Origin of the sequence: Streptomyces sp. NBC_00236 (assembly GCF_036195045.1) — a bacterium.
Lineage (GTDB): Bacteria > Actinomycetota > Actinomycetes > Streptomycetales > Streptomycetaceae > Streptomyces.
This window is the reverse complement of record NZ_CP108100.1, coordinates 1,372,273-1,486,065: the sequence shown is the minus strand read 5'-3', so window position 1 is coordinate 1,486,065 and position 113,793 is coordinate 1,372,273. Positions and strand designations below refer to the sequence as shown.

General features: G+C 71.8%; 98 protein-coding genes and 1 tRNA gene (2 of these 99 cut by a window edge). 62 read left to right on the top strand and 37 right to left on the bottom strand.

The window, feature by feature from the left end; translation table 11 throughout:
- From OG446_RS06510 to OG446_RS06485, 6 genes are all read left to right on the top strand, one after another.
- Positions 1 to 851 carry the 3' portion of a S1 family peptidase gene (locus OG446_RS06510; RefSeq protein ID WP_328893125.1) on the top strand. Its footprint begins 235 nt before the window's first position, so the window shows 851 of its 1,086 coding nt (coding positions 236-1,086); its start codon lies beyond the left edge, outside the window; its stop codon occupies positions 849 to 851.
- Positions 852 to 1,187: 336 nt separating this feature from the next.
- Complete coding sequence (locus OG446_RS06505; protein WP_328893124.1) at positions 1,188 to 2,615, top strand: serine hydrolase domain-containing protein; 1,428 nt, start codon at positions 1,188 to 1,190, stop codon at positions 2,613 to 2,615.
- A gap of 215 nt (positions 2,616 to 2,830) precedes the next feature.
- Positions 2,831 to 3,337 (top strand): DUF2617 family protein, encoded by a 507-nt coding sequence (locus OG446_RS06500; RefSeq protein ID WP_328893123.1) that lies wholly within the window; start codon positions 2,831 to 2,833, stop codon positions 3,335 to 3,337.
- Entirely contained in the window at positions 3,334 to 3,729 is a 396-nt protein-coding gene (locus OG446_RS06495) for a DUF4247 domain-containing protein (protein WP_328893122.1), read from the top strand. The genes OG446_RS06500 and OG446_RS06495 overlap by 4 nt, the downstream gene beginning before the upstream one ends.
- Positions 3,730 to 3,775: 46 nt before the next feature.
- Complete coding sequence (locus OG446_RS06490) at positions 3,776 to 4,216, top strand: DUF350 domain-containing protein (protein ID WP_328893121.1); 441 nt, start codon at positions 3,776 to 3,778, stop codon at positions 4,214 to 4,216.
- A 237-nt stretch (positions 4,217 to 4,453) separates the two neighbouring features.
- Positions 4,454 to 6,049: a polyamine aminopropyltransferase gene (locus OG446_RS06485; protein WP_328893120.1), complete on the top strand. Its 1,596-nt coding sequence runs from the start codon at positions 4,454 to 4,456 to the stop codon at positions 6,047 to 6,049.
- 55 nt (positions 6,050 to 6,104) lie between these two features.
- On the opposite strand, the gene OG446_RS06480 is transcribed toward OG446_RS06485, so the two are convergent.
- On the bottom strand, positions 6,105 to 7,160 hold the full coding sequence (locus OG446_RS06480) for a DUF3533 domain-containing protein (RefSeq protein ID WP_328893119.1): 1,056 nt from the start codon (positions 7,158 to 7,160) through the stop codon (positions 6,105 to 6,107).
- 159 nt (positions 7,161 to 7,319) lie between these two features.
- Here OG446_RS06480 and OG446_RS06475 point away from each other — a divergent pair, with 159 nt between their 5' ends.
- From OG446_RS06475 to OG446_RS06465, 3 genes are all read left to right on the top strand, one after another.
- Positions 7,320 to 10,802 (top strand): DNA polymerase III subunit alpha, encoded by a 3,483-nt coding sequence (locus OG446_RS06475; RefSeq protein WP_328893118.1) that lies wholly within the window; start codon positions 7,320 to 7,322, stop codon positions 10,800 to 10,802.
- A 94-nt stretch (positions 10,803 to 10,896) separates the two neighbouring features.
- On the top strand, positions 10,897 to 11,913 hold the full coding sequence (locus OG446_RS06470) for a DNA polymerase Y family protein (protein WP_328898215.1): 1,017 nt from the start codon (positions 10,897 to 10,899) through the stop codon (positions 11,911 to 11,913).
- A gap of 188 nt (positions 11,914 to 12,101) precedes the next feature.
- Positions 12,102 to 12,995 (top strand): esterase/lipase family protein, encoded by an 894-nt coding sequence (locus tag OG446_RS06465; protein WP_328893117.1) that lies wholly within the window; start codon positions 12,102 to 12,104, stop codon positions 12,993 to 12,995.
- Positions 12,996 to 13,036: 41 nt separating this feature from the next.
- Here the strand turns inward: OG446_RS06465 and OG446_RS06460 are convergent, their stop codons facing one another.
- Entirely contained in the window at positions 13,037 to 14,062 is a 1,026-nt protein-coding gene (locus OG446_RS06460) for a lytic polysaccharide monooxygenase auxiliary activity family 9 protein (protein WP_328893116.1), read from the bottom strand.
- A gap of 205 nt (positions 14,063 to 14,267) precedes the next feature.
- On the opposite strand from OG446_RS06460, the gene OG446_RS06455 reads away from it, so the two are divergent.
- Positions 14,268 to 15,746 (top strand): trifunctional class I SAM-dependent methyltransferase/NUDIX hydrolase/VOC family protein, encoded by a 1,479-nt coding sequence (locus OG446_RS06455; RefSeq protein WP_328893115.1) that lies wholly within the window; start codon positions 14,268 to 14,270, stop codon positions 15,744 to 15,746.
- 28 nt (positions 15,747 to 15,774) lie between these two features.
- Here OG446_RS06455 and OG446_RS06450 read toward each other — a convergent pair whose 3' ends face one another.
- Together OG446_RS06450 and OG446_RS06445 are read right to left on the bottom strand one after the other, a co-directional pair.
- Positions 15,775 to 16,290 carry a DUF402 domain-containing protein gene (locus OG446_RS06450; protein ID WP_328893114.1) on the bottom strand — a complete coding sequence of 172 codons (516 nt, stop codon included), beginning with the start codon at positions 16,288 to 16,290 and terminating at the stop codon, positions 15,775 to 15,777.
- Entirely contained in the window at positions 16,271 to 17,191 is a 921-nt protein-coding gene (locus OG446_RS06445; RefSeq protein ID WP_328893113.1) for a GNAT family N-acetyltransferase, read from the bottom strand. The genes OG446_RS06450 and OG446_RS06445 overlap by 20 nt, the downstream gene beginning before the upstream one ends.
- A gap of 69 nt (positions 17,192 to 17,260) precedes the next feature.
- On the opposite strand from OG446_RS06445, the gene OG446_RS06440 reads away from it, so the two are divergent.
- Positions 17,261 to 17,635 (top strand): GntR family transcriptional regulator, encoded by a 375-nt coding sequence (locus OG446_RS06440; protein WP_328893112.1) that lies wholly within the window; start codon positions 17,261 to 17,263, stop codon positions 17,633 to 17,635.
- A 19-nt stretch (positions 17,636 to 17,654) separates the two neighbouring features.
- Here the strand turns inward: OG446_RS06440 and OG446_RS06435 are convergent, their stop codons facing one another.
- Entirely contained in the window at positions 17,655 to 18,770 is a 1,116-nt protein-coding gene (locus OG446_RS06435; RefSeq protein ID WP_328898214.1) for a DUF5925 domain-containing protein, read from the bottom strand.
- A 235-nt stretch (positions 18,771 to 19,005) separates the two neighbouring features.
- Between OG446_RS06435 and OG446_RS06430 the strand changes: the two genes are divergently transcribed.
- The 3 genes from OG446_RS06430 to OG446_RS06420 all read left to right on the top strand — a co-directional run bounded on the left by OG446_RS06430 (position 19,006) and on the right by OG446_RS06420 (position 21,106).
- Positions 19,006 to 19,797, top strand: a complete 792-nt coding sequence (locus OG446_RS06430; protein WP_328898213.1) for an SGNH/GDSL hydrolase family protein — start codon at positions 19,006 to 19,008, stop codon at positions 19,795 to 19,797.
- 283 nt (positions 19,798 to 20,080) lie between these two features.
- The gene (locus tag OG446_RS06425; protein WP_148016076.1) at positions 20,081 to 20,344 is read left to right on the top strand and encodes a hypothetical protein; all 264 of its coding nucleotides are present in this window, start codon (positions 20,081 to 20,083) and stop codon (positions 20,342 to 20,344) included.
- 153 nt (positions 20,345 to 20,497) lie between these two features.
- Positions 20,498 to 21,106 (top strand): TetR/AcrR family transcriptional regulator, encoded by a 609-nt coding sequence (locus OG446_RS06420; RefSeq protein ID WP_328893111.1) that lies wholly within the window; start codon positions 20,498 to 20,500, stop codon positions 21,104 to 21,106.
- Positions 21,107 to 21,124: 18 nt separating this feature from the next.
- Here the strand turns inward: OG446_RS06420 and OG446_RS06415 are convergent, their stop codons facing one another.
- Entirely contained in the window at positions 21,125 to 21,961 is an 837-nt protein-coding gene (locus OG446_RS06415; RefSeq protein WP_328893110.1) for an ABC transporter permease, read from the bottom strand.
- Complete coding sequence (locus tag OG446_RS06410; protein WP_328893109.1) at positions 21,958 to 22,920, bottom strand: ATP-binding cassette domain-containing protein; 963 nt, start codon at positions 22,918 to 22,920, stop codon at positions 21,958 to 21,960. The genes OG446_RS06415 and OG446_RS06410 overlap by 4 nt, the downstream gene beginning before the upstream one ends.
- A gap of 63 nt (positions 22,921 to 22,983) precedes the next feature.
- Here OG446_RS06410 and OG446_RS06405 point away from each other — a divergent pair, with 63 nt between their 5' ends.
- On the top strand, positions 22,984 to 23,694 hold the full coding sequence (locus tag OG446_RS06405; protein WP_328893108.1) for a TetR/AcrR family transcriptional regulator: 711 nt from the start codon (positions 22,984 to 22,986) through the stop codon (positions 23,692 to 23,694).
- 152 nt (positions 23,695 to 23,846) lie between these two features.
- Here OG446_RS06405 and OG446_RS06400 read toward each other — a convergent pair whose 3' ends face one another.
- The 3 genes from OG446_RS06400 to hmgA all read right to left on the bottom strand — a co-directional run bounded on the left by OG446_RS06400 (position 23,847) and on the right by hmgA (position 27,351).
- Positions 23,847 to 25,064 (bottom strand): type ISP restriction/modification enzyme, encoded by a 1,218-nt coding sequence (locus OG446_RS06400; RefSeq protein WP_328893107.1) that lies wholly within the window; start codon positions 25,062 to 25,064, stop codon positions 23,847 to 23,849.
- Between the two features lie 106 nt (positions 25,065 to 25,170).
- Positions 25,171 to 25,971 (bottom strand): GntR family transcriptional regulator, encoded by an 801-nt coding sequence (locus tag OG446_RS06395; RefSeq protein ID WP_328893106.1) that lies wholly within the window; start codon positions 25,969 to 25,971, stop codon positions 25,171 to 25,173.
- A 51-nt stretch (positions 25,972 to 26,022) separates the two neighbouring features.
- Complete coding sequence (hmgA, locus tag OG446_RS06390; protein WP_328893105.1) at positions 26,023 to 27,351, bottom strand: homogentisate 1,2-dioxygenase; 1,329 nt, start codon at positions 27,349 to 27,351, stop codon at positions 26,023 to 26,025.
- A 129-nt stretch (positions 27,352 to 27,480) separates the two neighbouring features.
- On the opposite strand from hmgA, the gene OG446_RS06385 reads away from it, so the two are divergent.
- The 10 genes from OG446_RS06385 (at position 27,481) to OG446_RS06340 (ending at position 42,152) form a co-directional block, all read left to right on the top strand.
- A complete protein-coding gene (locus OG446_RS06385; RefSeq protein WP_328893104.1) occupies positions 27,481 to 29,613 on the top strand; it encodes a right-handed parallel beta-helix repeat-containing protein in 2,133 nt (710 codons plus the stop codon).
- 86 nt (positions 29,614 to 29,699) lie between these two features.
- A complete protein-coding gene (locus tag OG446_RS06380) occupies positions 29,700 to 30,536 on the top strand; it encodes a hypothetical protein (protein WP_328898212.1) in 837 nt (278 codons plus the stop codon).
- Positions 30,537 to 30,559: 23 nt separating this feature from the next.
- The gene (locus OG446_RS06375) at positions 30,560 to 31,843 is read left to right on the top strand and encodes a hypothetical protein (protein WP_328893103.1); all 1,284 of its coding nucleotides are present in this window, start codon (positions 30,560 to 30,562) and stop codon (positions 31,841 to 31,843) included.
- Positions 31,844 to 31,941: 98 nt separating this feature from the next.
- Positions 31,942 to 32,562: a TetR/AcrR family transcriptional regulator gene (locus tag OG446_RS06370; RefSeq protein WP_328893102.1), complete on the top strand. Its 621-nt coding sequence runs from the start codon at positions 31,942 to 31,944 to the stop codon at positions 32,560 to 32,562.
- Positions 32,563 to 32,845: 283 nt separating this feature from the next.
- The gene (locus OG446_RS06365; RefSeq protein ID WP_328893101.1) at positions 32,846 to 35,098 is read left to right on the top strand and encodes a molybdopterin-dependent oxidoreductase; all 2,253 of its coding nucleotides are present in this window, start codon (positions 32,846 to 32,848) and stop codon (positions 35,096 to 35,098) included.
- A 180-nt stretch (positions 35,099 to 35,278) separates the two neighbouring features.
- Positions 35,279 to 36,697, top strand: coding sequence for a CitMHS family transporter (locus tag OG446_RS06360; RefSeq protein ID WP_328893100.1), 1,419 nt, complete (start codon positions 35,279 to 35,281; stop codon positions 36,695 to 36,697).
- Positions 36,698 to 36,701: 4 nt separating this feature from the next.
- Entirely contained in the window at positions 36,702 to 37,979 is a 1,278-nt protein-coding gene (locus OG446_RS06355; protein ID WP_328893099.1) for an MFS transporter, read from the top strand.
- 133 nt (positions 37,980 to 38,112) lie between these two features.
- Positions 38,113 to 39,471: an ABC transporter ATP-binding protein gene (locus OG446_RS06350; protein WP_328893098.1), complete on the top strand. Its 1,359-nt coding sequence runs from the start codon at positions 38,113 to 38,115 to the stop codon at positions 39,469 to 39,471.
- A gap of 153 nt (positions 39,472 to 39,624) precedes the next feature.
- Entirely contained in the window at positions 39,625 to 41,019 is a 1,395-nt protein-coding gene (locus OG446_RS06345) for an aldehyde dehydrogenase family protein (protein WP_328893097.1), read from the top strand.
- A gap of 53 nt (positions 41,020 to 41,072) precedes the next feature.
- Positions 41,073 to 42,152, top strand: coding sequence for a Zn-dependent alcohol dehydrogenase (locus tag OG446_RS06340; RefSeq protein WP_328893096.1), 1,080 nt, complete (start codon positions 41,073 to 41,075; stop codon positions 42,150 to 42,152).
- A 212-nt stretch (positions 42,153 to 42,364) separates the two neighbouring features.
- Here OG446_RS06340 and ppk2 read toward each other — a convergent pair whose 3' ends face one another.
- The 3 genes from ppk2 to OG446_RS06325 form a co-directional block, all read right to left on the bottom strand.
- On the bottom strand, positions 42,365 to 43,282 hold the full coding sequence (gene ppk2, locus OG446_RS06335) for a polyphosphate kinase 2 (protein ID WP_328893095.1): 918 nt from the start codon (positions 43,280 to 43,282) through the stop codon (positions 42,365 to 42,367).
- On the bottom strand, positions 43,248 to 44,228 hold the full coding sequence (locus OG446_RS06330) for a DMT family transporter (protein WP_328893094.1): 981 nt from the start codon (positions 44,226 to 44,228) through the stop codon (positions 43,248 to 43,250). The genes ppk2 and OG446_RS06330 overlap by 35 nt, the downstream gene beginning before the upstream one ends.
- 90 nt (positions 44,229 to 44,318) lie before the next feature.
- Complete coding sequence (locus tag OG446_RS06325) at positions 44,319 to 44,969, bottom strand: TetR/AcrR family transcriptional regulator (protein WP_328893093.1); 651 nt, start codon at positions 44,967 to 44,969, stop codon at positions 44,319 to 44,321.
- A gap of 63 nt (positions 44,970 to 45,032) precedes the next feature.
- Between OG446_RS06325 and OG446_RS06320 the strand changes: the two genes are divergently transcribed.
- The 3 genes from OG446_RS06320 to OG446_RS06310 all read left to right on the top strand — a co-directional run bounded on the left by OG446_RS06320 (position 45,033) and on the right by OG446_RS06310 (position 47,271).
- The gene (locus OG446_RS06320; RefSeq protein ID WP_328893092.1) at positions 45,033 to 46,184 is read left to right on the top strand and encodes an acyl-CoA dehydrogenase family protein; all 1,152 of its coding nucleotides are present in this window, start codon (positions 45,033 to 45,035) and stop codon (positions 46,182 to 46,184) included.
- Positions 46,185 to 46,271: 87 nt separating this feature from the next.
- The gene (locus tag OG446_RS06315; RefSeq protein WP_148016097.1) at positions 46,272 to 46,562 is read left to right on the top strand and encodes a YiaA/YiaB family inner membrane protein; all 291 of its coding nucleotides are present in this window, start codon (positions 46,272 to 46,274) and stop codon (positions 46,560 to 46,562) included.
- A gap of 85 nt (positions 46,563 to 46,647) precedes the next feature.
- A complete protein-coding gene (locus OG446_RS06310) occupies positions 46,648 to 47,271 on the top strand; it encodes a TetR/AcrR family transcriptional regulator (RefSeq protein WP_148016098.1) in 624 nt (207 codons plus the stop codon).
- A 57-nt stretch (positions 47,272 to 47,328) separates the two neighbouring features.
- Here OG446_RS06310 and OG446_RS06305 read toward each other — a convergent pair whose 3' ends face one another.
- Positions 47,329 to 47,790 carry a MaoC family dehydratase gene (locus OG446_RS06305; protein WP_328893091.1) on the bottom strand — a complete coding sequence of 154 codons (462 nt, stop codon included), beginning with the start codon at positions 47,788 to 47,790 and terminating at the stop codon, positions 47,329 to 47,331.
- A 124-nt stretch (positions 47,791 to 47,914) separates the two neighbouring features.
- On the opposite strand from OG446_RS06305, the gene soxR reads away from it, so the two are divergent.
- Entirely contained in the window at positions 47,915 to 48,388 is a 474-nt protein-coding gene (soxR, locus tag OG446_RS06300; RefSeq protein WP_328893090.1) for a redox-sensitive transcriptional activator SoxR, read from the top strand.
- Positions 48,389 to 48,449: 61 nt separating this feature from the next.
- Here soxR and OG446_RS06295 read toward each other — a convergent pair whose 3' ends face one another.
- Positions 48,450 to 49,061 (bottom strand): hypothetical protein, encoded by a 612-nt coding sequence (locus OG446_RS06295; RefSeq protein ID WP_328893089.1) that lies wholly within the window; start codon positions 49,059 to 49,061, stop codon positions 48,450 to 48,452.
- A gap of 228 nt (positions 49,062 to 49,289) precedes the next feature.
- Between OG446_RS06295 and OG446_RS06290 the strand changes: the two genes are divergently transcribed.
- The gene (locus OG446_RS06290; protein ID WP_328893088.1) at positions 49,290 to 52,136 is read left to right on the top strand and encodes a penicillin acylase family protein; all 2,847 of its coding nucleotides are present in this window, start codon (positions 49,290 to 49,292) and stop codon (positions 52,134 to 52,136) included.
- A 77-nt stretch (positions 52,137 to 52,213) separates the two neighbouring features.
- On the opposite strand, the gene OG446_RS06285 is transcribed toward OG446_RS06290, so the two are convergent.
- Positions 52,214 to 53,485 (bottom strand): exo-beta-N-acetylmuramidase NamZ family protein, encoded by a 1,272-nt coding sequence (locus OG446_RS06285; RefSeq protein ID WP_328893087.1) that lies wholly within the window; start codon positions 53,483 to 53,485, stop codon positions 52,214 to 52,216.
- Between the two features lie 196 nt (positions 53,486 to 53,681).
- Between OG446_RS06285 and OG446_RS06280 the strand changes: the two genes are divergently transcribed.
- Genes OG446_RS06280 through OG446_RS06270 form a run of 3 tightly spaced genes read left to right on the top strand, consistent with a single transcriptional unit; the run spans position 53,682 to position 56,742 of the window.
- Complete coding sequence (locus OG446_RS06280) at positions 53,682 to 54,446, top strand: SDR family oxidoreductase (RefSeq protein ID WP_328893086.1); 765 nt, start codon at positions 53,682 to 53,684, stop codon at positions 54,444 to 54,446.
- On the top strand, positions 54,443 to 56,101 hold the full coding sequence (locus OG446_RS06275) for a class I adenylate-forming enzyme family protein (RefSeq protein WP_328893085.1): 1,659 nt from the start codon (positions 54,443 to 54,445) through the stop codon (positions 56,099 to 56,101). Before OG446_RS06280 ends, OG446_RS06275 begins: the two co-directional genes overlap by 4 nt.
- A 47-nt stretch (positions 56,102 to 56,148) precedes the next feature.
- Positions 56,149 to 56,742: a TetR/AcrR family transcriptional regulator gene (locus OG446_RS06270; RefSeq protein ID WP_328893084.1), complete on the top strand. Its 594-nt coding sequence runs from the start codon at positions 56,149 to 56,151 to the stop codon at positions 56,740 to 56,742.
- Between the two features lie 4 nt (positions 56,743 to 56,746).
- Here OG446_RS06270 and OG446_RS06265 read toward each other — a convergent pair whose 3' ends face one another.
- Positions 56,747 to 57,628 (bottom strand): LysR family transcriptional regulator, encoded by an 882-nt coding sequence (locus OG446_RS06265; protein ID WP_328893083.1) that lies wholly within the window; start codon positions 57,626 to 57,628, stop codon positions 56,747 to 56,749.
- A gap of 74 nt (positions 57,629 to 57,702) precedes the next feature.
- Between OG446_RS06265 and OG446_RS06260 the strand changes: the two genes are divergently transcribed.
- Positions 57,703 to 57,867: a hypothetical protein gene (locus OG446_RS06260; protein WP_328893082.1), complete on the top strand. Its 165-nt coding sequence runs from the start codon at positions 57,703 to 57,705 to the stop codon at positions 57,865 to 57,867.
- A 54-nt stretch (positions 57,868 to 57,921) separates the two neighbouring features.
- Positions 57,922 to 62,469: a HEAT repeat domain-containing protein gene (locus tag OG446_RS06255; protein ID WP_328893081.1), complete on the top strand. Its 4,548-nt coding sequence runs from the start codon at positions 57,922 to 57,924 to the stop codon at positions 62,467 to 62,469.
- A gap of 74 nt (positions 62,470 to 62,543) precedes the next feature.
- Here OG446_RS06255 and OG446_RS06250 read toward each other — a convergent pair whose 3' ends face one another.
- Together OG446_RS06250 and OG446_RS06245 are read right to left on the bottom strand one after the other, a co-directional pair.
- Positions 62,544 to 63,758, bottom strand: coding sequence for an acyl-CoA dehydrogenase family protein (locus OG446_RS06250; RefSeq protein WP_328893080.1), 1,215 nt, complete (start codon positions 63,756 to 63,758; stop codon positions 62,544 to 62,546).
- A gap of 8 nt (positions 63,759 to 63,766) precedes the next feature.
- Entirely contained in the window at positions 63,767 to 64,789 is a 1,023-nt protein-coding gene (locus OG446_RS06245; protein ID WP_328893079.1) for a phosphotransferase family protein, read from the bottom strand.
- Between the two features lie 153 nt (positions 64,790 to 64,942).
- Here OG446_RS06245 and OG446_RS06240 point away from each other — a divergent pair, with 153 nt between their 5' ends.
- Positions 64,943 to 66,232: a glucarate dehydratase family protein gene (locus tag OG446_RS06240; RefSeq protein WP_328893078.1), complete on the top strand. Its 1,290-nt coding sequence runs from the start codon at positions 64,943 to 64,945 to the stop codon at positions 66,230 to 66,232.
- Positions 66,233 to 66,292: 60 nt separating this feature from the next.
- A complete protein-coding gene (locus OG446_RS06235) occupies positions 66,293 to 67,228 on the top strand; it encodes an NADP-dependent oxidoreductase (protein WP_328893077.1) in 936 nt (311 codons plus the stop codon).
- Positions 67,229 to 67,340: 112 nt separating this feature from the next.
- Here the strand turns inward: OG446_RS06235 and OG446_RS06230 are convergent, their stop codons facing one another.
- From OG446_RS06230 to OG446_RS06205, 6 genes are all read right to left on the bottom strand, one after another.
- Positions 67,341 to 67,652 carry a DUF202 domain-containing protein gene (locus OG446_RS06230; RefSeq protein WP_328893076.1) on the bottom strand — a complete coding sequence of 104 codons (312 nt, stop codon included), beginning with the start codon at positions 67,650 to 67,652 and terminating at the stop codon, positions 67,341 to 67,343.
- Positions 67,649 to 68,044 carry a YidH family protein gene (locus OG446_RS06225; protein ID WP_328893075.1) on the bottom strand — a complete coding sequence of 132 codons (396 nt, stop codon included), beginning with the start codon at positions 68,042 to 68,044 and terminating at the stop codon, positions 67,649 to 67,651. Before OG446_RS06225 ends, OG446_RS06230 begins: the two co-directional genes overlap by 4 nt.
- Before the next feature lie 43 nt (positions 68,045 to 68,087).
- Positions 68,088 to 68,600 carry an NUDIX domain-containing protein gene (locus tag OG446_RS06220; protein ID WP_328893074.1) on the bottom strand — a complete coding sequence of 171 codons (513 nt, stop codon included), beginning with the start codon at positions 68,598 to 68,600 and terminating at the stop codon, positions 68,088 to 68,090.
- A gap of 33 nt (positions 68,601 to 68,633) precedes the next feature.
- Complete coding sequence (locus OG446_RS06215; protein WP_328893073.1) at positions 68,634 to 69,407, bottom strand: glucose 1-dehydrogenase; 774 nt, start codon at positions 69,405 to 69,407, stop codon at positions 68,634 to 68,636.
- A gap of 35 nt (positions 69,408 to 69,442) precedes the next feature.
- Positions 69,443 to 70,081: a TetR/AcrR family transcriptional regulator gene (locus tag OG446_RS06210; RefSeq protein WP_328893072.1), complete on the bottom strand. Its 639-nt coding sequence runs from the start codon at positions 70,079 to 70,081 to the stop codon at positions 69,443 to 69,445.
- A 125-nt stretch (positions 70,082 to 70,206) separates the two neighbouring features.
- Positions 70,207 to 71,100 carry a DMT family transporter gene (locus tag OG446_RS06205; RefSeq protein WP_328893071.1) on the bottom strand — a complete coding sequence of 298 codons (894 nt, stop codon included), beginning with the start codon at positions 71,098 to 71,100 and terminating at the stop codon, positions 70,207 to 70,209.
- Between the two features lie 221 nt (positions 71,101 to 71,321).
- Between OG446_RS06205 and OG446_RS06200 the strand changes: the two genes are divergently transcribed.
- Both OG446_RS06200 and OG446_RS06195 read left to right on the top strand, forming a co-directional pair.
- A complete protein-coding gene (locus OG446_RS06200) occupies positions 71,322 to 72,977 on the top strand; it encodes an FAD-binding dehydrogenase (RefSeq protein ID WP_328893070.1) in 1,656 nt (551 codons plus the stop codon).
- Positions 72,978 to 73,139: 162 nt separating this feature from the next.
- Complete coding sequence (locus OG446_RS06195; protein WP_328893069.1) at positions 73,140 to 74,390, top strand: FUSC family protein; 1,251 nt, start codon at positions 73,140 to 73,142, stop codon at positions 74,388 to 74,390.
- Between the two features lie 22 nt (positions 74,391 to 74,412).
- Here the strand turns inward: OG446_RS06195 and OG446_RS06190 are convergent, their stop codons facing one another.
- Positions 74,413 to 74,856 (bottom strand): ASCH domain-containing protein, encoded by a 444-nt coding sequence (locus OG446_RS06190; protein WP_328893068.1) that lies wholly within the window; start codon positions 74,854 to 74,856, stop codon positions 74,413 to 74,415.
- Between the two features lie 209 nt (positions 74,857 to 75,065).
- Here OG446_RS06190 and OG446_RS06185 point away from each other — a divergent pair, with 209 nt between their 5' ends.
- Together OG446_RS06185 and OG446_RS06180 are read left to right on the top strand one after the other, a co-directional pair.
- Positions 75,066 to 75,731 carry a molybdopterin-dependent oxidoreductase gene (locus OG446_RS06185; protein ID WP_328898211.1) on the top strand — a complete coding sequence of 222 codons (666 nt, stop codon included), beginning with the start codon at positions 75,066 to 75,068 and terminating at the stop codon, positions 75,729 to 75,731.
- Positions 75,715 to 76,341: a cytochrome b/b6 domain-containing protein gene (locus OG446_RS06180; protein WP_328893067.1), complete on the top strand. Its 627-nt coding sequence runs from the start codon at positions 75,715 to 75,717 to the stop codon at positions 76,339 to 76,341. The genes OG446_RS06185 and OG446_RS06180 overlap by 17 nt, the downstream gene beginning before the upstream one ends.
- 160 nt (positions 76,342 to 76,501) lie before the next feature.
- Here the strand turns inward: OG446_RS06180 and OG446_RS06175 are convergent, their stop codons facing one another.
- Together OG446_RS06175 and OG446_RS06170 are read right to left on the bottom strand one after the other, a co-directional pair.
- Positions 76,502 to 77,899, bottom strand: a complete 1,398-nt coding sequence (locus OG446_RS06175; protein ID WP_328893066.1) for a GntP family permease — start codon at positions 77,897 to 77,899, stop codon at positions 76,502 to 76,504.
- 11 nt (positions 77,900 to 77,910) lie between these two features.
- A complete protein-coding gene (locus OG446_RS06170; protein ID WP_328893065.1) occupies positions 77,911 to 78,420 on the bottom strand; it encodes a gluconokinase in 510 nt (169 codons plus the stop codon).
- Positions 78,421 to 78,576: 156 nt separating this feature from the next.
- Here OG446_RS06170 and OG446_RS06165 point away from each other — a divergent pair, with 156 nt between their 5' ends.
- Positions 78,577 to 79,278, top strand: a complete 702-nt coding sequence (locus OG446_RS06165; RefSeq protein ID WP_328893064.1) for a FadR/GntR family transcriptional regulator — start codon at positions 78,577 to 78,579, stop codon at positions 79,276 to 79,278.
- Between the two features lie 43 nt (positions 79,279 to 79,321).
- On the opposite strand, the gene OG446_RS06160 is transcribed toward OG446_RS06165, so the two are convergent.
- Positions 79,322 to 80,035 (bottom strand): TetR/AcrR family transcriptional regulator, encoded by a 714-nt coding sequence (locus OG446_RS06160; RefSeq protein WP_328893063.1) that lies wholly within the window; start codon positions 80,033 to 80,035, stop codon positions 79,322 to 79,324.
- A gap of 99 nt (positions 80,036 to 80,134) precedes the next feature.
- Here OG446_RS06160 and OG446_RS06155 point away from each other — a divergent pair, with 99 nt between their 5' ends.
- The 4 genes from OG446_RS06155 to OG446_RS06140 all read left to right on the top strand — a co-directional run bounded on the left by OG446_RS06155 (position 80,135) and on the right by OG446_RS06140 (position 85,181).
- Positions 80,135 to 81,646, top strand: coding sequence for an APC family permease (locus OG446_RS06155; protein ID WP_328893062.1), 1,512 nt, complete (start codon positions 80,135 to 80,137; stop codon positions 81,644 to 81,646).
- 36 nt (positions 81,647 to 81,682) lie between these two features.
- The gene (locus OG446_RS06150) at positions 81,683 to 83,323 is read left to right on the top strand and encodes an amidohydrolase (RefSeq protein ID WP_328893061.1); all 1,641 of its coding nucleotides are present in this window, start codon (positions 81,683 to 81,685) and stop codon (positions 83,321 to 83,323) included.
- A gap of 143 nt (positions 83,324 to 83,466) precedes the next feature.
- Complete coding sequence (locus tag OG446_RS06145; RefSeq protein WP_328893060.1) at positions 83,467 to 84,552, top strand: S-(hydroxymethyl)mycothiol dehydrogenase; 1,086 nt, start codon at positions 83,467 to 83,469, stop codon at positions 84,550 to 84,552.
- A complete protein-coding gene (locus OG446_RS06140) occupies positions 84,552 to 85,181 on the top strand; it encodes an MBL fold metallo-hydrolase (RefSeq protein WP_328893059.1) in 630 nt (209 codons plus the stop codon). The genes OG446_RS06145 and OG446_RS06140 overlap by 1 nt, the downstream gene beginning before the upstream one ends.
- Positions 85,182 to 85,384: 203 nt before the next feature.
- On the opposite strand, the gene OG446_RS06135 is transcribed toward OG446_RS06140, so the two are convergent.
- Entirely contained in the window at positions 85,385 to 86,338 is a 954-nt protein-coding gene (locus OG446_RS06135; protein ID WP_328893058.1) for a pseudouridine synthase, read from the bottom strand.
- Between the two features lie 419 nt (positions 86,339 to 86,757).
- On the opposite strand from OG446_RS06135, the gene OG446_RS06130 reads away from it, so the two are divergent.
- Positions 86,758 to 87,762, top strand: coding sequence for a rhamnogalacturonan acetylesterase (locus OG446_RS06130; RefSeq protein WP_328898210.1), 1,005 nt, complete (start codon positions 86,758 to 86,760; stop codon positions 87,760 to 87,762).
- 72 nt (positions 87,763 to 87,834) lie between these two features.
- Here OG446_RS06130 and OG446_RS06125 read toward each other — a convergent pair whose 3' ends face one another.
- Together OG446_RS06125 and OG446_RS06120 are read right to left on the bottom strand one after the other, a co-directional pair.
- Positions 87,835 to 90,726 (bottom strand): glycoside hydrolase family 2 TIM barrel-domain containing protein, encoded by a 2,892-nt coding sequence (locus OG446_RS06125; RefSeq protein ID WP_328893057.1) that lies wholly within the window; start codon positions 90,724 to 90,726, stop codon positions 87,835 to 87,837.
- Between the two features lie 430 nt (positions 90,727 to 91,156).
- Positions 91,157 to 91,241, bottom strand: a tRNA-Leu gene (locus tag OG446_RS06120).
- Between the two features lie 183 nt (positions 91,242 to 91,424).
- On the opposite strand from OG446_RS06120, the gene OG446_RS06115 reads away from it, so the two are divergent.
- From OG446_RS06115 to OG446_RS06105, 3 genes are all read left to right on the top strand, one after another.
- Complete coding sequence (locus tag OG446_RS06115) at positions 91,425 to 92,759, top strand: M20/M25/M40 family metallo-hydrolase (protein WP_328893056.1); 1,335 nt, start codon at positions 91,425 to 91,427, stop codon at positions 92,757 to 92,759.
- Between the two features lie 150 nt (positions 92,760 to 92,909).
- A complete protein-coding gene (gene chpH / locus OG446_RS06110; protein ID WP_123528131.1) occupies positions 92,910 to 93,143 on the top strand; it encodes a chaplin ChpH in 234 nt (77 codons plus the stop codon).
- A gap of 138 nt (positions 93,144 to 93,281) precedes the next feature.
- Positions 93,282 to 94,055: a chaplin gene (locus OG446_RS06105; RefSeq protein ID WP_328893055.1), complete on the top strand. Its 774-nt coding sequence runs from the start codon at positions 93,282 to 93,284 to the stop codon at positions 94,053 to 94,055.
- A gap of 58 nt (positions 94,056 to 94,113) precedes the next feature.
- On the opposite strand, the gene OG446_RS06100 is transcribed toward OG446_RS06105, so the two are convergent.
- Positions 94,114 to 94,302, bottom strand: coding sequence for a DUF5703 family protein (locus tag OG446_RS06100; protein WP_136328229.1), 189 nt, complete (start codon positions 94,300 to 94,302; stop codon positions 94,114 to 94,116).
- 47 nt (positions 94,303 to 94,349) lie between these two features.
- Here OG446_RS06100 and OG446_RS06095 point away from each other — a divergent pair, with 47 nt between their 5' ends.
- On the top strand, positions 94,350 to 95,009 hold the full coding sequence (locus tag OG446_RS06095; RefSeq protein ID WP_328893054.1) for a hypothetical protein: 660 nt from the start codon (positions 94,350 to 94,352) through the stop codon (positions 95,007 to 95,009).
- A gap of 117 nt (positions 95,010 to 95,126) precedes the next feature.
- On the opposite strand, the gene OG446_RS06090 is transcribed toward OG446_RS06095, so the two are convergent.
- Together OG446_RS06090 and OG446_RS06085 are read right to left on the bottom strand one after the other, a co-directional pair.
- Entirely contained in the window at positions 95,127 to 97,382 is a 2,256-nt protein-coding gene (locus OG446_RS06090) for a helix-hairpin-helix domain-containing protein (RefSeq protein WP_328893053.1), read from the bottom strand.
- Entirely contained in the window at positions 97,379 to 98,362 is a 984-nt protein-coding gene (locus OG446_RS06085) for an aldo/keto reductase (RefSeq protein ID WP_328893052.1), read from the bottom strand. Before OG446_RS06085 ends, OG446_RS06090 begins: the two co-directional genes overlap by 4 nt.
- A 140-nt stretch (positions 98,363 to 98,502) precedes the next feature.
- Here OG446_RS06085 and OG446_RS06080 point away from each other — a divergent pair, with 140 nt between their 5' ends.
- Together OG446_RS06080 and OG446_RS06075 are read left to right on the top strand one after the other, a co-directional pair.
- On the top strand, positions 98,503 to 99,552 hold the full coding sequence (locus OG446_RS06080) for an LLM class F420-dependent oxidoreductase (protein ID WP_328893051.1): 1,050 nt from the start codon (positions 98,503 to 98,505) through the stop codon (positions 99,550 to 99,552).
- Positions 99,553 to 99,884: 332 nt separating this feature from the next.
- On the top strand, positions 99,885 to 100,673 hold the full coding sequence (locus OG446_RS06075; protein ID WP_328893050.1) for a ferritin-like domain-containing protein: 789 nt from the start codon (positions 99,885 to 99,887) through the stop codon (positions 100,671 to 100,673).
- A gap of 24 nt (positions 100,674 to 100,697) precedes the next feature.
- On the opposite strand, the gene corA is transcribed toward OG446_RS06075, so the two are convergent.
- On the bottom strand, positions 100,698 to 101,684 hold the full coding sequence (gene corA, locus OG446_RS06070; protein WP_328893049.1) for a magnesium/cobalt transporter CorA: 987 nt from the start codon (positions 101,682 to 101,684) through the stop codon (positions 100,698 to 100,700).
- Between the two features lie 67 nt (positions 101,685 to 101,751).
- Here corA and OG446_RS06065 point away from each other — a divergent pair, with 67 nt between their 5' ends.
- The 5 genes from OG446_RS06065 (at position 101,752) to OG446_RS06045 (ending at position 108,495) form a co-directional block, all read left to right on the top strand.
- Positions 101,752 to 102,465: a histidine phosphatase family protein gene (locus OG446_RS06065; RefSeq protein WP_328893048.1), complete on the top strand. Its 714-nt coding sequence runs from the start codon at positions 101,752 to 101,754 to the stop codon at positions 102,463 to 102,465.
- Positions 102,466 to 102,573: 108 nt separating this feature from the next.
- Positions 102,574 to 103,164 (top strand): DUF3090 domain-containing protein, encoded by a 591-nt coding sequence (locus OG446_RS06060; protein WP_328893047.1) that lies wholly within the window; start codon positions 102,574 to 102,576, stop codon positions 103,162 to 103,164.
- The gene (locus OG446_RS06055; RefSeq protein ID WP_328893046.1) at positions 103,128 to 103,967 is read left to right on the top strand and encodes an SCO1664 family protein; all 840 of its coding nucleotides are present in this window, start codon (positions 103,128 to 103,130) and stop codon (positions 103,965 to 103,967) included. The genes OG446_RS06060 and OG446_RS06055 overlap by 37 nt, the downstream gene beginning before the upstream one ends.
- 138 nt (positions 103,968 to 104,105) lie before the next feature.
- The gene (gene mshC, locus OG446_RS06050; RefSeq protein WP_328893045.1) at positions 104,106 to 105,335 is read left to right on the top strand and encodes a cysteine--1-D-myo-inosityl 2-amino-2-deoxy-alpha-D-glucopyranoside ligase; all 1,230 of its coding nucleotides are present in this window, start codon (positions 104,106 to 104,108) and stop codon (positions 105,333 to 105,335) included.
- A 109-nt stretch (positions 105,336 to 105,444) separates the two neighbouring features.
- A complete protein-coding gene (locus tag OG446_RS06045; RefSeq protein WP_328893044.1) occupies positions 105,445 to 108,495 on the top strand; it encodes an NPCBM/NEW2 domain-containing protein in 3,051 nt (1,016 codons plus the stop codon).
- Between the two features lie 63 nt (positions 108,496 to 108,558).
- Here OG446_RS06045 and OG446_RS06040 read toward each other — a convergent pair whose 3' ends face one another.
- Positions 108,559 to 109,608, bottom strand: a complete 1,050-nt coding sequence (locus tag OG446_RS06040) for a PAC2 family protein (RefSeq protein WP_328893043.1) — start codon at positions 109,606 to 109,608, stop codon at positions 108,559 to 108,561.
- A gap of 258 nt (positions 109,609 to 109,866) precedes the next feature.
- Between OG446_RS06040 and OG446_RS06035 the strand changes: the two genes are divergently transcribed.
- The 4 genes from OG446_RS06035 to OG446_RS06020 all read left to right on the top strand — a co-directional run.
- The gene (locus tag OG446_RS06035; RefSeq protein ID WP_328893042.1) at positions 109,867 to 111,204 is read left to right on the top strand and encodes an enolase C-terminal domain-like protein; all 1,338 of its coding nucleotides are present in this window, start codon (positions 109,867 to 109,869) and stop codon (positions 111,202 to 111,204) included.
- A complete protein-coding gene (locus tag OG446_RS06030) occupies positions 111,201 to 111,980 on the top strand; it encodes an SDR family NAD(P)-dependent oxidoreductase (RefSeq protein ID WP_328893041.1) in 780 nt (259 codons plus the stop codon). Before OG446_RS06035 ends, OG446_RS06030 begins: the two co-directional genes overlap by 4 nt.
- 129 nt (positions 111,981 to 112,109) lie before the next feature.
- Positions 112,110 to 113,150 carry a sugar ABC transporter substrate-binding protein gene (locus tag OG446_RS06025; protein ID WP_328893040.1) on the top strand — a complete coding sequence of 347 codons (1,041 nt, stop codon included), beginning with the start codon at positions 112,110 to 112,112 and terminating at the stop codon, positions 113,148 to 113,150.
- A gap of 2 nt (positions 113,151 to 113,152) precedes the next feature.
- Positions 113,153 to 113,793, top strand: partial view of a sugar ABC transporter ATP-binding protein gene (locus OG446_RS06020; RefSeq protein ID WP_328893039.1) — the 5' end (the start) only. The gene runs 880 nt beyond the window's last position; only the first 641 of its 1,521 coding nucleotides appear in the window; its start codon is at positions 113,153 to 113,155; its stop codon lies off the right edge, out of view.

The window sequence follows — 113,793 nt, the reverse complement described above, 5'->3', positions numbered from 1 at the left end:
TGAACGTGGTCGACGAGGCCGCCGCCGAGCAGGTGCGGCAGGCGGGCGGCAGGGCGAGAGTCGTGCAGAACTCGCTCGCCGAACTGAAGTCGGCCCGGCAGACCCTGACCGGCAAGGCCACGATCCCCGGCACCTCATGGGCCGTCGACCCGGTCAGCAACAAGGTGGTCGTCACCGCGGACCGCACGGTCAAGGGCGATGCCTGGCAGAAGCTCAGCTCGGTGGTCGAGGAGCTGGGCGGCAAGGCCGAGCTCAAGCGGTCCGCCGGGGAGTTCAAGCCGTTCATCGCGGGCGGCGACGCGATCTGGGGCAACGGCGGGCGCTGCTCGCTCGGCTTCAACGTGGTCAAGGACGGCGAACCGTACTTCCTGACGGCCGGCCACTGCACCGAGGCGATCTCCAGCTGGTCGGACTCCCAGGGCGGCGCGGAGATCGGTACGAACGCGGGCTCGTCGTTCCCCGACAACGACTACGGCCTGGTGAAATACACCTCTGACACCGCGCACCCCAGCGAGGTCGACCTCTACAACGGCTCCGCCCAGCCGATCACCAAGGCGGGTGAGGCCACCGTCGGGATGACGGTGACGCGCAGCGGCTCCACCACCCAGGTGCACGACGGCGAGGTGACCGGCCTCGACGCCACGGTCAACTACGGCAACGGCGACATCGTCAACGGCCTCATCCAGACGACGGTCTGCGCCGAGCCGGGTGACAGCGGCGGCTCGCTCTTCGCCGGTGACACGGCGATCGGCCTGACCTCGGGCGGCAGCGGCGACTGCTCCTCGGGCGGTGAGACGTTCTTCCAGCCGGTTCCGGAGGCCCTGTCGGCGTTCGGGGCGGAGATCGGGTGACGGTTTCGGTGTGGTGACGCATGGCCCCCGGCTTCGCCGGGGGCCATGCGCCGTATCGCGCTGGATCCGGTCCCGCTCCGTCTCCGTCAGGTCGCACCCCGCACGTCCCCGACGGTGCGCGCATCCTCGTGACCGAGAAGCGGCGGGAACGGGCGGTCGAGGCCGGCCGGTACATCCGGCTCAATGCCCAGCATGCGCAGCGAGGGTTGCGTTGCGCATCGTTCCGAGGCTGCTGCGGGGGTGGGTCGACCGCTCTTCTCCGTGCGCGTCGCCTGCCACCGGCCCACGTCCACAACTCGGTCGCGCCAGTCCGCGTGGGCCTGTTAGAACGTCTGAATGTCTTCTCGGCGTCCCCTGCTTCCCCGTTCGGCACCGGCCACCTCCGGGATATCGTCCCGTTCGATCGCCCTGATGCTGGAGCGGCTCGAAGAGCGATCCGTCGAGTGTCACTCGATCATGGTCGTGCACCGCGGTCACGTCGTCGCCGAAGGCTGGTGGGCGCCGTACTCGGCCGGGCGCCCCCACCTTCTCTACTCACTGACCAAGTCGTTCACGTCGATCGCCGTGGGGCTCGCGATCGCCGACGGGCTGCTCGCGTTGGACGATCGCGTGGTGGACGTGTTGCCCGACCACGTCCCGCCCGACGTCTCGGAGCAGGGGAGCCGCATCACCGTCCACCACCTGCTGTCCATGACGGCCGGGCACCCCACGGACAGTCTCGGCGAGGCGTGGGAAATGGAGCCCGGCGACTTGGTGAAGGGTTTCCTGCGTCTGCCGTTCGCTGCGACGGAGGGGACGCGGCACGTCTACGACAACGCGACCACGTTCATCCTGGCCAGGATGGTGGAACGTGTCACAGGCCGCGGCCTTCCGGAGTTCCTCGACGAGCGCCTCTTCGAGCCGATGGGCATCGATCACGCCGAGTGGGACCGGGTGGCGAGCGGTGCCGCCTTCGGATTCCATGGACTGCACCTGACGACCGAGGCCGTCGCCGCCTTCGGTGAACTGCTGCTGCGTGGTGGCGCCTGGGGCGACCGGCAACTGGTTCCGCGCGAGTGGGTGGAGCTCGCGACCGGGCGGCACATCGACTGCCTGCCGTTCGAGGACGGGTCGTTCGAAGCCGACTTCTCCTGCGGATACGGGTACCAGTTCTGGATGTCGCGGCACGGGTACCACGGCCACGGGGCCTTCGGGCAGCAGTGTGTGGTGGTCCCGTCGCACGACCTCGTGGTCGCCGTGACCGCCCAGGGCGATTCCCAGCGTGTGCTCGACGCCATGTGGGAGTGCCTGCTGCCCGGCGTGGGCCGGCAGGGAGGCGTTCAGGACGACGAGGTCCTTGCCGAGCGGCTGCGTCGTCTGGCGCTGCCGCTCGTGCCGGGCTCGGCCGACCCGGGGCGATCGGCCGACGCGAGACTCGACGCCTCGGCCGAGGAATCGGCCCTGCCCGACGGCACGACGGTGACCGTCGATCCGGCCGACGGCGGCTGGCGCGTACGGTTCGAGTCGCTCTTCGACCTGGAGGTGTGCCACGGTGCGTGGCGGGAGAGTTCGCCGCTCGGCCGGCCTGTCGTCGCGGCCGGAGCCTGGCAGGGCGACAAGTTCGTAGCCGATCTCCACGTCATCACCACCCCGCACCGCGTGCGGCTGGTCATCGACGCCGGCGCCGGGACCGCCACGGCCCTGTGGAGCACCCTGCCGCTCACCGGACCCGACCTGGAACTGCACATGCGGTCACCGCTGATGACCCGGCCTGACGTCGCGTAGGACGTGGACCGGGGACGGCCGATGAGAGCTGAGAGCGGCTGAAGTGGTGCGGCCCCCGGCGATCACGCCGGGGTGGTGCCTCATGGAGAAGCGTGAGGCTGGCGGGGCTGGGAGGGTGAAGGATCTGCGTCGGTCTTCCCGGGGCGGCTTGCGGCCATGGTTGAGGCATGTGCCATACTCGGCGCCGCTCATAGCAATATCGGACCGGGGGCCGCGTGCACGCCGTATCTCTGCAGGCCCCTTACCTGGATACGGCCGCGGATCAGCTCTGCTTCTCTCTGGACCTGACCGAACGGCCGGCGCTTGCCGAACGTGAGGTGTCCGTGGGAGGGCTCGCCGTGCGACTGAGGCTGCTCGGCGCGTCCCATCAGGTCTTCGCGGGCCCGGTACGAGAGACCGTGGCGTGCCTGCCGGAGGCGGTCAGTGGACTGCCGACGACGTACACCCAGCGGTTCTCGGGGTGGACGTACGACTTCAGCGCCACCACGGAACGCTTCGGACCCGGGGAGTTCAGCGACCGGGTCGCGGATGCCCTGAGCCGTGCGGACGAGGCGGAACACAGCTTGTGCGGCGTCTTCCCCGGGTCTCCGGAAGCGGTGACGGCGGTGGTCATCGAGGCGTGCGGCAAGCGGTCCGGCGCGGGGCTGGCCTGGCGTACCTGGCACAGCTACCCGCAGGACGGGCACATCGTATCGACCCACAGCCGGCTGGAGGCTCGATGAACAGCACCCGACTCCTACGCGGGGCGGTGGCGGCCGTGCTGGTCACGGTCCTGCTCTCCGCCTGCTCCAGCGACGGGGAGGACGGCGTCCCGCGCAGCTGGATCGGCAAGACGTACTCCGCCGGCGGGAGCGGGTGGCTCGACAGGAACAGCTCCCCGGCCAAGGTCGCCGACGCGATCGACGGCCACCGCGACGCCCTCGACCGGACGTCCGGCGGCGGCATGGAGTTCCTGCGCTACGGCGACGACATGGTGACCGTGTCGCCGTACCGGAGCGGCAGCACGATCGAGATCGAGGACTACCGCAACGGCTACCGCCGGCATCACCAGCACCTCACCTACTGGCCCAACCCGAGCAGCTTCCGCGGCGGCGGCCCCGGCTCCGGCAAGTGACGCCCGGCGCCCCGGCCCTGACGACGCCCTCCAGAAAGGCAATGCAGTGACCGAGATCTTCGAGTCGGCCGGGCAGGCCCTGCTCTACGGGGTCGTGGGCCTCGCCGTGATGGCCGTCGGCTTCGTCGCCCTCGACCTCGTCACGCCCGGCAAGCTCTTCCACGTGGTGTGGCGGGACCGCAACCGCGGCGCGGCCGTGCTCCTCGGCAGCCAGTCCCTGGCGGTCGGGCTGGTCATCATGTCGGCCATCCAGGCCAGCGAGTCCGAAGAAGGCCTGGGCTACGGCCTGTTCAGCACGCTCCTCTACGGTCTGGCCGGGGTGCTGGTGATGACGCTGGTCGGCATCGTCATCGGCGTACTGACGCCGGGTCAAATGGGTGCGGTGGCCCTCGACGACGGCGACGACCACCGCCCGCACCCCGCCGCCTGGGTCCAGGCCGGCATGTACCTGGGCACCGCCGTCATGGTCGGCGCGGCCCTCTCCTAGGGCGGGTTTCGGAAGTCCCGCCTGCTCGGCGACGCCTGGCACTTCCCCGAGCTCTCGGCTTCGCTCGAGCAGGGGAGGCCCCCTTGCTCGCCGCGTTGTCGGGATCACCCCGATACAACCAGTATCGGGGCGACCCTCCGCCTTGCGATCGCACGCACCGGACGCCGCCGAGCCCGCCCTCCGGGCGGACGGCGCTACTTCCGAAACACGCCCTGGCACCACGACGAGGACCGCCCCATGAGCTCCACCCTGGACGACCGCCCCACCGCGACGGCCTCGCGCCCCCCGGCCGACCGTCACACCCGGGGGGCGCGGTTCCTGCTGCTGCTCGCCGTCTTCCTCTGCGCCGCCTGCGGCCTCGTCTACGAACTGGCCCTGACCGCGCTGGGCAGCTACCTCATCGGCAACTCGGTGCTCCAGACCTCCGTGGTCATCTCCGTGATGGTCTTCGCGATGGGAGTGGGCTCGCTGGCCGCCAAACCGCTGCGCCGCAGTCCCGTCGTCGCCTTCGCGGTGTTGGAGGGGGTGCTCGCACTGGTCGGCGGCCTGTCGGTCCTGATCCTGTACGCGGCCTTCGCCTGGCTCCAGCTCTACATGCCCGCGATGATCGTGGTGTCCCTGGTGGTGGGCCTGCTCATCGGCGCCGAGATCCCGCTGCTGATGACGCTGCTCCAGCGCATCCGCAAACAGGAGGCGAGCAGTGCCGTCGCCGACATGTTCGCCGTCGACTACATCGGCGCCCTCGTCGGCGGACTGTGCTTCCCGCTGTTCCTGCTGCCGACCTTCGGCCAGTTGAAGGGTGCGCTGGTGGTCGGCGGGGTCAACGCGGTCGCCGGGGTCATCGTCGTGGTGTTCATCTTCCGCCGCCAGACCGGCAGGCTGGCCAAGGCCGGGCTGCTGGCCGGTGTCACCGCCGTGCTCGCCGTGCTCGGCGCGACGTATGTGCTGGCGGACGACCTGGAGGTCACCGCGCGGCAGCACATGTACGCGGACCCGATCATCCACTCCGAGACCACGCAGTACCAGGACATCGTGGTCACCCGCTCCACCGCCTTCACCGGGAAGCCCGACGTACGGCTCTTCCTCAACGGCGACCTTCAGTTCAGCTCGGTCGACGAGTACCGCTACCACGAGTCGCTGGTCCACCCCGCGCTGTCCGGCCGCCGCTCCGACGTACTGATCCTGGGCGGCGGTGACGGGCTCGCGCTGCGCGAGGTGCTGCGCTACGAGGACGTCCGGCATGTCACCCTGGTCGAACTGGACCCGGCGATGACCCGGTTGGCGCGCACCTTCGAGCCTCTGCGGGGGCTCAACCACGGCTCGATGGACGATCCGCGGGCCGAGGTCGTCAACGCGGACGCCTTCAACTGGCTGCGCGGAGCCCGGCAGCAGTACGACGCCGTGATCATCGACTTCCCGGACCCGGACTCGGCGTCGCTGGCGAAGCTGTACTCGGTGGAGTTCTACGATCTGCTCCGCCGGGCGCTGGCGCCGCACGGCCACGTCATGGTGCAGAGCGGATCGCCGTTCTTCGCCCCCAAGACCTACTGGTCGATCGCGAAGACCATCGAGACGGCCGGGTACGCGACGACGGAGTTCCAGGTCGACGTGCCGAGCTTCGGCAACTGGGGTTTCGTCCTCGCCACCCCCGGCACCGAGGCCCCGCCGCTGCGGCTCGCCCCGGACACGCCGGAGCTCCGCTACCTGGACGAGGCGGTGCTGAAGGCGGCCACCGTGTTCCCCGTCGACCGCCGCCGCGCCGACGTACGACCGAGCACGCTGATGGACCCCGCGGTGCTCGAATACGTTCAGGACGAGTGGCGCGACTACTGAGTCCGCATGACGTGCTTCAGTGCCTGCGTGCCTGACAGCGGCGGCCGGCCCTCCCTTACACCGGCGTCGAGCCCCCGCCCGCCGCCCCCATGAGCGGGGTGTCCGCGGCACCCGTCGTCTCCGGCTTCTTCCGCATCGCCATCAGCATGGTGACGACCGTGCCCACCACCGCCCACGCGGACAGCACCAGTAGCGGTCCGGTCACCGCGTTGCCCCTGAAGTACGCGATCGAGCGTGCCGTCCAAGTGGAGGCCCCCGGCGGCAGGGCCGGGCCGATCGCACGCCAGAAGTCCGGGAGCATCGGGAGCGGGAAGGCGCCGCCCGCGCTCGGGTTGCCCGCGATCACGACGATCAGGACGGCCAGGCCGATGCCGACGATGCCGGTGAGCGCCTCCAGGGCGAGCGTGATCATGCCGACCGCGAAGACGGTCAGGGCGCCCAGGCCCGACATGCCCCAGAAGGATCCGGGCAGGGCGCCGAGGATCGGGCCGATGATGATCGCGCCGCCGATCCCGCCCGCGATCGAGTACAGGGCCATGACGCCGGTCCGGATCACCGCGCGCTGACGGTTGGCAGGGCGGCTGCCCGCGCTGATCGCCAGGATCGAGGCGCAGAGGTATCCGCCCACGCACCAGCCCACGGCCAGGTAGAACGAGGAGAGCCCGTCGAAGTCCTGCTTCGAGGCCGGGGCCACGTCGACCGCGCGTGCGGTGCGGTGCTGGGTGAAGTCGGCGGCCTTGATGATCTTCGTCAGTGAGGTGGCCAGGACGGTGCCTCCGCCGGAGGCGACCAGCACGGTGTCGGTCGTGCCCCTGGGGTTGACGATCAGGGCGCCGTCGATCTCGCGGTCGAGGATCTGCCGGCGGGCGGTGGCCGCGTCGGTGACCGCGCGGGCGTCCAGGGGGTCGCCCGGAAGGTTCTTCAGTTCGGTGACGAGCCGGGCGGACACCTGCTGGGGCGCGACGACGCCGAAGGGGACATCTGTCGGCTTCGGGTTGTGGAGCGCTCCGATATAGGACGCGATGAACAGCAGTTGCAGCGCCAGTACGCCGGTGACGAGCAGGGCGGCCCGTGGAGTGACGGCGTTCTTCACCTCGTCGACGAAAGTCATGACCCCACGGTCCGGGGTGTCCGACGTTCACGCAGTCGGGGCCGGGCCGAATGGATGAACCGGAGGTGCCCGCCCGCCGGGTATCGTACGCATGTTCGAAACTTGGTCTATGGTGGAGAGCGAGGGGGTGGTGAGTACGGATTGGTTCAGGAGGTGCGGGTGCCCGGCTTCACGCATCTGCGTACCGTTTCCGGGTTCTCCCTGCGGTACGGGGCCTCGCACCCGGAGCGGCTGGCGGAGCGCGCCTCGGAGCGGGAGATGGATGCCCTCGCGCTGACCGACCGCGACACCCTGGCGGGTGCGGTCCGGTTCGCCAAGGCCTGCGAGCGGGCGGGGGTGCGACCGCTCTTCGGGGTGGATCTCGCCGTGGCCCCCGCCGTGCGTGCGGAGGGCGACGGGCGTACGTACCGGTCGCGGACCCCGGTCCGCGGTGGTGCCTTTGTCGATGAATCCGCACCCCGGGTCACCTTCCTCGCCCGCGACGGCGCCCAGGGCTGGGCCGAGCTGTGCCGCCTCGTCACCGCCGCCCACGGAGCCGTACCCGACGGAGGCCGGCCCCTGGTCGACCGCTCCGCGCTGCCCGCCGAAGGGCTCACCGTGCTGCTCGGACCCGACTCCGAGGTCGGCAGGGCGCTGGCCGCCGGCCGCCCCGACCGGGCCGCCGCCCTGCTTGCCCCCTGGCGGGAGGTGTACGGCGACGACCTGCGGCTCGAAGCCGTCCATCACGGTCGCGACGGCACCGGACCCGGTTCGCTGCGGCTCGCCGCCCGTACCGTCGGCTTCGCCGCCGAGCAGGGCATACGGGCCGTGCTGACCAACGCCGTCCGGTACGCCGATCCGGGGCAGGGCCCGGTCGCCGATGTGCTCGACTCCGCCCGCAGGCTCGTCCCCGTCGACCCGCGCCGCGCCCCGCTCGACAGCGGTGAGCGCTGGCTCAAGGACGCCCGCGCGATGGCGGAGACCGCCGAGCGGATCACCTCCGCCGCCGGACTCGGCCCCGGCGCCGGGGCGCGACTGCTCGCGGAGACCCGGCACACCGCCGACGCCTGCGTGGTCGACCCCCGCGGCGACATCGGCCTCGGCTCCGTCCACTTCCCCGAACCGCACCTCGTCGGCGCGGACCGGCGCACCGCCCAGCGGGTGCTGACCTCCCGCGCCGCCGCGGGCATGGTGCTGCGCGGCTACGACCGCAGGCGCGAGTACTGGGACCGGATGCACCACGAACTGGACATCATCGCGCACCACGGCTTCGCCTCGTACTTCCTCACGGTCGCCCGAGTGGTGGACGACGTACGGGAGATGAGGGTCCGGGTGGCCGCGCGAGGTTCCGGGGCCGGCTCCCTGGTCAACCATCTCCTCGGCATCGCCCACGCCGACCCGGTCGAGCACGGGCTGCTGATGGAGCGCTTCCTGTCCAAGCGCCGCTTCGTGCTGCCCGACATCGACATCGACGTCGAGTCGGCCCGCCGCCTCGACGTCTACCGCGCGATCATCGGCCGCTTCGGCGCCGAACGGGTCGCCACCGTCGCCATGCCCGAGACCTACCGGGTGCGCCACGCCATCCGCGACGTCGGCGCCGCACTCTCCATGAACCCGGCCGAGACCGACCGGCTCGCCAAGGCCTTTCCGCACATCCGGGCCCGCGACGCCCTCGCCGCCATGGAGGAACTGCCCGAACTGCGGGAAGTGGCGAGGACGAAGGAGAAGTACGGACGGCTGTGGGAGCTGGTGGAGGCGCTCGACGGGCTGCCGCGCGGCATCGCCATGCACCCGTGCGGGGTCCTCCTCTCCGACGCCTCACTGCTGCGCCGCACCCCCGTGATGCCCACCAGCGGCGAAGGCCTTCCCATGGCGCAGTTCGACAAGGAGGACGTGGAGGACCTCGGGCTGCTCAAGCTCGATGTGCTCGGGGTGCGGATGCAGTCGGCGATGGCGCACGCGGTCGGGGAGGTGAAGCGGGCCTCGGGTGAGGAAGTGGACCTGGACGCCGTGGAGCCGGGGGACCCGGAGACGTACCGGCTGATCAGATCCGCCGAGACGCTGGGCTGTTTCCAGATCGAGTCGCCAGGCCAGCGCGATCTGGTCGGCAGGCTCCAGCCCGCCGGCTTCCACGACCTGGTGGTCGACATCTCGCTGTTCCGGCCCGGTCCGGTCGCCGCCGACATGGTGCGCCCGTTCATCGAGGCCCGGCACGGCCGGGCGCCGGTCCGCTATCCGCACCCCGACCTGGAGGGGCCGCTGCGCGAGACGTACGGAGTGGTGGTCTTCCACGAGCAGATCATCGAGATGGTCGACCTCATGACCGGCTGCGGCCGGGGCGAGGCCGACCGGGTCCGGCGCGGGCTCTCCGACCCCGAGTCGCAGGCCCGGATCAAGCTCTGGTTCGCCCAGCACGCGGCGGCCCGGAAGTACGACGCCGAGGTGATCGCCCGCGCCTGGGAGATCATCGAGGCGTTCGGCAGCTACGGCTTCTGCAAGGCGCACGCGGTGGCCTTCGCCGTACCGACGTACCAGTCGGCCTGGCTGAAGGCGCATCACCCGGCGGCCTTCTACGCCGGGCTGCTCACCCATGACCCGGGGATGTACCCGAAGCGGCTGCTGCTCGCGGACGCCCGGCGGCGCGGGGTCCCGGTGCTGCCGCTGGATGTGAACCGGTCGGCGGCCGCCCATCGAATCGAACTGGTGTCTGATGTGGAGGGAGGGGAGGGGAAGGTGTGGGGGCTGCGGCTGGCGCTCTCGGACGTCCATGGGATCAGCGAGGCAGAGGTCGGCCGGATCGAGGCCGGGCAGCCCTACACCTCGCTGCTGGACTTCTGGCAGCGGGCCCGTCCGGGCAAGCCCGCCGCCGAACGGCTGGCCCAGGTCGGTGCGCTGGACGCGTTCGGCGCCAACCGCCGCGATCTGCTGCTGCACCTGTCCGAACTCCACCGCGCCCAGCGCGGCGCGGGCTCCGGCGGTGCGGGCGCGCAGCTTCCGCTCGGCGGCGGGCACCGGACCGGCTCCATCGGTCTGCCCGACCTCAACGAGGCGGAACGGCTCAGCGCCGAACTGGGCGTGCTGAGCATGGACGTCTCACGCCATCTGATGGGCGATCACCACGCCTTCCTGAAGGAGCTCGGCGCGGTCTCGGCCAAACGGCTGCGCGAGGCGCGGCACGGGGAGACCGTGCTGGTCGCGGGTGCCAAGGCGGCCACCCAGACCCCGCCCATCCGCTCCGGACGCCGGGTCGTCTTCACCACCCTGGACGACGGTACGGGCCTGGTCGACCTGGCCTTCTTCGACGACAGTCACGCCGCCTGCGCGTACACCGTCTTCCACTCCTGGCTGCTGCTGGTGCGCGGGGTGGTGCAGCGGCGCGGGCCGCGGAGCCTGAGCGTGGTCGGTGCGGCCGCCTGGAACCTGGCCGAGCTGGCCGAACTGCGGCGCACCGGCGGACTCGACGCGGTCGCGGCCCGGCTGGCGGAGGTGCCTGTTCCGGAGGAGAAGGAGAAGGAGGAGGAGGCGTCCGCTGCCGATGACGGCCGTCGGATCCGGATGCCCACTGGCTACGAGATGAACCCCTGGTCCGACCTCCAGCCGCCCGGTGAAGGGGCACCCACCGGAAGGAAGCTGTGGCATCAGTCCCCGGGGAGTGCGGGGTGAACGGGACGAGTGGGTTGAGCAGGGTGAGTGGGATGAGCGGGACAAGTGGAAAAGCGGGGTGAATGGGGTGAGTGGGATGAGCAGGGCGGGTGAGATGAGCGGGACGAGCGGGGCGGGTGAGCAGCCCGGAATCCTCTGCCTGCGGTTCCGCCGGGTCGGCGGCGGCATCCCGGACGGCGCCGGTTACACGGGGCTGCTCGCCCTGCTCGGCTCGTTCACCCCTCTCGTCGAGGCGGCGCCGCCCGACGGCGCACTCGCCGATGTCCGGGGCGCGCTGCGCTACTTCGGGCGGGACGTGGCAGGTCTTGCCTCGGTGATCCGGGTCCGCGCGCTGGCCCTGCACGGCGTGGACTGCGCGATCGGGGCTGCCGAGAACCCGATGCTGGCCCGGATGGCGGTACGGCAGGCCGCGCCCGGGACGACCTTCGTGGTGCCCGCCGGCGGGGCCGCCGCCTTCCTCGCGGACCGGCCGGCCGCCGCTCTGGACGGTGTCGGGGCAGCGACGGCCCGCACGCTGTGCGGATACGGGCTCGACTCCGTCGGCCGGATCGCGGCCGCCCCGCTCGGCACCCTGCAACGGATCACCGGGGTACGGACCGGGCGCGAGCTGTGGGAGCGGGCGCACGGCATCGACCGTACGACGGTCGTGCCGAACGCCGCGGCCCGCTCGCTCGCCGCCGAACGGACCTTCCCGCGCGACGAGCTGGACCGGGAGCGGCAACGCCGTGCGCTCATGTCGCTCACCGAGGAGCTGGGGGCGAGGATGCGCGGCGAGGCGCAGGTGTGCCGCTCGCTCGCGGTCTCTGTGCGCTACGCCGACCGGACCGGGTACGCGACGCTGACCCGCAGCCGTACGCTCCGCGAGCCCACCGCCCACTCCGCGGAGCTCACCGCACTCGCCTACCGGATCCATGACTCGTTCGCCCTGCAACGGGCCCGGGTGCGGGGGATCGCGCTGCGTGCCGAGGGGCTCGGCGAGGCCGGGCGGGCCGCGCACCAGCTGACCTTCGACCCGGTCGACGAGCGGGTCCGGCGGATCGAGGCGGTCGCGGACCGGCTGCGGGAGAGATTCGGGCCACGGGCCGTGATGCCGGGGCGACTCGCGGCCTGAGTCGCATGCCGGAAACTGTCCTGAAGCCACGGTTACTGCCGCGTCAGTTTTTACCGACGCGTAACTTCCCACGCAACCTTACTCGTGCGTAAGTTGGCATGAGCACATAGAACGTCGTCAGAACTTGTGGTCCGGGCCGCAGGGTGCACAGACATCGCAACTCCCTTGAGCCGCAAGGAGACCACACGATGCTGCCCTGGACCCGTGCGCCGCGTACCCCACGTGCGCGGACCACCCTCGCCGCACTGTTCCTCGCCGTCGCCGCAGTCGCCACCCCCACGGCCACCGCTGCTGCAGCCGCCCCCACCACCGTCGCAACCACCTCCCGTGGCTGGAACGACTACTCCTGCAAGCCCTCCGCAGCCCACCCCCGGCCCGTCGTCCTGGTCCACGGGACCTTCGGGAACTCCGTCGACAACTGGCTCGTCCTCGCCCCCTACCTGGTCAACCGGGGCTACTGCGTCTACTCGCTCGACTACGGGCAGCTCCCCGGTGTGCCGTTCTTCAACGGCCTCGGCCCGATCGACAAGTCGGCCGGACAGCTCGCCGCCTTCGTCGACAAGGTGCTCGCCTCCACCGGGGCCCCGAAGGCCGACCTCGTCGGCCACTCCCAGGGCGGCATGATGCCGAACTACTACCTGAAGTTCCTCGGCGGAGCGCCCAAGGTGAACGCCCTGGTCGGGCTCGCGCCCGACAACCACGGCACCACCCTCCTCGGACTGACCAAGCTGCTGCCGTACTTCCCCGGCGCCGAGGACCTGCTCAACGCCGGTACACCGGGACTCGCCGACCAGGTGGCCGGATCGCCCTTCGTCACCAAGCTCAACTCGGTCCCCGACACCGTGCCCGGCGTGCACTACACCGTCATCGCGACCAGGTACGACGAGGTCGTGACCCCGTACCGGACACAGTTCCTGGACGGGCCGGACGTACACAACGTCCTGCTCCAGGACCTGTGCCCGGTCGACCTGTCCGAGCACGTGGCGATCGGGACCATCGACCGGATCGCCTACCACGAGGTGGCGAACGCCCTGGACCCGGCGCACGCCACCCCGACCACGTGCGCCTCGGTCATCGGGTAGGTACCGGACCGGACGGGCCCGGTACCTGACCGGACCGTCCGTCAGAGTCCGCGCCGGGCCGCCGTGGTGGCCCGGCGGCGGACCGAGACCAGCAGGGCGGCAGCGCCCAGTGCGACCGCGGCAGCGCCGCCCATGGCCAGCCGGGTCGTGGCGGCGCTGCCGCCCGTCTCGGCGAGGTTGTCGGCCCCCGCGACGGGGACATCCCCCGACGCGCTGTCCGGCTCCGGGGCATTGGCCGGAGCCGTCGCACCGGCCGCCTCCGTGACCGTCGCGCCCGTACCGGCGTCGTCGTCACCGTGACCGCCGTGCTCGACCGATGACTTGCGCGCACCGTCGGTGATCTCCTGCTCGGAGGGCGCCGAAGCGGACGGCGCGGGCACGGCGGCGACCGAACCGCTGCCGCTCGTACCGCTGCCGCTCGCGCCCCCGAAGACCACGTCGGAGCACGCGTAGAACGCCTCCGGGGAGTCCGACCGCTGCCAGACGGTGTAGACCAGCTGACGCCCCGAGCGCTCGGGAACGGTGCCGTCGAAGACGTACGAACCGTCCACCAGCTCCGGGTCGGTGGCCTCGGCGAACGGCTTCTCCTCCAGGTCCGACCACTTCAGCGGCTTCGTGGGGTCGTAGCCGGCGGTGGTGAGATACAGCGCGAAGGAACCCTTGTGCGGTGCGGTGGCCCGGAAGCGGAAGGTGTGGGAGCCCGCCTTCATGTCGGTGGCCGGCCAGTCGGCGCGCGGCAGATCGAGCCCCTTGAACTTGTCGTTGCCCGCACTGCACAGCTTGCCGTCCGGGATCAACTGCCGGTGGTTCCCCGCCGCATTGGCGATGTTGACTCCGTTCCAGTCGTACAGCGCCTGGGTGCCTCCGGCCGCGACCGCGGCCACGCACGCGGCGGACCGCGGGTGCTCCGGACCCTCGGCGAAACAGGCCGAGACCCGGCTCACCGGGTCGGTCAGCGATCCGTGCGCAGAGGCCGGAGCAGCGGTCAGAACGGCGAGTACGAGCGGCGTCGCACCGAGCGCGGCGACGGCGGCGGCCCTGCGGCGGGCGGGGGTGATGGCGGGCATGGTGACGTACTCCTTCAACGGTCCACGGCGGTGTGCGGGGCGTCCCGGGAACAGCAAGCTAGCCCGCGCCAGGCCTCGGAAAGGCCCTGGAGAGGGGCTGCCGGCCATCGTTATGACGGGCTTAAGGGGCCGCTCAAGAACGCTTAAGACCGGTCTTCCGGGGGAGACGTCCGCCGTTGTCAGTGGCAGCTGGCACGATCGGTTCATGACGACGATCGACTGGGATTCAGCCGCCGGTTCCTTCGACGACGAGCCGGATCACGGTCTGCTCGACCCCGTGGTCCGGCACGCCTGGGCGCAGCGGCTGGAGAGCTGGCTGCCCCGGGAGCGTTCCGAGGTGCTCGACCTGGGCTGCGGCACCGGAAGCCTGGCGCTGCTCGTCGCCGGGCAGGGCCACCGGGTCACCGCCGTGGACCGCTCGCCCCGCATGGTCGAGCAGGCGCGCGCCAAGCTGGCCGGTACGGGGACGGAGGTGCTGATCGGGGACGCGGCGGCGCCGCCGGTCGGCAAGCAGCGGTTCGACGTGGTCCTGGCCCGGCACGTGGTGTGGCTGCTCCCCGATCCGGCCGCCGTCCTGCGCCACTGGTTCGGCCTGCTGCGGCCCGGCGGCAGACTGGTCCTGGTCGAGGGTGTGTGGAACGGGGTGGGTCTGTCCGCCCGGCGACTCTCCGCGCTGCTCGCCCCGTTCACCGAGCGCGTCCACCACGAGCCGCTCTCCGGCGACCGGGACCTCTGGGGCAAGGAGGTCGACGACGAGCGTTACGCCCTGGTGGCGCGTGCCGAACCTCCGCGCCGGCACACCGAGGTCGTGGACGTTCATCTGATCCTGCGCCGGGGCTCCGACGTCCTGCTCGCCCGACGGGCCGGTACGGGGTACGCGGACGGGCTGCTGCACGCCCCGTCCGGGCACGTGGAGGACGGCGAGGACGTCCGGGAGGCGGTGATCCGCGAGACGGCCGAGGAGATCGGGGTGGCGCTGGAGCCGGAGGAGCTGCGCGCCGCTCTGGTCATGCAGCACCGGGGACCGGGCGGCAGCCCCAGGACGGGCTGGTTCTTCGAGGCGGCGTACGACCCGGAGCGTCCGCCGTACAACCGGGAACCGGACAAGTGCTCCGAGCTGGCGTGGTTCCCGCTGGACGCCCTGCCGGACGACATGGTCGCGTACTGCCGCGCCGGCCTGGACGGCTACCGGACGGGGGAGCACTTCCTGATCCACTGGCACGAGGACGGCGACACCGTCGCGTTCGAGCCGCGCGGCACCCGGAGGGCCGTCCCGCTGCCGGCCGGCGGGACCCGCACCGGGCGGCTCCACCACATCGAGCTGTGGGTGCCCGACCTGGCGGCCGCCGAGTCCGGCTGGGGCTGGCTCCTCGGCGAGCTGGGTCATGTTCCGTACCAGCGATGGGCGCACGGGCGAAGCTGGCGGCGGGGCGACAGCTATGTGGTGATCGAGCAGTCGCCCGACCTGGCTCCGGGAGCGCATGAGCGACGTCGTCCCGGGCTCAACCACCTGGCGTTCCACGTCGAGGACCGGGCCACGCTCGACGCGCTGGTGGCCCGGGCTCCGGAGCACGGCTGGCGGCTGCTCTTCGGCGACCGTCATCCGCGGGCGGGCGGTGACGGACACGTGGCCGCCTACCTGGAGGACGCGGCGGGATACGAGGTGGAGCTGGTGGCCGGCTGAGGGGGCCTCGGCCGGCCGGGGCGGCGCGTCAGCCCAGCAGGCCGGTGAACCCCTCCGCCGTACGGGCGAGCCCTTCCAGTTCGTCCAGGGCTGCCATGGCGGCCCTCGCCGCCTCCGGGTCGCGCCCGGCCAGACCGCTCTCCTCGAACTCGTCCTCGTCCAGCCGCAGTACGGCGGAGCGGTCGGCCGACACCCACAGGTCGAGATCCAGATCCTCGACGAGCAGCTCGCCGTCCCGCAGCACGGCCGGACGGGTCACATCGCAGTACCAGCCCTTGAGCTCACCCGCGCCGGTGCGGACCTCCTTCACCGCGAACCAGGCGTCGCGCCAGTAGTGCTCGGTGAAGACGTCACCCGGCTCGAAGCGTACGAAGCCGAAGTCGCGGACCCCGGGGGCGGCCCAGGGAGCACGCACGGTCACCCGGGTGCCGTCGTCGGCGACCAGGGCGGCGGGATAGCGGATCTTGGTCTTTCCGGCCTTGACCAGGACGACCGTCAGTTCGGACTCAGTCAACAGTCGGGACTCAGCCGAGTGCGCGGACATGGCGTACCTCCGTGGCACAGATCTCGTAGCCGAACCAGCGGTTGATCGCCAGCATCGGGCCGTTGTCGGCGTCATTGCCGGTGTAGGCGTCGGTGTACCCGGCGGCGCGCGCCCGGTGCAGCGAGTCGTTCTTCGCCAGCTTCGCCAGCCCGCGGTTGCGGTACGCCCGGCGGGTGCCGGTCATCCCCGACCAGTAGCGGTCCACTCCGTCGGTCTCCGCCACGCTGAACGCCGCCACCTCGCCGTCGGCCACCACGACCGAGGTGAGGCCGTGGTCGAGGCCGGGACTGCGCCAGGTCTCCGTCAGCCACTCCTCGTAGTCCGACAGCAGGGCCGGTGTGTCGCTGGGCTCGTCCGCGGTGGTCTCGGCATCCGCCTCGAAGAGCGGGCGCGGATCGTCGGCGAAGTCGGCGGCGGTACGCAGTTCCACACCGGCCGGAAGCTCCTGACGGGGCGGCAGCGAGGCACCGGCCAGCGAGAGATGGAGGAAGTGCGCAGGCCGGCTCGGGGCGTAGCCGCGCCTTCCGGCGAACGCCCGGTCGCCCGGGGTGTCCAGGACCCAGGCGTAGACCGAGGTCGCACCGGCCAGGGCCAGATACTCCTCGGCCGTGCGCAGCAGCAGCGTGCCCGCGCCCCGGCCGGTCCGTTCCGGGTGGACGAACGTGTTGCAGAACGCCTGCCCCGGCTCGGGACTCTCGTGGGCCCGCCCCACCTGGGCCGTCCCGATGACCTCGCCGTCCTCCTCCGCGACCAGCAGCCGGTACCGCTTGTCCGGATGGGCGGTGGCCAGGTCGAAGACGATCTGCTCGGGCGTGGTGACCATGAACGGGAGCGCGGCGCGCCTCACCCGCACCCAGTCCTCGGCGTCGGCGGGCCGGAAATCGCGCACGATGACAGTCATGGCCCGGACCGTACCCGCAGGTCCGGCCCGTGTGCCCCCGAATTTCCGGCGGTGGGGCAGAATCGGCCCGTGACTCTGAAGATCTCCGTTGACCCGGATTCCGGCACCGCTCCGTACGAGCAGCTGCGCACGCAGATCTCCGAACTGGCCCGCTCCGGCGCGCTGCCGGTCGGCTACAAGCTCCCGACCGTCCGCGGTTTCGCCGAGGAGCTGGGCCTCGCCGCCAACACCGTCGCCAAGGCCTACCGGGCCCTGGAGGCGGACGGAGTGATCGAGACGCGCGGGCGCAACGGGACGTTCGTCGCCGCTGCGGGCGACGCGGCCGAACGCCACGCGGCCGCCACCGCACGCGAGTACGCGGAGCAGGCCCGGCGGCTGGGGATGTCCCGGGCGCGGGCCCTGGAGCTGGCGCAGGACGCGGTGCGGGCGGTGTACGCGGGTTGAGGTGAGGGCCGGGACGGGCTCAGAGATACAGACCCGCGTCCGCCCCCGAGTCCTGCTTGGGGACCGATGCCGGGCCCGTGCCGCGGCGCAGGGCGTACAGCTCCGCCAGGGTCGTGCCCTCGCGGGCGGCATCCCGGCCCAGGCCCTCCTCCGTGCCGAGCCAGGCCACCGACTCCTTGCGGGTCAGCGGCCCCACCTCGATGCGGGCCAGGCAGCGGCCGGGCCTGACGACCGCCGGGTGCAGCCGTTCCAGGTCCTCGTTGGTCGTCACGCCCACCAGTACGTTGCGGCCCTGGCCCAGCAGTCCGTCCGTGAGGTTCAGCAGCCGCGACAGCGCCTGGCCGGCCGTGTGCTTGGCCTCGCCGCGGATCAGCTCGTCGCAGTCCTCCAGGAGCAGCAGGCGCCAGCGGCCCTTCGCGCTGCCGTCGTCCTCGCCGATCGCGATGTCCATCAGATAGCCGACGTCGTTGAAGAGCCGCTCGGGGTCGAGCACGCAGTCGACCTGGCACCAGTCCCGCCAGGACCGGGCCAGGGTGCGCAGGGCGGACGTCTTGCCGGTCCCGGGCGGGCCGTGCAGCAGGAGCAGCCGGCCCGCGATGTCGTCCGGGGTGACCTTCATCAGCCGGTCCATGGCACCGGCCACGGGCGCCGTGTAGTTGGAGCGGACCTCGTCCCATGTACCGGCCGTGATCTGACGGGTCGTACGGTACGGGCCGCGGCGCGGCGAGACGTACCAGAAGCCCATCGTCACGTTCTCCGGCTGGGGCTCCGGCTCGTCCTGGGCGCCTTCGGTGGCCTCGTCGAGCACCTTGCCGGCCAGTTCCGGGCTGGTCGCGGTGACCGTGACATCGGCGCCGCGGTTCCACCGCGAGATGAGCAGGGTCCAGCCCTCGCCCTCGGCCAGCGTGGCGCTGCGGTCGTCGTCACGGGCGGCGCGCAGCACCTTCGCCCCCTCGGGCAACAGCGTGGCGCTCTTCTTCACCCGGTCGAGCGAGGAGCTGTGCGAGTACGGCTGCTCGCCCGTCGCGAAGCGGCCGAGGAACAGCGCGTCGACGACGTCGGACGGCGAGTCGCTGTCGTCGACGGTGAGCCGGATCGGCAGCGCGGACTCGGGGTTGGCAGACATGCCGCCCATGATCCGGCACGCGCGTATCCGGCGCACCCAGGTTTCGTCACCTGCTGTTCCGGTCCGGTGCGCGCCGTGACGCCCGTTGCACCGATATGACACGAACTCAGGGAACCGGCGGCAGAAGCTCGTCCGATCGACTTGGCATGGACACTTCCGGAATGGCCTTCGCTGCTGCTACCACTGAGTAGGCAGAGATCCTGCTGGTCGGTCCAAGGGAGGTTCCATGAAAATATCCAGACTCATGGCGTTATCGTCCTCACTCCTGCTCGGTGCCGTCATCGCCCTGACCGGGGCAGCCACCGCGAACGCCGCCCCGTCCGTCCAGGCCGTCGACTATGTCGCGCTGGGTGACTCCTACTCCTCGGGGGTGGGCTCCGGCAGTTACATCAGCTCCAGCGGCGACTGCAAGCGCAGCACCCTCGCCTACCCCTCGCTCTGGGCGGCCGCCAACTCGCCCGCCTCGTTCGCCTTCACCGCCTGCTCGGGTGCCCGCACCAACGACGTGACCGCGAGTCAGCTCGGACCGCTCACCGCCTCGACCGACCTCGTCTCGATCTCCATCGGCGGCAACGACGCCGGATTCGCCGATGTCATGACGACCTGTGTCCTCCAGTCGGAGGCCACCTGCCTCAACCGGATCGCCACCGCCCGCGGCTATGTGGACTCCACGCTGCCCGGCCGGCTCGACTCGGTGTACGACGCGATCAGCGCCAAGGCTCCGTCCGCCCGTGTCGTCGTGCTCGGCTACCCCCGCTTCTACAAGATCGGCGGCAGCTGTGTCGTCGGCCTGAGTGACAAGGTGCGCACCGCCATCAACGGCGCCGCCGACTACCTCAACGCGGCCACCGCCAAGCGTGCCGCCGACCACGGCTTCACCTTCGGTGATGTCACCGGAACGTTCACCGGACACGAGATCTGCTCCGGGAGCGCATGGCTGCACAGTCTCAACTGGTTCAACATCGGGGAGTCGTACCACCCCTTCGCCTCCGGGCAGTCCGGCGGCTATCTGCCCGTCCTCAACTCGCTCGACTGACCGGCGCGGGCTTCGACGGCACATTCGTGCTGTGCCCGTCGCACCGCCTGCCGAAGGATCCATGCAGGTCAGGGTTCCTGTCGGTGAGTGGCCCCCGATGGGCTTGATCCGTCCGGAGGTTGACGATCTGTCCAACTCGCCCTGGAATCGGGCAGATTCGCAGACAGGTCGTCAACCTCCGTATGTGTGTGCTCAATCCTGTGCCCGGGATACACGCGTGTCGCCGCGGGGCGATAGGGTTAACCTGCCCGGGCCGGGTGCCCTCGTACGGGTGGGGAGTGACATGGAACAGATAACGATGCGTAGCAGGCCGCGTGTGCCTGCCATCACGTGTGGGAGCGGTGCGACGAGTTCGCGCCTCGACCGCCATCTCGCAGTGCTGGGCGGCCCCGCCGTCCCGCAGCGTGAGTCCGCGGAGGCGACGCTGTTGATGCTCGAGCTGACCTCGCGCGACGTCGCGCACACCCGCCGGAGCAGGAGCGCGAGAGTCTCGCTCTTCGCCCCGCTGCGGCGGCTGCGGCGCTCGCTCTTCGGCAGCCGCCGCTGATCCGACGCCCGGTCCCGGCCTCGCGCTGCTGCCCGCTCTTCCGTCATCCCCGGAGCCGGCAGTGGCGCGTCGCCATGTCCGCGTGAACCTCTTGCCCGCCGGTGGGGTGGGCTCCGAGGTAATTCGGTGCCGAAGTACTTCTACACTGTCCGCATGCCCGAGAAGCGAGCCGCGCGCCTGAGTCCCGACGAACGAAGGGCGCAGTTGGTCACGATTGGCGTGGACATGCTCTCCGATCGTTCGCTGGACGAGCTCTCCACCGACGATGTGGCACGCCGCGCCGGGATCTCCCGGGGGCTGCTCTTCCACTACTTCGACTCCAAGCGGGACTTCTACCGCTCCATGGTGCAGCGGGAGTGCGACGACTTCGCCGCGGCCATGGACCCGGACCCCTCGCTGGAGCCCGTCGCCTGGCTGCGGTCGTTCATCGCCGGTTTCACGGCGTACGTCACGGAGCACCGCAGGGTCTATCTCGCGCTGGTCCGAGGCGCCGCCGGCAGCCATCCCGCCGTGGAGGACATCGTCGAGTCCACGCGCACCCTCGTGGCCCGGCGGGTGGCGGAGGGCCAGCGGCGGCTCGGGATGCCGGACTCGCCCCGGCTGCCGGTCGCCGCCCGCGCCTGGATGGCCTTCGCCGAGGAGGCCGTCACCAACTGGCCGCTCGACGAGCCGGACGCCCTCGACACCCTCGGCGCCTTCCTGGAGTCGGGTTTCATCGCCCTGCTGGGCGCACTGGACCGGCCGGTCGCGCTGCCCGGCTGAGCCGGTGCCCCGGTGCCGTCATTCGCCGCCGCGCGAGTAGAGGCGAACGGACAGCGGTACGGCGACCGCGAGCAGCACCGCCGACCAGAGCAGCGTTCCGGCCACCGGGTGGGCGACCGGCCAGGCGGCGTCGGCGGCCGGTGCGGCGTTGCCGAAGAGGTCGCGGGCGGCCGCCGCGACGGCGCTGATCGGATTCCACTCCGCGAGCGTGCGCAGCCAGCCCGGCAGGTTGTCGGTCGGGATGTACGCGCTGGAGAGCAGCGGCAGGATGAACGTGGCCGCGCCCAGTTGCCCGGCGGCCTCCTCGTTCCGGATCAGGAGCCCCAGCCAGCAGCCCACCCATGACGTCGCGAACCGGAACAGCAGCAGCAGGCCGAACGCGCCGACCGCGGCGGCCGGGCCGCCCTCGATCCGCCAGCCCACGGCGAGGCCGACCAGCATCAGCGGGACCAGGCCGACGGCCGTGGTCAGCACATCGGCCGCGGTCTGCCCGAACGGAACGGCGGACCGGCTCATCGGCAGGGTGCGCAGCCGGTCCATCACGCCCCGGTGGCAGTCCTGCGCGGACTGGAACATGCCCGTCATGATGCCGTTCGCCGCGGTTGCCGCCAGCAGTCCCGGCACCAGGAAGGCGCGGTACTCCTGGCCGGGGACGGCCAGGGCGCTGCCGAAGACGTACCCGAAGAACAGCAGCATCGTGATCGGCATGGTCTGGGTGAGGATCAGGACGCCCGGGGCCGCCTTGATCCGCTGCAGATGGCGGCCGAGCACGGCCAGGCCGTCCGCGACGGGTGTGTGCGCGGGCGCGGTGGCGTCCGCCCTCCGTCGTTCCGTCACGAGTACGTCGGTGCTCATGCTGCCGTCTCCTTGATGGGGGTGCTGCGGCCGGTCAGGCGCAGGAAGACCTCGTCGAGGGTGGGCGGGCGCAGGCTCGCGTCGATCACCGCCGCACCCGCCGCGTCCAGTTCGCGGACGATCCGGGGCAGGGTGAGTGAGGGGTCCGTGGCGACCGCGCCCACCGTGCGGCGCTCGTGGTCGAGCACCGGCTCCGCGCCCGTCAGCTGGTCCAGCACCGCCGCGGCGGCTCCGAGCGCGGACGCGTGCGCGACGACGACTTCGGCGTAGCTGCCGATCCTGGCCTTCAGTTCGGCGGGGCTGCCGCTGTGGGCGGCCCGCCCGCTGTCGACGAGCACGATGTCGTCGGCCAGTTGATCTGCCTCCTCCAGATACTGCGTGGTGAGCAGGACGGTGGTGCCGCGGCCCGCCAGCTCCCGTACCGCCGCCCAGATCTGGTTGCGGCTGTGCGGGTCGAGTCCGGTGGTCGGCTCGTCCAGGAACAGCACCTGGGGGCGGGCCAGCAGGCTGGCGGCGAGATCCAGGCGGCGGCGCATCCCGCCGGAGTAGGTGCGGGCCGGGCGGTCGGCGGCGTCGGTCAGTTCGAAGCGTTCGAGGAGCTCGTCGGACCGGGTGCGGGCCGCCTCGCCCCGGTACTTGAGCAGCCTGGCGAAGAGCCGCAGGTTCTGCCGGCCGGACAGCTCGCCGTCGACGGAGGCGCTCTGCCCCGTGACGCCGATCGCCGCCCGTACGGCCCCGGCCTCCCGCACCACGTCGTGGCCCGCGATCCGGGCGCTGCCGCCGTCGGGTGCGGTCAGCGTGGTGAGGACGCGGACGGCGGTGGTCTTGCCGGCGCCATTGGGCCCCAGCACCCCGCAGACGGTGCCTTCGGCGACGGCCAGATCGAGGCCGCGCAGCGCGTGGACGTGACCGTAGCGCTTCTCCAGACCTTCACTAAGTACAGCGTACGTAGTTGTCATGCCGCAACGGTACCGCACTACGTACGGTGTACGTAACTACCATGGTGACCGAGGTGATGATCAATGGTGGGGCGACCCGCAGTACCGGAAGTGATCTGGGCGCGTCCCGAGCGTGCGGGGCGTGGTCCCAAGCCCGCGTTCAGCCGAGCGGACATCGCGGCGGCCGCCGTGCGCATCGCGGACGCGGAAGGGCTCGACGCGGTGTCGATGCGGAAGGTGGCGGCCGAACTCGGCTGCGGCACCATGTCGCTCTACAACTACGTCCCGCGCAAGGAGGACCTGTACGAGCTGATGCTCGACGCGGTCAGCGCCGGCTACGACCTCCCGGACCCGTCCGGTGACTGGCGCGCCGATCTTCTCGCCCTCGCCCACCAGGCCCGGGGGATGATGCACCGCCACACCTGGGTGCCCCGGCTGATGTCACCGGTGTACGGGTTCAGCCCGAACGCCCTGCGGTACCTGGAGTACGCGCTGAGCTGCCTGGACGGGTTCGACGCGCGGTTCGGCGAGAAGATGGAACTCATCGCCATGCTCAACGGCGTGGTCACCACCTACACCGCCAACGAGATCGCCACGGCGGAGCGCAGCCGGTCGCTGCCCTGGTCCGAGGAGCAGGAGCAGGCCGCCCGCACCGGGTACCTGATCAGCCAGATCATGACCGGGAAGTACCCGCGGATGGCGGCGGGATTCGCCGAGGATCCCGGACCGATCGATCTGGACGCCGTGTTCGACCGGGCGCTCGCCCGGGTGCTGGACTCGTTCGGCCGTGCGTAGGGCGGGTGCTGGAGTCGTTCGGCCGCGTGTGGGGCGGGTGCTGGAGTCGTTCGGCCGCGTGTGGGGCGGGTGCTGGAGTCGTTCGGCCGCGTGTGGGGCGGGTGCTGGAGTTGTTCGGCCGCGTGTGGGGCGGGCGCGTCGAACGGTCCGGTTCACAGCAGCGCGAACTGGCCGTCCGGGCCCTCCTCCTGGTGGTCGAGCACGGATGCCGGACGCCGGGCCGCCACCGGCACGGGAAGCACACCCGCCGCCCGCAGTTCGGGCACGCCGATCTCCGGACCGTCCGCCAGCTCCTCCTGCCGCGGCCGCAGTTCGGCGAGCAGGGCGAGCAGCGTAATCAGTTCCAGCAGCTCCGACGTCCACTCCTGCGGCCAGGCGCGGGGCAGTACGGCCTCAAGGCCGCCGGCCCCGGGCGCCGCCGTCCGGCGCCCGAACCACAGCTCCAGCACCCGTACGCCGCCCACCCGGAACTCCCACGCACCGGCGGGCACCGGCGAGATGCGGCCCGTACCGAGGCTCAGCACCTGCTCCTCGGCATCGTAGGAGAGCTCCGACGGGGCGGGCGGCACGGCGGCCCGCACGTAGGGGCGTCGCCCGCCCGGCAGCCGGGGGCGCTCCCCGCCCCGGGCCCCGCGCAACTGGACCCGCAGCAGCTCGTGCCCCAGCTCCAAGCCCGCCGACCAGCGCGCGGTGTCCGCGGGCAGCGGCACCGCGCAGCCGTCCGGGGTGCGGCGGGCCGCCGCGAGGATCCACGCCAGTACCGACTCGGCGGTGACCGTGTCCCCGTGGCGGGCCCGCAGCAGGCCGAGCAGTCCGGGGGCCAGATTGGGTTCGCCGCCGCCGGGGCGCCGGAACAGCGGACGGATCCGGCCGGGCCGCCCCGCGGGGGAGTGGCCGTCGGGGAGCAGTGCGGTCACCGAGAGGGCGGGGCCGGTGTCCTGGGGCACCCGGCCGTGCTCGAGGAGGAAGAGCTGTTGCCCGTCGGCGACCCGCCAGAGCTCGGGCCGGGCCACGTCGATCAGGCGGTGGTCGGGGAGCAGCCACTGCTCGTCGTACGGCCCGTGCAGGATCCGTACCGGCTCCGGGCACGGACCCGGCTCACGGGCGAACCGGCCGGTGCCGGTGGACTGCCCGGGCAGGGCCGCCACCGGGGTCTGCGGGCTGTGCGTGCGGGTGGGCCCGAAAAGCTGCTCACGTTCGGTGTCAGGGGCCCGGACGAGCCGTTCCCAGCGGGCCCTGAGGGAGCCCGCGTCGGGGGCGGTCACCCAGGGGCGCCCGGTCCTGAGCGGCCGTACCGACCAGGGCATGAGGTCGTCGAGGAGCGGGCTGTGCGGGCCCTCGCCGGAGCCGGCCGCTGCCGGAGCTGCCACCGTGTCGTCCTCCCCGTCGCCACGTCTGCCGCCGTCCCCGGCATCGTAACGGCGCCGCCACGGGTCCCGGCAGGGCGCCTGCCGGCCCCCGGGGCCGCCGCTGCCGTCAGTGGGTCTCCACGGTGACCGAGAAGGAGAACCGGTCGCCCCGGTAACGGATCTGCGCCACATCGACCACCCGGCCGCTCTCGTCGTACGCCACGCCCGTGTAGTACAGGATCGGGCTGAGCAGCGGGACCCGGAGCAGCCCGGCGGTGGCCGGGTCGGCGAGCCGGGCCTCGACCGTGTCGGTGATCCTGGCGATCGGGACGCCGGCGCGGTCGCGCAGCACCTTGGTCATCGGCCAGCGTTCGAGATCGGCGGGGTCGATCCCGGCCGCGGCCTCCGGACGGACCCAGTTCTGCGCCCAGTTGGTCGGCTCGCCGGTGTCCTCCTCGCACCGCAGGCGCCGGTATCCGACGACTTCGGTGCAGCCGGGGAAGTACTCCGCGACATCGCCCGGCACCGGGGACGGGCCGTGTTCGAGCAGGGTGGTGCGCTCGCCCGACTGCTGGGCGACGATCGCGTCGATCGAACCCATCAGCCGCACCGGCGACACCCGGCGTGCGCGGGGCTCGATGAACGTGCCGCGCCGCCGGTGCCGGCTGATCAGCCCCTCCGTCTCCAGTTCCTTGAGCGCCTGACGCATCGTGAGGACGCTGACGCCGTAGTGCGCCGCGAGCTGTTCCTCGGTCGGCAGCCGCAGGGTGGCGTCCGCGGTGCGGCCCAGTATCGAGGCCCGCAACGACTGCGAGACCTGGTACCACAGCGGGAGCTTGCGGTTCAGGACCAGCGAGTCGGGCGCGAAGGCGGCTCCCTGGGCCGTGGGGGGCGTCGGAGAGGGCTGCGGCACCTGGGTCACCTGCATTCGTCGTCGCTGCGGCACGGGGCCCTTGCGGCCTGGAGTGGCACGGGGCCCTTACGGCCTGAAGTTGCGGCTCAGACCCTGCCACACGTCGTCGTAGCCGTGCTGGAGATGTCCGGCCGTCGCCGCCTGCCCGGTCGCGATGACCGGCCAGCGGGTCTCGAACATGAACGCCAGACCGTCGTCGATCTTCTGCGGCTTCAGCTCCGCCGTGCTCGCCCGCTCGAAGGTCTCGCGGTCCGGTCCGTGTGCCGACATCATGTTGTGCAGGGAGCCGCCGCCGGGCACGAAGCCGCCCTTGCCTGCCGTCTTCGCGTCGTAAGCGCCCTCGATCAGGCCCATGTACTCGCTCATGACGTTGCGGTGGAAGTACGGCGGCCGGAAGGTGTCCTCGCCCACCAGCCAGCGCGGCGCGAACACCACGAAGTCGACCCCGGCCAGACCGGGGGTGTCCGAGGGCGAGGTCAGCACCGTGAAGATCGACGGGTCCGGGTGGTCGTAGCTGATCGAGCCGATGACGTTGAACCGGCGCAGGTCGTAGACGTACGGGGTGTGGTTGCCGTGCCAGGCGACCACATCCAGCGGCGAGTGGTCGTACGTCGCCGACCAGAGGTTGCCGCAGTACTTGTTGACCACCTCGACCGGGCGCTCCACGTCCTCGTACGCGGCGACCGGGGCGAGGAAGTCCCGTGCGTTCGCCAGGCCGTTGGCGCCGATCGGGCCGAGGTCGGGGAGGACGAAGGGGCTGCCGTAGTTCTCGCAGACGTAGCCGCGGGCGGTGGCGTCGAGGAGTTCCACCCGGAAGCGGACACCGCGCGGGATCAGTGCCACATGGCCCGGTTCGGCGCGCAGCAGGCCCAGTTCGGTGCGCAGCAGCAGGCCGCCGTGCTCGGGGACGATGAGGAGCTCGCCGTCGCTGTCGCTGAACACCCGGTCGGTCATGGCGGTGTTGGCGGCGTAGAGGTGCACGGCCATGCCGCTGCGCTCGGCGGCGTTGCCGTTTCCGCCCAGCGTCCACAGACCGGAAAGGAAGTCCGTGCCGGGCGCGGGCTCCGGGAGCGGGTCCCAGCGCAGCCGGTTGGGGTCCGGAACGGTCTCGGTGAACGGGGCGGTGCGCAGTGCGCCGTTGTCGGTCCGGGTGAACGGCGGGTGGGCAGCGGAGGGGCGGATCCGGTAGAGCCAGGAGCGGCGGTTGTGGACGCGCGGCTCGGTGAAGGCCGAACCGCTGAGCTGCTCCGCGTAGAGCCCCAGCGGGGCGCGCTGCGGCGAGTTGCGGCCGTGCGGCAACGCTCCCGGCACCGCTTCCGAGCTGTGCTGATTGCCGAATCCGGCGGAGTGCGCGAGCCCTTCCGCAGTCTTCCGCGCCTGCTCGATGCCGCTCATATGTGCTCCCGGTGCATGAGAATCCTGGAATCCTATGCTTAACCGTAGGAATCGAAGGGCCGGGAGTCAACGGCATTCGTGCGGCACAGGGGGGTTCCAGAAGATGAACAATGCTCTACTCTCCGGCTCATGTCGTGGACACGAAGATTTCTGCTGGTTCTGGCGGCGCTCGCGGCCGCCCTGCTCGCGGCCCCGGCCGCCCAGGCGCACGAGGAGCGGCCGGTCACCTTGCCCGACGGCACCGGCAGCGTTCCCGCGTACCGCACGGGCGAACCCGATCTCCTGGTCTGCAAGAGCGACCGGGCCGACTTCGAGCGCCGGATATCCGGCTTCCCGGACGCCCTGCGGGCCAGGAACCTGACGCTCTTCGACCGGTGCCAGAAGTCCGGCTACCGCCATCTCCAGCAGGCCGTCGACGCCGTCACGGGGCCCGGGAAGAACATCGCGATCCTGCCCGGCCTCTACGAGGAGGAGCCCTCGCTCCCGGCGCCGAAGGGGGAGTGCGCCCGGCTCAAGGCCCCCGACTCGCAACTCGGCTACCAGATCCTGAGCTACGAACAGCAGGCGAAGTGCCCGCACAACCAGAACCTGGTGGCGATCCTCGGCAAGAAGGACCTCCAGATCGAGGGCACGGGCGCCGCGCGGTCGGACGTCGTCATCGACGCCAAGTACCAGAAGCTCAACGCGGTCCGGGCGGACGGCTCGGACGGGGTCTACTTCAAGAACTTCACCGCCCAGCGCACCACGTTCAACTCGCTGTACATCCTGGCCCAGGACGGCTTCGTCATCGACGACGTCCTGACCCGGTGGAACGACGAGTACGGCTTCCTGACCTTCGCGAGTGACCACGGCCTGTACAAGAACTGCGAGTCCTACGGCAACGGCGACTCCGGCATCTACCCGGGCAGCGCGTCGGACATCAACGACGGCTACGGCTACGAGGTGCCGCGCTACTCGATCGAGATCACCGGCTGCCGAAGCCACCACAACATGGTCGGCTACTCGGGCACGGCGGGCGACTCCGTCTACGTCCACGACAACGAGTTCGACCACAACATGGGCGGCGCCTCGATGGACAGCGCCTTCCCCGGACACCCCGGGCTGCCGCAGAACCACGCCCGCTTCGAGCGCAACCTGATCCACGACAACAACGCCGACTACTACCCGTACGTCGCCGACGGCACCTGCGCCAAGCCACCCGTCGAGCGCGGATACGAGGACGGGGTGGTCTGCCCGCAGATCTCCATGCCTCCGGGCACCGGCATCATCACCGCCGGAGGCAACTGGAACCTCTACGAGAACAACTGGGTGTACGGGCAGAAGCGCGCCGCCTTCTTCCTGAGCGCCGTGCCCGCCTTCATCCGCGGCGAGGACGCCCTCGGCAAGCAGACCGACACCTCGCACCACAACCGGTACGCGAACAACCACCTCGGCACCGACAAGCAGGGCCGCTCGCGCCCCAACGGCACCGATGTGTGGTGGGACGGCCAAGGGGCGGGCAACTGCTGGCAGTCCGACGCGGGCGCGTCCACTCCGCGCTCCCTGCCCTCGTGCGGATCCGGGCGCGGCTCCGTCACCGGCGGCACCGACCGGCTGGTGGGGGAGCCCGTCAAGCTCGCCCAACTGCTGGTCTGCGCCGACTACAACGTGCAGGCGCGCCGACTGCCGGCCGGCTGCGACTGGTACGGGGCGCGCGGCATCGAGCGCATCGAGGTGCAGGCCTCCCTCGGGATCGCGGTGGTGCTGGTGCTGGTGGGCGGGGTGCTGTGGTGGCGGCGGCTCCGTTCCAGCAGGCTCGCGACGGCCGCCACGCTCCTCGGTCTGCTGGGCCTCGGCCTGGACGTGGCCGGCTCGACCATGGGTCTCGCCGCCACCTATGTGCCCGCCCTGGCGCTGCTGTTGACGGGGCTCTGGTGGGCCGGCATCGGGCTGGTGCTGCGCCGGGAGCGGCCGGGGCTGGGCTGGACCACGGTGGCGCTGGGCGGGCTGACGCTGCTCGACGCACTGGACAAGGGCGTGTTCATGATCCCGTGGATCCCGCTGAGCCCGGCCTGGGTACGGGGGCTGCTCGGCCTGATCTGGGTGGTGTGGGCCGTCGTGGCCGCCGCCCGGCACGGTGAGCGGGCGAAGGCGACGCCGGAGCCGGCGGAGCCGGAGCCGGCCCCGGACAGCGATGCGGAACGTGTGTCGGCGCCGGAGAGCGCCACCACGCCGGCCTCGCCCACGTCACCGGCCACCGCCCCGGACGGAGAACCGTCGTGAAGCGGCGCTCGGCGCAGGCGCAGGCGCGAAGGCAGGGGCAGGGGCAGGCAATGGCGCCGGCGATGGCGACTGCGACGGCGACGGCGATGGCGCCGGCCGGGCTCCGGGGCCGGGCCGCTCCGGCCCGGCGGCGCGGCCGCCGCATCGCCCTTTCGCTGCTCGCCGCCGCCCTCCTGCTCGGCGCGAACGCCTGTGGAGGGCGGGCCACCACCCATCACAAGCCGGGCACCAGCCATGAGCAGGCCACCGGCAGCAACGGCCGGCTCCTGACCGCGGACGACGGCTCCGGCCACCGGCTGCGCCAGGTCGACGCCCAGGACGCGCCCGAGGTGGACCTGGCCGTGCGCCCGGACTCGGAGGACGGCTGGAACGTCCACCTCACGGTACGGAACTTCCGGTTCACCCCGGACAGCGTCGGCGGCGCCGCACTCCTCGGACGCGGCCACGCCCGGCTCTTCCTCGACGACCACCCCCTCGCCCGTGTCTACGGCCTTTGGTTCCACCTTCCCGAGTCGCTCCTGGGCGCCTCCGGGGGCGGCACCCGGCTGACCGCCCGCCTCTACGCGGACGACCACACCGCCTGGGCGGTCGACGCCGCCCCTGTCCAGGCCACCGCCACGCTCGGCGGCGCCACGTCGACACCCACACCCACACGCACCCCCGATGCCACCGTGGAGATCTCCGTCCGCGACGGCAAGGTCAGTCCCGCCCCCGGGCGCACCGAGGTCAAGAAGGGCCGGACCGTGCGCCTCCAGGTCCGCAGCGACCGCGCCGACACCCTTCACGTACACGGCTACGACAAGGAGGCACGGCTGCCAGCCGGCCGGACCGTCACCCTCACCTTCACCGCCGACCGCACCGGGCTCTTCGAGGTCGAGACACACGAGTCCGACCTGCTCCTGACCCAACTCGTCGTACGGTGACGGCCCTCGACGATTCCGATGCCGTGAGCGTCCTCGCCCACGGCATCGGCGCCCAGCACGACCTGCCCCTGTCGCCCTTCTACGCCTTCGCCGGAGCCTTCGCCGCGCTGTTCGTCTCCTTCCTCGCGCTCGGCCTGCTCTGGTCCGACTCCCGGTTCCGCGGCGACCGGGCGGGCCGCCCCCTGCCGGCCGCCGTCCAGCGCGCGGCCGACGCCCGCCCCACCCGCGTCGCGGCCCGCGTGCTCGGCTTGGCCGCCGCGCTCCTGGTCGTGCTGTACCTCGCCCTCGGCCCGGCCGACCCGGACCGCAACCCGGCCCCGGGAGCCGTCTACGTACTCCTGTGGGTCGGGCTCGTGCCGGCCTCCCTGCTGCTCGGTCCCGTCTGGCGGCTGCTCAATCCGCTGCGCACCCTCCACCTCCTCGCCTGCCGCGCATTCGGACGCGACCCGGCGGCCGGCCGCACCCTGCCCCCACGCCTGGGGATGTGGCCCGCTGCTGCCGGGCTCCTCGCCTTCACCTGGCTCGAACTCGTCGCCCCCGATCCCGCCTCACCCACCGCCCTCCTCCTCTTCCTCGCCCTCTACTCCGCCGCCCAGCTCGCGGGCGCCGCCCTGTACGGCGCCCGCTGGTTCGACCACGCGGACGCCTTCGAGGTCTACTCGGGCCTCCTCGCCCGGCTCTCGCCGATCGGCCGCCGCCCCGCCGACCGCCGCCTCGTCCTGCGCTCCCCGTTCAACGGACTCGACGCCACGCCCCAGCTCCCCGGGCTCGTCGCCACCGTCTGCGTGATGCTCGGCTCCACGGCCTACGACGGTTTCTCCGACGCGCCCTCCTGGATCACCACCGTCCAGACCTCGGCCCTGGGCCGTACCACCACCGCCACCCTCGGGCTCCTCGGCGCCGTCGCCCTCGTCGCCACCCTCTACGCCCTGTGCGCCGGAGCCACCCGGCTTCTCTCCGGCCAACTGCCGCACCCCCTCACCGCCTTCGCGCACTCCCTCGTGCCGATCGCCCTCGGCTATCTGGTGGCCCACTACTTCACACTCTTCGTCACCGAAGGGCCACGTACCGTCATGATGGCACTCGGCACTGACAATCCCGAACCGTCCGAACCGCCCCTGACCCCGGGCGGCGTCGCCACGCTCCAGGTCCTCGCGATCGTCCTCGGCCATGTCCTCGGCGTCGTCGCCGCCCACGACCGCTCCGTCCGGCTTTTCCCGCCCGGCCGCGCCGTCGCGGGACAACTGCCGCTCCTGGTCCTGATGGTCGCGTACACGATCGGCGGACTGGCCCTGCTCATCGCCTGAGTCCGGTGCGTCCCCGCCCTGGAGCCTGAGGCCGGGGCGCCCGGCCCCGGCGCCAGTCCGGTGCACCCCCGCCCCTCGCCGAGGAGGCCCACGGCATCATGGAACCCGTGCCCCATGCGAACACGAACCTCCGCCGCGCCCCCGTACAGCAGCGCAGCGCCGAGCGCCTCGCCCGGATACTCGACGCCTGCGCCGAACTCCTCGACGAAACCGGCTACGAGCAGCTCTCCACCCGGGCCGTGGCTGTGCGCGCCGGAGTTCCCATCGGCTCCGTCTACCGGTTCTTCTCCAACAAGCGGGCCCTCGCCGACGCCCTCGCCCGCCGTAACCTGGACAGCTACGCCGAGCGGATCACCGGCCGGTTGGTCACCATCCCGGCAGGCGACTGGCGCGGCGCCATCGACGCCGTACTCGACGAGTACCTGGCGATGAAGAGCGCCGTCCCCGGCTTCTCCCTCATCGACTTCGGAGCCCCCGCGCCCGACGGGGACCCGGCCGACGACGCCAACCAGCGCGTCGCGGGCAGGCTCACCGAACTGCTCGCCGGTCATCTGGACCGCGAACCCGACGACGATCTGCTGCGTTCCATCCTGGTCTGCGTGGAGGCCGCCGACGCCCTGCTCCAACTCGCGTTCCGCACCGACCCGTCCGGCGACCGGGCCATCGTCGCCGAGACCCGGGTGCTGCTCCGGGCCTACCTCGCGCGCGTACTGGAGTAGGGCCTCTCGTTCGGATCGTGCCGGGCCCGCGGGGTCCGGTGCGCGCACCTGCGGTGTTGTCGTCGGTCGCCAACGCTCCGCAGTGACTCCCTCCTCCGCCTTGCAACCGCACGCACCGGACCCCGCTCCCTGATCCGGCCGGATGCGAACGGGAGGCCCTGGCCGGGCCGGCCCCGCGGCAACCTTGTCGTCCCCGCACCTCCCCAGCATGCGTACCGGTCGGTATGCTCGGCCGTGCTTGCTCATGTCCGCGCGCCACCGCTGCCGCCGCCCGGGAGGGCCCATGTCGCACGACCCCAGCAGCTCCCGCACCGCTCTGCGCATCTGCCCGCTCTGCGAGGCCACCTGCGGACTCACCCTCACCATCGAGGGGGCCAGGGTCACCGGCGCCCGCGGCGACCGGGAGGACGTGTTCAGCAAGGGGTTCATCTGCCCCAAGGGCGCCTCCATCGGCGGTCTCGACGAGGACCCCGACCGGCTGCGCGCCCCCCTCGTCCGCAAGGACGGCGTGCTGACCGAGGCCAGCTGGAGCGAGGCCTTCGACGCGATCGCCCGCGCCCTGCCGGCTCTCGCGCAGGCGCACGGGCCGCAGGCCGTAGGCGTCGTCCTCGGCAACCCCAACGTGCACACCATGGCCGGCGCGCTCTACCCGCCCGCCCTGCTCGCCGCCCTGCGCACCCGGTCGCTGTTCACCGCGAGCACCCTGGACCAGATGCCCAAGCACGTCTCCAGCGGGCTGCTCTTCGGCGACCCGAACAGCATTCCGGTGCCGGACCTGGACCGCACCGACCACCTGCTGATGCTGGGCGCCAACCCCCTCGAATCCAACGGCAGCCTGTGCACCGCCCCCGACTTCCCCGGCAGGCTCAAGGCGCTGCGCCGCCGCGGCGGCAGCCTCACCGTCATCGACCCGCGCCGCACCCGCACCGCGCGCCTCGCCGACCGGCACGTGGCCATCCGCCCTGGCACCGACGCCCTCCTTCTCGCCGCGATGGCGCACGTCCTGTTCGAGGAGAAGCTCACCGACCCCGGCGCGCTCGCGGACCACGTCGAGGGCATCGACGAAGTCGCCGACGCGGTACGTGACTTCACCCCGGACGCCGTCGCCGCGGCCTGTGACGTGGACGCCGCGACCATCCGTACCCTCGCCCGGGAGCTGGCCGCCGCCCCCACCGCCGCCGTGTACGGCCGCATCGGCAGCTGCACCGTCGAGCACGGCACCCTCGCCAGCTGGCTCGTCGACGTCCTCAACGTCCTCACCGGCAACCTCGACCGTCCCGGCGGCGCCCTCTTCCCGCTCTCCGCGACCGCCCGGGCCCCGCGCCCCGCCGCACCCGGCAAGGGATTCGCCCTCGGGCGGTGGGCGAGCCGGGTCTCCGGGCACCCCGAGGCCAAGGGCGAACTGCCCATGTCCGCACTGGCCGAGGAGATCGGCACCCCGGGCGAGGGACGAATCCGCGCGCTCATCGTCCTGGCGGCGAACCCCGTGCTCTCCGCGCCCGACGGCGACCGGCTCGACACCGCGCTGGCCGACGGGCTCGACTTCATGGTGAGCGTGGACCCCTATCTCAACGAGACCTCCCGTCACGCGGACGTGGTGCTGCCCCCGCCGCCCCCCTCGCAGAGCGCCCACTTCGACTTCGCGTTCAACACCCTGGCGGTGCGCAACCAGGTCCGCTACACCCGCCCCGCCCTGCCGCTGGGCGAAGGCCTGATGGACGAGGCCGAGATCCTTGCCCGGCTCGTCCTCGCCGTCTCCGGGACGCACGGCGCGGAACCGGACGCCGTGGACACGATGATCATCGACCGGGCCCTCGGCAAGGCGGTCGCCGACCCGCTCTCACCCGTCCACGGCCGGGACCCCGCCGGCATCTCCGCCGAACTCACCGGCCGCACCGGGGCGGAGCGGCGCCTCGACCTGATGCTCCGCCTCGGCCCGTACGGCGAGGGCTTCGGCGCCGACCCCGACGGGCTGAGCCTGGAGCGGCTGCTCGCCCACCCGCACGGCATCGACCTGGGCCCCCTCGCTCCCCGCGTCCCGGAGGTCCTCACCACCCGGAGCGGGCGCGTCGAACTGTTCCCCGCCCCGATCGCGGCCGATCTGCCGAGGCTGCGCCGCGCCCTCGACGGACGTACCGACCCCGAAGCGCTCGTCCTCGTCGGCCGCCGCCATCTCCGCTCCAACAACAGCTGGCTGCACAACGTCGCCGCGCTCCGCGGCGGATCGAACGTCTGCACCCTCCAGATCCACCCCGAGGACGCGGCACGGCTCGGACTGACCGACGGCGCACCCGCCACCGTCACCGCGGACGGCGGCGAGCTCACGGTCCCGGTCGAGGTCACCGACGGCGTGCGGACCGGTGTGGTGAGCCTCCCGCACGGCTGGGGACACAACCGTCCCGGCACCCGGATGTCCGTCGCCTCCGCGCAGCCCGGCGTCAACGTCAACCAGCTCCTCGACGGCAGCCGCCTCGACCCGCTCTCCGGCACCGCCGTGCTCAACGCCATCCCCGTCACGGTGGCACCTGCGCGTTGACCCTCTCGTTGACCCGAGCGTTGACCCTCGCGTTGACCTGTGCGTTGCCCCGCGCGTTGACCTGGGGTTTTGCTCGTATTGCTCGCATGTCAACGTCTTGTTAACGCCATATGGCGCGCCCTAACGTCATCCGCACCGCCGGCTCCGGTGGGAGTTCAAGGGTGAACGATAGGTATCCATATGCTGACCATCCTCGGCTTTGCCATGATTGCGACCTTCCTGGTCCTGATCATGATGAAGAAGATGTCGCCGATCGCGGCGCTCGTGCTGATCCCCGCCCTCTTCTGCGTAGCCGTGGGCAAGGGCGCGCACCTCGGCGACTACGTCATCGAAGGCGTGGGCAACCTGGCGCCGACCGCCGCCATGCTGATGTTCGCGATCGTCTACTTCGGCGTGATGATCGACGTCGGGCTCTTCGACCCGATCGTCCGGGGCATCCTGCGCTTCTGCAAGGCCGACCCCATGCGGATCGTCGTGGGTACGGCGGTGCTCGCCGCGATCGTCTCGCTGGACGGTGACGGTTCCACCACCTTCATGATCACCGTCTCGGCGATGTATCCGCTCTACAAGCGCCTGAAGATGAGCCTGGTCGTGATGACCGGAGTCGCCGCCACGGCGAACGGCGTCATGAACACCCTTCCCTGGGGCGGCCCCACGGCCCGCGCCGCCACCGCCCTGAAGCTGGACGCGGGCGACATCTTCGTCCCCATGATCCCGGCGCTCGGAGTCGGACTGCTCGCCGTGATCCTGCTGGCCGTGGTTCTCGGCCGGCGTGAGCGCAAGCGGCTCGGCACTCTCACTCTCGACGGGGCCCCGGCGACCGTCACCGTCACGGAATCCGAGCCGGTTCTCGTCGCCTCGGGCGGCGGTGGCGACCGCCTGCGCAAGGGCACGGGCTCCGCAGGCGCGGGCGGCGCGGCACCCGACGAGGAGGCGGAGGCAGGGGCCGACGAGGGCTTCAAGGGCCTCGACCCCCACCGCGCCACCCTGCGGCCGAAGCTCTACTGGTTCAACGCCGGCCTCACCATCGCCCTGCTCACCGCGATGATCATGGAACTGATGCCGATCCCGGTGCTCTTCCTCCTCGGCGCGGCCCTCGCCCTCACCGTCAACTTCCCCCACATGCCCGACCAGCGGGCCCGGATCGCGGCCCACGCCGACAACGTCCTCAACGTCTCCGGCATGGTCTTCGCCGCCGCCGTCTTCACCGGCGTACTCACCGGCACCGGCATGGTCGACCACATGGCCGACTGGCTGGTCGGCGCGATCCCGGAAGGCATGGGGCCGCACATGGCCCTCGTCACCGGCGTGCTGAGCATCCCGCTGACGTACTTCATGTCCAACGACGGCTTCTACTTCGGAGTCGTGCCGGTGCTCGCCGAGGCCGGAGCCGCCCACGGCGTCTCCCCGCTGGAGATCGCCCGCGCCTCCCTGGTCGGCCAGCCCCTGCACATGTCGTCCCCGCTGGTGCCCGCCGTCTACGTCCTCGTCGGCATGGCCAAGGTCGAGTTCGGCGACCACACCCGCTTCACCGTCAAGTGGGCCGCGCTCACCTCCCTGGTGGTGCTCGGCGCCGGACTCCTGTTCGGGATCATCTGAGAACGTGACCACGACCGACACCACCGGGCCCGGCCGGAGCTGGCTGCTGCGCCTCGTCATCGCCTTCGCCTTCGCGCAGGGGGCGGTGTCGATGGCGCGGCCCGCCGTCTCCTACCGGGCCCTGGCGCTGGGTGCGGACGAACGGGCGATCGGCGTCATCACCGGGGTGTACGCGCTCCTCCCGCTCTTCGCCGCCGTACCGCTGGGACGCCGGACGGACCACGGAAGATGCGCACCGCTGCTGCCGCTCGGCGTCGTCCTGATCGCGGGAGGCTGCGCCCTCAGCGGCCGGGCCGGATCCCTGACCGCGATGGCGGCCTGGAGCGGAGTGATGGGGCTCGGTCACCTCTGCTTCGTGATCGGCGCGCAGTCGATCGTCGCCCGCCAGTCCGCCCCGGCCGAACAGGACCGCAACTTCGGCCACTTCACCATCGGTGCCTCCCTCGGCCAGCTCATCGGGCCGATAGCCGCCGGGTACCTGATCTCCGAACGCGACGGTGCCATGGGGCGTACCAGTGCACTCGCCCTGCTGGTCTCGGCCGCCGTCGCCGCCGTCTCCTTCACCTCGCTCTGGCGCATCGAGCACCGGACGGCCCCCGCGCGCCGCGGCCGGACCACGGCGGCCAAGGTGCCCGTGGGCGGCATTCTGCGGGCTCGCGGAGTCCCCGCCGGGATCTTCATCAGCCTCGCCGTGCTCTCCGCGACCGACATCCTCACCGCGTATCTGCCCGTCGTCGGCGAACACCGGGGCATCGCCCCCGCCACGGTCGGCCTGCTGCTCAGCCTGCGCGCCGCCGCCACCATCGCCTGCCGGCTGGTGATGACCCCGATGCTCCGGGCGCTGGGCCGGGCCGGCCTGCTCGCCTCCACCTGCCTGCTGGCCGGACTGCTCTGCGCCGCCATCGCCCTCCCCGTCCCGGTACCGGTGCTGGCCCTGATGCTCGCCGTCCTCGGTTTCTGCCTCGGAGCCGGGCAGCCGCTGTCGATGACCACCGTGGTCCAGGCCGCCCCGGCGGCCGCCCGCTCCACCGCCCTCGCCCTGCGGCTGACCGGCAACCGGCTCGGCCAGGTGGCGACGCCCGCCGCCGCGGGTCTCGTCGCCGGAGTGGCGGGCACCGCCGCCCCGTTCGTCATGCTCGGCGCGCTGCTGATCGTGGCCGCCGGCCTCGGCGCACGCGGCAGGGACGGCCGTGCACCGCGCCGGAGCGGGGCCCCGGAACCGGATCCGGCCGTTCCCGAGGGCGGGCCGGCGCGGGCCGGCCTCAACCGGAATCCCACCTGACACTTAGGTCTCCGCAGTCCCCATACGTCGCAACCTTTGCGCGAGTCATTCCCTCACCCTGCGCAGTGGGTTAATTTCAGGCCACTGCTGCCGCTCCCCACCGCTCCACCTTCATCCTCCCGGGCGGAACCACATGACTCGCGCCATCATTCTGAACAACGTAAGCAAGGCCTACGGACGCTCCTCGCGTGCCGTGGACCGCCTCTCGCTCTCCATCGACCCGGGCGAGTTCGTCGTCCTGCTGGGCCCCTCGGGGTGCGGCAAGTCGACCGTGCTCCGCATGATCGCCGGCCTGGAGGACGCCACCGAGGGCGAGATCCTGCTAGACGGTGAACCGGCCAACCACCTGACCCCGCGCGAACGCGGCATGGCCATGGTCTTCCAGAACTTCGCGCTCTACCCGACCATGACCAACCGGGCCAACATCGGTTTCCCGCTGAAGCTGGAGAACCCCCGCCAGGACCACAACGAGCGCATCGAGAACACGGCCAGGATGCTCGGCATCGAGAGCGTCCTGGACCGTCTGCCCGGCCAGCTCTCCGGTGGCGAGCGCCAGCGGGTCGCCATGGGCCGGGCGATCTCGCGTCAGCCCTCGGCGTTCCTCATGGACGAGCCGCTCTCCAACCTCGACGCGAAGCTCCGCAACCATCTGCGGGCCGAGATATCCCAGCTCACCAAGGAACTCGGCGTCACCACGGTCTACGTGACGCACGACCAGGCCGAGGCGATGTCCCTGGGCCACCGGGTCGCCGTCATGCGCGGGGGAGTGCTCCAGCAGGTCAGCCCGCCGCGCGAGGTGTACTCGCTGCCGGAGAACGTGTTCGTCGCCGCGTTCATCGGCACGCCGCGGATCAACCTGCTGCAGGCCGTCGTGCACGCACCGCTGGAGGGCCGGATGTCGATCGACCTCGGCCGCCAGCGCCTGCCGCTGCCCGAACCCCTCAGCCCCGACCACCAGTTGCTCCGCATCCAGCAGGGCCGGCGCATCATCGTGGGACTGCGCTCCGAGGCGGTCCGGATCGCCCCGCCCAGCCAGGCCCGCCCCGGCGAGGTCGCGCTCAGCGGCATCGTCGAGCACGTCGAGTACCAGGGGCACGAGGCGCTCGTCCACCTCAACACCGGTTCGCAGCCCGCGGTGGTGCCGGACCTGGAATCGGCCCGCCCGGACCGCGGCGCCCTACGCAGACGCCGTGGCGGCCAGGGCGGGGTCGGCGTCCTGGAGCGCCTCAGGGAGCGCGCCACCGGGCTGACGGGATCGTCCGTCGCCGTCCTCGACGACCCGGCGAACGATCCGTTTCCGCCGGGCGTGCACAGCCCCGACCGCCCCGCGGTCACCTCCAGCGACCTCGTCGTCCGCACGGGTCCGGACATGCGACTGCGCACCGGGGGCCAGGTCCCGCTCCTGGTCGACCTGGCGCACCTGTACGTCTTCGACCACCAGGGCCGCCGGATCTGCCCGCTGCCGAAGGACGTCCCGGGCCTGGAGGTGTAGGGCGGCGGTATACCGGGGCCGGCCCGCCGCTCGCCTCCCCCGGGCGACGGGCGGGCCCCGGCACGTGACGGACGTCTCTGGCGCCAGAAAACTAACGGCGCTAGTTTAGGGCACGGACGACCTCGTCCGTCACCGCGTCCGGGAGGAACAGCCATGAAGGCCCATGACGGTATGTACATCGGCGGCGCATGGCGGCCCGCCGCCGGCACCGACACCGTCGCGGTGGTGAACCCGGCGGACGAGCAGGTCATCGCGCACGTCCCTGCGGGCACCGCCGAGGACGTCGACGCCGCGGTACGTGCCGCCCGCGCCGCGTTCCCCGGCTGGGCCGCGACCCCGCCCGCCGAGCGGGCCGCCCGGATCGGCGCGCTGCGCGATGTGCTGGCCGCCCGCAAGGACGAGATCGCCGAGACGGTCACCGCGGAACTGGGCTCGCCGCTGCCGCTCTCGCAGATGGTGCACGCGGGTGTGCCGGTGCTGGTCGCAGGTTCGTACGCCGAACTGGCCGCCACGTACGCCTTCGAGCAGCGGCACGGCAACTCCACCGTCTTCCTGGAGCCCGTCGGCGTGGTCGGCGCGATCACCCCGTGGAACTACCCGCTGCACCAGATCGTCGCCAAGGTGGCCCCCGCGCTCGCCGCCGGCTGCACCGTCGTCCTCAAGCCCGCCGAGGACACCCCGCTCACCGCGCAGCTCTTCGCCGAGGCCACCGAGGAGGCCGGTCTGCCCGCCGGTGTCTTCAACCTGGTCACCGGCCTCGGCCCGGTCGCCGGACAGGCGCTCGCCGAGCACGAGGACGTCGACCTGGTCTCCTTCACCGGCTCCACCGCGGTCGGCCGGCAGATCGGTGCCACGGCGGGCGGTGCGGTCAAGCGCGTCGCGCTGGAGCTCGGCGGCAAGTCCGCCAACGTCATCCTGCCCTCGGCCGACCTGGCCAAGGCGGTCAACGTCGGCATCGCCAACGTGATGTCCAACTCCGGCCAGACGTGCAGCGCCTGGACCCGGATGCTGGTGGACGCCGAGCGGTACGAGGAGGCCGTCGCCCTCGCCGCCGCGGCCGTCGCCAAGTACGTACCCGGCGAGCGCGTCGGACCCCTCGTCAACGCCAAGCAGCAGGCCCGGGTGCGCGGTTACATCGAGAAGGGCATCGAGGAGGGCGCCCGCGTCGTGGCCGGCGGCCCCGAGGCGCCGCTCGCCACCGGGTACTACGTCAGCCCCACCGTGTTCGCCGACGTCACCCCGGAGATGACCATCGCCCAGGAGGAGATCTTCGGCCCGGTCGTCTCCATCCTGAAGTACGAGGACGAGGCGGACGCACTGCGCATCGCCAACGGCACCGTGTACGGGCTCGCGGGCGCGGTCTGGGCCGCCGACGACGCGGAGGCCGTCGCCTTCGCCCGCAGGATGGACACCGGCCAGGTCGACATCAACGGCGGCCGCTTCAACCCGCTCGCCCCCTTCGGCGGCTACAAGCAGTCCGGCGTCGGCCGCGAACTCGGCGAGCACGGTCTCGCCGAGTACCTCCAGACCAAGTCCCTCCAGTTCTGAACGACCCCTTGAGTCCGCAGAGTCCGCGCCCCCGATCAGCAAGGAGCCAGTCCGTGGTCCGCGCCGCCGTACTGTCCGCCGTCGGAGCTCCGCTGGAGATCACCGACATCACCCTGCCCGAACCCGGCCCCGGCCAGGTGCGCATCCGCCTTGCCGCCGCCGGGGTCTGCCACTCCGACCTCTCGCTGTCCAACGGCACCATGCGGCTGCCCGTCCCCGCCGTCCTCGGCCACGAAGGCGCGGGTACCGTCGTCTCGGTGGGCGAGGGCGTCGGCCATCTCGCCCCGGGCGACGGCGTCGTCCTCAACTGGGCACCGTCCTGCGGCAGCTGCCACCACTGCGGCATCGGCGAGGTCTGGCTCTGCGTCAACGCCCTGGCCGGTGCGGCGAACATCCACGCCCACACCGCGGACGGCACCGAACTGCACCCCGGGCTGAACGTCGCCGCCTTCGCGCAGGAGACCGTGGTCGCCGCCAACTGCGTGCTGCCCGCCCCGGACGGCATCCCGCTCACCGACGCGGCCCTGCTCGGCTGCGCGGTGCTGACCGGGTACGGCGCGGTCCACCACAGCGCCCAGGTCCGCTCGGGCGAGTCCGTCGTCGTGTTCGGCATCGGCGGCGTCGGCCTCGCCGTGCTCCAGGCCGCCCGGATCGCCGGCGCCTCGAAGATCATCGCGGTGGACGTCTCCCCGGAGAAGGAGGACCTCGCACGCCGGGCGGGTGCCACGGACTACGTGATCGCCTCCGCCACCACGCCCCGCGAGATCCGGGGGCTCACCGGCGGACAGGGCGCGGACGTGGCCGTCGAGTGCGTCGGCCGGGCCGCCACCATCCGCAGCGCCTGGGAATCCACCCGCCGCGGCGGCCGCACCACGGTCGTCGGCATCGGGGGCAAGGACCAGCAGGTGACGTTCAACGCCCTGGAGATCTTCCACTGGGGCAGGTCCCTGACCGGGTGTGTGTACGGCAACAGCGACCCGGCCCGCGATCTGCCGGTGCTGGCCGACCACATCCGGGCGGGCCGCTTCGACCTCTCGATGATGGTCACCGAACGGATCGCGCTGGACGGCATCCCGGCGGCCTTCGACAACATGATCGCAGGCAAGGGCGGGCGCGCCCTGGTGGTCTTCTAGGGCGTGTTTCGGAAGTCCCGCCTGCTCGGCGACGCCTGGCACTTCCCCGAGCTCTCGGCTTCGCTCGAGCAGGGGAGGCCCCCTTGCTCGCCGCGTTGTCGGGATCACCCCGATACAACCAGTATCGGGGCGACCCTCCGCCTTGCGATCGCACGCACCAGACGCCGCCGAGCCCGCCCTCCGGGCGGACGGCGCTACTTCCGAAACACGCCCTAGCCGTCTTCCGGCCGGCCTGCGGTGAGCCGCCCCGCCTCGGTCTCACCCTGCTCGAAGAGCCGGGAGGCCGGACCCACGATCAGCGGGTCCGGCTCCCCGGCCACCGCCGCGTCCCTGTCCGGGTAGTCGAAGCGGTGCAGGACGTGCCGGATGGCCTCCAGCCGGGCCCGCTTCTTGTCGTTGCTCTTCACCACGGTCCACGGAGCGTCCGCCGTGTCCGTGTGGAAGAGCATCAGCTCCTTGGCCTCGGTGTACGCGTCCCACTTGTCGAGCGACGCGAGGTCGACCGGGCTCAGCTTCCACTGCCGCACCGGATCGGTCTGCCGGCTCATGAACCGCCTGCGCTGCTCGTCGCGCGAGACGGAGAACCAGAACTTCACGAGATGGATGCCGTCACGGGCGAGCATCCGCTCGAACCCCGGGGCCTGGTGCATGAACTCGAGGTACTCGGACGTCGAGCAGAAGTTCATCACCCGCTCGACACCCGCCCGGTTGTACCAGGACCGGTCGAACATCACGATCTCCCCGGCGGCCGGCAGATGTGCCACGTACCGCTGGAAGTACCACTGGGAGCGCTCGCGTTCGGTGGGTTTCTCCAGTGCCACCACCCGCGCACCACGCGGATTGAGGTGCTCGGTGAACCGTTTGATGGTGCCGCCCTTGCCGGCGGCGTCGCGCCCCTCGAAGAGGATGACGAGCCGTTCGTCGTGCTCCTTGATCCAGTGCTGGAGCTTGAGCAGCTCTATCTGCAGGGCCCGCTTGGACGTGTCGTAGGCCTTGCGGCCGAGTTTGGAGGTGTACGGGTAGTCCTCGCGCCAGGCGTCACGGGCCAGGCCCGGCGCCACCAGCACCGCAGACCCGGCGGCCCCCTTCGCCTTCCTACGGCCGGTCCGCTGCTTGGCGCTCCGCGTCATGAGGGGTTCCTTCCACCGGCTGGGCGGGATTCTTCCGCGTCGCACCAGTCTGCGGACGCTTCCGGGAGACCGCCACCCCGGCCAGGCAGAGCAGTCCGCCGGTGACGGTGAGCAGCGCGGGCACCTCGTCCAGCAGCAGCCACGACATCAGCACCACGAGTGCCGGCACCGCGTAGGTGGTGGCGCCCATCCGGCCCGCCGTGGTGCGCGCGAGCGCGTAGGCCCAGGTGGTGAAGGCCAGCGCGGTCGGGAAGATGCCCAGGTAGACCATGTTCAGGGTCGCCGACAGGGGTGCGTCGGCCGCGTCGGAGACCAGCGCGCCGGCGAACGGCAGGCACGCCGCAGTGCCGACCAGGCAGCCGAACGTGGTGATCTGGAGCGCCGAGCCGTGCCGGAGCGCGGGCTTCTGGCCGACGACTCCGCCCGCGTACGCGACGGCCGCCAGCAGGCAGAGCAGCACCCCCAGCACCGAGGAACTCCCGTGACCCGACATGGAGAGCCCCACCACCGCGGCGCCCGCGAAGGACACGCCCATGCCCAGCAGCAGCCGTCGCGGCAGCCCCTCACCGAGCAGCCGGGCGCCGAGCAGGGCGATCAGCAGGGGCCCGATGTTCACGACCATCGCGGCGGTCCCGGCGTCCACCTGCTGCTCGCCCCAGTTGAGCACCACCATGTACAGGCCGAACCACAGCAGCCCCGACCAGAGGATCCCCGGCCAGACCGCCCGTGAGGGAAGACCCTCCCGCCGCAGCAGCAGGAGGGTGCCGAGCGCCAGGGAGCCGGCCAGCAGCCGCCCGAGGGCCAGCGCGCCGGGGGAGTAGGCCTCGCCCGCGCTGCGGATGGAGACGAAGGCGGAGGCCCAGAGGATCACGGTGGTGCAGGCGGCGGCCGTGGCCCGCCAGTCACGGTGTTCCGGAGGGGTGGCGGAGGAGGGCGGTGTCGTCATGGAGCCGACCGTAGAGCCAGGACGGTTCGGTGCCCACCGAATTGTCGTGGGCCCGGTGCGGCGCTCTGCCGCCGGGTCCGGCGCCGCGCGCTACCGCACCTGCTGCGCGGGCGGGGCGTACTGCAGGGCGAGCCCGTCGATCAGTGCCCGCAGTCCCGTCTCGAAGGCCCCCTCGTCGACCTGCTGGCGGCGCTCCGCGAGCAGATGGGCCTGGCCCAGGTGCGGGTAGTCGGCCGGGTCGTACGCCGTCTCGTCGTCCACGAATCCCCGGGCGAACGAGCCGAGGGCCGAGCCGGTGATGAAGTAGCGCATCAGGGCGCCGATGTACGTGGCCTGGGCGGGCGGCCAGCCGGCGCGGACCATGGCGCCGAACACCGCGTCGGCGACCCGCAGGCCCGCCGGGCGGCGGCCGGGGCCCTGGGCGAGCACCGGGACGATGTGCGGGTGCGCGCTGAGCGCCGCACGGTAGGAGACGGCCCAGTCGTGCAGGGCGGCCCGCCAGTCGCGGGTGTCGGACTCGTCGAACATCGACAGGTCGACCTGCGCGGAGACGGAGTCGGCGACCGCGTCCAGGATCTCGTCCTTGTTGCGGAAGTGGTTGTAGAGCGACGGCCCGCTGACCCCGAGCTCGGCCGCGAGGCGGCGGGTCGAGACGGCGTCGAGCCCTTCGGCGTCCACGAGGGCGCTCGCCGTCTCGACGATGCGGTCTCTGCTGAGAAGGGGCTTGCGCGGGCGGGCCATGCGGCACATAGTAGGCCCTGCATCCCTAAAACTAGCAGTGCTAATTAAAGTGAGGGTCGAAGGATGAACCTGGAGCTCAGCGAGGAGCAGGAAGCCGTCCGGCAGCTCGCCAAGGACTTCGTGGCCCGGGACATCGCCCCGCACGTCGTCGAGTGGGACCGGGCCGAGAACGTCGACAAGTCGATCGTGAAGAAGCTGGGCTCCCTCGGCTTCCTCGGGCTGACGGTCCCCGAGGAGTACGGCGGTTCGGGCGGCGACCATCTGACGTACTGCCTGGTGACCGAGGAGCTCGGCCGCGGGGACTCCTCGGTGCGCGGCATCGTCTCGGTCTCGCTCGGCCTGGTCGCCAAGACCGTCGCCGCGTGGGGCGACGAGGAGCAGAAGCGGCAGTGGCTGCCCCGGCTGACCTCCGGTGACGCCGTCGGCTGCTTCGGCCTCACCGAACCGGGCACGGGGTCGGACGCCGGGAATCTGACGACGAGGGCCGTCCGGGACGGGGGTGACTACGTCATCAACGGCAGTAAGATGTTCATCACCAACGGCACCTGGGCCGATGTGGTGCTGCTCTTCGCCCGCACCAACGAGACCCCCGGGCACAAGGGTGTGTCCGCCTTCCTGGTGCCCACCGACACCCCCGGCCTCACGAGGCGCACCATCCACGGCAAGCTCGGTCTGCGCGGCCAGGCGACCGCCGAACTGGTCCTGGAGGACGTCCGGGTACCCGCCGGCGCCCTCATGGGCCCGGAGGGCAAGGGCTTCTCCATAGCCATGTCGGCGCTGGCCAAGGGGCGGATGTCGGTCGCGGCGGGCTGCGTCGGCATCGCGCAGGCGGCCCTGGACGCGGCCGTGGGATACGCCGGGGAGCGCGAACAGTTCGGCAAGTCCATCGCGAGCTACCAGCTCGTCCAGGAGCTCATCAGCGACATCTCCGTGGACGTCGACGCCGCCCGACTGCTGACCTGGCGGGTGGCCGACCTGATCGACCGTGGCGAGCACTTCGCGACCGCCGCCTCCCAGGCGAAGCTCTTCGCCTCCGAGGCGGCCGTCCGCGCCGCGAACAACGCCGTCCAGGTCTTCGGCGGTTACGGCTACATCGACGAGTACCCCGTCGGCAAGCTGCTGCGCGACGCCCGGGTGATGACGCTCTACGAGGGCACCAGCCAGATCCAGAAGCTGATCATCGGCCGCGCCCTGACGGGGGTGTCCGCCTTCTGATCCCGCGTGACCCGGACGGCCGGCTGAGTACCGGCCTGAGTACGCCGACGGATGTGGCGTACGCCATACCGCCCGATGCTGGGCGACATGAGTGAGACGACAACGGTCAAGCAGCAGAACACCGCCGCCTTCTACGGCCAGGCCGTCGCGTCCTTCGGGATCGCGATGGGGGCGGTGACGCTCGGAATCTACTTCCTCGACGCCGACGTGTGGGTGCGCGCCTTCCTCGCCATCGGCGTCCTCTACCTCGTCACGTCCGCCTTCACGCTGGCCAAGGTCATCCGGGACCGGCAGGAGGCGGGGCAGATCATCAGCCGGGTCGACCAGGCCCGGCTGGAGAAGATCCTCGCCGAGCACGACCCCTTCCAGAAGCTCTGACGATCTCCCCACACCCTTACCTCTAAGCGCTTGCTCAGGATCGGGGTATGGTGTTCGTCCTGCTGACTGAGAGGGGCGACCGACGATGAGCACGGCGGAGGAGACCGACGGCGAGAACACGCCGTGGTCCGAAGTGACGCCCGAGGCCGCCCGACGGCTCCTCGTGGCGGCCGTCGACGCCTTCGCCGAGCGCGGCTACCACGCGACCACCACACGGGACATCGCGGGCCGTGCCGGGATGAGCCCCGCGGCGCTCTACATCCACTTCAAGACGAAGGAAGAGCTGCTCCACCGGATCAGCAGGATCGGGCACGACCGCGCCCTGACCCTGCTGGAGTCGGCGGCCGACGGCGAGGGCACGGCCACCGAGCGGCTGGCCGGTGCCGTGCGGGCCTTCGTCCGCTGGCACGCCGAGCGGCACACCACCGCGCGTGTGGTCCAGTACGAGCTCGACGCGCTGGCCGAGGAGCACCGCACCGAGATCGTCGAACTGCGCCGCAGGAGCGACGCGGCGGTGCGCCGGATCATCGGCGAGGGTGTGGCGGCGGGAGAGTTCGACGTGTCCGACGTGCCCGGCACCGCACTTGCCGTGCTCTCGCTCTGCATCGACGTGGCGCGGTGGTTCAACGCGCAGGGCAGCCGGACGCCGGACGAGGTGGGGGAGCTGTACGCCGGGCTCGTGCTGCGGATGGTCGCGGCCGGGCGCTGACGGCGCGCGGGCGTGGGTCCCGGCCCCGCGGGGCCGGGACCCACGCCCGCGTACGGCTCAGAAGTAGAAGCGCGACACCGACTCGGCGACGCACGCGGGCTTGTCGCCGCCCTCGCGCTCGACCGTGACGACGGCGGTGACCTGCACGCCGCCGCCCGCCTCCTCGACGCTCTTCAGGACGGCCGTCGCCCGCAGCCGGGAGCCCACGGGCACGGTGGAGGGGAAGCGGACCTTGTTGGTCCCGTAGTTGATGCCCATCTTGGTGTTCTCGACCTGCATGACCTGCGGTACGAGGGCCGGCAGCAGCGAGAGCGTGAGGTAGCCGTGCGCGATCGTCGTCCCGAACGGACCGGCCGCGGCCCGCTCCGGGTCCACGTGGATCCACTGGTGGTCGCCGGTGGCGTCGGCGAAGAGGTCGATCCTCTTCTGGTCGACCTCCAGCCAGTCACTGTGTCCCAGCTGCTCGCCCACGCCGTCACGCAGCTCCTGCGCGGACGTGAAGATCCTCGGCTCTGCCATGTCCCTGCCTTCCCGCTCTCGACCATCCATCGGGTGCCTGTCTAAGCGCTTGCTCAGCATGGTTGGCGGGTGCGTTCCTGTCAACGACGGACCGGGCGCGAATGGGCCACGTAGGGTTCGATGAGTGCCCCAGATCCCACAGACACTCCATGAACTCACGGTCGGCCAGCTCTCCGCGCGCAGCGGCGCCGCGGTCTCGGCCCTGCACTTCTACGAGGCCAAGGGCCTGATCAGCAGCCGCCGCACCAGCGGTAACCAGCGCCGCTACACGAGGGACGCACTGCGCCGGGTCGCCTTCGTCCGCGCGGCGCAGCGGGTCGGCATCCCGCTCGCCACCATCCGTGACGCCCTGGCCGAGCTCCCGGAGGAGCGCACTCCGAACCGGGACGACTGGGCCCGGCTCTCCGAGGCCTGGCGCTCCGAGCTGGATGAGCGGATCCGGCAGCTGGCCAGGCTGCGCGACCACCTCACGGACTGCATCGGCTGCGGCTGCCTGTCGTTGGAGACCTGTGTGCTCTCCAACCCGGACGACATCTCCGGTGAGCGGATCAGTGGCTCGCGCCTCATGCCGGAGGGCAGGGCCGCCGGCAAGGCGTGAGCGGCCGGGCCGGTGTGGCCCCGTCCGGCGGCCGGGGGCGCCGGACGGGCAGCTCCGTTCCTCAGGCGATCGTCGCCAGGTCGCCCAGCCGGGTCAGCCTGGCCCTCGCCAGCGCGTCCGGGGTGAGTACGGGCTGCGGCACCACGATGCCGCAGCCGGCGCAGACCGGGCCGGACCACGGTTCGCTGTCCAGGTCCTGCCGCCACACGATGCGGGCCTGTGCGCACACCGGGCAGCCGGTGCCCGGCTCCGACTCCAGGGCCGAGATCAGCCGGCCCAGGACCTCGGCGAGCGGAGCCGCCGGATGGACCCCCGGGTCCTCGCAGCGCGCGACCCCGTTCCCGCCCCAGGTGTGCCGGTGCCAGTCGTCGAAGGCGGCCGGCCGCCGCAGCCCCTCGTGCTTCTCCTGCTTGCGGCGCTCGGCGAACCCCGCCTCGTAACCGAGCCAGACCGCCCGTGCGGTCTCCAGCTCGTCCAGCGCGCGCATCAGTCGCGCCGGGTCGGGCGCCCGGTCCTCGGGGCCCATTCCGTGCCGGGCGCACAGATGGTCCCAGGTCGCCCGGTGTCCGTACGGTGCGAAGCGTTCCAGGCATTTGCGCAGCGAGTACCGCCGCAGTGCCAGATCGCTCCGCGGATCGCGGACCTGTCTCGCCAGACTCCGGAAACCGGCCATGGCGCCGCCACCTCCGTCGCTCGTACTCCGTTGCCCGTACTTCGGCGTCATTGAGTGGACGTACGCCTGCCCGGATCGGCTCCATCCAAAGGCCGTTCCGTCCACGGAGTGAGATGACGAAGCGTCATGCGACGGATGTGGTGATTCGGAAAAGGTGACCGATGTTCACCTTACCGACGGGTCATACCGTCGGTAACCTCCGGCGCACGGTCTCTCCGAGGAGCACGCATGCCCCCACGCACCCGCATGTCCGTACGCACCGGCAGGACAAGGGCCGCCACCGTCGCGGCCGTTCTCGCCCTTGGTACGTCCCTGCTGGCTTCCGCACCCCACGCCGGCGCCGCCGAGCCGGATCCCGCCCCCGTCGTCGACTACTGCCAGGGACAGTGCGACGACATCCTGCCGCCCGGCGAGAACGGCAACGCCACCCTGGTCGAGATCCTCGGCAACAAGGCCTTCGGCACCCACCCCGCGCACAGCGACGACCAGCTCGACCGCTACGACGGTCTGGTCGCCGGGCACACGGGCCTCACCGACCAGAAGCTGAACGACTTCTTCAACGACGCCTCCTTCGGCGTCGCCAAGGACCAGGTCGAGTCCGTCACCTCGCCGCGCGACGACGTCACCATCACCCGCGACAAGGTGTCGGGCGTCCCGCACATCAAGGGCACCACCCGCTACGGCACCGAGTTCGGCGCCGGCTTCGCGGCCGGGCAGGACCGGCTCTGGCTGATGGACCTCTTCCGCCACATCGGGCGCGGGGAACTGACCTCCTTCGCCGGCGGCGCACTGGCCAACCAGGGCCTGGAGCAGCAGTTCTGGCCGCAGGCCCCGTACACCGAGGCCGACCTGGAGGCCCAGGTCGAGTCCATCAGGACCCAGGAGGGCGCCCGCGGCGAACAGGCCATGGCGGATGCCCAGGCCTATGTGGACGGCATCAACTCCTACCGGGAGAAGTCGAAGAAGGGCCGCTACTTCCCCGGCGAGTACGTCCTCACCGGCAAGATCGACGCCCTCACCAACATCGGCGAGATCCAGCCGTTCAAGCTCACCGACCTGATCTCGATCGCCTCGGTCGTCGGCGGCCAGTTCGGCGGCGGTGGCGGCGGCGAGGTGCAGGCGGCGCTCTCCCTGCTGTCGGCCCAGCAGAAGTACGGCGTCGAGGAGGGCACGAAGGTCTGGGAGTCGTTCCGGCAGCGCAACGACCCCGAGGCCGTGCTGACCGTGCACGACGGCACCGCCTTCCCGTACGCGAACAAGCCCGGCAAGGCCGTGGGCGCGGCGCTCCCGGACCCCGGCTCCGTCACCACCGAGCCGCTCATCCACGACCGCACGGGCTCCGCGGGCACCGACGTGAAGGCACCCGTCAAGGCCCCCGCCACGCTCCGGAAGGCCCAGGGCATCTACGACGACGGAGTCATCCCCGAGGGATCGCTCCCCGGCTCCGGCTCCGGCGCCCAGAAGCGCGGCATGTCCAACGCCCTGCTGGTGTCCGGCAAGCACACGGCGAGCGGCAACCCGGTCGCCGTGTTCGGCCCGCAGACCGGCTACTTCGCCCCGCAGCTGATGATGCTCCAGGAACTCCAGGGACCCGGCATCAGCGCCCGCGGCGTCTCCTTCGCCGGCGTCGGCATGTACATCCAGATGGGCCGCGGCCAGGACTACGCATGGAGCGCCACCTCGGCGGGCCAGGACATCACGGACACGTACGCCGTCGACCTGTGCGAACCCGACGGCTCCACGCCCACCAAGGACTCCACCCACTATCTCTACCGCGGCGCCTGCACCGCCATGGAGAAGCTGGAGCGCACCAACTCCTGGAAGCCGACCGTCGCCGACTCCACGGCGAAGGGCTCCTACCGGATGCAGGTGTGGCGCACCGGGTACGGCATCGTCACCCACCGCGCCACCGTGGGCGGCAAGCCCGTCGCGTACACCACGCTGCGCACCACCTACCGGCACGAGGCCGACTCGATCATCGGCTTCCAGATGCTCAACGACCCGTCGTACGTCACCGACGCCGCGTCCTTCCAGCGGGCGGCGAGCAACATCGACTACGCCTTCAACTGGTTCTACGCGGACTCCCGCACCGCCGCCTACTACAACAGCGGCATGAACCCGGTACGGGCGACGGGCGTCGACCCGGCGCTGCCCGTCCGGGCCGAGAAGGCGTACGAGTGGCAGGGCTACGACCCGGCGGCCAACACCGCCGCGTACACCCCCTTCGCCGAGCACCCGCACTCCAGCGGCCAGGACTACTACGTCTCCTGGAACAACAAGCAGGCCGAGGGGTACGCCTCCGCGGGCTTCGGGCTCAGTGCCGTGCACCGGGCCGATCTGCTCGACGACCGGGTCGCGAAGCTGGTCGAGGAGGGCGGCGTGACCCGCGCCTCCCTCACCCGGGCGATGGCGGACGCCGCGCTCACCGATCTGCGCGGCGAGCAGCTGCTCCCCGAACTGCTCAAGGTGATCCGCTCCCAGCCGGTCACCGACCCGGAGCTCAACGCGGTGGTCCAGCAACTGGACTCCTGGCGGGCGGCGGGAGCCCAGCGCAAGGAGAGCAGCCCGGGCTCGCACACGTACACCTACGCCGATGCCGTACGCATCATGGACGCCTGGTGGCCGAAGCTGATTGAGGCCGAGTTCAAGCCGGGACTGGGTGACGATCTGTACGGGGCGCTGACCGCGAACCTCGCCACGGACGAGTCCCCGGCGGCCAGCCACGGGCCGAGCGGCGCTCACAGCGGTTCGGCGTTCCAGTACGGCTGGTGGGGCTTCGCCGACAAGGATCTGCGCCAGGTGCTGGGGCAGCCGGTCAAGGGGCCGCTGGCCAGGCCCTACTGCGGCAACGGCGATCTGAGCAGCTGCCGGGCGGCGCTGCTGTCCACGCTGAAGCAGGCGGCGGCGGTGCCGGCGGCCGAGGTCTACCCGGCCGACGACACCTGCAAGGCCGGTGAGCAGTGGTGCACCGACTCGATCATCCACCGGGCGCTGGGCGGGATCGCGCAGAAGGCGGTCCACTGGCAGAACCGCCCGACGTACCAGCAGGTGGTGGAGTTCCCGGCGCACCGCTGAGGGCTGTCCCGAGGAACAGCCGGCCGGGCGGGCCCGCACACATGGTTCACCCATGCACGCGGGCCCGCCCGCCAGGCTCACCGGTACTGCAAGTACCGCTTCCGCACCGCGCGGAACGCGGCGAGGTCCTCCGCCCAGGCGCCCACCACCTCATCCGTGTCCGCACCCGCGTCGATCATCGTGCGGACCCGGGTGTTGCCGGTGAGCTTGTCGATCCAGTTGTCCGGCCGCCAGGCGAACCCGCTCCAGGTCTGCTTCGCCGTGACGAGCAGCGCGATCCCGGTGCGTACCGGGTCGAAGACCTCGCGGTCCTGGACGTGCACCTGCACCCCGCCCACCGTCCTGCCCTGGAACTTGGAGAACGTCGGCGCGAAGTACGCCTCGCGGAACGCCACTCCGGGCAGGTCCAGCGCGTTGGCCGCAGCCGCCCAGGTGTGGTCGACGCCTTCGGCCCCCAGCAGTTCGAACGGCCGGGTCGTGCCGCGCCCCTCGGAGAGGTTCGTGCCCTCGAACAGGCAGGTGCCCGAGTACACCAGCGCGGTCTCGGGGGTGGGCATGTTGGGGCTCGGCGGCACCCACGGCAGCCCGGTCCCGTCGAAGAAGTCCGAGCGCGACCACCCCGACATCTTCACGATCTCCAGCTCGGCCGGACGGTCCGCCAGGAACTCGCCGTTGAACAGCAGCGCCAGTTCGGTGACCGTCATGCCGTGCGCCTGCGAGATCTCCCGGCGCCCCACGAAGGTGCCGAACGCGGGATCGAGCACGGGTCCGAGTGCCGCCCGTCCCGTCACCGGGTTCGGCCGGTCGAGCACCACGAACCTCTTCCCCGCGAGGGCGGCCGCCTCCAGACAGTCGTACAGCGTCCAGATGTACGTGTAGAAGCGGGCGCCCGCGTCCTGGATGTCGAAGACAACGGTGTCCACGCCGGACGCGGTGAAGACGTCGGCGAGCGCCTGCCCGCTCTTCAGGTAGGTGTCGTAGACCGGCAGCCCGGTCGCCGGGTCGTCGTACCGGCCCTCCGAGCCGCCCGCCTGCGCGGTGCCGCGGAAGCCGTGCTCGGGGCCGAAGACCGCGGTCAGGTCCACCCGGTCGTCCGGGTGCATCACATCGACGATGTGGCGCACATCGGAGGTGATCCCGGTGGGGTTGGTGACCACACCGACACGCTGCCCCTTCAGCAGGGCGTAGCCGTCCGCCGCGAGCCGGTCGAAGCCGGTGCGGACCCGGCCGTGCCCACCGCCGTGGCCGTGCGAGCCGTGGGCGGCGGCCGGTCCTGCTGTCGCCGCCGTCGCGGCGAGGGCTCCCACCGCACCGCCGGCCGCCAGCAGACCACGTCGGGACAAGCTCATCGCGCTACCTCCATGATCGAGATATCTGTCATGGCCACGCACCGTAGCGTGCTCGCGGGTCGCTGGGAACGACGCGGGCGGACGGGGCGGCATTGTCAATGGCGCAACCTCTGGCGTCCGGTGGCCTGCACCCCTTCCCCGACGACATACCGACCGGTTAGTCTGCCGGTGCAGTCGGCTGAGAGAGGCGGGACCGATGAGTACGGTGCAGGGCGCGGGCGTAGTGGTCACGGGAGCCGGAGGCGGCATCGGCGCCGCGCTGGCCCGCAGATTCGCCGCCGAGGGCGCACGGGTCGTGGTCAACGACCTCGACGAGGGCCGGATCAAGGCGCTGGCCGAGGAGATCGGCGGCATCGCGGTCGCCGGCGACGCCTCACAGATCGTCGAAGCCGCACGGGACGCGCTGGACGGCACGGTGGACGTCTACTGCGCCAACGCCGGCCTCGCCTCACCCGGTGATGTCCTCGCCGACGAGGAGGTCTGGGCGGCGGCCTGGGACGTCAACGTGATGGCCCATGTCCGCGCGGCCAGGGTGCTGGTCCCGGACTGGCTGGAGCGCGGCAGCGGCAGGTTCGTCTCCACGGCCTCCGCCGCCGGACTGCTGACGATGATCGGCGCGGCGCCGTACAGCGTCACCAAGCACGGCGTGGTCGCCTTCGCCGAGTGGCTCTCGCTCACCTACCGCCACCGCGGCATCAAGGTCCACACGATCTGCCCGCAGGGCGTGCGTACGGACATGCTCACCGGTGCCGGATCGGCCGGGAAGCTCGTCCTCGCGCCCAGCGCGATCGAGCCCGAGGACGTCGCCGAGGCCCTCTTCGACGCCATGGCCGAGGACCGCTTCCTCGTTCTGCCCCACCCCGAGGTCGCCGGCTACTACCGGGCCCGCACCGAGGACACCGACCACTGGCTCGGCAGTATGAACCGCCTTCAGCGCAAGTGGGAGGAGACCGGCGCATGAGCGAGTCGATCTACGCGGCGAAGCCCTGGCTCCCGCTGCTGAGCGAGGCCCAGCGGGCCCCCGTCCACCCCGCCGAGACCCTGGTGCACGCCTTCCGTGACTCCGTCGCCCGGGCCCCCGGCCACCCGGCACTCGCCTACTTCGACGGACGCCTCACCTACCGCGAGGCCGACGAGCTCTCCGACTCCGTGGCCGGGCACCTCGCCGCCCGGGGCCTGGAGCGCGGCGACCGGGTCGCGATCATGCTGCAGAACTCCCCGCAGTTCGTGCTCGCGCTGCTCGGCGCCTGGAAGGCCGGGGCGACGGTCGTTCCGCTCAACCCGATGTACAAGTCCGCCGAGGTCGGTCACGTACTGAAGGACGCCGAGGTCACGGCGCTGATCTGTTCGGACCGGGCCTGGGAGGCGTATCTGCGGGACACCGCCGCCGGCGCCCTGTCGGTCCGGATCGCCGTCATCGCCTGCGAGCTGGACCTCCAGACTTCGAGCGACGAGCGGGTGCTGAACTTCGAGCGGCTGCCGCCCGCCTACGACGCCGACGACCTGGTGGCCGTCGCCCGGCAGGGTCTCGCGGCCCCCGCCGGCCGGGAGCTCGCCGCCACCGACGTGGCGCTGATCAGCTACACCTCCGGGACGAGCGGCACCCCCAAGGGCGCCATGAACTCCCACGGCAACATCATGGTCAACGCCGAGCGCCAGCGCACCGGCCACCCCATCGCCGAAGGCTCCGCCTACTTCGCCCTCGCCCCGCTCTTCCACATCACCGGCATGGTCTGCCAGCTGGCCGCCTGCCTCGCCAACGCGGGCACCCTGGTGCTGGCGTACCGCTTCCACCCGGGTGTCGTCCTCGACGCCTTCACCGAACACCGGCCCGCGTACACCGTCGGCCCGTCCACCGCCTTCATGGCGCTCGCCGCGACCCCCGGTGTCACTCCCGAGCACTTCGCCTCCTTCCAGGTGATCTCCTCGGGCGGCGCGCCGCTGCCGCCCGCGCTCGTCGAGAAGTTCCGGGCGGGCTTCGGCCCGTACATCCGCAACGGCTACGGCCTCACCGAGTGCACCGCCCCCTGTGCCTCGGTGCCGCCCGAGCGCGAGGCACCCGTCGACCCGGTCTCCGGCACCCTCTCGGTCGGCGTGCCCGGCCCGGACACGGTCGTGCGGATCATCGACGAGAACGGGGCCGAGGTCCCCTTCGGCGAGCAGGGCGAGATCGCGGTGCGCGGCCCGCAGGTCGTGTCCGGCTACTGGCGGCTGCCCGAGGCCACCGCCGCCGCCTTCCCGGACGGCGAACTGCGCACCGGCGACATCGGCTTCATGGACCGCGAGGGCTGGCTCTACGTCGTCGACCGCAAGAAGGACATGATCAACGCCTCCGGCTTCAAGGTCTGGCCGCGCGAGGTCGAAGACGTCCTCTACACCCACCCGGCCGTGCGCGAGGCCGCCGTCGTCGGCGTCCCCGACACCTACCGGGGCGAGACGGTCCGCGCCTACGTCAGTCTGCGGCCCGGCGCCTCGGTCGAACCCGGCGAATTGGGTGCGTACTGCAAGGAACGGCTCGCCGCGTACAAGTATCCGCGCGAAGTCGAGATCCTGACGGAACTTCCCAAGACCGCAAGTGGGAAGATCCTCAGGCGGGAACTGCGTTCACCCCGCTAGAACCGGTTCACGCAACCCACATGACTCACGGAAGGAAGGTGGCGGCTATGGCCAAGGCGACGGACGGGAGCGGTACCCCCGTCCCCCAGCGGCTGCTGGCCGCCGCCACCCGGCTCTTCGCCGAGCAGGGGTACGACCGCACCTCGGTCCAGGAGATCGTCGAGGCGGCCGGCGTCACCAAGGGCGCGCTCTACCACTACTTCGGCTCCAAGGAGGACCTCCTCCAGGAGGTCTACGCCCGGGTCCTGCGGCTCCAGCAGGAGCGTCTCGACGCCTTCGCGGAGGCCGACGCCCCCGTCGAGCAGCGGCTGCGCGAAGCCGCTGCCGACGTGGTCGTCACCACCATCGAGAACCTCGACGACGCCTCGATCTTCTTCCGCTCCATGCACCACCTGAGCCCCGAGAAGAACAAGCAGGTACGGGTGGAGCGGCGCCGCTACCACGAGCGCTTCCGGGCCCTCGTGGAGGAGGGGCAGCGCAGCGGGGTGTTCTCCTCGGCCACCCCCGCGGACCTGATCGTCGACTACCACTTCGGCTCGGTCCACCACCTGTCGACCTGGTACCGGCCGGACGGCCCGCTGACCCAGCAGGAGGTCGCCGACCACCTCGCCGACCTGCTGCTGCGCGCGTTGCGGCCCTGATCCGTCAGGCCGGTCCACCACCGGCCAGCCGCCCCAGCAGCGCCTCCGCCGCCGGATTGCGCGGCCGGGGCGCCCGGCCCACCAGCACCACGGTCCGGCCCGGCTCCGGCTGCCGGATACTGACGCACGGCAGCCCGGCGTCCTCGCCGATGCGGCGCGGCACGATCGCGACGCCGATGCCCGCCCGTACGAGGTCGACGAGCAGCCGGATCTGCGTCACGTCACAGGTGATCCGGCGTTCCAGACCGCAGTGCGCGGCCAGCCGCCGCACCGCCGTCTCCAGGCCGGTGCCCGCGCGGAAGTCCACGAACGGCTCGTCGGCCAGGTCCTTGATCAGGGTGCGCCCGGCCGTCGCGAGCCGGTGGCCCGGCGCCGTGATGAGCACCAGGTCCTCCTGCCAGGACGCGAAGGCCGTGATGCCCTCCGGGAGTTCGGCCGCGTCCGGTGCGAGATAGGCGAGGTCCAGCTCGCCGGCGCGGACCCCCGCGACCAGTTCCGGGGTCGTCGCCTCGCGCAGCGAGATCTGCACCCCGGGCCACAGCCGGTGGAACGCGGCGAGTTCGGCGGCCAGGTCCACGCACGTCAGCGTCTGGATCGTGCCGATCCGCACCCGTCCGGTGGCCAGCCCCGAGACGGCGGCCACCGCCTCGCGTGCCGCGTCCGTCCCGGCCAGCACCGTACGGGCCGAGGGCAGCAGCGCCCGGCCGGCCTCGGTGAGGACCACCCGCCGGCCGGTCCGTTCGAACAGATCGGCTCCCAGCTCCCGTTCGAGGTTGCGGACGGAGGTGCTGAGGGCGGACTGCACGATCAGTTCCGCGCGGGCGGCGGCGGTGAAGCTGCCGTGCGTGATCACCGCCATGAAGTGGCGGAGCTGCCGAATCTCCATCCATCTACGGTAGCGATCGCAGCCAGCGAATCCATCTGTTGGACCGAAGGGCTTGGCGGGGCGAAGGTGGATACATGGCGCACATCCAGGTTTCGACGCGTGTCCCCGCTCTGTGGAAGGTGGCCTACGGGCCGCACCGGCCGAGAGCCGTCCGGGCCCTCGCCCGGTGCCTCCTGCGGGTACGGGCCTTCGCTCGCGAACTGGCCCTCGCCGACCACGTACCGTACGGCGGCTACTGACGCGGTCCGAAATGACGTTGCCGGAGCCCCGGCGTACCCGGTTAGCATCCGACGATGCGGACACCGGTCGACGAAGAGCTCCGTGCCCTGGGCCGACTTCTCGGGGACACGGACCCCGGGCAGCGTCACGCGGCGCTGGTCCGGCTGGACGAGCGCGTCACCGGGTGCCCGCCCTGCGACGACGGCGAGGCCGACGCACTCGCCGGAATCCTGCCCGCCTCACTCACCGGGCTGCCGGAGGCCGATCTTCTCCTGGCGGAGCTCTACGAGCGGCTCGGCCACCGGCTGGACGGCCGCCCCCGGCCGCCGTGGCGCACGGCCGGGCGCCTGCCGGCCCGGGTACGGATCGCCTGGCTGCGCGCCGACGTGCTGCACGACCCCGAGGTGCTCCGGGACGAGCCCCCGGGCGAGCTCCTGTACCAGGCCGTGCGGGGTGCGGGGATCACCGGCGCGTACCGGCCGGCGCTCCTGGTGGACGAGTTGGCGGGCAGCGGCGACCCGGTCCTTCAGGCCGAGGCGCTGCGGCTGGCCCGGGAAGGGCTGCACGGCGGACTGCTGGCCCCGGCGCTGGTCCGGGAGAAGCTGACCGCCCTGCTGGGAGCCGCCGGATCCCCGGTCGTCGCGGACGCGCTGGACGCCATCGCCGAACCGTGGGCGGCGATGGACCCGCTGCCGCCCGGCCTCTTCGCCCCGTACCTCTTCCGTGATCCGGCCGGGCAACCGGCCCGGGACGCCGTGCGGGAGCGGCCCGCGGTGGCCGACGCCGCCCTCGCGGCCGCCGCGCGCCACGGGCACCGGGACCTGCTGTTCCGGGTCGTCGCGGACCCACACCTCGCACCGGGCCTTCGGCGACGCGGAATGGAACTGCTCGGCGAACTGGCGGACCGCGACGACATCGGCGAGCTCACGGCCGTCGCCGCCCGCGATCCCCTGCTGCTCGGCGGCCCGGCCGTGGTCTGCCTGCGCGGTCTCCACCGCCGCGGGCACTTCCCGGACGGCCCGCAGGTCCGCGCCGTCATCGGCCTGGCCCTGTCCGACCACTCGATCCCGCCCCACGACGTGGCGACGATCCTCTTCACCTCCCGGAACGAGACGCTGCGCGTCCTCACCGACGTGCCGGCCGACGATCCGGGCTGGCCGCGCCGGCTCGCCCTGCTCGTCGCCCTGGCCGGGCAGGGGGCCGGAGACCTTTCGGTCGGGGACGCCGTCGCCCGCGTACTGCCCTCGGCCCCCGCACCCGGGCCCTTCCTCGACGCGATACGCGAACTGCGCCACGCGGACGCCGAGGAGGCCGTCATCGCCCTGCTCCCCTCGGCGCCGGCCGCGGCACTGGACACGCTGGAGGCGATCGGCGGCGACCGGACGGTACGCGCCCTGTGCGAAGGACTGGGCCTGCCCACGGGCGGGACGGCGCCGCATCTGCGCCCCGTACGCAGCCGGGCCCTGGAACTCCTGTGGCAGCTGAACCGCGATCCGGACCTGCGCGGTGCCCTTCTCGCCCGCCTCGACCCGGTCGATCTGCCGCCGCGCATCGCGGCCGACCTCGGCGGACCGGACGCGCGGGAACTGGCCCTGCTGAGCTCCCACCTTGACCCGGACGCGCCGGTGGCGTCCCTGTGCCGGCTGGCGGCCCACGGCGACGCCACCACCCTCCCGGTCATCGCCGACCTGCTGCTGCGCGTCGTGGCCGGGCAGGCCGAGGCGCGCAGCCCGGACGCGGTTCCCCGGACCGGGGAACACGGGCAGCCGGCCGGTGAGCCCGCGGTGCCGCAGGAGGTCCTGGACGCCGTGAGCGCCCTGGGCCGACGACTCCACGGGCGGGGCGCGATCCGGCCCGTCTGCCTGCTCGGTGCCGCGGACGCGCGGGAGGCCGGGAACGCGCTGGTCGCGACGGTGGCGATGGACCTGCTGGACCGCCCCGGCCTGTCGGACGACGAGCACGTGGTCCTCCTCGAACTGCTGCTCAGGGCGCCCTGGAAGGGCACCCGCGCGCGGGTGCACCGACTGCTGCGCCACCGGGACCGGCACGTCCGCAAGCATGCCGTCGCACTGCTGGCCCAGGACGCGACGGGCGAGGACGCCCAGGCGCTCTCGGCGACGCTGATCGCGCTGACCAGGGCCCAGGACGTCCAGACCGTCCGGCAGGCCCTGCTCGCCCTGGGCCATGCCCGGGCCCACTGGGCGAGCGCCGCCATCGCCGGCTGCCTCGACCACCCGAACATGAACATCAGGAAGACGGCGGCCGAGGCCCTGGTCCGGGCAGGGGCACCGGTCGCGCTCCCGAAGCTTCTCTCCCGGCTCGGACAGGACAGCAATCCCGGTCTGCGCGCGGCCCTCGTCGCCGCCCTGCGCGCCATCCTCGGCGACGCCTACGAGGCCACCCTCGTGGCCGCCGCCGAACACAGCCGGGACGACGCCACCCGTCGCCTGCTGCTGGAGGACCTCGACGGCGTCCTCGCCGCACGCTCCCTCCTCGCACCGGACGAGCAGCGCTCGCCGGCGGTGCTCGCCCTCGCCCCGGTGGCGTTCCGCCGGGCCGCGCACGCCTCCGGCACCGTGAAGGATCTGGCACGGACCGCGGCCCGCCACAGGACCACCGCACCGGCCGCCCGTGCGGACCGTGACATCCAGGCCCTGGTGACCGGGGGCTGGGACCCCGGGACCGCGCTGCGACTCGCCCGGCTGGACGAGCTGCCCCGACCCTTCCGGCCGAGCGGGCTGCGGCCGATGGTGGGCGACTGGCTCGCGCTGGCGGGCTCCCGGCCGTTGACCCGGGACAAGGCGCTCCGGAGCAAGGTGCTGCGGTTCGTGCTGTGGTTGTGCGCCGAGCCGCGGAGCGACGAGGAGCTCAGGGCGTTCTCCCGGTCCGCGCCCGTCCTGCTGGACGCGCTGGCCGATGCCCGGGACGGGGACCGGCACGATCTGATCGCCGCGCTCGAAGCCGTCGCGCCGCTGCTGACGGCCACCGCGAGAACGGCAGCCGTTGCCGCCGTACGCGCCCTGGACCCCGCGCCGGCCAGGCCGAGCCGGTCCACGCTGACCCTGCTGCGCCGCCTCGGCGCCGTCCTGGTCCGCCCCGATCTGGACCGGGCCCTCGCGGATGCCCGGCTCGACGCCGACCCCCGGCGGGCCGGGACCACCGTGCTCGCGGAGGCCTTCGCCGTACCGGAGCACGCCGACGCCGCGCCCCTGCCCGCCGGGACCAGGGCCTGGCGGGCCGCGCTGGCCCACGCGGTCCGGGCACCGGACGCCCTGGCGGAGTTCCGCCGCACGGACGACGGCACGGTCCCCTCGCGGGACCGGCTGACCGCGCTGGTCGAGGCGTACCCCGGTGCGGGTCCGGGGATCCGCGCCGCGCTCGTCGACTGGATGACGTGGCTCCAGCCCCTCGACGCGCCACCCTGGACCCTCGCGGAGACCGCCCGCACACCGGAGCCGTCGCCGCGCCGGGTCCGCGTCGACGACCTGGACCAGCCGCGTTCGGCGGCCCTGCGGGAGCGGCTGCTCGCCATGCTGGGTTCGGACGAGGCGGAGCGCAGGCAGACCGCGGCCGAGGTGCTGGCACGGTGGCCCGAGCCCGAGGCCCGCCTGGTGGTGCTTCGCGCGTACCTCCGCGGCCGGATCGGTCTGCCGGCCGGAGCCGGCCCCGCCCGCGCGCTCGGTGCCATCGGCGAGACGGAACTGCGTGGCGACGGGATTCTGCGCGACCGGGTGGCACGCATGGCCGCGGAGCTCGGCCCGGCGGAGAGGCAACGGCTGGTCCCGCTGCTGCTGGAGTGGTGGGAGCACGCACCGCCCGCCGTGGCCCGCGCCGTCGGGGACACGTTGCGGGCGCATCCCGCAGACGCGCTGGCCGAGGCGCTCGGCGACCGCCTCGACGCCGGGGCCTGGGGATACCTGGACCTGCTCGCCGGACGCCCGCTTCTGCGCACCCAGGCCCTGACCCGGACCCGCAGCCGCCTGCGTGCCGAAGGGCGCACCGGACTCGCCGACCGGCTGTGCCTCGTGGAGGGGCCACTGCGGGGTCCGGACGCAGGGCAGCAGGACGCGGCGGCACTGGCAGCCCTCCGCGACCGTGCCGCCGGTCCCACCGCGACGGGCCACCGCCCGACGCGGCAGGAACTGCTGGACCTCGCCGGGTCCGGCACACCGGAACAGATCTGCCGGGCGCTCACGGAACTGGCAGCCGGGCACCCCGGCCCCGAACCGGACGGGGACCCGCAACTACTGGACCTGCTGGGAGCGTTGCTCACCCACCCCAGGCCCAGGGTCCGGCTGCGCGCCCACCGGACCTCACGGACGATGCTCGGCCGGAACGCCCATCTGCGCCACACCGAACTCCTGCTGGACGACCCCCGGCCGGACGTGGTGCGCATGGCCGTCCTGACGCTCTGCCGGGCGGGCTGGGAGCCGGCGGTTCCCTCGGTGACGGCACTGCTCGGGCACCCGCACGCCGTCGTGCGCGAGGCAGCGGCGGAGGGGCTGGTCGGGCTGGGCGCGGCGGCGGTCCCGGCGCTCCGCCGTGCCACCGCCCGGGCCCGGCCCGACCGGCGCTCCCGGTACACGGAGGTCCTGGACCGGATCGGCACCGGCGAAGACTGACGCGGACCGCGGACCGCGGACCGCGGACCGCGAACCGCGGCCCCGGCCGGCCGGGCCACCGCCTGCAGGTACCTCTACAGGTACTTCTTGATCTCCCGCCGCGCCAGCGAGCGCTGGTGCACCTCGTCCGGACCGTCGGCCAGCCGCAGCGTCCGCGCCGCCGCCCACAGTTCGGCCAGCGGGAAGTCCTGGCTGACCCCGCCCGCGCCGTGCAGCTGCACCGCCTGGTCGAGGATGGAGACGACCGCGCGCGGGGTGGCGATCTTGATGGACTGGATCTCGGTGTGCGCACCGCGGTTGCCGACCGTGTCCATCAGCCAGGCCGTCTTCAGCACCAGCAGCCGCAGCTGCTCCACGGTGACCCGGGCGTCGGCGATCCAGTTCTGCACGACGCCCTGCTGGGCGAGCGGCTTGCCGAAGGCCGTACGGGCCACCGCGCGCCGGCACATCAGCTCGATGGCGCGCTCGGCCATGCCGATCAGCCGCATGCAGTGGTGGATGCGGCCCGGGCCCAGCCGCGCCTGGGCGATGGCGAAGCCGCCGCCCTCCTCGCCGATCAGGTTCGTGGCGGGCACCCGCACGTTGTCGAAGACCACCTCGGCGTGACCGCCGTGGTAGTGGTCCTCGTAGCCGTACACCTTCATGGCCCGCTTCACCGTCAGACCCGGGGTGTCGCGCGGGACCAGGATCTGCGACTGCTGGCGGCGGATGTCCTCGCTGTCCGGGTCGGTCTTGCCCATCACGATGAAGATCGCGCAGTCCGGGTTCATCGCCCCGGAGATGTACCACTTGCGCCCGTTGATGACGTAGTCGCCGCCGTCCCGGGTGATCCGGGTCTCGATGTTCGTCGCGTCCGACGAGGCGACCTCCGGCTCGGTCATCGCGAACGCGGACCGGATCTCCCCGGCCAGCAGCGGCTCCAGCCACCGCTTCTTCTGCTCGTCGGTGCCGAACTGGGCGAGCACCTCCATGTTCCCGGTGTCCGGCGCCGCGCAGTTCAGCGCGGTCGGCGCCAACTGCGGGGAGCGGCCCAGGATCTCCGCCAGCGGGGCGTACTGGAGATTCGTGAGGCCGGCACCGTACTCGGCGTCCGGCAGGAAGACGTTCCACAGCCCCTGCTTACGGGCCTCGGCCTTGAGGTCCTCCACCACCTGCGGGGTGTCCCACGGTGACGCCAGCAGTGCGCGCTGCTCCTCCGCGGTCTGCTCGGCCGGGTAGACGTGCTCGTCCATGAAGGTGAGCAGCTTGGCGCGCAGCTCCTCGGTACGGGCGTCGAATGCGAAGTCCATGGGGTGGGTCAGCCTTCCTGGAGGGTGGTGAGGCCGTGCTCGATGAAGACGGGGACGAGGTCGCCGATGCGGTCGAAGCCGCCGCCGACCGTCTGGCCCAGGGTGTAGCGGTAGTGGATGCCCTCCAGGATCACGGCGAGCTTGAACCAGGCGAACGCCGTGTACCAGGAGATGCCGGAGGTGTCCCGGCCGGAGCGTTCGGCATAGCGCTCGATCAGCTCGGCGGGGGAGGGGTGGCCGGCCGCGCCGCTGGTGGTGGAGACCGGGGACTCGGACAGGCCCAGATCGGAGCTGTACATGACCAGCAGACCCAGGTCGGTGAGCGGGTCGCCGAGCGTCGACATCTCCCAGTCGAGGACGGCCTTGATCTCGTCGTCGGCCCCGATCAGCACGTTGTCCAGGCGGAAGTCGCCGTGGACGACCGTGGGAGCGGGGGAGTCGGGCAGCTGTCGGCCGAGCGCCGCGTGCAGCTCGTCGATGCCGGGAAGTTCGCGGTTGCGGGAGGCGTCCAGCTGCTTGCCCCAGCGGCGCAGCTGCCGGTCCAGGAATCCCTCGGGGCGCCCGAAGTCCCCGAGGCCGACGGCCTGCGGGTCCACGGCGTGCAACTCCACGAGGGTGTCGACCAGACCCAGCACCACCTTGCGGGTGCGCTCGGGGCCCAGCGGGGCGAGCTGCTCCGCCGTGCGGTACGGGGTGCCCTCGACGTACTCCATGACGTAGAACGGCGAGCCGATGACCGAGTCGTCCTCGCAGAGCAGCACCGGTTCGGGGACCGGGACGGCCGTCGGGTGCAGCCCGCTGATCACGCGGTGCTCGCGCTTCATGTCGTGCGCGGTGGCCAGCACATGACCCAGCGGCGGCCGGCGGACGACCCATCGGCCGGTACCGTCCGTCACGATGTACGTCAGGTTCGAACGGCCGCCCTCGATGAGCCGGGCTTCGAGCGGTCCGTTCACCAGCCCCGGCCGCTCGCGGTCGAGATGTCCGCGCAAGCGGTCGAGGTCGAGACCTGGCGGGTGGACTGGGCTCATCGTGCGCACCTCCGGGGTGAATGGATCGTCGGTGTTCATGATGCCGACCAGTCGGTATGTCGTCCAGTGAACTTCCGGAACGGAATGTGTGACTCCGGCCCGAATGGTGGGCGGACTCTGGCATTCAGTCGTATGGCTGAATAGAGTTCACGTATGAATACAGACTGGTTGATCGACGAAGTCCGGCTGACCCCGATCCTCATCGCCGACCCGCCGCTCCTCAACACCCAGGGCGTTCACCAGCCCTACACCCCGCGGCTCATCGTGGAGGTCGTCACCCGGGGCGGAGTGACCGGCATCGGGGAGACCTACGGCGACGGGAAGTACCTCGAACTGGCCGAACCCCTGGCCGCGGCCCTGCCAGGACGCCCGGTCAGCGATGTGAACGGCCTCTTCGCCCTTGCCGACGAGGTGTGCGGGGATTCACGCGCGGCCGACGAGCGCGTCGACGCGGGCGGACTGCGCGGCGTCCAGACCGCGGACAAGCTGCGGCTCTCGGTGGTCTCCGGCTTCGAGGTGGCCTGCCTGGACGCCCTGGGCAAGACCCTCGGCCTGCCCGTGCACGCACTGCTCGGCGGCAAGGTCCGCGACAGCGTCGAGTACAGCGCCTACCTGTTCTACCGCTGGGCCCAGCACCCGGACGGCGGCGAACGGGACGACTGGGGCGCGGCCGTCGACCCGGCCGGAGTCGTCGCCCAGGCCCGGCGCTTCGCCCGGGAGTACGGATTCTCCTCCTTCAAGCTGAAGGGCGGCGTCTTCCCGCCCGACGAGGAGATCGCCGCCGTCCGCGCACTGGCCGAGGCGTTCCCCGGGCAGCCGCTGCGCCTGGACCCCAACGGGGCCTGGTCCGTCGAGACCTCGCTGTACGTCGCCGAGCAGCTGGGGGACGTACTCGAATACCTGGAGGACCCCGCGAGCGGCACGGAGCTGATGGCCGCCGTCGCGGCCGGTACCGACGTCCCGCTGGCCACGAACATGTGCGTCACCACGCTCGCCGAGGTCCCGGAGGCCTTCGCCCGGGGCGCCGTCCAGGTCGTCCTCTCCGACCACCACTACTGGGGCGGGCTGCACCGCACCCGTGAGCTGGCCGGCATCTGCCGCACCTTCGGCGTCGGCCTCTCCATGCACTCCAACACCCACCTCGGGATCAGCCTCGCCGCCATGACGCACGTCGCGGCCACCGTCCCCAACCTGGACTACGCCTGCGACAGCCACTACCCCTGGCAGGCCGAGGACGTGATCGCCACCCGTCATGTCTTCGCCGACGGCCGGCTGGCCGTATCCGACGCCCCGGGCCTCGGCGTCGAACTCGACCGGGCACGCCTCGCCGTGCTGCACCGCCGCTGGCTCGACGACGACGGCACGATGCGCGAGCGCGACGACGCCGCCGCGATGCGCAAGGCCGAGCCGGGCTGGGCGACGCCGGCGATCCCGCGCTGGTGACGGTGCGCCCCGCACCCGCCTGAGTTGCGGGTGCCCCGGGCCGGCCCGAGGGTCGAGTACATGAAGGCGATCAGCTACGGCAGGTACGGCGGGGCCGATGTCCTGGAGTACGGGGAGCGCCCCGACCCCAAGGTCGGTCCCGACACCGTCCTGGTGAAGGTACGGGCCGCGGCGGTCAATCCGGTCGACCGCGTCGCGCGGGAGGGGCACCTGGACGCCTCGCTGGACGCGGTGTTCCCGGTGATTCCCGGCTGGGACGTGTCAGGGGTCGTCGTCCAGCCCGGCATCGCCGTCAACGAGTTCGCCGTCGGCGACGAGGTCATCGGATACGTGCGGGAGGACTTCCTCAGCCGCGGCACCTTCGCCGAGTACGTGGCCGCGCCGGTGCGCACCCTGGCCCGCAAGCCGCTGAGCCTGAGCTTCGAGGAGGCCGCGGGCCTTCCCCTGGCCGGTCTCACCGCGTACCAGGTGCTGCACCGCTCGCTGCACATCCGCAACGGCGACACCGTCCTCGTCCACGCGGCGGCCGGCGGCGTCGGCTCGCTGGCCGTGCAGATCGCCCGCCACACCGGATGCAGGGTCATCGGCACCGCGAGCGAACGCAACCACGACCACCTGCGGCAGCTCGGCGCGGAGCCCGTGGCGTACGGCGACGGCCTCGCGGACCGGCTGCGGGCGCTGGCCCCGGACGGGATCGACGCCGCCTTCGACACCGTGGGCGGCGAGGCCCTGCGGGTGTCCGCCGACACCCTCGCACCGGACGGGCGCCTGGCCTCCATCGTGGACAGCGAGGTGTTCTCGTACGGCGGCGTCTACGCGTTCGTACGGCCCGACGCGAAGGATCTGGCCCATCTGGCGGAGCTGGCCGAGCGGGGCATCGTCGCGGTCCATGTGGACCGGGTCTTCCCGCTGGCCGAGGCCGCGGAGGCCCACCGGCTCAACGCCGAGGGCCGGACCCGCGGAAAGATCGTCGTCACCGTGGACTGGGAGAGCTGACCACCGGCGGGCCGCTCGGGACGGGACCGCCGCGGCGAACTCCGCCGCTCAGAACAGCAATAACGCGGAACTCTGTCGCTCAGAACAGCAATAACGCGGCGAACTCCGCCGCTTAGAACAGCATCGCCGCGGCGAACACCGCCAGCGCGACGGTGCACGCCGCGGCCGTCAGCGCCGCGCGGGCCCCCATCGGCTGCGGGCGCGAGGTGCCCATGCCCTGCACCCGCCGGTTCGCCACCCGCAGGAAACCCAGCCAGGCCAGCACGCTCAGCGACAGGGCGACGACCCCGGCCGGGGTGGCCCCGCCGTGCAGGGCCTGCTTCCCGGCCAGCAGCGCGACGACGGTGCAGGACAGCGTCGTACGCCGCCAGGCCAGTCTGGTCCGCTCGGGCTGGAGTCCGGGATCGCGCTCAGCCGCGGTCACCGGCCCTCCCAGCCGAACAGGACCACCACCACCATCGCCACAGCCACCACGGCCACCGCCACACTGAGCAGTGTCGGGAACCGCGACACCGGGAGGTCCTCACCGCGCCGCATCGCCCGCTCGCACCGCACCCAGTGGTTGACGGCCCGCAGCGCGCACAGCACGCCCGCCGCCAGCAGGGCGAGCGCCAGACCGGCACGGACGCCCCACGCCAGCTCCGGCAGGAACTGATCGACCGCGAAACCCCCGCCGATCAGTGCGAGAGCCGTCCGGATCCAGGCGAGGAACGTCCGCTCGTTGGCGAGCGAGAAGCGGTAGTCAGGGGTGTCGCCCTCTTCGCGGATCCGCTGCGGCGCCCACCACAGCCGCAGACTCTGCACAAAATCGTTCACGTACAGACCTTATCTGCTGCTTTGGTGCCAACCTCTGGCCGCTTCAGGACGATGCTTGGAACGCCCGGAGCCGTCGGTAGCCTTCCATGCCGTCCGGCACCCACGGCCAGTCGCCGAGCCGCTCCGCCAGCTCCTCGTCCGTGAGGAAGGCGTGCCAGGCGACCTCCTCCACCTGCGGTTCCACCGGCAGCACGCACCGTACCCGGTAGACGTACGACCACCAGCTGTGGCCGCCGCCCTCGTAGAGGAACTTGAACAGCGGCTCCGGGCGGGGCAGGCCCGTCACGCCCAGTTCCTCCTCGGCCTCCCGCAGTGCCGCCTCGTCGTAGGACTCGCCGGCGCCGACGACCCCGCCGACGAACATGTCGTAGTGGGACGGGAAGACGAGCTTCGTGGCGGTCCTGCGGTGCACGAAGATCCTTCCGTCGGCGTCCCGGGCCTCGATGAAGACGCAGCGATGCGTCAGGCCCCGCGCGGTCGCCTCGCCGCGCGGGGCCCGGCCCACGACGACATCGTTCTCGTCGACGATGTCCAGGATCTCGTCAGAAGGGTTCATGCCCTTCATCCAACAGCAGACCTCCGGCGGTGCTCACTGGCCCATGACGTACTTGACGGTCGGGCCCGTGGTCCAGCCGCCGTCCACGGCGAGTTCGGCGCCGGTGATGTACGAGGCGGCGTCCGAGAGCAGGAAGACGACGGCCTCCCCGATCTCACCGGCCTCGCCGACCCGGCCCATCGGGGTGTTGGGGTAGTTGCCCTCGCCCTGCTGAATACCGACAGAGGCCGTCATCGGCGTGTACACCATGCCGGGGTGCACCGAGTTCACCCGTATCCCCGCCGTGCCGAGCTCCACCGCGCCGACCTTCGTCAGCCCGCGCACGCCCCACTTCGACGCGCCGTAGCTGGAGGTCAGGGCGAGGCCCATCAGACCGGCCGCCGAGGAGATGTTGACGATCGAACCGCCGCCGTTCTCCTTCATCACCGGGATCACCGTCTTCATGCCGATGAAGACGGCCGTCAGGTTGATGTCGATGACCTTGCGGAAATGCTCGACCGTCTCGGTGTCCAGCGGCTGGCCGGTCGAGACCCCCGCGTTGTTGACGAGGCCGTCGATCCGTCCGAACTCGGCGCGGGCGAACGCGGCGACGCGCTGCCAGTCCTCCTCCGAGGTGACGTCGTGGTGGAGGAAGCGGGCCTTCGGGCCGAGCCCGGCCGCGGTGGCGGCGCCCTCCTCGTCGAGTACGTCGGTGATCACCACGTTCGCGCCGCCGGCCACGGCGAGGCGTGCGGCCTCGGCGCCGAGGCCGCGGGCGGCGCCGGTGATGATGACGGTGCGGCCGGTGAGGCTGTTCTTGTCGGTCATGACATGTCCTTCTTGCTTCTTGTGGTGCGGGTGGTTCACGCGCCGTGCGGCGCGGGGGCGTGCAGGAATGCGGTGGTGGTGCCGACGAGGTCGGCGAGGAAGAGCTCCTGCCCGGTCAGCGGTTCCGTGCCGTCGAGCCCTTGGCGGGCCCTGTCGGCCAGCGCCGCGCCGATCAGGGTGAGCGCCAGGTCGAGGCGCTCCAGGCGTACGGGCTGCGGCAGTGCGCCCAGGCGGTCCCCGATCCGGCCGATCAGCCGTCCGTAGGCGGTGCCGTTCAGCGCGGGGTGCAGCCGGCCGGTCCGCAGTCCGGTCTCATGGCTGAGCTGCGCGGAGATCCGCAGACAGCGGCGGCCCCGGTCGTCGGCGAGCAGGCTCGCCTCCGCCGTCACCAGCGCGGTGAGCAGCTCCCGTACGCCGCAGTCCCCGGGCAGCCCGTCGAGCAGCGGGGCGACGACCCGCTCGGTGCGCTCCTGACGGCCGGCCATCACCGCATCGAGCAGCCCGGCACGGGAACCGAAGTGGTACTGCACCGCGGACGGGTTGCTCTGGCCCGCCAGAGCGACGATGTCGCGCAGCTGGGCGCCGTCCGTGCCCTGCGCGGCGAAGATCTCCTCTGCCGCGCGGATCAGCTTGTCCCTGGTCTGTTGTCCCGACTGTCCCGACGTTCTCGCCATGCGACCAATGTAATGCTGGCCATTATTAATTGCCAGACAGGCCGGAGGACTGTGAGGAATCGGACATCACCGAGTCCGCCCGGAGCCGGGACCGTCCGGAGCCGGGACCGTCCGGAACTCCGACTTCAGTGCGGCTGGAGGCTCTGCGTACGGCGTCCGCCCACCGGCCCCTCCGGCATGGCCGGGTGCAGCCCCAGCAGCACGATCCCGGCCACGATCGCCGCGAGTCCCGCCGCCTGCCAGGCCAGCGCGCCCGTGTCGGTACGCACCTGGTCGCCCAGGAAACCGATCCCGCAGGCGATCCCGGCCAGCGGCTGGGCCGCGGTCAGCGCCGGCAGGGACATCCGCAGCGGGCCCGTCTCGAACGCGCTCTGCACGAGGATCAGCCCCGTCACCCCCAGCACCAGCACCGCGTACACCTGCCAGCCGGTGACGAGCGCCGCCCAGCCGCCGTCGGAGAGGCGCTGCCCGCTGACCCGGGTCAGGGCGTCCTGGAGCCCGTACAGGAGTCCCGCCGCCACCGCGAGCAGCGCGGGCGACACCCCCGACCGTGAGCGCTTGGCGAACGCGGTCAGCAGCAGGGCCAGGCCCACCACCACGCCGATCACCAGCCAGTGCCGCAGCGGACTCGACACGGCCTGCCCGCCCTTCGGCTCGCCCGCCAGCAGGAACGCGGCGACCCCGCCGGCCAGCAGCCACAGCCCGGCCCAGCCCTGCCGGCCGAGCCGCTGACCGGTGCGGTGACGGGACAGGGCCATCGCGAAGAGCAGATTGGTGGCCAGGAGAGGTTCGACGACGGAGACCTCGCCCTTGCCCAGGGCCAGCGCGCCCAGCGCCATGCCGCAGACCATGAGTCCGATACCGGCCAGCCAGCTGCGCACCCGCATCAGGTCCAGCAGCAGCCGGGGCGAGAGGTAGTCGCTCTTCGGGGCGTGGCGGGCGGCGGCCTGTTGCAGCACGAAGCCGAACCCCAGACAGCAGGCGGCGCTCACGGAGAGCACGATGACCAGCACCGACACGCTTCCCCACCCCGAGTCAGGCCGTAAGAGGGTGATTTGTACCGACGATAGCGCCTGGGAGCGGCACCGGCGGCCGAAGCGCCGCCGACCGGGCGGTTGACGCCGGGACGGCCGGTGCCGAAGATCTGACGCACGAGTAACTTCGCGAGCGGCCGCACGGATGACGTGCGGTCCTTCCGCCGGACCGCGAGCCGGTCGCCGCCCCGACAAGGATGGAACCCATGGCGTACGACGCTGATGTGATCGTGATCGGGGCAGGACTCGCGGGGCTCGTCGCCACCGCGGAACTGGTCGACGCGGGCCGTTCGGTCATTCTGCTCGACCAGGAACCCGAACAGTCGCTCGGCGGCCAGGCCCACTGGTCCTTCGGCGGTCTCTTCCTCGTCGACTCGCCCGAACAGCGCCGGATGCGGATCAAGGACAGTCAGGAGCTGGCCCTCCAGGACTGGTTCGGCACCGCCGGGTTCGACCGCAAGGAGGACCACTGGCCGAAGAAATGGGCCGAGGCGTACGTCGACTTCGCCGCCGGTGAGAAGCGCTCCTGGCTGCACCGGCAGGGCATGCGGTTCTTCCCGGTCGTCGGCTGGGCCGAGCGCGGCGGCTACGACGCGAACGGCCACGGCAACTCCGTCCCCCGCTTCCACATCACCTGGGGGACCGGCCCCGGCGTCGTCGCCCCCTTCGAGCGCCGGGTGCGCGAGGGCGTCGCCAAGGGCCTCGTCACTTTCCGCTTCCGCCACCGGGTCACGGGCCTCGGCCGCACCGGGGGCACCGTCGACACCGTGAGCGGCGAGATCCTGGAACCCAGCGACGCCTCTCGCGGCACCGCGAGCAGCCGGGAGACGGCCGGTGCCTTCGAGCTCAGGGCCCAGGCGGTGATCGTCACCTCCGGCGGCATCGGCGGCAACCACGACCTCGTGCGCGAGCAGTGGCCCGAGCGGCTCGGCACCCCGCCCGCCAAGATGCTCTCCGGCGTCCCCGCCCACGTCGACGGGCTGATGCTCGGCATCACCGAGGAGGCCGGCGCCCACCACATCAACCGCGACCGGATGTGGCACTACACCGAGGGCATCGAGAACTGGAACCCGATCTGGGCCAAGCACGGCATCCGGATCCTGCCCGGCCCGTCCTCGCTCTGGCTGGACGCCCGCGGCAAGCGGCTGCCGGTCCCGCTGTTCCCCGGGTTCGACACGCTCGGCACCCTCGAACACATCATGCGCAGCGGCCACGACTACACCTGGTTCGTCCTGGACCAGAAGATCATCGGGAAGGAGTTCGCGCTCTCCGGTTCCGAGCAGAACCCCGACCTGACCGGCAAGTCCATCCGCGACGTGATCGGCCGGGCCCGCGCGGACGTGCCCGGACCGGTGAAGGCGTTCATGGACAACGGCGTGGACTTCGTCGTGGAGAAGGACCTCGGCGCCCTGGTCCGCGGCATGAACGCGCTCACCGGTGAAGCGCTCATCGACGAGGACGACCTGCGCCGCGAGATCACCGCCCGCGACCGGGAGATCGCCAACCCCTTCACCAAGGACCTCCAGATCACCGCGATCAGGGGCGCCCGCACCTACCTCGGCGACAAGCTCATCCGTACGGCCACGCCGCACCGCATCCTCGATCCCAAGGCCGGGCCGCTGATCGCCGTACGGCTCAACATCCTGACCCGCAAGTCGCTCGGCGGACTGGAGACGGACCTGTCCTCCCGGGTCCTCACGGCCGACGGCAGCCCACTGTCCGGGGTGTACGCGGCCGGTGAGGCGGCCGGGTTCGGTGGCGGCGGGGTGCACGGCTACCGCTCCCTGGAGGGCACCTTCCTCGGCGGCTGCATCTTCTCCGGCCGGGCGGCGGGCCGCGCGGCCGCGCAGGCGGTCGGCTAGGGCCCTTCGTTTGGATCAGGCAGGACCCCGCGAGCCCGGCATGATCCAAACGAGAGGCCCCGGAGCGGCCGGAGGGCCGCCCAACGGCCCCGCGCGCGTCCGTCCGGTGGGGTTACGGACGCGGAACCGTGCCGAGGCGCCGGATCCGGGCATGGGAAGAAGATGCCAGGAGTAGCCGAACCCGTCATCAACCTCGTCCGGCGCACCACCGAGCCCGTGGCTGCGCAGACCCTGCGTTCCACGGGCGCCGCGGTGATCGCCTATGCCGTGGCGACCGCGACGCTGGCCGAGCCCGCACCCCTGACCGCACCGCTGACCGCACTGCTCGTCGTCCAGGTGACCCTCTACGCCACCGTCAACATGTCGGTGAAGCGTGTGACCTCCGTGGTCGTCGGCGTCCTCATCGCGAGCGGCTTCAGTTCCCTGGTCGGCCTGTCCTGGTGGAGCCTGGGGCTGACCATCTTCACGGCGCTGATCGTCGGCAGACTGGTCCGGGTCGACGAGTTCGTTCCCGAGGTGGCGATCAGCGCCATGCTCGTCCTCGGCGTCACCTCAGGGACCGCGAGAACGAGCATGGCGTGGGAGCGCGTGTTCGAGACCCTGATCGGCGCCGCTGTGGGCCTGCTGTTCAACCTGCTGTTCGCCCCGCCCGTGTGGGTGCAGACCGCGGGCGCGTCCATCGACGGACTGGCCCGCGAGATGGGGCAGATGTTCCGTGACCTGGGGAGCGACCTCGCCCGTCCGGTCACCGTCCCCGAGGCGGCCGACCGGCTGCACCGGGCCCGCCGTCTCGACCACGACATCGTGGAGGTGGACGCCTCCCTGCGGCAGGCCGAGGAGAGCCTCAGGCTCAACCCGAGAGTGCGGCAGGGGCTGCTCCACCGCGTGGTGCTGCGCACCGGTCTGGACACGCTGGAGATCTGTGCGGTAGTCGTGAGGGTGCTGGCCAGGACGCTGACCGACCTGGCCAAGGACCGGGTCGACGAACCCCTGTTCCCCGCCGAGGTCGCCGCGCACATCAGGGAGTTGTTCGGACAGATGGCGGGGGCCATCGAGAGTTTCTCGGTGCTCATCACCACTCCGGTGGCCGCCAGCGCGGAGGAGGCCGAGGACCGGCTCGCCGACGCGCTCACCACCAGCCGGGCGACCCGCGACCTCGTGGCGGACATCCTGCTGGCCGCCGTCCAGGAACACCCCAGGAAGTGGCAGCTGCACGGGGCCCTGCTCGCCGAGGTGGACCGCATCCTGGACGAGCTGGACATCGAGAAGCGCGCCGAGCGCCTGGGCCAGGAACTCGACCGCCGTTCGGCCGACCTGCACGAACGCCACCCCCGGCTGCTCGCGTTCCGGCGCCGGCTGGGCCTCGTGAAGGGTGCGGGCCGGGAGAAGAGGGCCGAGGCCGGGGTGCGGTGAGCCCCGGCCGGCCGCAGCCCGTTCAGCCCTGTGCCGCGTCGGGCCCGATGCGCTCGACGACCCGGAACCGTTCCGCCACGACCAGCGTGTCGTCGTCGACCGTGAACTCCGGGTCGCCGAGCGCCTCCCGCATCTCCTCGCTGTGCCAGAACCGTTCGTGGCCCTCCCGCCACCCGGCCACCGAGGTGTCGCCCTCGCCCTCGTCGAGGACATGCTGCAGATCGATGTCCCCGAGCCGCAGGATCCGCACCTCCGTGATCTCCAGCACCGCGATCTCCCGCCCGTCCGAGTCGATCAGCGCGGACCGCTCGCCCACGGGAGGCGGATCTTCCCTCTCCACCTGGTACTCCACGAACAGTCCGGTCGTCGACACCTTCCGCCCGTCGAGCACCGCGGCGACCAGCCGGTCGCGCAGCGGGCCGGGGAACGCGAGAAGAAAGGGCTTGAGCGCTTCACGGTTCGGCATGGCGCAAGTCTGGCATCCGCCGCCCGCCGGTGGCGGGCAGAATCTGACGGGCCGGTGACGTACCGCCCCCGCCCCTGGCGCCCGGTGGCCCGGAGTGCTCGAATCGACGGGTGAACAGTTCCTCTTCCGGCGCGGAGCCGGATCCGGCGGCGCAGGGCCCCGATCCGGACTCCACCGGCACCCCCGTGGGCCGCCGGCTCGTCCTGACGATGCTCGGCCTCGGCGCGGCAGGGCTCGTCGCCGCCCCCGTACTGCAACGGACGCTGGAGTCCGGCCTGGGCGCGCTCTCCGACAAGGACCCCACCGGACTGACCGGGCTGCTGCCCAACGGCGGCGGCTTCCGCTACTACTCCGTCGCCACGTCCGTACCGAAGAAGAGCGCCACCGACTACCGGCTGACCGTCGACGGCCTGGTCGACCGCCCGGCCACGTACACCCTGGACGCCCTGGAACGGATGAAGCAGACCCGCATGGTCCGCGACGTCCAGTGCGTCACCGGCTGGCGGGTGCCCGAGACCCCCTTCGAAGGCGTACGGCTGTCCGCGCTGCTGGACGCGGCGGGCGTCCGGCCCGGCGCGAAGGCCGTCCGGTTCACCTGCTTCGACGGCACGTACAGCGAGAGCCTCACGCTCGATCAGGCCCGCCGGGCCGATGTGCTGGTCGCGCTGCGGATGCAGGACCGGCCGGTGTCCCACTCGCACGGCGGCCCGGTCCGGCTCTATGTGGCCCCGATGTACTTCTACAAGTCGGCGAAATGGCTCTCCGGGATCACCGTCACGGACTCCGTACGCCCCGGATACTGGGAGAAGCTCGGATATGACGTCGACGCCTGGGTCGGCCGGTCCAACGGCCGCGACGATGCCCCCACCACCTGAAACGGGCGGCCGGGTACGACGTTTCAGCGGCCCGGTGCGCTGGGTGCACCGCACCACGGCCGCGCTGACGCTCCTGTGCGTGGCGACGGCTGCCTGTCTGTACGTACCGCAGCTCGCCGAACTCGTCGGGCGCCGCCATCTCGTGGTCACCCTGCACGAGTGGTCCGGGCTGATCATCCCCGTACCGCTGCTGGCGGGGCTGTTCGCGCGGTCGCTGCGGGCCGATCTGGGCCGGCTCAACCGCTTCGGGCCGCACGACCGGCAGTGGCTGCGGGCGGTGCGCCGGCGTGACCACCGGCCGGAGTCCCGCCCGGCCGGGAAGTTCAACGCCGGGCAGAAGCTGTACGCCGCCTGGATCGCGGGAGCGGTCCTGGTCATGGTGGGCACCGGGCTGCTGATGTGGTTCACCGGTCTCGCCCCGCTGGTGTGGCGGACCGCCGCGACGTTCGTCCACGACTGGCTGGCGCTCGCGATCGGCATCGTGCTGGCCGGACACATCGCGATGGCGCTCGCCGACCCGGAGGCACGCCGTGGCATGCGTACCGGGTCGGTCGAGCGCCAATGGGCGCGTCGCGAGCACCCGCTGTGGCGGGAGCCGGGGGAGCGGTAGTGCCGCGTCAGCCAGGGTTCGCCCGTCGCGACGCCGTGCACGCACCCTCGCCGCACCGGCCGAAAGCCCGAGTACGTCCAGTACGAGGACTTCCGGCCGGCACGCCGGGAGCACGCACCTGACGCCGCTCCTTACCGGGCAAACCCTGGCTGACCCGGCACTAGAGGATCAGTGACAGGAGCAGGATGAAGGCCAGCGAGACCACGGAGATGATGGTCTCCATCACCGACCAGGTCTTCACCGTCTGGCCGACGTCCATCCCGAAGTACTCCTTCACCAGCCAGAACCCCGCGTCGTTGACATGGCTGAAGAAGAGCGAGCCCGCACCGACGGCGAGGACCAGCAGGGCGGCGTGCGAGGTCGACATGTCGGCGGCCAGCGGGGCGACCAGACCGGCCGCCGAGATGGTGGCCACCGTCGCCGAGCCGGTCGCGAGCCTGATGCCCACGGCGATCAGCCAGCCGAGCAGCAGCGCGGGGATCGACCAGTCCTCGGAGAACTCCAGGATCATCTGACCCACACCGGCGTCGATCAGCGTCTGCTTGAAGCCGCCGCCCGCGCCGACGATGAGCAGCACTCCGGCGATCGGGGCGAGGGACTTCTCCACGGTGGTGGAGAGCCGGGCCTTGGTGAACCCGGCCGCCCGGCCCAGCGTGAACATGCCCACGATGACCGCCGCGAGCAGGGCGATCAGCGGCGAGCCGATCACATCGGTGACCCGCTGGAGACCCTGCTCCGGGTCGTCCACCACGATGTCGACGAGGGCCTTGGCCAGCATCAGGACGACGGGCAGCAGAATCGTCGCCAGGGTGGCGCCGAAGCTGGGGCGGCGGTCCAGGTCCTCGGAGGGGCGCTGCGGGATCATCTTCTCCGGCGCCTTGATGTCCACCCAGCGGGCGGCGTACCGGGAGAAGACCGGACCGGCGATGATCACCGTCGGGATCGCGACCAGGACACCGAGGGCCAGCGTGACGCCCAGGTTGGCGTCGAGGGCGTCGATCGCCACCAGCGGACCGGGGTGCGGGGGGATGAGCCCGTGCATCACGGAGAGGCCGGCCAGGGCCGGGATGCCGATCCGCATCAGGGAGTAGTTGCCGCGCTTGGCGACGAGGAGCACCACCGGGATCATCAGCACGATCCCGACCTCGAAGAACAGCGGCAGACCGATGATCGAGGCGATCAGGACCATCGCCCACGGCATGGCCCGGTTGCTCGTCCTCGCGAGGATCGTGTCGACGATCTGGTCCGCTCCGCCGGAGTCGGCGAGCAGCTTGCCCAGGATCGCGCCGAGCGCGATGAGGACGCCGACACCCGCGACGGTGGAGCCGAGGCCCGCGGTGAAGCTGGCTATCGTCTTCGCCGGCGCGGCGCCGGCGAACGAGCCGAGCGCCAGCGAGCCGATGGTGAGCGCGAGGAACGCGTGCATCTTGAACTTGGTGATGAGCAGAACGATGACGGCGATGCCCGCCAGGACGGCGATGCCCAACTGCGCGTTGCCGGCCGAAGTGATCGGTTCGACGGCGTCCGCTGCCAGCATCTCGACGCTGAGACTGGTCACGGTGATGATCCTCAGTTCTCGAGCCGGCGCAACGCGGCGACGGCTCGCTGGGTGATTTCCTCGGGGGAGCCGGACACGTCCACGGCGACGCCCGCCTCGTCGTCCTCAAGGGGCTGGAGGGTGGCGAACTGCGAGTCGAGGAGTGCGGTCGGCATGAAGTGGCCCTTGCGGCCCGCCATCCGCTCCTCGATGAGCGACCGGTCACCGCTCAGATGAAGGAAGACGGCACCGGGGGCCTCGCTGCGCAGCCGGTCGCGGTAGGCACGCTTCAGCGCCGAGCTGCTGACCACGCCGCCGAGCCCCGCCCGGCTGTGCGCCCACTGCCCGATCGCGTCGAGCCAGGGCCACCGGTCCGCATCGTCCAGCGGGGTGCCGGCCGACATCTTGGCGATGTTCGCCGCGGGATGGAAATCGTCGCCCTCGGCGTACGGAACGCCCAGTTCGGCGGCGAGCAGGGGGCCGATCGTGGTCTTGCCGGTCCCTGCGACGCCCATCACCACGATGACGTGGGGGGTGCTCATTACGGTGCCTCGCTGTCTTCTTCGATGTCGTCGTCGACATCGGTCCGTCGCGCTACTGAAACCTATACGTACGACTTATTCAAGATGCTGTGACATAAACGTCGTACTTTTTGTTCCCGGCGGAGTCTCCCGGAGAGGCCCCCGTAGGCTTGGCCCATGACCACACCTGCCCAGGGGCTGCATACGCATGTGCTGGACGCCCTGGGGCTGGAGATCGCCGCGGGTGAGCATCTGCCCGGCCAGGTTCTGCGTACGGACGAGCTGGCCCAGCGCTTCGATGTGTCCCGCACGGTCGTACGGGAGGTGATCCGGGTCCTGGAGTCCATGCACCTGGTCGAGTCCCGGCGCCGCGTCGGCGTGACGGTACGGCCGACCGAGGCGTGGAACGTCTACGATCCGCAGGTCATCCGGTGGCGACTGGCCGGCGCCGACCGCCCGCGCCAGCTGCGCTCGCTGACCGTCCTGCGCTCGGCGATCGAACCCGTCGCCGCCTCGCTCGCCGCCCGCCACGCCACCGCCGCCCAGTGCGCCGAGCTCACCGAACGGGCCCTCGGCATGGTCGCCACCTCGCGCGGTCAGCAGCTGGAGGGGTACCTGGAACACGACATCGCGTTCCACCGGATCATCCTCAACGCCTCCGGCAACGAGATGTTCGCGCGCCTCGGTGACGTGGTCGCCGAGGTCCTCGCGGGACGCACCCACCACCAGGTCATGTTCGAGGACCCCGATCCGGCGGCCGTCACCCTGCACGTCCGGCTCGCCGAGGCGGTGCGCGAGGGGGACGCCGACGGGGCGGAGCGGCTGACGAAGGAGATCGCGGTGGGCGCCCTGCACGAACTGGACGTGCTCGCGCCCTGATCCGCCCCGACTGACGTGCCGCCTACCGCTTGCCCTCTGCCGCCTACCGCCTGACGTGCTGCAACCGGGCGGCGGCCGCGGCCAGCATCATCTCCAGCGCCGCCGGATATCCGCTGCGGCCCATCTCCGCGACCAGTACCGGCGCGGTCGCCGCGATGTTCGGGTGCGTGTCCGCCGGCTGCCGGGCGTAGATCTCCGGCCAGGCCTGCACCTCCTGCGCCCGGGCCCTTTCCGGCAGCGCCAGCGTCGACGCGTCCAGCGCCGCGAACGACAGCGTCTGGTCGACGAAGACGTGGTAGATCCGTACCGCCTCCGCATCCGGGAAGCCCGCGCCCCGCAGCACCCCGAGGATCGCCTCCACCGACCGGATCTCGTGCGTACGGCCGGTCACCCGTGCGCACGTCAGCAGCGCCGCCTGCGGGTGGGACAGATAGTCCGCGTGCATCCGCAGCCCCAACGACCGCAGATCGGCCCGCCAGTCACCGGTCGGCCGCCAACTGCGCAGCGTCCGCCCGATCAGCTCGTCGGCCACCGCCAGCAACAGCTCGTCCGTGTCCCGGAAATAGCGGTAGAGCGCGCTCGGATCGCATCCCAGCGCGGCGCCGAGCCGGCGCACGGTGAGCGCCGACGCCCCGTGCTCGCCGATCAGGCGCAGCGCGGTCTCCACGATCAGCTGCTCGGACAGCATGACGCCCTGCTTGGTGGGGCGCCTGCGCCGCCGCGCGTCCTCCGGCACCACCCGCTCGCTCGCGTTCATACGGGCACCTTATGACAACACCGTTGACGTGCGGAAGCCCCGAGGAGTTCGATGTGCCGCCATCGGGGCCGAACAGCGCCCCTCGGTGAAGGAGCGACCGTGACGTCCTACCGCGAGGAAACAGCCGGACCGGCACAGCCACCCGCAGCCCTGCGCAAGAGCCTCGGCGTGGTCGACGGGTTCGCCATCGCGGCCTCGTCGACCGCGGCCACCACCAGCATCGGCATCGGGCTGGGCGTCACCGCCACCGCCGTCGGGCTGCATCTGCCGATCATCATGCTGCTCGCCTTCCTGCCGATCCTGGGCATCGCGGGCGCCTACTCCCGGCTCAACCGGGTCGAGCCGAACATGGGCAGCGGCTACGTATGGGTGGGCCGCTCGCTCAGCCCCTGGCTCGGCTTCCTCGTCGGCTGGATCGGCATCGTCTCCACGATCGTGTTCCTGGCCTACACCACGACGGTCACCGGTTCCGCCCTGCTGCAACTCGCGGGCGAGGCCGGGCTGCACGAGGTGTCCGGGCTCCGGCTCGCCCCGGACTCCACCGCCCAGTCGACCGCGCTCGGCATCGTCGTCCTCGTCGCCGTCACCTTCACCGCCGTCACCGGCCTCCGGTCGGCCGCCACCTTCCAGAAGTACCTTCTCGTCTTCGAGTACGCCGTCCTGCTCGGCTTCTGCGGATACGGCCTGTTCGCCGGCTCGCAGCCCTTCAGCCTCGACTGGCTCAACCCGTTCACCATCCCCTCCTTCGAGGAGCTCGCCCAGGGCCTCCTGCTCTCCGTCTTCTGCTTCTGGGGATTCGAGTCCACCTTCAGCGTCACCGAGGAGATCCGGGATCCGCAGGACGCCTCCAAGGCCGGGCTCATCACGCTCTTCACGATGCTGGGCCTGTTCCTGCTCGGCTCATTCGCCTTCCAGCGCGTCCTGTCACTCGACGAGCTGACCGCCCACGGCGCCCAGGGGCTCACCTACTTCGGCAACCAGCTGGCCGACCAGCCGCTCGCCGCGCTCCCGTTGATCGCCCTCACCCTGTCCGCCGTCGCCTCCCTGCAGTCCGGGGTGATCCCGACGGTGCGCGGCATGTTCGCCATGGGCCGCGACCGCACGCTCGGCCCCCTGTGGACCAAGGTCAGCCCGCGGTACGGAACACCCGCCGCCGGGACCGTCGCGGTCGGCTGCATCGCCGCCGCCATCGCCGTGCTCTCCCTCGTCATACCGAAGGTCGGAGACCTCATCCTGGCGTCCGTGAACGCGATCGGGGTCGTCGTCTCGGTCTACTACGCCCTCACCGCGCTGGCTGCCGCGGCCCGCTTCCGCGGCTCGTTCCGGGAGAGCCCGTCCCTGGCGGTGCGGGCGGTGGTGCTCCCCGTCATCAGCGCCCTCGTCCTGCTCGCGCTCGGCGGATACCTCTGCTGGACCTTCGCCACCTCCGCCGACCACTTCGAGGTCAGCCCGGACAACGGCTGGTTCATGCTCCTGTGCCCGGCCGTCATCCTGCTGACCGGCTTCGTCGCCGCGGCCTGGGCCAAGTGGGCCAGGCGGTCCCCGTACTTCGTCACCGGACGGTCCGTCGCCCCGGACGTCCTCGCGGACCCCGTGCCCGACCCGGCCTGATCCCCACCCGAACCACCCACCGAAGGAAGAGGCATCATGCCCCGCACCCCCGCCGACCTCGTCTTCACCGGCGGCCCCGTCCACACCACCGACGCCGCCCGCACCCGCGCCACCACCGTCGCCGTCACCGGCGGCCGGATCACCGCGGTCGGCCACGACGAGGTACGCGAACTCATCGGCCCGCGCACCGAGACGGTCGACCTCGCCGGACGCCTCCTGCTCCCCGGCTTCCAGGACGCCCACGTCCACCCGGTCACCGCCGGGCAGGAACTCGCGCAGTGCGACCTCACCGGCGCCGGCGACCGCGTCGCCACCATCGCCGCGGTACGGGCCTACGCCGACGAGAACCCCGCACGCGACTGGATCACCGGCGGCGGCTGGTCGATGGACGCCTTCGAGGGCGGCGCCCCCACCCGGCAGCAGCTCGACACCGCCGTGCCCGACCGCCCCGCCTGCCTGCTCAACCGCGACCACCACGGCGCCTGGGTCAACAGCAGGGCCCTCGCCCTCGCCGGCATCACCGCCCACACCCCCGACCCGGCCGACGGCCGCATCGAACGCGACGCGCGCGGCGAACCCACCGGACTCCTCCAGGAGGGCGCCATGGACCTGGTCGCCCGCCACGCCCCCCGCTCCACCCCCGCCGACCGGCTCGCCGGCCTCCTGCGCGCCCAGCGCCTGCTCCACGCGTACGGCATCACCGCCTGGCAGGACGCCATCGTCGGCACCTACGGCTCGATGGACGACGTGGCCGACGCCTACCTCACCGCGGACCGGGACGGCTCGCTCACCGCCCGCGTCACCGGAGCCCTGTGGTGGGACCGCGAGCACGGCACCGAACAGATCCCCGGACTCGTCGCCAGGCGCGAGGAGCTGACCGGCCGGAACTTCCGCGCGCGGTCGGTGAAGATCATGCAGGACGGGGTCGCCGAGACCGGCACCGCCGCCCTCCTCGCCCCGTACCTCGACGCCTGCGGCTGCGCCACCGCCAACAGCGGCACCAGCTTCGTCGACCCACTCGACCTGCGCCGGTACGTCACCGAGCTGGACGCCCTCGGCTTCCAGACCCACTTCCACGCACTCGGCGACCGCGCGGTGCGCGAGGCCCTGGACGCCGTCGAGGCCGCCCGCGCCGCCAACGGCCGCACCGACACCCGCCCCCACCTCGCCCACCTCCAGATCGTCCACCCCGACGACATCCCCCGCTTCCGCGCACTCGGCGCCACCGCCAACATCCAGCCGCTCTGGGCCGCCCACGAACCCCAGATGGACGAGCTGACCATCCCCTTCCTCGGCCGCGAACGGGCCGCGCTCCAGTACCCGTTCGCCGCACTGCTGCGCTCCGGCGCCACCGTGGCCGCGGGCTCCGACTGGCCCGTCAGCAGCGCCGATCCGCTGCACGGCATCCACACGGCCGTCAACCGCGTCGTACCCGGCGGGGACCACAGCCGGGCCTTCCTCCCGGAGCAGCGCATCTCGCTGACCGACGCGCTGGCCGCGTACACGGCGGGCTCGGCCTACGTGAACCATCTGGACGACACCGGCAGCATCCGGGCCGGCGCCCTCGCCGACCTCGTGGTCCTGGACCGCGACCCCTACGCCGCACCGCCCGAGGAGATCGCCGGGACGCGGGTCCTGGCCACGTACGTGGGCGGCCGCCGGGTGTACGGGGACTGAGCCGGGACGACCGCGGAGTTACGGTGGTGTGCCAACGCGGCGCACCATCGGGGGCTTCCGCACCGCGTACGGTTGTTCGTGATCGATCTCAGGAAAAGTCGTGAATCGATCTCAGGGAAAGCCGCACAAGGGAGACCACGGGAATGCCGCAGCACGTACAAGGGGTCATCGCACCGGGAAAGAACGAGCCGGTACGGGTCGAGACGATCGTGATTCCGGACCCCGGCCCCGGTGAGGCCGTGGTGAAGATCCAGGCGTGCGGCGTCTGCCACACCGATCTGCACTACAAGCAGGGCGGCATCAACGACGAGTTCCCCTTCCTCCTCGGCCACGAGGCGGCGGGCGTCGTGGAGTCCGTGGGCGACGGCGTCACCGACGTCGCCCCGGGCGACTTCGTCGTCCTCAACTGGCGTGCCGTCTGCGGACAGTGCCGCGCCTGTCTGCGCGGGCGCCCGTGGTACTGCTTCGACACGCACAACGCGAAGCAGAAGATGACCCTGCTGGACGGCACCGAGCTCTCCCCGGCGCTCGGCATCGGCGCTTTCGCGGAGAAGACCCTCGTCGCCTCCGGCCAGTGCACCAAGGTCGACCCCGCGGTCGCCCCGGAGGTCGCGGGACTCCTCGGCTGCGGTGTGATGGCGGGCATCGGAGCCGCCATCAACACCGGCCAGGTCGGCCGCGGCGACTCGGTCGCCGTCATCGGCTGCGGCGGTGTCGGCGACGCGGCGATCGCGGGCGCCCGGCTGGCCGGCGCGGCGAAGATCATCGCCGTGGACATCGACGACCGCAAGCTGGAGACGGCGAAGACGATGGGCGCCACGCACACCGTCAACTCCCGCTCCTCCGACCCGGTCGAGGCCATCCGCGCGCTCACCGACGGCAACGGAGCCGACGTCGTCATCGAGGCGGTCGGCCGCCCGGAGACGTACAAGCAGGCCTTCTACGCCCGCGACCTCGCAGGTACCGTCGTCCTGGTCGGCGTCCCGACCCCGGAGATGCAGCTCGAACTCCCGCTCCTGGACGTCTTCGGCCGCGGCGGCTCGCTCAAGTCGTCCTGGTACGGCGACTGCCTGCCCTCGCGCGACTTCCCGATGCTCATCGACCTGCACCAGCAGGGCCGGATCGACCTCGGCGCGTTCGTCACCGAGACCATCGGGATCGGCGACATCGAGCAGGCCTTCGCCAGGATGCACGACGGCGACGTCCTGCGCTCGGTGGTGGTCTTCTGATGGCCGCACGCATCGACCACCTCGTCACCTCCGGCACCTTCGCCCTCGACGGCGGCGAGTGGGACGTCGACAACAACGTCTGGATCGTCGGCGACGACACCGAGGCGGTCGTCATCGACGCCGCGCACGACGCCGCCGCCATCGAGGCCGCGCTCGGCGGACGTACGCTGCGCGCCATCATCTGCACCCACGCGCACAACGACCACATCGACGCCGCCCCGGCACTCGCCGACGCCACCGGCGCACCGGTCCTGCTCCACCCCGACGACCTGCCGCTGTGGAAGCAGACCCACCCGGACCGGGCCCCGGACGGTGAACTGGCCGACGGCCAGGAGATCCAGGTCGCGGGTACGACCCTGACCGTCCTGCACACCCCGGGTCATGCCCCGGGCGCCGTCTGCCTGTACGCCCCCGAGCTGTCCACCGTCTTCACCGGCGACACGCTCTTCCAGGGCGGGCCCGGTGCCACCGGCCGTTCCTTCTCGCACTTCCCGACGATCGTCGCCTCGATCCGGGACCGGCTGCTCGCCCTGGACCCGGAGACCGCCGTCCGTACCGGACACGGGGACTCCACGACCATCGGCGCGGAGGCCCCGCACCTGGACGAGTGGATCGCCCGCGGCCACTGACGCCCCCAGGGCGTGTTTCGAAAGTCCCGCCTGCTCGGCGACGCCTGGCACTTCCCCGAGCTCTCGGCTTCGCTCGAGCAGGGGAGGCCCCCTTGCTCGCCGCGTTGTCGGGATCGTCCCGGTACAACCAGTATCGGGGCGACCCTCCGCCGTGCGATCGCACGCACCGGACGCCGCCGAGCCCGCTCTCCGGGCGGACGGCGCTACTTCCGAAACACGCCCTGACTCTCCGGCCACGCGGAGAGCCGCAACCCGCTCTCGAAGCGGTGCGGCTCTCCCGTGACCGGGTCGGTGAACTCCAGGACCCTGGCCAGGAGTTGCAGCGGGCGCGAGAAGTCGTCGGAGGCGCCCTCCGCCTCGACCACGGGGTAGACGGGGTCGTGGACGAGCGGCAGCCCGAGGCCGTTCATATGGACCCGCAGCTGATGGGTGCGGCCGGTGGCGGGCAGCAGCCGGTAGCGGCCGAGTCCGGCCCGGTGCTCCAGCAGCTCGATCCGGCTCTCGCTGTTGGGCTCGCCGGGCTCCTCGCGGGCGGCGATCACCCCGCGCTCCTTCACGATGCGGCTGCGCACGGTACGGGGGAGCACCAGCCCCGGTGCGTACGGTGCCACCGCCTCGTACTCCTTGCGCACGAGGCGGTCCCGGAACAGCGTCTGGTACGCGCCCCGTTCCTCCGGCCGTACGACGAAGAGGACGAGCCCCGCGGTCAGCCGGTCCAGCCGGTGGGCGGGCTGCAGCAGCGGCAGGGCCAGTTCGCGGCGGAGCCGGGCCACGGCGGTCTCGGTGATGTGCCGGCCGCGCGGAGTCGTCGCCAGGAAGTGCGGCTTGTCCGCGATGACCAGGTGTTCGTCCCGGTGCACCACACCGACCGGGAAGGGCACGGGCTCCTCCGGTGCGAAGTCCCGGTGGAACCAGAGGTACCGGCCCGCCGTGTACGGCTCGTGTCCCGTCACCGGGCCCCGGGTGGAGGCGAACCGGTCCCCGGCCAGCATGGCGTCGACCTGCTCCGCGCCGATCGCGTCGGCGAACCGCGCCAGCAGATGATCACGGACCGTCGGCCACTGCCCGTCCGGATCCTCCGGGAGTCGCACCCGGACCGGATCCACCCCGTCGCGTTGGGGCAGGGGTGACGGCGGAGGCTTCGCACGCCCTCTCATCGCGGCCCGCCGGACGCCTTGGTGCCAGGGCCTTGCGGCCGGATCATGCCGGGCTCGCGGGCCCCGGAACGCGCATCTGCGGCGGTGTCGTCGGTCGCCCATGCTCCGCAGCGGCTCCCTCCTCCGCCTTGCAGCTGCACGCACCGGACCCCGCTCCCTGATCCGGCCTGACCCAAACGAAAGACCCTGGTTCTCATGATGCCGGGCATCCTTCCACAGCGACGGGGTCCCACGGCTGGGGGCAGTGGTGGGAGAACGCGGGCAACTTCCCTGTTCTGAAAGGATTCAAAGCCTGGCGCGCGGGGGTAGAAAGCGCTTGCGGTACGGCATGGCTGCCGCTATCGCGCCCGCACCCGCGTCGTCGAAGGAGTCCCGCCGTGCCCCTTGCCCGCAGAACCGCCCCCGCCCTGCTGGCGGCCATGACCGCCGTGGCCGCCCTCGCCACACCCGCCGCAGCCGAGTCGGCGGCGCCCGCCCCGTCCGGCTGCACCGGATCCGCCCCCGTGATCTGTCACTTCGACGTGGCCCCCGGCACCTACCTCGTCACCGTGCGCATCGGTGGCGCCACCGAGGGCCGCACGAAGGTCACCGCCGAGACGCGGCGCACCGTACTCGGTGAGACGCCGACCGCCGCCGGGCGTCAGGTGGTCCGGTCCTTCACGGTCAATGTGCGCGAGCCCGAGGGCGAACCCACCGGGGCGAGCGGCAGCCCCGGCCTCGACCTCGCCTTCGACGGCCCCGCCCCGCTCCTCGCGGGCCTGCACGTGGCTCCGGCGCCGCGCACCCCGCAGCTGTTCCTGATCGGCGACTCGACCGTCTGTGATCAGCTCGGCAGCCCCTACACGGGCTGGGGGCAGGAGCTTCCGCAGTATCTCCGGGCCGGCATGTCCGTCGCCAACTACGCGGACTCCGGTGAGAGTTCTCAGACGTATCTCGACCAGCCGCAGCTCTTCCCGACGGTCCGCCCGCTGATCCGCCGGGGCGACACCGTGCTCATCCAGCTCGCCCACAACGACAAGCAGACGACCGAGGCGGACTACCGCGCCAACCTCACCACGATGATCGGGGCGATCCGCGCCGAAGGCGGCCGGCCCGTGCTCGTCACCCCGGTCGTCCGGCGCTGGTTCAACGCCGACGGCACGCTGGACAACGGCACCGCGCTCCTGGTCAACGGCCTCGGGGTCGACCTGCCCGCGCAGATCCGCCTGCTGGCCGCCGAGCACGACGTCCCGCTCGTCGACCTGACCGCCCTCACCAGGCAGCGGGTCGAGGAGCTCGGCCCCGACGCCTCCAAGGCGCTCTACCTCACCGACGAGAAGCGCGACAACACCCACACCTCGGAGCGTGGCGCCACGGAGTACGCGGCCATGGTCCGCGACGCGCTGCGCGACCAGCACCTGCTGCCGGGCCGGCTGTTCCGCTGACCGAAGTGCCCCTGCCCCGGCCGGAGCCGGGGCAGGGGCGAGTACGTCCTCAGCCCAGCAGCGAGTACGTCGTCAGTCCAGCGGCGCGAACACGAAGGAGAACTCCGCCGGCTCCGCGTCGAGCCGGTGCTCCGGCAGCACGCCCGGCCCGCACGACTGCGAGCCGATGCCCTGCACCCTGTGGTCCAGGTTGACCCAGACGCGGCCCCCGGCCACCAGATCCGGCGCGTGCTCCGCGGCGTCCAGCTGCTCGCTCGTCCAGCGCCGCGCGGTGAACCAGAACGGCGTGCCGCCCTCGGCCCGCAGCCCCGCACCGCCGGTGTCCGTCAGCTCCGCCCACCGGACGTCGGCCCGGGCCCCGTTCTCCTGGGGCCGGACGTACGGGGTCTGGAGCGCGTCCACCCGCATTTCCCACGTCCCGAGCACCGCGGCGGCCCGGGTGTCCGGGTAGGCCTCACCCGGTCCACCGCCGGACCACCGCGCACCGCCGTACGCCGCGGGCAGGGCGAACCGGATCCCGAGCCGGGGCAGCGGCACCCGCCAGTCGCCCTCCGGCACCACGGACACCGTCAGCCCGAGCCGGTCCCCGGCGGCCGTCCACCGGTACGTGGTCCGCAGCCCCAGGTCCCAGCCCGCCGGGGCCACCCGGGTCCGCACCGTCAGCGCGTCCCCGTCCGCCTCGACCGCGTCGACGCGGTGCCGCATGCGGTGCAGCCCCAGCTCCCGCCAGCGCAGCCCGTACCGCTCGTCCGGCTGCCAGGCTGCCCCGTTGTCGTTGTCGGTGGGCGCCCGCCACACGTCCAGCCGCAGTTCCTCCACCGGAACGTCCCCGATGCGCACCGGTACCCCGGTCGCCGCGTCGAACACGCCCGGCCCGAGGGTGATCACGCCGGCCGCGCGCACCGGGCGCTCGCCGGCCGCCGGAGCGGGGACGGCCCGCGCCCCCGTCTCCACCTGGCCCCAGGCCACCACGTGTCCGCGCTCGCCCCACGCGGTGTCCCCGGCGAGCACCGCCCGCACCGTCCACAGACCGTCGCCCGCGGAAGCGGTGTCCGGTGCCACCTCCGCCGAGGCGCCCGGCGCCAGCTCCGGCACCGCCAGGGTGCCCGAGGCCACGACCGTGCCGTCCACCTCGTGCGACCAGATGAAGTCGAGGTCCTCCAGTCCGGCGAAGTCGTAGCCGTTGGTGACCGTGAACGTACCGGCCGCGGAGCCCGGGCCGATCCGTACCGGCTCGATGACCTTCTTGTACTCGACGAGCCCGGGGGAGGGCGTGCGGTCGGGGAAGAGGAGGCCGTCGCAGACGAAGTTGCCGTCGTGCAACTCCTCGCCGAAATCCCCGCCGTAGGCGAAGCCGTGCTCGGGGTGGGCGAAGCCGTGGTCGATCCACTCCCAGACGAAACCGCCCTGGCAGCGCTCGTACCGCTCGAAGAGCCGCTGGTACTCGCTCAGACCGCCCGGCCCGTTGCCCATGGCGTGCCCGTACTCGCACATGACGAAGGGCATCGCACGCCGCCGGGCGTCGAGTTCCGGATCGGTCAGCGGCTCCTCCGCCCGCTTGCCGATGAGTTCGACCTCGGCATGCGTCGGATACATGCGTGAGTACAGATCGACGTCCTTGCAGGAGAGGTCGCCCTCGTAGTGCAGCAGCCGCTCCGGGTCCCGCCCCCCGATCCACTCGGCCATCGCGGTCAGACCGCTGCCCGAACCGCACTCGTTGCCCAGCGACCAGATGATGACGGAGGCGTGGTTCTTGTCGCGCTCGACCATGCGGGCCGCCCGGTCGAGCAGCGCGGGGGTCCACCGCTCGTCGTCGACCGGGTTGCCCCGCCACTCCAGGTCGACAAAGCCATGTGTCTCCAGATCGCACTCGTCGATCACCCAGAGGCCCAGTTCGTCGCACAGGTCGAGGAAGGCGGGGTGCGGCGGGTAGTGGCTGGTCCGTACGGCATTGATGTTGTGCTGCTTCATCAGCTCCAGGTCGCGCCGCATCGTCCGCGCGTCGACGGCCCGCCCCGTCTCCGGGTGGAACTCGTGCCGGTTCACCCCTCGGAACAGCAGCCGGGTGCCGTTGACCTTGATGACGCCGTCCTCGACCACGACCGTACGGAAGCCGATCCGCAGCGGGATCCGCTCGCCGGCCGTCACCAGCTCCGCGTCGTAGAGCCGGGGCGTCTCGGCGGTCCACGGTTCGACCGGCAGCGCCACGGACTCGCCCGCGGCGATGTCGACACCCAGCTCGGGCACCAGGACCCGGCCGTCCGCCCCCTCGCACTCCACCCGCAGCGTGCCGGAGCCGTCCCGGTGGTCGTAGCCCGCGTGCACGAAGAAGTCCCGGGGCGCGCCGTCCGGGCGGTGGACCAGAGTCACCTCACGGAAGATGCCCGGCAGCCACCACTGGTCCTGGTCCTCCAGATAGCTGCCCGACGACCAGGCGTGCACCCGTACCGCGAGGACGTTCTCGCCGGGGTCCAGCAGATCGCCCACGGCGAACTCGTGCGGCAGCCGGGACCCCTTGAAGTCGCCCAGTTCCCGTCCGTTGAGCCAGACCCGGGCGCAGGACTCCACCCCTTCGAACCGGAGCACGAACTCGCCGCCCTGCGGCCGGTCCCCGGGCAGTGTGAACGTCCGCAGATGGTCGCCCGTCGGGTTCTCGGACGGCACCCGTGGCGGATCGACGGGAAAGGGGTAGACGACGTTCGTGTACGCGGGAGCGCCGCCGGCCCCCTGGAGCACCCAGTGACCGGGCACCGCGACCGTCCCCCACGCCGAGGCGTCGAACCCCGGCCGGGCGAACGACTCGTCCTCGGTGGCGGCCCGGGGCGAGAGCCGGAACGCCCACTCGCCGTTCAGGGACATCCGCCAGGCGTCGGACGTCGCGTACCAGGACCGCGGCGCGAGGCCGCCGGTACCCGGGCTCGGGTCCTCGTACCAGGGCAGCGTGTCGGTTTCGGTGCGGCTCATGCTTCTCCTCGCTAGGAAACGCCGTTCTCCGGAGTGACCGTAGCCAGGAATGAACCGTTTCAACAAGGGGTGGCGGCCCGGCTGATGTAGCAGTGCGCGACGCCGGTGATCCGGTCGGGAGGCGCCGGCCCGGTCCGGCTTGAGTCGATACTCGCCGCCCGGTCGTCCCCGAGCGGTACCGCCAAGCCTCTCGGGGGCGCGCCCGGGCGGCCGGGGCGGCGGACCGCAGGGCAGGGCGCGACGTGCTTCCTGCGGCGCCCGACGGCGGTGAGGTGCCACGCGTACGGGCCGGGTGTGGACGCCTGCCGGATCTCGGCCAGGAGCTGAGGAACCGTCCCGGCGGCGATCAGGACGGCCGGCTCTCCCCGGTCGTGGCCCCCCGGCAACGCAACATGCCGATCAGGATCTCTCCTGATCGGCATGTGTTCTGTGTCCGAGGGGGGACTTGAACCCCCACGCCCGATAAAGGGCACTAGCACCTCAAGCTAGCGCGTCTGCCATTCCGCCACCCGGACTAGGTGTCTGTCTCGCGGGCCTTGCCCGTTCCGACGTGGAAAACCATAGCAAACATTGGAGGGTGCTCGATCACGCCCCCGGCGGTGTGACGGGCGTGTGACGGGGGGTGGGCGGCCTTGGGTGCGAGGGCCGGGCGCGGGAGGATGTGGGGGAGCACCACAGCGACAGCGGAGGGAACCAGCGTGAGTGAGACCAAAGCGGCCAGGACCGGCTCGGGTGAGAGCGCCGAGAACGAGGTCGTCGACCTCTGTCGTGACCTGATCCGGATCGACACCAGCAACTACGGGGATCACTCGGGACCGGGCGAGCGGCTGGCCGCCGAGTACGTCGCGGAGAAGCTGGCGGAGGTGGGGCTCGAGCCGCAGATCTTCGAGTCCCACAAGGGCCGTGCCTCCACGGTGGCGCGGATCGAGGGCGAGGACCCGTCCAGGCCGGCGCTGCTGATCCACGGCCACACCGACGTCGTGCCGGCCAACGCGCACGACTGGACGCACCACCCCTTCTCGGGAGAGATCGCGGACGGCTGCGTCTGGGGGCGGGGCGCGGTCGACATGAAGGACATGGACGCGATGACCCTGGCGGTCGTGCGCGACCGGATGCGCAGCGGACGCAAGCCCCCGCGCGACATCGTGCTCGCCTTCCTCGCGGACGAGGAGGCGGGCGGTACGTACGGGGCCCGGTATCTCGTCGACAAGCACCCTGACCTGTTCGAGGGCGTCACCGAGGCCATCGGGGAGGTCGGCGGCTTCTCCTTCACGGTCAACGAGAACCTGCGGCTCTACCTGGTGGAGACCGCGCAGAAGGGCATGCACTGGATGCGGCTGACCGTGGACGGCACGGCCGGCCACGGTTCGATGACCAATGACGACAACGCGATCACCGAGCTGTGCGAGGCGGTCGGGCGGCTGGGACGGCACAACTGGCCGGTCCGGGTGACCAAGACCGTGCGGTCCTTCCTGGACGAGCTGTCCGACGCGCTCGGCACTCCGCTCGACCCCGAGGACATGGACGCCACGCTCGCCAAGCTGGGCGGCATCGCCAAGATGGTCGGCGCGACCCTGCGCAACTCGGCGGCCCCCACCATGCTCGGCGCGGGCTACAAGGTGAATGTGATCCCGGGGCAGGCGACCGCCCACGTCGACGGCCGTTTCCTGCCGGGGTACGAGCAGGAGTTCCTGGCCGACCTGGACCGGATCCTCGGCCCGCGCGTCAAGCGCGAGGACGTGCACGGGGACAAGGCGCTGGAGACCGACTTCGACGGCTCGCTCGTGGACGCGATGCAGATCGCGCTCAAGGCCGAGGACCCGATCGCGCGCGCGGTCCCGTACATGCTCTCCGGCGGTACGGACGCCAAGTCCTTCGACGACCTGGGTATCCGGTGCTTCGGATTCGCTCCGCTGAAGCTCCCGCCGGAGCTCGACTTCGCCGGCATGTTCCACGGTGTGGACGAGCGCGTACCGGTCGAGGGCCTGAAGTTCGGTGCACGGGTGCTCGACCGTTTCATCGACAACAGCTGAAAAGTCGATACCCGTCGTCATAATCGCCAGCTTGTACGTACCTAACCGGAACGAGTGAAAGGGACGGATCGCTCGTAGCCCGATTACTTCTTCCTCGTTACAGGTGATGCGGTCCGCGGCTGGGACCGCATTTGCCAACTAGGAGGAATAATGATCAAGAAGATCGTCGCCGCTGCGGCTGTCACCGGTGGTCTGGTTCTCGCGGGTGCCGGCATGGCCGTCGCCGACTCGGGTGCCCAGGGTGCCGCCATCGGCAGCCCCGGCGTGCTCTCGGGCAACGTCGTCCAGGTTCCCGTCCACGTTCCCGTGAACGTGTGCGGCAACACGATCTCCGTGATCGGGCTGCTGAACCCGGCCTTCGGCAACACCTGCGTCAACGCCTGACGTTGTGCGTCAACCCGTAAGGGTTTGAGCCCGCTCGGCCCCGGAGCGCACGCCATGTGCTCCGGGGCCGTCGGGTCCTTTGCCCCCGCACGGTCAAGTCCGGGGGTATTCCGGAAGGTAGAAGGCAGGAAACAACCTATGCGACAGGTCACGCGTAAAGGCCTGATCACCATGGCGGCTGCGGGCGGCGTGCTCGCGCTCAGTGGCGGTTACGCGCACGCCGACGCGGGAGCGGCCGGCGGCGCATCGAATTCCCCGGGGGTGCTTTCAGGGAATTCGGTACAGATCCCGGTCGAGGTACCGGTCAACGTCTGCGGCAACTCCGTGAACGTCGTGGGGCTGCTGAACCCGGCGGCGGGCAACGCCTGTGCGAACACTTCGGACGGTGCGGCCACCGGCCGTCACGGTTCGACCGCGGGAACCCCGGGCAGTCACGCCTCGGACAACGGCCGGGCGTCCGACGATCGCGGTCAGGGGGTGCGGGCGGGCACCGGGAAGCACCGGGCCGTCGGCAGCGACAACGGGGGAGGGGCCACCGCCGAGGGGACCGCGAAGGGCTCGCCCGGTCTGCTCTCGGGGAACCAGATCCAGGTGCCCATCGACATCCCCGTGAACGCCTGCGGGAACAGCGTCACCATCGGTGGCCTGCTCAACCCCGCCCTGGGCAACACGTGCGAGAACGACAGCACGCCGCCGGTCGTCCCGGAGACCCCCGTCACCCACGTGACACCGCCGACGCCCGGACCGCGCACCGTCCCGAACGCGCCCGAACCGCAGACCCTGCCGGCGAGCACGCCGCAGCTCGCGCACACCGGAGCGGGCGGGCTCGACCTGCTCGTCCCGGCGGGCGCCGGCCTGCTGCTGGCCGGTGCGGGCACGGTGCTGTACCGCCGCGCCAAGGCCGCCGCCTGACGGCAGCGGTCAGTACGGCGAAGGGAAGGGCCCCGCGGCGACGCGGGGCCCTTCCGTCTCACCAGGTGGCCCGCAGCTGGCGGATGATCCGCCGCCGCAGCCGCACCCGGCGACTGCCGTCCAGGCGCAGCGTCAGCCGGTCCAACTCCCAGTGCCCGTACTCGGCATGGTCGGTCAACAGGCGGGCCGTCTCCTTCCGGGACACCCCGCGCGGCACGTACACATCGACAAATTCGTATTCCGGCATCGCATCTATTGTGCGGGCAGAGCCCGTGTACGGATAGCGTCTGCCCTATGTCTGATGCTGCGCAGCCCACCGCTGCCGAGGTACGCGCCGCCGCCGATGCGGTCAAAGCCGCGATCGACCACCACCTCGCGGCGGTCGAGCGCCGGTCCGGGGACGACGACCCCGCTGTCTACGACGCGTTCAACGCACTGGCCGCTGCGGCCGAGGTCTACGACGAACTCCTCTACGACCGCCACGACGAGGTCACCCCGTTCGAGATTCCGGGGGTGGAGGACTCCCTGCCGCCGTACAGCGGCCCGGAGGAGCCGAACGCCGTCAGCGTGCTGATCCGCCGCGACTACGCGGTGGTGGAGCCGCAGCGGCTGCTCGCGCAGGCACAGCGCCTCGCCGACGTGGACCCCGAGGACCGCGGGAGCGAGAGGGCGGCCGTGGTCGGCAGCAGTGTCCACGCGGCACTGGGGGTGCTCTTCGGGGAGTACGAGGCGGACGAGATCGCCTCCCGGCACACGGAGTTCGGCCTGGAGGAGGGCGATTCCACGCTCTGGGTCGCGGCCGCGGACGAGCTGCCGGAGCCGGGGGAGTGGCTCGGCGCCCCGTTCGACGACGCGGACCCGGAGCGGGTGGTCTGCCGTTTCGACGTCAGCGCGGTCTTCGACGAGGACGATCTGGACGAGGAGCTGGACGGTCTGACGAGGGACAGGACCTGAATCCCTCCCCCCAGGCCTGATCGCTTCCCACAGGCCTGCTCCCCCCGCCCCTGACGGAGCCGTGCCGAAGGGCCGGGCGGACGCGCGACGCGTCCGTCCGGCCCTTCGTGCCGTCCGTCAGCCGTCGGACGCCTCCAGCAGCGTCCGCAGCCGGGTGGTGCGGTCCTGGGCGGGGGACTGGGCCACGGCACGGGCCAGGGCCTGGTCGACACCGTGCACCACGGACAGATGCCGTTCCCCCCGGCCGAACGCGGTGTAGACCCAGGGGCGGCTCAGCCCCTGGGCCGCGTCACCGGGCAGGACGACGACGGCCGCGGGCCACCGCATCCCCGCCGCCTGGTGGGCACTGAGCGCCCAGGCATGCCGGACGGAGGCGGCGACCCGCTCCTGCGGTACGACGACGGGGCTCCCCGCACAGTCCAGATGCAGGCCCTCGGCGTCGGCCGAGACGACCACACCGGGCACGGTCCTGCCCGGCGCGGGGACATGGGCCACCCGGTCCCCGGGGTCGAAACCGCCGAAGCGGCCGGGGCCGGGGTTCAGCCGCTGCTTGAGCGCCTCGTTCAACGCCCGGGTGCCCGCCGAGCCGCCGTGGCCGACGGTGATGACCTGGGTGTCCGAGGAGGGCACGCCAATGGCGCGCGGCACGGAGTCGGCGACCAGCTGCACCGTGCGGTGCACGGCCTCGCCCGCGTCCCGCACGGGGACGATCACGACCTCCTTGCCCGGCGCCTCCACCTGGTTCAGCTCCCCGATGCCGATGCCCGAGACCAGTTCGCCGATCGGCCCCGGGTCCGGGGTGCGGGAGACGACCTGGGGGCAGGCGCGGGCCGCCAGCACATCGGCGAACACCCGCCCCGCGCCGGCCGAGCCCAGCACGCCGGGGTCGCCGCTCAACACCAGACGGGTGCCGTCGGCGAGGGACTCCACCAGCATCGCGCCGGTCTCCACGTCCAGCTGCGGGGCGTCCAGCACGACGAGCAGGTCGAGGGCGAGCGCCCCCTCCTCGTCCCGCCCGGGGCCCTCCGTGCCGGCGAGCAGCCCGGCCAGCGTGACGGCCGCCGAGGCGTCGCCGGCCACAGCGGCCAGCCGCTGCCGGCCGTCCACGCTGTGCGTGGCGCCCAGGGCCCGCAGACCGAGGCCCGCGGCGGCGGCGATCAGCGCGGCGGGTTCGGCCCGCGCCGCCTCGCCGCCCGTGTGCGCGACGAGGCCGTGGGCGGCGGCGGTGCGGATCAGCTCCGCGGCCGAGGGGGAGGGGGCCGCCGCGGCGGCCTCCGACCAGTCGGCGTCCTTCTCGCAGGCGTTGACCAGCCGGGCGATTCCGTCGGCGAGGCTCTCCTCCGCCAGCGCGTACCGGTCGAGGCCGAGGAGGACCTGGACCGGCTCCTGCTCCGCCGCCGGCTCCGCGCCCCCGTCGCCCGTGCCCTCGCTCTCCTCGTCCGTCTCTCCGTCGGCGTCCTCGGCCTCCGGGCCGTCCTGGAAGACCAGGACGACGCCCTCCGCGATGGCGTGCTGCACCGCTGCGCCGGGGTCGGTCACCGCCCGCGCGGCGAGCGCGGCGCGCACCTGCTCCGCGTCCAGGGCGGTGTGGCCCTGAAGGGCGGCCCGTTCCAGCAGCCAGCCGACCAGGGCCGCCGTGCGCCGCTCGTCGTCGGGTCCGCATCCGGTGTCCAGCAGGGCGCGGGCGAAGGTGTCGGCCTGCTCCGGGCCGACACCCGGCAGGGACAGCAGCTGCCACGGGTCCTCCCGCAGTGCCTCGTCGGCCTGAGCGCCCAGGACGGCGGCGGCGGGGGCCGCCAGGGCCTCCGGGGCCCCTCCCTCGGCCAGTACGGCCGCCACTGCGGCGACGGTCTCGGGCGACGCGCCCCGGGACGCGCGGACGGGCTCGGGGGCCTGCGTGCGCACCGGCACCGGTGCGGGGACGCTCCGGCGGGCCGGGGGCGGGGCGGGGGAGTCGAAGAAGGCGGTGCCGGGCTTCTCGCCGCTCTCCACGGCGCGCACGGCCGCCAGCAGATCGGCCGCCGGGCCGCTCAGCTTCGTACCGGCGGCGATGGGCCCTTCCTTCTCGGCCTTGCGCTTCTCGATCCGCTCGCGCAGTTCGCGCTGGGCGGCCAGCTCCGCCTCGGCCTCGGTGGGTGCCGCGGCAGCGGTGGCGCCGCCCTCGGTGCCCCCGTCCGCGGTGGCGGCGTCCTCCTGGGGCGCGGACCCGTCCGGTTCCTCCCCGGGGCCGTCGGCCGTCGCCCCGTCGGCACCGTCGTGGGCGGCCTCCGTCTGATCGGCGGGTGCGGGCGCGGTGGCGGGCTCGTCCGCGACGACGCTGTCGTCGTCGGTGGCCGAGGGGCCGGGGGATTCCCCCCGGGGAAGCGCAGTCACAGCGTGCTCCAGTCCTGGTCGGGATAGCGGTGCACGGGCGCCGACACATCGTCGAGCGCCTGGCAGATCTCGTCAGGAAGACTAAGCGTCTCCACTGACAATGCCTCCGTGAGCTGCTGCGCGTTGCGCGCGCCGATGATCGGGGCCACCACTCCCGGCCGGTCGCGCACCCAGGCCAGGGCCACCTGGAGCGCCGTGGTGGCCAGCCCGTCGGGCGCCGTCGCCACGGCGTGCACGATGCGGCTCGCCGGGTCGTCGAGATACGGCTCGACGAACGGGGCCAGCAGTTCGGAGGCGCCGCGGGAGTCCGCCGGGGTTCCCGTGCGGTACTTGCCGGTCAGCACGCCACGGCCCAGCGGGGACGACGGCAGCAGCCCGACGCCGAGGTCGAGCGCGGCCGGCAGCACCTCGCGCTCCACGCCCCGCTGCAGCAGCGAGTACTCCATCTGCGTACTGGCCAGCCGGGTCCGCACACCGGGCGAGGCGAGCTGCCAGGTCGCGGCCTTCGCCAGCTGCCAGCCGCAGAAGTTGGACACTCCCGCATAGCGGGCGCGTCCGCTGGACACCGCGATGTCCAGGGCCTGGAGCGTCTCGTCCAGCGGGGTCATGGGGTCGAAGGCGTGGACCTGCCACAGATCCACGTAGTCCGTACCCAGCCGCGCCAGCGAGGCGTCCAGGGCGGCCAGCAGATGTCCGCGCGAGCCGTTGAACCTGCGGTACGGATCGGCCACGCTGCCGGCCTTGGTCGCGATGACCAGGTCGTGCCGGGGCACCAGACCGGCGACGAGCTGCCCGAGCAGGTACTCGGCCTCCCCGCCGCCGTACACGTCCGCGGTGTCGACCAGGGTGCCGCCCACCTCCCAGAACGCCTTCAGCTGCTCGGCAGCGTCGTGCTCGTCGGTGTCCCGGCCCCAGGTGAGGGTGCCGAGCCCGATCCGGGACACTCGAAGGCCGGTGCGGCCGAGATGCCTCTGCTCCATGGGCGCTGAGGTTACTGGCCGGAGCCGCGCACGTGGCAGGCCTGTGGACAACAGGGGCCCGGGTGGCCCCTGCCGTATCGCCCTCCCGCGCGCTAGAGTCCGGAACACAGGGACGTTACTGATCAGTAAGGGGAGCGGCTATGCGGCTCGGCATCAATCTCGGTTACTGGGGCGCGGGAATGGACGGCGACAACCTCGCCGTCGCGCAGGAGGCCGACCGGCTCGGCTACGACGTCTGCTGGGCGGCCGAGGCCTACGGCTCCGACGCGCCGACCGTGCTGTCCTGGGTCGCCGCACAGACGGAGTCCATCGACGTGGGCTCCGCGATCATGCAGATCCCGGCCCGCCAGCCCGCCATGACGGCCATGACCGCGGCCACGCTCGACTCGCTCTCCGGCGGCCGCTTCCGCCTCGGCCTCGGCGTGTCCGGGCCGCAGGTCTCGGAGGGCTGGTACGGCGTCAAGTTCGACAAGCCGCTCGCCCGCACCCGGGAGTACGTCGAGATCGTCCGCAAGGCGATGGCCCGCGAGCGGCTCTCGTACGAGGGGCAGCACTGGACGCTCCCGCTGCCCGGCGGCCCCGGGAAGCCGATCAAGCTGACCGTGCACCCCGAGCGCGAGCACATCCCGCTCTACATCGCCGCGATCGGGCCGAAGAACCTGGAGCAGACCGGCGAGATCGCCGACGGCGCCCTGTTGATCTTCCCGTCCGCGGAGCATCTGGAAGACACCGCGATGCGGTACCTGCGGGCCGGGCGGGAGAAGGCCGGCAAGACCATGGACGGCTTCGACGTCTGCCCGACGCTGCCGCTCGCCGTGGGCGACGACGTCAAGGGCCTCGCCGACATGTTCCGGCCGTACACCGCGCTGTACGTCGGCGGCATGGGCAGCGCCAAGCAGAACTTCTACAACCAGCTCGCCCAGCGCATGGGGTACGAGAAGGAGGCCGCCGAGATCCAGGAGAAGTACCTGTCCGGCGACAAGGCCGGCGCCGCCGCAGCCGTACCGCACCAGCTGATCGACCAGACCACGCTGCTGGGATCGGTGGAGCGGATCGCCGACCGGATGCAGGCCTACGCGGCAGCCGGTGTCACGACCCTGACCCTGGCCCCCGCGGGCTTCACGCTCGACGAGCGGCTCGCCGCCCTGCGGGCCGGCACGGACGCGCTGGAGCGCTCCGGACTCGCCTGAACGGGCCCTGCCCGCGCCGGGCAGTCAGGGCCTGTCGTCGGACTGCCGTCTGCCGTGCGACGCGCGGCCGCCCTTCGGGCGGCTACGGCAGTCCGACGACAGGCCCTACGGCCGTGGTGGGGGCTCGGGGGTCCTCCCCGCCACGGCCGTCACGAGGGACAACGCGCGAGGGGCGGCCGGGTTACGGGGCCTGTGCGGAAACGGTTCGCCTGGGTGGGTCCGCCGCGAGGGCCGGTACCCCGTTCGGCCCAGTGCGGGAGCTCCCCTGTTGCCCGTCGGGACCAGTCGCATTTGACTGGCGCTCGGCAGACGCAGGCACGGAGGTGGCAGTGATGCTCTCAGCGAAGAACCTGTTTCAGGAGATGCTCGACGACGACGAGGCGTTCCGGCTGTTCTGCTCCATCGCTGCCAGCGGGGAATCCCAGGGCGGCTGGGAGAACGGCCGCATCGCCGCGCTCGTGCCCGCGAGCCAGCGCGCGCTCGCCCCGAAGATCGCCCGGCACGGCGCCGACGAGGACAAGCACGGGCGGATCTTCAACGCCCTGCTGAGGAAGCGCGGTCTGACCGCCGTCCCGGTCCCGCACGAGACCGACTACACGATGCTGCTGGAGAAGCACGGCATCGGACTCGCCCACGAGCAGCTGGGGCGCGAGGAGCCGCTCACCGAGCGCGACATCATCACCTACCTCGCCCACAGCCGGGTCACGGAACAACGAGCCTCCGAGCAGATGCGGCTGCTGCGCAAGCACTTCGCCGACCACCCCGACCTGGGCCGCGCGGTCAGGATGATCTCCAACGACGAGGACAACCACCTCGCGTACTGCCACGAGGAGCTCCTGCGCTTCGCCGCGGCGGGGCACGGACGGACGATCCAGCACATCCTGCGTGAGTGCGCCCTCGCCGAGATCCGGGTCTACCGCGATGTCAGCCTGGCCGTGATGGATCACATGGGCCGCGTCCTCGGCTGGTCCCGGGCGAGGGCCGCGGTGCTGGCGGCGGGGATCCACGCCGTCCACGCGTACGAGCGGCTCCTCGGCTGGCGGCGCATGGTCAGCCTGGCGCCTCCCGAGCGGCGGGACGCGCTGGGCGGGCCGGCCGTACCGGCACCCGAGTTCGCCTGAGGCGGGCCGGCCCGGGCGTCCGCGTCAGAGCCAGCCGCGGCGCTTGAACTGGCGGTACAGGCCGATGACCGCGCCCGCCATCAGCAGGACGACCGCCGGGTACGCCCAGACCCACCGCAGCTCGGGCATGTGCTCGAAGTTCATGCCGTAGATCCCCGCGACCATGGTGGGCACGGCTGCCATCGCCGCCCAGGCCGAGATCTTGCGCATGTCGTCGTTCTGCCGCACCCCCATCTGCGCGAGATGCGCCGACAGGATGTCCGAGAGCAGCCGGTCCAGCCCCTCCACCTGCTCGTTGGCGCGCGTCAGATGGTCCTGGACGTCCCGGAAGAACGGCTGCGAGTGCTCGTGGACGAACGGCACCCCGGCGCTGGCCAGCCGGGCCATCGGCACGGCCAGCGGGACCGTCGCCCGGCGGAACTCCAGCACCTGGCGCTTGAAGGTGTAGATGCGGGCCGCGGTGTTCTTGGAATCGCCCGTCCCGCTCGGCGCGAAGACCTGCGTCTCCAGCTCCTCCAGGTCGACCTGGAGCTCACCCGCGACATCGATGTAGTGGTCCACGATCGCGTCGCTGATCGCGTACAGGACCGCCGTGGGCCCGTGCTTGAGCACATCGACCTCGGCCTCCAGCCGACGGCGGACCGCGGCCAGGGGCGCGCCCTCACCGTGCCGGACCGTCACCACGAACGAGTCGCCTATGAACACCATCAGTTCGTCCGCGCTGACCGAGTCGCTCTCGTGCTCGTACACGATCGGCTTGATCACCGCGAACAGCGAGTCGTCGTACACCTCCAGCTTGGGACGCTGGTGCGCCGACAGGGCGTCCTCCACCGCCAGCGGATGCAGCCCGAACTCGCTGCTCACCAGCTCGAACTCCTTCTCCGTCGGCTCGTGCAGGCCGATCCACAGGAACGCGTCACCGCTGGCCCGCGCCTCGTCGAGGGCATCGGAGAAGTCGGCGGGTCCGTCGGTGCGGCGTCCGTCCCGGTAAATGGCGCAGTCCACGATCACGCGCGCATTCTTCCCTGCTCGGGTCCCCGGCGCACCTTTGCGTGGGCGTCGGCCTACGCTGGCCGGTATGCCGACCTTGATCCTCGTACGCCACGGACGCTCCACCGCCAACACGTCCGGGGTGCTCGCGGGCCGTACCCCCGGTGTCGCACTCGACGAGCGCGGCACCGAGCAGGCCGCCGCGCTCCCCGGGCGGCTGGCCGCCCTGCCCCTCGCCGCCGTCGTCAGCAGCCCCCTGCAGCGCTGTCGGGAGACCCTAGGGCCGCTGCTCGCCGCCCGGCCGGAACTGACGCTCCACACCGAGGAGCGGATCAGCGAGTGCGACTACGGGGACTGGTCCGGGCGCAAGCTCGCCGAGCTGACCGACGAGCCGCTGATGAAGGTCGTGCAGCAGCATCCGTCCGCCGCGGCGTTCCCCGGCGGCGAGTCGATGCGGGCGATGCAGGCACGCGCCGTCGACGCGGTACGGGACTGGAACGCGAGGATCGAGGAGGAGCACGGTGAGAACGCCGTCTACGTCATGTGCTCCCACGGCGACATCATCAAGTCCCTGGTCGCCGACGCCCTCGGCATGCATCTGGACCTCTTCCAGCGCGTCCACGCCGACCCGTGTTCCGTCACCGCGATCCGCTACACCAGGCTCCGCCCGTTCCTGCTGCGCCTGGGTGACACCGGCGATCTGGCCTCCCTGGCACCGAGTGAACCGGCCCCCGACGCGAGCGCCGGGAAGGGCGGCGGCGAGGAGGACGCGACGGTCGGGGGCGGCGCTGGGGCACCGTGATCGCTCCGCGCAGTAGGGTGGACGCGCCGTAGACGCCTTTCCGGGGGAACTCTCCCGGCCCGGCCCGGCCGACCCTCATATGCCGTCAATTTTCAAGGGAGACAGGACGTGTCCCGTCAGGTGTTCCTCTACGACCCCCCGGACCGCTTCGTGGCCGGCACGGTCGGGCTGCCTGGACGTCGTACGTTCTTCCTGCAGGCATCCTCAGGCGGACGTGTCACCAGCGTTGCCCTGGAGAAGACCCAAGTCGCCGCGCTCGCCGAGCGGGTCGACGAACTGCTCGACGAAGTGGTGCGGCGCACCGGCGGGAATTCGCCGGTGCCGGCCGTGGCCCCGATGGACGTCACCGACACCGCCCCGCTCGACGCCCCCGTCGAGGAGGAGTTCCGGGTCGGCACCATGGCGCTCGCCTGGGACGGCGAGGAACAGCGCATGATCGTCGAGGCGCAGGCCCTGGTCGAACTGGACGCGGACTCCGTCGAGGACCTCGCGGAGGCCGAGGAGCGGCTGCTCCAGGACGAGGAGAACGGCCCGCCGATGCTCCGGGTCCGGCTCAGCGGCGCCCAGGCCAGGGCCTTCGCCAAACGCGCCCTGGACGTCGTGAACGCCGGCCGCCCCCCGTGCCCGCTGTGCAGCCTGCCGCTCGACCCGGAAGGACACGTATGCCCGCGCCAGAACGGATACCGTCGCGGCGCCTGAGCGACGACGGGCTGATCACCCTGCTCGGCAAGGGAAAGCTCACGGTCCTCGGACAGGTCCGGGGGGCCTCCAACGCGGTGCTCTACTGCTCGGTCGCGTACGAGGGCGAGGAGGCGCACTGCGTCTACAAGCCGGTGGCGGGCGAGCAGCCCCTGTGGGACTTCCCCGACGGCACCCTCGCCCAGCGCGAGGTGGCCGCCTACGAGGTGTCCGAGGTGACGGGGTGGGGCCTGGTGCCCCCGACCGTGCTGCGGGACGGGCCGTACGGCGAGGGCATGTGCCAGCTCTGGATCGAGGCGGCGCCGCAGGAAGAGGGCACGCCCGGGCTGCTCGCGCTCGTCGAGGACGAGGAGCCGGGCGAGGGCTGGAAGCCTGTTGTGCTCGCCGAGGTGGGGGAGGGGAGGACGGCGTTGCTGGTGCACGCCGACGATCCCCGGCTGCGCCGGCTCGCGGTGCTCGACGCCGTGATCAACAACGGCGACCGCAGGGGTGGCCACCTGCTGCCCGCGCCCGACGGCCGGCTGTACGGCATCGATCACGGTGTGACCTTCAACGCGGACGACAAACTGCGCACGCTGCTGTGGGGCTGGGCGGGGGAGCCGCTGCCGGCGGAGGCCGTCGAGGTGCTGGACCGGCTTGCCGCGGAGCTGGAGCCGGGGGCCGCGCTGGTCACCCGGCTGGGGGAACTGATCACGGCCGCGGAGATCGAGGCCCTGAGGGCCCGTGTGGCGGCGCTGCGGGGCACGGGGCTGCATCGCGAGCCGAGCGGCGAGTGGCCCGCCATCCCGTGGCCACCGGTGTGATCAAGCCCCGGTGACCGCCGGGGGACCCCGGGAAACGCCGGGGCATGCACCTTCCGTGGCGGGGCGCAAGAGTGCCTCTTCGGTCAGGATCCCCCCTCCGGTTCGTATCCGGAAGCCGCGTCCGGTTACGCTCGTGGCATGCATGCCTGGCCCGCTTCTGAGGTCCCCGCCCTGCCTGGCAAGGGCCGCGACCTTCGGATCCACGACACCGCGACCGGCGGACGGATCACCCTTGACCCCGGTCCCGTCGCCCGCATCTATGTCTGCGGCATCACGCCGTACGACGCGACCCACATGGGTCATGCGGCGACCTACAACGCGTTCGACCTCGTTCAGCGCGTGTGGCTCGACACCAAGCGGCAGGTTCACTATGTCCAGAACGTGACCGACGTGGACGACCCCTTGCTGGAGCGGGCCGTGCGCGACGGACAGGACTGGACCGAGCTCGCCGAGCGCGAGACGGCCCTGTTCCGTGAGGACATGACTGCCCTGCGCATGCTCCCGCCGCAGCACTACATCGGAGCCGTCGAGGCGATACCCGGCATCGTGCCGCTCGTCGAACGGCTCCGGGACGCGGGTGCCGCCTACGAACTCGACGGCGATGTGTACTTCTCCGTCGACACCGACCCGCACTTCGGCGAGGTCTCCAACCTCGACGCCGAAGCGATGCGGCTGCTCTCCGCCGAACGCGGAGGCGACCCGGACCGCCCGGGCAAGAAGAACCCGCTCGACCCGATGCTCTGGATGGCCGCCCGTGAGGGCGAGCCGAGCTGGGACGGCGCCTCGCTCGGTGCCGGCCGGCCCGGCTGGCACATCGAGTGCGTGGCCATCGCCCTGGACCACCTCGGCATGGGCTTCGACATCCAGGGAGGCGGCTCCGACCTAGCCTTCCCGCACCACGAGATGGGTGCCTCGCACGCCCAGGTGCTGACCGGCGAGCACCCGTTCGCCCAGGCGTACGTGCACGCCGGCATGGTCGCCCTGGACGGCGAGAAGATGTCCAAGTCCCGGGGCAACCTGGTGTTCGTCTCGGTGCTGCGCCGCGACGGCGTGGACCCGGCGGCGATCCGCCTCGCGCTGCTCTCGCACCACTACCGCTCCGACTGGGAGTGGACCGACCAGGTGCTCGCCGACGCGGTGGAGCGACTCGCACGGTGGCGCGCCGCCGTCTCCCGGCCCGACGGGCTGTCCGCCGACGCCCTGGTGGAGGAGGTCCGCGCGGCCCTCGCCGACGACCTGGACGCCCCGGCGGCGCTGGCCGCCGTGGACCGCTGGGCCGAGCGGCAGACCGCCGAGGGCGGGACGGACGAGGGAGCGCCGGGACTCGTCTCGCGCACCGTCGACGCCCTGCTCGGTGTCGCGCTGTAACTGCCCGCCGCATTACGTTCGTTCACCGGCCCCGAACTTCTTGATGAAGTTCGGGGCCGGTTCCGTTTTGTCCATGGTCAAATGCTCGATGCTGCGCTAAAAGCGCTCTATGCAATCATCAACGCGCATCAGAGGGGCAGTAGTTGCAGCGCTGCTGGGGCTGCTCGCCGCGGTCTCGGGACCGGGCAGCGCACAGGCGGCCGACCCGGCCGAACCCGCAGGCACGACGGTCGGTGACCTCACCGGCTTCACCGCCGACGGGCCGGTGTACCGGCTGAGTGCGGGGGCGGCGAAGGCCCGTGTCAGCTTCGTGTCCGAGGAGACCTTCCGTATCGAACTGGCCCCCGACGGCACCTTCGAGGACCCCGCCGGCGATGCCATCGTCCTGCCGCAGGGCACACCGCCCCGCACCCGCTGGAAGGAGCGGAGCGACCGCTACGACCTCTCCACGGGCGATGTCACCCTGCGTGTCTACAAGTCGCCTCTGCGGTTCGCCCTGTACCGGGCCGACGGCAGCCTGGTCTGGTCCGAGGCGAAGGGGATCGGCTGGGACGACGAGAAGACCACCCAGACCCTGGCCCGCGGCGCCGACGAGCAGTTCTACGGCGCCGGCATGCAGAACGGCCGCGGCAACACCTCGCACCGGGACAAGACCGTCGAGGTCGGCGTCGACTACAACTGGGACGACGGCGGGCACCCCAACTCGGTGCCGTTCTACCTCTCGTCGGCCGGCTACGGCGTCTTCCGCAACACCTTCGCACCGGGCACCTACGCCTTCACCGACCCGGTGACCACCACCGAGCAGGAGCGGCGCTTCGACGCCTACTACTTCGCGGGTGACAACGCCAAGGACGTCATCGGCCAGTACACGAAGCTGACCGGCAAGCCGTTCATGCCCCCGGTCTACGGACTGGAGATGGGCGACTCCGACTGTTACCTGCACAACGCCAACCGGGGCGAGCGACGCACCCTGGACGCGCTGAAGGTGGCCGACGGCTACGTCGAGAACGACATGCCGAACGGCTGGATGCTCGTCAACGACGGCTACGGCTGCGGCTACGAGGACCTCGCCGAGACGGCGAAGGGTCTGCAGGACCGCGACATGGAGCTCGGGCTGTGGACCGAGGACGGCATCGACAAGATCGCCGACCAGGTCAAGGCCGGTCAGCGCGTGGCCAAGCTGGACGTGGCCTGGGTCGGCGAGGGCTACAAGTTCGCGCTGGACGGCTGCAAGGACGCGTACAAGGGCATCGAGGACAACAGCGACGCCCGCGGCTTCACCTACGCCCCCGAGAGCTGGTCGGGCGCGCAGCGCTGCGGTGTCCAGTGGTCCGGGGACCAGTACGGCACCTGGGACTACATCCGCTGGCAGATCCCGACCTACGCGGGCGCCACGATGTCCGGCCTCGCCTACACCACGGGCGACGTCGACGGCATCTTCGGCGGCAGCGCCAAGACGTACACCCGCGACCTCCAGTGGAAGATGTTCCTGGGGACCACGATGACCATGGACGGCTGGGCGGCCAGCGACAAGCAGCCCTTCCGCTACGGGGAGCCGTACACCTCCGTCAACCGCGACTACCTGAAGCTCAAGGAATCGCTGCTGCCCTACCAGTACTCCTACGCCCACGAGGCGACGAAGACAGGCGTCGGCATGGTCCGCCCGCTGGCGCTGGAGTACCCGGACGACCCGAAGGCGGCGACGGACGCGGCGAAGTACGAGTTCATGTCCGGCGAGGACTTCCTCGTCGCCCCGGTCTACGAGGACAGCACCGAGCGCGACGGCATCTATCTGCCCAAGGGCACCTGGACCGACTACTGGAGCGGACGGACGTACGAGGGGCCGGTCACGGTCGACGACTACGACGCCCCGCTCGACACGCTGCCGCTGTTCGTCAAGGGCGGTGCCAGTGTGCCGATGTGGCCCGGCATCCGCTCGTACAAGGACCGCACCGCCACCTCCCCGCTCGCCTGGGACATCTACCCGCAGGGCCGTTCCTCCTTCACGCTGTACGAGGACGACGGGGTGACCCGGCAGCACCGCGACGGCGCGTACGCCACCCAGCGGGCCGACGTCGGCGCACCGGCCAGGGGCGCGGGCGACGTCACCGTGAACATTGGTGAGAGCAAGGGGACGTTCGAGGGCAAGCAGAGCAGCCGCCCGTACGAGTTCAGCGTGCACACCGGCTCCGAACCGAGCGCGGTGAAGCTCACCGGCAAGCTGCCCCGGCTGGAATCGGCCGCCGCCTACGCCTCGGCGAAGCAGGGCTGGTGGTACGACCGCGACGACCGCGGCGGCGTGGTCAAGATCAGGACCGCACCGCTGTCCACGGACAAGAAGTTCTCCGTGAAGCTGGAGAACACCAGCGCGGTCGGCGGGCGCGACGCTTCCGCGACCGCCGGCCTCTCCATGCCGCAGGGGCAGGAGATCGGCGCGGGAGCCAGGGACACCGTCGCCGTCGACGTCACCGCCGGCACGGCCGATGTGACGGACGCCGTGGTCTCGCTCGACGTCCCCGAGGGCTGGCAGACCACGCCGGCCGCGCCCGTGGACCGGATCCCGGCGGGCACCACCCGGCGCGTCGAGGTCCAGGTGGCCCCGGCGAAGGACGCCGAGGCGGGGGAGACCAGGATCACCGCACTCACGCGCTACCGGTCGGCGGGCGAGTCCCGTACGGCCGTGCGGCGCTTCGCCACCGCCGTGATGCCGGCTCCGCCCACCGGTGAGGCGTGGGCGAGCGACCTGGAGTGGCTCACCTCGTCCAACGGGTACGGACCGGCGGAGCGCGACCGCAGCAACGGCGAGTCGGGCGCGGCCGACGGACACCCGCTGACCCTGGCCGGGAAGGTGTACGAGAAGGGGATCGGCACCCACGCCGACTCCGACATCGAGGTCTATCTCGGCGGACACTGCTCGAAGTTCACCGCCGAGGCAGGGATCGACGACGAGATCAACGGCTACGGCGAGGTGGCGTTCTCCGTCGAGGCGGACGGCAAGGTGCTGTGGACCTCGCCGAAGGTGACCGGTGCTTCGGCGACGGTGCCGGTCGACGTGCCGCTCGACGGTGCGCGGCACGTGCGTCTGAAGGTCACGGACACCAACGGGTCCAAGACCGGTGACCACGGGGACTGGGGCGCGGCGCGCTTCGTCTGTTCCTGAATGCCGGCAGCGACGCAGGGGAGCCGGGCGGGTACGCACCCGCCCGGCTCCGCGCTGCCCGGATCAGTCCTCCGAGGAGTCGTCCGGCGAGTCGTCCGACGAATCGTCCGGCGGCACGCTGCCTGCGGAACCACCGGCCGGCGGGGAGCCCTTTCCGGGGCCGGTCTCCGGCCTGGGCGGCTTCGGCGGCCTGGCCCGGCCGCTCGACGGGTCCCGCAGATACGAGCCTTCGCCGCTCTCCGTGGCGTGCCCGCCCGGAGCCTGGCCGGGGCCGGGATCCCGGCGTCGCAGATAGCGCTCGAACTCCCGGGCGATGGCCTCACCGCTCGCCTCGGGCAGCTCCGCGGTGTCCCGGGCCTCCTCCAGCGTCTGCACGTACTCCGCCACCTCACTGTCCTCGGAGGCCAGTTGGTCCACCCCGAGCTGCCAGGCACGTGCGTCCTCGGGCAGTTCACCCAGCGGGATGCGCAGCCCGATGAGGTCCTCCAGGCGGTTCAGCAGCGCCAGGGTGGCCTTCGGGTTGGGCGGCTGCGAGACGTAGTGCGGCACCGCCGCCCACAGGCTCACCGCCGGCACACCCGCGTGCGTGCACGCCTCCTGGAGGATGCCGACGATGCCGGTCGGCCCCTCGTACTTGGTCTCTTCCAGGTCCATGGTCCGCGCCAGATCCGGGTCGGAGGTGACACCGCTGACCGGCACCGGCCGGGTGTGCGGGGTGTCGCCGAGCAGCGCACCGAGCACCACCACCATCTCGACACCCAGTTCATGGGCGAATCCCAGGATCTCGTTGCAGAACGAGCGCCAGCGCATCGACGGCTCGATGCCCCGGACCAGGACGAGATCGCGTGGCTTGTCGCCGCCGATACGGACCACGGAGAGCCTGGTGGTCGGCCAGGTGATCTTGCGTACCCCGCCGTCCAGAAAGACGGTCGGGCGGTTGACCTGGAAGTCGTAGTAGTCCTCGGCGTCCAGCGCCGCGAACACTTCGCCCTTCCACTCCCGGTCCAGATGCGCGACCGCCGTGGAGGCGGCGTCACCTGCGTCGTTCCACCCCTCGAACGCGGCCACCATGACCGGGTCGATCAGCTCGGGAACCCCCTCGAGCTCGATCACCCAGGCCTCCTTCCGAAGTTCCCTTGCGTACGGAACAACCTTACGGCTTCCGGCCACTCCCGCCGCAGCCCTTGCGCACGGTGGGGCGAACCCGGCCGGCCGAGGCCGCGTCACCGGCTGCAGCGGGGCATCGGCCCCGCCAGACATCCGAGCTGTGTGGGGTCAATTTCCGCTCAACTCTGGACGTTGGGGCCTTCAGGGCGCTATACATCGGATGACCAGAGCAGAGGTCCGATGTTATATCCCCTGGGGGCGCACATGAGTCAGACCGTCACGGATTTCGAGGTCCACGACATCCGTTTTCCGACCTCGGAACAACTGGACGGTTCGGACGCCATGAACCCCGATCCCGACTACTCGGCCGCCTATGTCGTGCTGCGTACCGAGGGAGCGGACGGTCACGGCGGCGGCATCGAGGGGCACGGCTTCTGTTTCACCATCGGGCGCGGCAACGAGGTGATGGCGGCCGCCATCGAGGCGCTGCGGCCCTACCTGACCGGCCGGCCGGTGCCCCGCACCGCGGCCGACCTCGGCGAGCTCTACCGGGACCTCACGCACGACTCCCAACTGCGCTGGCTGGGCCCCGAGAAGGGCGTGATGCACATGGCGGCCGGCGCGGTCCTCAACGCCGCCTGGGACCTGGCGGCCAAACACGCGGGCAGACCCGTCTGGCAGTTCCTGGCCGAGATGACGCCCGAGGAGCTCGTCTCCCTCGTCGACTTCCGGTACCTCACCGACGCCCTCACCCCCGAGGAGGCACTCGCCATCCTGCGCGCCGCCGAGCCCGGCCGGGCCGAGCGTGCGGAGCGGCTGCGCGCCGAGGGATACCCGGCCTACACCACCTCGCCCGGCTGGCTCGGCTACTCCGACGACAAGCTGGTGCGACTGGCGAAGGAGGCCGTCGCCGACGGCTTCACCCAGATCAAGCTCAAGGTCGGCGGTGACGTCGCCGACGACGTCCGCAGGCTCGCCCTCGCCCGGGACGCCGTCGGCACCGGCGTACGCATCGCCGTGGACGCCAACCAGCGGTGGGACGTCGCCGACGCGGTGGAGTGGATGACCGCGCTCGCGCCGTACGACCCGCACTGGATCGAGGAGCCGACCAGCCCCGACGACATCCTCGGCCACGCCGCCGTGCGCGCCGGCCAGCCGGTCAAGGTCGCCACCGGTGAACACGTCGCCAACCGTGTCGTGTTCAAGCAGCTGCTCCAGGCCGGAGCCGTCGACTTCGTCCAGATCGACGCGGCGCGCGTCGCCGGTGTCAACGAGAACCTGGCGATCCTGCTGCTCGCCGCCAAGTTCGGCGTGCCCGTCTGCCCGCACGCCGGTGGCGTCGGACTGTGCGAGCTGGTCCAGCACCTCTCGATGTTCGACTACGTGGCGGTCTCCGGCACCTGGGATGACCGGGTGATCGAGTACGTCGACCACCTCCACGAACACTTCGTCGACCCCACCGTGATCGAGTCCGGGCGCTACTCCGCTCCGGCGGCACCGGGCTTCTCCGCCCGGATGCACCCCGAGTCGATCGCCGCACACCGCTACCCGGAGGGTCCCGTATGGCAGGCCCGCCGCACCAACGAGGAGGACAGCCGATGACCGGCACACGCGACTTCGAGGGGATGAACGCTCTGGTGACGGGCGGTGCCTCCGGTATCGGGGCCGCCGTCGCGACCATGCTGCTGGAGCGCGGGGCCCGCGTCGCGGTACTCGACCGGGAGACCGCCGGGGCACCCGAGGGCGTCCTGGCCATGAAGGCGGACGTCACCGACGACGCCGCGGTACGCGAGGCCGTCGACCGGGCCGCCGCCGAACTGGGCTCCCTGCACACGCTCGTGTCCAACGCGGGCATCGGCTCCATCGGCAGCGTCGAGGACAACGACGACGACGAGTGGACCCGCGTCCTGGACATCAACGTCCTCGGCATGGTCCGCACCGCCCGGCACGCGCTGCCGCACCTGCGCAGGGCCGCGGCCGAGCGCCCCGGCGCCGTATCGATCACCCAGACCTGCTCGATCGCCGCGACCGCGGGGCTGCCCCAGCGCGCCCTGTACAGCGCGAGCAAGGGCGCCGTCCTGTCCCTGACACTGGCCATGGCCGCGGACCACGTCCGCGAGGGGGTCAGGGTCAACTGCGTCAACCCGGGCACGGCGGACACCCCGTGGATCGGCCGGCTGCTCAGTCAGGCGGATGACCCGGCCGCCGAACGCGCGGCCCTGGGCGCCCGGCAGCCGCTGGGCCGGCTGGTCTCCGCCGACGAGGTGGCCGCCGCGATCCTCTACCTCGCCAGCCCCGCCGCGGCCTCCGTGACGGGCACGGCCCTGGCGGTCGACGGCGGAATGCAGGGGCTGCGCCTGCGCCCCGCCGACAGCTGAACCGGGACGCGCGGTCCGGACGGGACGCTCGGGACCGCACCTCTCACAGCATCCGCACCACCTGTACCACGCACCCCCGCAATGCCATCAGATCCTTCGAGCCGGTACTCACAAAGGAACGGGACACCCATGAGAGTGCGTACGACGAGTGCGGCGGCCTGCGCCGTACTGCTGGCCGTCACTGCCCTGGCGGGCTGCAACCGCGAATCATCGGACGGGGGTGCGGGCAGTGAGAAGGTCGGCATCGACCTGCCGCGCAGCGACAGCGACTTCTGGAACGCCTACCAGAACTACGTCGAGAAGGGAGTGAAGGACGGCGAGGTCAAGGCCCTGCCGCTGACCAACTCACAGAACGACATCGGCAAGCTCGTCGCCAACGTCCAGACCTTCACGGACCAGGGCGCCAAGGCCGTGGTGATGGCTCCTCAGGACACCGGTGCGATAGCCGAGTCGCTCAACACGCTGAACGACAAGAAGATCCCCGTCATCAGCGTCGACACCCGCCCGGACAAGGGCAACATCTACATGGTGGTGCGCGCCGACAACAAGGCGTACGGGACGAACGCCTGCAAGTACCTCGGCGAGCAGCTGAAGGGCAAGGGCAAGGTCGTCGAGTTCCAGGGAGACCTGTCCTCGATCAACGGCCGCGACCGGTCCGAGGCCTTCAAGGCCTGCATGGACAAGGACTTCCCGGGCATCAAGGTGTTCGAGCTGGCCACCGAGTGGAAGGGCGACGTCGCGTCCGCCAAGCTCCAGTCCACCCTGGCCGCGCACCCCGACATCAACGGCATCTACATGCAGGCCGGCGGAGTCTTCCTGCAGCCGACCCTCGCGCTGCTGGAGCAGAAGAAGCTGCTGAAGCCGGCCGGCACCCCGGGCCACATCACGATCATCTCCAACGACGGCATCCCGGAGGAGTTCGACGCGATCAAGGCCGGGAAGATCGACGCGACGATCTCCCAGCCCGCCGACCTCTACGCGAAGTACGCGCTCTACTACGCCAAGGCGGCCCTGGCCGGGAAGACCTTCAAGGAAGGCCCCACCGACCACGACTCGAACATCGTCAAGATCCCGAACGGCTTCGAGGACCAGCTCCCCGCGCCCCTGGTCACCAAGGACAACGTGGACGACCCGAAGCTGTGGGCCAATCAGCTGGAGAAGAAGAGCTAACCATGGACCAGGCACCACCACCTGCCGTACAGGCGGAAGGCGTCGTCAAACGCTTCGGGCCGACCGTGGCGCTGGACGGGGTGAAGCTCACGGTGCGGCCCGGTGAGTCGCACGCACTCGTCGGACGCAATGGCGCGGGCAAGTCGACGCTGGTCAGCGTGCTGACCGGCCTCCACAAGGCGGATGCGGGAACGGTCACCTTCGGTGGGGAACCCGCCCCCGCCTACGGGGACACCGCGGCCTGGCAGTCGAAGGTCGCCTGCGTCTACCAGAAGTCCATGGTCGTCCCCGACCTGACCGTCGCGGAGAACCTCTTCCTCAACCGTTTCGACGAGAAGTCCCGCTGGATCAGCTGGGGGAGGCTGCGCAGACGCGCGGAGCAGCTCCTCGCCGACTACGGCGTTCAGGTCGACCCGAACACCCGGGCACGCGATCTCGCCGTGGAGCAGCGGCAGTTCGTCGAGATCGCCCGCGCGCTGTCCTTCGGCGCCCGGCTGATCATCCTTGACGAGCCGACCGCCCAGCTCGACGCCCGGGGCATCGGCCGGCTCTTCGACAAGCTCCGCGAACTGCAGGGCCAGGGGGTGGCGTTCCTCTTCATCTCCCACCATCTGCAGGAGGTGTACGAGCTGTGCACGGCGGT

Excerpts from the sequence above, each read along its gene's own strand:
- OG446_RS06320 (WP_328893092.1), top strand. The coding sequence starts at position 45,033 with ATGAACCTGGAGCTCAGCGAGGAGCAGGAAGCCGTCCGGCAGCTCGCC.
- OG446_RS06140 (WP_328893059.1), top strand. The coding sequence starts at position 84,552 with ATGGCCGCACGCATCGACCACCTCGTCACCTCCGGCACCTTCGCCCTC.
- OG446_RS06085 (WP_328893052.1), bottom strand. The coding sequence starts at position 98,362 with ATGGAGCAGAGGCATCTCGGCCGCACCGGCCTTCGAGTGTCCCGGATC.
- OG446_RS06450 (WP_328893114.1), bottom strand. The coding sequence starts at position 16,290 with ATGTCCGCGCACTCGGCTGAGTCCCGACTGTTGACTGAGTCCGAACTG.
- OG446_RS06075 (WP_328893050.1), top strand. The coding sequence starts at position 99,885 with ATGCTCTCAGCGAAGAACCTGTTTCAGGAGATGCTCGACGACGACGAG.
- OG446_RS06430 (WP_328898213.1), top strand. The coding sequence starts at position 19,006 with ATGGCGTTATCGTCCTCACTCCTGCTCGGTGCCGTCATCGCCCTGACC.
- OG446_RS06215 (WP_328893073.1), bottom strand. The coding sequence starts at position 69,407 with ATGACCGACAAGAACAGCCTCACCGGCCGCACCGTCATCATCACCGGC.
- chpH (WP_123528131.1), top strand. The coding sequence starts at position 92,910 with ATGATCAAGAAGATCGTCGCCGCTGCGGCTGTCACCGGTGGTCTGGTT.
- OG446_RS06275 (WP_328893085.1), top strand. The coding sequence starts at position 54,443 with ATGAGCGAGTCGATCTACGCGGCGAAGCCCTGGCTCCCGCTGCTGAGC.
- OG446_RS06350 (WP_328893098.1), top strand. The coding sequence starts at position 38,113 with ATGACTCGCGCCATCATTCTGAACAACGTAAGCAAGGCCTACGGACGC.
- OG446_RS06285 (WP_328893087.1), bottom strand. The coding sequence starts at position 53,485 with ATGAGCTTGTCCCGACGTGGTCTGCTGGCGGCCGGCGGTGCGGTGGGA.
- OG446_RS06380 (WP_328898212.1), top strand. The coding sequence starts at position 29,700 with ATGGCGCCGGCCGGGCTCCGGGGCCGGGCCGCTCCGGCCCGGCGGCGC.
- OG446_RS06345 (WP_328893097.1), top strand. The coding sequence starts at position 39,625 with ATGAAGGCCCATGACGGTATGTACATCGGCGGCGCATGGCGGCCCGCC.
- OG446_RS06065 (WP_328893048.1), top strand. The coding sequence starts at position 101,752 with ATGCCGACCTTGATCCTCGTACGCCACGGACGCTCCACCGCCAACACG.
- OG446_RS06265 (WP_328893083.1), bottom strand. The coding sequence starts at position 57,628 with ATGGAGATTCGGCAGCTCCGCCACTTCATGGCGGTGATCACGCACGGC.
- OG446_RS06360 (WP_328893100.1), top strand. The coding sequence starts at position 35,279 with ATGCTGACCATCCTCGGCTTTGCCATGATTGCGACCTTCCTGGTCCTG.
- OG446_RS06315 (WP_148016097.1), top strand. The coding sequence starts at position 46,272 with ATGAGTGAGACGACAACGGTCAAGCAGCAGAACACCGCCGCCTTCTAC.
- OG446_RS06465 (WP_328893117.1), top strand. The coding sequence starts at position 12,102 with ATGCTGCCCTGGACCCGTGCGCCGCGTACCCCACGTGCGCGGACCACC.
- OG446_RS06420 (WP_328893111.1), top strand. The coding sequence starts at position 20,498 with ATGCCCGAGAAGCGAGCCGCGCGCCTGAGTCCCGACGAACGAAGGGCG.
- ppk2 (WP_328893095.1), bottom strand. The coding sequence starts at position 43,282 with ATGACGCGGAGCGCCAAGCAGCGGACCGGCCGTAGGAAGGCGAAGGGG.
- OG446_RS06435 (WP_328898214.1), bottom strand. The coding sequence starts at position 18,770 with ATGGGCGGCATGTCTGCCAACCCCGAGTCCGCGCTGCCGATCCGGCTC.
- OG446_RS06170 (WP_328893065.1), bottom strand. The coding sequence starts at position 78,420 with ATGAGCACCCCCCACGTCATCGTGGTGATGGGCGTCGCAGGGACCGGC.
- OG446_RS06385 (WP_328893104.1), top strand. The coding sequence starts at position 27,481 with ATGTCGTGGACACGAAGATTTCTGCTGGTTCTGGCGGCGCTCGCGGCC.
- OG446_RS06325 (WP_328893093.1), bottom strand. The coding sequence starts at position 44,969 with ATGGCCCGCCCGCGCAAGCCCCTTCTCAGCAGAGACCGCATCGTCGAG.
- OG446_RS06025 (WP_328893040.1), top strand. The coding sequence starts at position 112,110 with ATGAGAGTGCGTACGACGAGTGCGGCGGCCTGCGCCGTACTGCTGGCC.
- OG446_RS06255 (WP_328893081.1), top strand. The coding sequence starts at position 57,922 with ATGCGGACACCGGTCGACGAAGAGCTCCGTGCCCTGGGCCGACTTCTC.
- OG446_RS06410 (WP_328893109.1), bottom strand. The coding sequence starts at position 22,920 with ATGACAACTACGTACGCTGTACTTAGTGAAGGTCTGGAGAAGCGCTAC.
- OG446_RS06395 (WP_328893106.1), bottom strand. The coding sequence starts at position 25,971 with ATGCAGGTGACCCAGGTGCCGCAGCCCTCTCCGACGCCCCCCACGGCC.
- OG446_RS06460 (WP_328893116.1), bottom strand. The coding sequence starts at position 14,062 with ATGCCCGCCATCACCCCCGCCCGCCGCAGGGCCGCCGCCGTCGCCGCG.
- OG446_RS06125 (WP_328893057.1), bottom strand. The coding sequence starts at position 90,726 with ATGAGCCGCACCGAAACCGACACGCTGCCCTGGTACGAGGACCCGAGC.
- OG446_RS06190 (WP_328893068.1), bottom strand. The coding sequence starts at position 74,856 with ATGCCGAACCGTGAAGCGCTCAAGCCCTTTCTTCTCGCGTTCCCCGGC.
- OG446_RS06280 (WP_328893086.1), top strand. The coding sequence starts at position 53,682 with ATGAGTACGGTGCAGGGCGCGGGCGTAGTGGTCACGGGAGCCGGAGGC.
- OG446_RS06305 (WP_328893091.1), bottom strand. The coding sequence starts at position 47,790 with ATGGCAGAGCCGAGGATCTTCACGTCCGCGCAGGAGCTGCGTGACGGC.
- OG446_RS06035 (WP_328893042.1), top strand. The coding sequence starts at position 109,867 with ATGAGTCAGACCGTCACGGATTTCGAGGTCCACGACATCCGTTTTCCG.
- OG446_RS06250 (WP_328893080.1), bottom strand. The coding sequence starts at position 63,758 with ATGGACTTCGCATTCGACGCCCGTACCGAGGAGCTGCGCGCCAAGCTG.
- OG446_RS06270 (WP_328893084.1), top strand. The coding sequence starts at position 56,149 with ATGGCCAAGGCGACGGACGGGAGCGGTACCCCCGTCCCCCAGCGGCTG.
- OG446_RS06495 (WP_328893122.1), top strand. The coding sequence starts at position 3,334 with ATGAACAGCACCCGACTCCTACGCGGGGCGGTGGCGGCCGTGCTGGTC.
- OG446_RS06100 (WP_136328229.1), bottom strand. The coding sequence starts at position 94,302 with ATGCCGGAATACGAATTTGTCGATGTGTACGTGCCGCGCGGGGTGTCC.
- OG446_RS06165 (WP_328893064.1), top strand. The coding sequence starts at position 78,577 with ATGACCACACCTGCCCAGGGGCTGCATACGCATGTGCTGGACGCCCTG.
- OG446_RS06425 (WP_148016076.1), top strand. The coding sequence starts at position 20,081 with ATGGAACAGATAACGATGCGTAGCAGGCCGCGTGTGCCTGCCATCACG.
- OG446_RS06130 (WP_328898210.1), top strand. The coding sequence starts at position 86,758 with ATGACCGCCGTGGCCGCCCTCGCCACACCCGCCGCAGCCGAGTCGGCG.
- OG446_RS06365 (WP_328893101.1), top strand. The coding sequence starts at position 32,846 with ATGTCGCACGACCCCAGCAGCTCCCGCACCGCTCTGCGCATCTGCCCG.
- OG446_RS06135 (WP_328893058.1), bottom strand. The coding sequence starts at position 86,338 with ATGAGAGGGCGTGCGAAGCCTCCGCCGTCACCCCTGCCCCAACGCGAC.
- OG446_RS06235 (WP_328893077.1), top strand. The coding sequence starts at position 66,293 with ATGAAGGCGATCAGCTACGGCAGGTACGGCGGGGCCGATGTCCTGGAG.
- OG446_RS06055 (WP_328893046.1), top strand. The coding sequence starts at position 103,128 with ATGCCCGCGCCAGAACGGATACCGTCGCGGCGCCTGAGCGACGACGGG.
- OG446_RS06445 (WP_328893113.1), bottom strand. The coding sequence starts at position 17,191 with ATGACTGTCATCGTGCGCGATTTCCGGCCCGCCGACGCCGAGGACTGG.
- OG446_RS06180 (WP_328893067.1), top strand. The coding sequence starts at position 75,715 with ATGCCCCCACCACCTGAAACGGGCGGCCGGGTACGACGTTTCAGCGGC.
- OG446_RS06105 (WP_328893055.1), top strand. The coding sequence starts at position 93,282 with ATGCGACAGGTCACGCGTAAAGGCCTGATCACCATGGCGGCTGCGGGC.
- OG446_RS06240 (WP_328893078.1), top strand. The coding sequence starts at position 64,943 with ATGAATACAGACTGGTTGATCGACGAAGTCCGGCTGACCCCGATCCTC.
- OG446_RS06310 (WP_148016098.1), top strand. The coding sequence starts at position 46,648 with ATGAGCACGGCGGAGGAGACCGACGGCGAGAACACGCCGTGGTCCGAA.
- OG446_RS06370 (WP_328893102.1), top strand. The coding sequence starts at position 31,942 with ATGGAACCCGTGCCCCATGCGAACACGAACCTCCGCCGCGCCCCCGTA.
- OG446_RS06210 (WP_328893072.1), bottom strand. The coding sequence starts at position 70,081 with ATGGCGAGAACGTCGGGACAGTCGGGACAACAGACCAGGGACAAGCTG.
- OG446_RS06160 (WP_328893063.1), bottom strand. The coding sequence starts at position 80,035 with ATGAACGCGAGCGAGCGGGTGGTGCCGGAGGACGCGCGGCGGCGCAGG.
- OG446_RS06150 (WP_328893061.1), top strand. The coding sequence starts at position 81,683 with ATGCCCCGCACCCCCGCCGACCTCGTCTTCACCGGCGGCCCCGTCCAC.
- OG446_RS06455 (WP_328893115.1), top strand. The coding sequence starts at position 14,268 with ATGACGACGATCGACTGGGATTCAGCCGCCGGTTCCTTCGACGACGAG.
- OG446_RS06485 (WP_328893120.1), top strand. The coding sequence starts at position 4,454 with ATGAGCTCCACCCTGGACGACCGCCCCACCGCGACGGCCTCGCGCCCC.
- hmgA (WP_328893105.1), bottom strand. The coding sequence starts at position 27,351 with ATGAGCGGCATCGAGCAGGCGCGGAAGACTGCGGAAGGGCTCGCGCAC.
- OG446_RS06470 (WP_328898215.1), top strand. The coding sequence starts at position 10,897 with ATGAGCGGGACGAGCGGGGCGGGTGAGCAGCCCGGAATCCTCTGCCTG.
- OG446_RS06095 (WP_328893054.1), top strand. The coding sequence starts at position 94,350 with ATGTCTGATGCTGCGCAGCCCACCGCTGCCGAGGTACGCGCCGCCGCC.
- OG446_RS06185 (WP_328898211.1), top strand. The coding sequence starts at position 75,066 with ATGCTCGGCCTCGGCGCGGCAGGGCTCGTCGCCGCCCCCGTACTGCAA.
- OG446_RS06200 (WP_328893070.1), top strand. The coding sequence starts at position 71,322 with ATGGCGTACGACGCTGATGTGATCGTGATCGGGGCAGGACTCGCGGGG.
- OG446_RS06195 (WP_328893069.1), top strand. The coding sequence starts at position 73,140 with ATGCCAGGAGTAGCCGAACCCGTCATCAACCTCGTCCGGCGCACCACC.
- OG446_RS06505 (WP_328893124.1), top strand. The coding sequence starts at position 1,188 with ATGTCTTCTCGGCGTCCCCTGCTTCCCCGTTCGGCACCGGCCACCTCC.
- mshC (WP_328893045.1), top strand. The coding sequence starts at position 104,106 with ATGCATGCCTGGCCCGCTTCTGAGGTCCCCGCCCTGCCTGGCAAGGGC.
- OG446_RS06045 (WP_328893044.1), top strand. The coding sequence starts at position 105,445 with ATGCAATCATCAACGCGCATCAGAGGGGCAGTAGTTGCAGCGCTGCTG.
- OG446_RS06245 (WP_328893079.1), bottom strand. The coding sequence starts at position 64,789 with ATGAGCCCAGTCCACCCGCCAGGTCTCGACCTCGACCGCTTGCGCGGA.
- OG446_RS06145 (WP_328893060.1), top strand. The coding sequence starts at position 83,467 with ATGCCGCAGCACGTACAAGGGGTCATCGCACCGGGAAAGAACGAGCCG.
- OG446_RS06080 (WP_328893051.1), top strand. The coding sequence starts at position 98,503 with ATGCGGCTCGGCATCAATCTCGGTTACTGGGGCGCGGGAATGGACGGC.
- OG446_RS06295 (WP_328893089.1), bottom strand. The coding sequence starts at position 49,061 with ATGGCCGGTTTCCGGAGTCTGGCGAGACAGGTCCGCGATCCGCGGAGC.
- OG446_RS06290 (WP_328893088.1), top strand. The coding sequence starts at position 49,290 with ATGCCCCCACGCACCCGCATGTCCGTACGCACCGGCAGGACAAGGGCC.
- OG446_RS06220 (WP_328893074.1), bottom strand. The coding sequence starts at position 68,600 with ATGAACCCTTCTGACGAGATCCTGGACATCGTCGACGAGAACGATGTC.
- OG446_RS06260 (WP_328893082.1), top strand. The coding sequence starts at position 57,703 with ATGGCGCACATCCAGGTTTCGACGCGTGTCCCCGCTCTGTGGAAGGTG.
- OG446_RS06415 (WP_328893110.1), bottom strand. The coding sequence starts at position 21,961 with ATGAGCACCGACGTACTCGTGACGGAACGACGGAGGGCGGACGCCACC.
- OG446_RS06030 (WP_328893041.1), top strand. The coding sequence starts at position 111,201 with ATGACCGGCACACGCGACTTCGAGGGGATGAACGCTCTGGTGACGGGC.
- OG446_RS06405 (WP_328893108.1), top strand. The coding sequence starts at position 22,984 with ATGGTGGGGCGACCCGCAGTACCGGAAGTGATCTGGGCGCGTCCCGAG.
- OG446_RS06480 (WP_328893119.1), bottom strand. The coding sequence starts at position 7,160 with ATGACTTTCGTCGACGAGGTGAAGAACGCCGTCACTCCACGGGCCGCC.
- OG446_RS06330 (WP_328893094.1), bottom strand. The coding sequence starts at position 44,228 with ATGACGACACCGCCCTCCTCCGCCACCCCTCCGGAACACCGTGACTGG.